The 111951-nt window shown below is 73.2% G+C and carries 97 protein-coding genes, 1 tRNA gene, 1 other RNA gene and 1 riboswitch; of the genes, 40 read left to right on the forward strand and 59 right to left on the reverse strand.

Annotated features, from left to right (window positions below):
- Positions 1 to 110: 110 nt before the first annotated feature.
- The 10 genes from OO47_RS17440 to clpS form a co-directional block, all read right to left on the reverse strand.
- Positions 111 to 1061 carry a PLP-dependent cysteine synthase family protein gene (locus OO47_RS17440; protein ID WP_030210094.1) on the reverse strand — a complete coding sequence of 317 codons (951 nt, stop codon included), beginning with the start codon at positions 1059 to 1061 and terminating at the stop codon, positions 111 to 113.
- Positions 1062 to 1064: 3 nt separating this feature from the next.
- Positions 1065 to 1343, reverse strand: a complete 279-nt coding sequence (locus OO47_RS17445) for a MoaD/ThiS family protein (RefSeq protein ID WP_030210092.1) — start codon at positions 1341 to 1343, stop codon at positions 1065 to 1067.
- Positions 1344 to 1435: 92 nt separating this feature from the next.
- A complete protein-coding gene (locus OO47_RS35125) occupies positions 1436 to 1573 on the reverse strand; it encodes a putative leader peptide (RefSeq protein ID WP_324606518.1) in 138 nt (45 codons plus the stop codon).
- A 44-nt stretch (positions 1574 to 1617) separates the two neighbouring features.
- Complete coding sequence (locus OO47_RS17450; protein WP_030210089.1) at positions 1618 to 2403, reverse strand: ABC transporter ATP-binding protein; 786 nt, start codon at positions 2401 to 2403, stop codon at positions 1618 to 1620.
- The gene (locus tag OO47_RS17455) at positions 2400 to 3494 is read right to left on the reverse strand and encodes a FecCD family ABC transporter permease (RefSeq protein ID WP_078489711.1); all 1095 of its coding nucleotides are present in this window, start codon (positions 3492 to 3494) and stop codon (positions 2400 to 2402) included. The genes OO47_RS17450 and OO47_RS17455 overlap by 4 nt, the downstream gene beginning before the upstream one ends.
- On the reverse strand, positions 3491 to 4468 hold the full coding sequence (locus tag OO47_RS17460) for an ABC transporter substrate-binding protein (RefSeq protein ID WP_030210085.1): 978 nt from the start codon (positions 4466 to 4468) through the stop codon (positions 3491 to 3493). Before OO47_RS17460 ends, OO47_RS17455 begins: the two co-directional genes overlap by 4 nt.
- 59 nt (positions 4469 to 4527) lie before the next feature.
- Positions 4528 to 4601, reverse strand: a riboswitch (cobalamin riboswitch).
- 31 nt (positions 4602 to 4632) lie between these two features.
- The gene (locus OO47_RS17465; RefSeq protein ID WP_030210082.1) at positions 4633 to 5061 is read right to left on the reverse strand and encodes a Mov34/MPN/PAD-1 family protein; all 429 of its coding nucleotides are present in this window, start codon (positions 5059 to 5061) and stop codon (positions 4633 to 4635) included.
- Between the two features lie 76 nt (positions 5062 to 5137).
- On the reverse strand, positions 5138 to 6565 hold the full coding sequence (locus OO47_RS17470; protein WP_030210079.1) for an amino acid permease: 1428 nt from the start codon (positions 6563 to 6565) through the stop codon (positions 5138 to 5140).
- 331 nt (positions 6566 to 6896) lie between these two features.
- Positions 6897 to 7484, reverse strand: a complete 588-nt coding sequence (locus OO47_RS17475; RefSeq protein ID WP_030210076.1) for a DUF2017 domain-containing protein — start codon at positions 7482 to 7484, stop codon at positions 6897 to 6899.
- Entirely contained in the window at positions 7484 to 7789 is a 306-nt protein-coding gene (gene clpS, locus OO47_RS17480) for an ATP-dependent Clp protease adapter ClpS (protein WP_030210073.1), read from the reverse strand. Before clpS ends, OO47_RS17475 begins: the two co-directional genes overlap by 1 nt.
- Before the next feature lie 125 nt (positions 7790 to 7914).
- Here clpS and OO47_RS17485 point away from each other — a divergent pair, with 125 nt between their 5' ends.
- Complete coding sequence (locus tag OO47_RS17485; RefSeq protein WP_030210071.1) at positions 7915 to 9243, forward strand: nicotinate phosphoribosyltransferase; 1329 nt, start codon at positions 7915 to 7917, stop codon at positions 9241 to 9243.
- A gap of 136 nt (positions 9244 to 9379) precedes the next feature.
- Complete coding sequence (locus tag OO47_RS17490) at positions 9380 to 9976, forward strand: isochorismatase family protein (protein WP_030210068.1); 597 nt, start codon at positions 9380 to 9382, stop codon at positions 9974 to 9976.
- A 31-nt stretch (positions 9977 to 10007) separates the two neighbouring features.
- Here the strand turns inward: OO47_RS17490 and OO47_RS17495 are convergent, their stop codons facing one another.
- Positions 10008 to 10319 (reverse strand): hypothetical protein, encoded by a 312-nt coding sequence (locus OO47_RS17495; RefSeq protein ID WP_030210065.1) that lies wholly within the window; start codon positions 10317 to 10319, stop codon positions 10008 to 10010.
- A 122-nt stretch (positions 10320 to 10441) separates the two neighbouring features.
- Positions 10442 to 12889: an immune inhibitor A domain-containing protein gene (locus OO47_RS17500; protein ID WP_030210062.1), complete on the reverse strand. Its 2448-nt coding sequence runs from the start codon at positions 12887 to 12889 to the stop codon at positions 10442 to 10444.
- Between the two features lie 325 nt (positions 12890 to 13214).
- Between OO47_RS17500 and OO47_RS17505 the strand changes: the two genes are divergently transcribed.
- Positions 13215 to 13502 (forward strand): hypothetical protein, encoded by a 288-nt coding sequence (locus OO47_RS17505; RefSeq protein ID WP_030210059.1) that lies wholly within the window; start codon positions 13215 to 13217, stop codon positions 13500 to 13502.
- A gap of 18 nt (positions 13503 to 13520) precedes the next feature.
- Here OO47_RS17505 and OO47_RS17510 read toward each other — a convergent pair whose 3' ends face one another.
- Together OO47_RS17510 and OO47_RS17515 are read right to left on the reverse strand one after the other, a co-directional pair.
- Positions 13521 to 14252, reverse strand: a complete 732-nt coding sequence (locus OO47_RS17510; protein ID WP_030210057.1) for an RDD family protein — start codon at positions 14250 to 14252, stop codon at positions 13521 to 13523.
- A gap of 85 nt (positions 14253 to 14337) precedes the next feature.
- Positions 14338 to 15927: an RDD family protein gene (locus OO47_RS17515; RefSeq protein WP_063831914.1), complete on the reverse strand. Its 1590-nt coding sequence runs from the start codon at positions 15925 to 15927 to the stop codon at positions 14338 to 14340.
- Between the two features lie 356 nt (positions 15928 to 16283).
- Here OO47_RS17515 and OO47_RS17525 point away from each other — a divergent pair, with 356 nt between their 5' ends.
- A complete protein-coding gene (locus tag OO47_RS17525; protein WP_030210048.1) occupies positions 16284 to 16775 on the forward strand; it encodes an SsgA family sporulation/cell division regulator in 492 nt (163 codons plus the stop codon).
- A 37-nt stretch (positions 16776 to 16812) separates the two neighbouring features.
- Here the strand turns inward: OO47_RS17525 and OO47_RS17530 are convergent, their stop codons facing one another.
- On the reverse strand, positions 16813 to 18216 hold the full coding sequence (locus OO47_RS17530) for an FAD-binding oxidoreductase (RefSeq protein ID WP_051715658.1): 1404 nt from the start codon (positions 18214 to 18216) through the stop codon (positions 16813 to 16815).
- 98 nt (positions 18217 to 18314) lie between these two features.
- Between OO47_RS17530 and OO47_RS34020 the strand changes: the two genes are divergently transcribed.
- Positions 18315 to 19730 carry a tetratricopeptide repeat protein gene (locus OO47_RS34020; RefSeq protein WP_234323219.1) on the forward strand — a complete coding sequence of 472 codons (1416 nt, stop codon included), beginning with the start codon at positions 18315 to 18317 and terminating at the stop codon, positions 19728 to 19730.
- 340 nt (positions 19731 to 20070) lie between these two features.
- Here the strand turns inward: OO47_RS34020 and hppD are convergent, their stop codons facing one another.
- Complete coding sequence (hppD, locus tag OO47_RS17540; protein ID WP_030210039.1) at positions 20071 to 21216, reverse strand: 4-hydroxyphenylpyruvate dioxygenase; 1146 nt, start codon at positions 21214 to 21216, stop codon at positions 20071 to 20073.
- Positions 21217 to 21337: 121 nt separating this feature from the next.
- Here hppD and OO47_RS17545 point away from each other — a divergent pair, with 121 nt between their 5' ends.
- The 4 genes from OO47_RS17545 (at position 21338) to OO47_RS17560 (ending at position 24044) form a co-directional block, all read left to right on the forward strand.
- Positions 21338 to 21817 (forward strand): Lrp/AsnC family transcriptional regulator, encoded by a 480-nt coding sequence (locus tag OO47_RS17545; protein ID WP_030210036.1) that lies wholly within the window; start codon positions 21338 to 21340, stop codon positions 21815 to 21817.
- Positions 21818 to 21891: 74 nt separating this feature from the next.
- Positions 21892 to 22497: an ArsR/SmtB family transcription factor gene (locus OO47_RS17550; RefSeq protein ID WP_030210034.1), complete on the forward strand. Its 606-nt coding sequence runs from the start codon at positions 21892 to 21894 to the stop codon at positions 22495 to 22497.
- A gap of 48 nt (positions 22498 to 22545) precedes the next feature.
- Positions 22546 to 22728 (forward strand): hypothetical protein, encoded by a 183-nt coding sequence (locus OO47_RS17555; protein WP_030210032.1) that lies wholly within the window; start codon positions 22546 to 22548, stop codon positions 22726 to 22728.
- A complete protein-coding gene (locus OO47_RS17560) occupies positions 22725 to 24044 on the forward strand; it encodes an MFS transporter (RefSeq protein WP_051715654.1) in 1320 nt (439 codons plus the stop codon). The genes OO47_RS17555 and OO47_RS17560 overlap by 4 nt, the downstream gene beginning before the upstream one ends.
- Here OO47_RS17560 and OO47_RS17565 read toward each other — a convergent pair.
- The 6 genes from OO47_RS17565 to OO47_RS17590 form a co-directional block, all read right to left on the reverse strand.
- A complete protein-coding gene (locus OO47_RS17565) occupies positions 23998 to 24792 on the reverse strand; it encodes a S16 family serine protease (RefSeq protein WP_030210030.1) in 795 nt (264 codons plus the stop codon). The genes OO47_RS17560 and OO47_RS17565 overlap by 47 nt on opposite strands.
- Before the next feature lie 213 nt (positions 24793 to 25005).
- Positions 25006 to 25647, reverse strand: coding sequence for an IclR family transcriptional regulator (locus OO47_RS17570; RefSeq protein WP_030210027.1), 642 nt, complete (start codon positions 25645 to 25647; stop codon positions 25006 to 25008).
- 493 nt (positions 25648 to 26140) lie between these two features.
- Positions 26141 to 27937, reverse strand: a complete 1797-nt coding sequence (locus OO47_RS17575; protein WP_033209426.1) for a DEAD/DEAH box helicase — start codon at positions 27935 to 27937, stop codon at positions 26141 to 26143.
- A 120-nt stretch (positions 27938 to 28057) separates the two neighbouring features.
- Positions 28058 to 28429, reverse strand: a complete 372-nt coding sequence (locus OO47_RS17580) for a type II toxin-antitoxin system death-on-curing family toxin (protein ID WP_030210020.1) — start codon at positions 28427 to 28429, stop codon at positions 28058 to 28060.
- Positions 28426 to 28623, reverse strand: a complete 198-nt coding sequence (locus OO47_RS17585) for an Arc family DNA-binding protein (RefSeq protein ID WP_030210013.1) — start codon at positions 28621 to 28623, stop codon at positions 28426 to 28428. Before OO47_RS17585 ends, OO47_RS17580 begins: the two co-directional genes overlap by 4 nt.
- Positions 28624 to 28655: 32 nt before the next feature.
- A complete protein-coding gene (locus tag OO47_RS17590) occupies positions 28656 to 30164 on the reverse strand; it encodes an MFS transporter (protein ID WP_030210010.1) in 1509 nt (502 codons plus the stop codon).
- 180 nt (positions 30165 to 30344) lie between these two features.
- On the opposite strand from OO47_RS17590, the gene OO47_RS17595 reads away from it, so the two are divergent.
- The 6 genes from OO47_RS17595 (at position 30345) to OO47_RS35130 (ending at position 32898) form a co-directional block, all read left to right on the forward strand.
- A tRNA-Cys gene (locus OO47_RS17595) sits at positions 30345 to 30419 on the forward strand.
- A 147-nt stretch (positions 30420 to 30566) separates the two neighbouring features.
- On the forward strand, positions 30567 to 30884 hold the full coding sequence (locus OO47_RS17600; RefSeq protein WP_051715653.1) for a hypothetical protein: 318 nt from the start codon (positions 30567 to 30569) through the stop codon (positions 30882 to 30884).
- Positions 30885 to 30990: 106 nt separating this feature from the next.
- On the forward strand, positions 30991 to 31236 hold the full coding sequence (locus OO47_RS17605; protein ID WP_030209998.1) for a hypothetical protein: 246 nt from the start codon (positions 30991 to 30993) through the stop codon (positions 31234 to 31236).
- On the forward strand, positions 31205 to 31729 hold the full coding sequence (locus OO47_RS17610; protein WP_030209989.1) for a DUF6879 family protein: 525 nt from the start codon (positions 31205 to 31207) through the stop codon (positions 31727 to 31729). Before OO47_RS17605 ends, OO47_RS17610 begins: the two co-directional genes overlap by 32 nt.
- Before the next feature lie 17 nt (positions 31730 to 31746).
- On the forward strand, positions 31747 to 32598 hold the full coding sequence (locus OO47_RS17615) for a helix-turn-helix domain-containing protein (protein WP_030209986.1): 852 nt from the start codon (positions 31747 to 31749) through the stop codon (positions 32596 to 32598).
- A 90-nt stretch (positions 32599 to 32688) separates the two neighbouring features.
- Positions 32689 to 32898, forward strand: coding sequence for a hypothetical protein (locus OO47_RS35130; RefSeq protein ID WP_407696315.1), 210 nt, complete (start codon positions 32689 to 32691; stop codon positions 32896 to 32898).
- A gap of 11 nt (positions 32899 to 32909) precedes the next feature.
- On the opposite strand, the gene OO47_RS17620 is transcribed toward OO47_RS35130, so the two are convergent.
- Positions 32910 to 33143, reverse strand: a complete 234-nt coding sequence (locus OO47_RS17620; RefSeq protein ID WP_030209983.1) for a GntR family transcriptional regulator — start codon at positions 33141 to 33143, stop codon at positions 32910 to 32912.
- A 353-nt stretch (positions 33144 to 33496) separates the two neighbouring features.
- On the opposite strand from OO47_RS17620, the gene OO47_RS38450 reads away from it, so the two are divergent.
- From OO47_RS38450 to OO47_RS17650, 6 genes are all read left to right on the forward strand, one after another.
- Positions 33497 to 33622: a hypothetical protein gene (locus tag OO47_RS38450; protein WP_267883697.1), complete on the forward strand. Its 126-nt coding sequence runs from the start codon at positions 33497 to 33499 to the stop codon at positions 33620 to 33622.
- Entirely contained in the window at positions 33619 to 33930 is a 312-nt protein-coding gene (locus tag OO47_RS17630; protein ID WP_078489712.1) for a hypothetical protein, read from the forward strand. Before OO47_RS38450 ends, OO47_RS17630 begins: the two co-directional genes overlap by 4 nt.
- Positions 33927 to 34157 (forward strand): hypothetical protein, encoded by a 231-nt coding sequence (locus OO47_RS35140; RefSeq protein ID WP_033209429.1) that lies wholly within the window; start codon positions 33927 to 33929, stop codon positions 34155 to 34157. Before OO47_RS17630 ends, OO47_RS35140 begins: the two co-directional genes overlap by 4 nt.
- 125 nt (positions 34158 to 34282) lie before the next feature.
- Positions 34283 to 35194 (forward strand): protein kinase family protein, encoded by a 912-nt coding sequence (locus tag OO47_RS17640; protein WP_030209977.1) that lies wholly within the window; start codon positions 34283 to 34285, stop codon positions 35192 to 35194.
- A 21-nt stretch (positions 35195 to 35215) separates the two neighbouring features.
- A complete protein-coding gene (locus OO47_RS17645) occupies positions 35216 to 37417 on the forward strand; it encodes a protein kinase domain-containing protein (protein ID WP_051715651.1) in 2202 nt (733 codons plus the stop codon).
- Between the two features lie 70 nt (positions 37418 to 37487).
- Positions 37488 to 39584: a serine/threonine-protein kinase gene (locus OO47_RS17650; protein ID WP_030209973.1), complete on the forward strand. Its 2097-nt coding sequence runs from the start codon at positions 37488 to 37490 to the stop codon at positions 39582 to 39584.
- A gap of 49 nt (positions 39585 to 39633) precedes the next feature.
- On the opposite strand, the gene OO47_RS17655 is transcribed toward OO47_RS17650, so the two are convergent.
- The 9 genes from OO47_RS17655 to OO47_RS17695 all read right to left on the reverse strand — a co-directional run bounded on the left by OO47_RS17655 (position 39634) and on the right by OO47_RS17695 (position 50585).
- Positions 39634 to 41970: a xanthine dehydrogenase family protein molybdopterin-binding subunit gene (locus OO47_RS17655; RefSeq protein ID WP_030209970.1), complete on the reverse strand. Its 2337-nt coding sequence runs from the start codon at positions 41968 to 41970 to the stop codon at positions 39634 to 39636.
- Positions 41967 to 43490 carry a 2Fe-2S iron-sulfur cluster-binding protein gene (locus tag OO47_RS17660; RefSeq protein ID WP_030209967.1) on the reverse strand — a complete coding sequence of 508 codons (1524 nt, stop codon included), beginning with the start codon at positions 43488 to 43490 and terminating at the stop codon, positions 41967 to 41969. The genes OO47_RS17655 and OO47_RS17660 overlap by 4 nt, the downstream gene beginning before the upstream one ends.
- Entirely contained in the window at positions 43487 to 44362 is an 876-nt protein-coding gene (locus tag OO47_RS17665) for an FAD binding domain-containing protein (RefSeq protein WP_030209964.1), read from the reverse strand. The genes OO47_RS17660 and OO47_RS17665 overlap by 4 nt, the downstream gene beginning before the upstream one ends.
- Positions 44363 to 44608: 246 nt before the next feature.
- Positions 44609 to 46243 carry a beta-N-acetylhexosaminidase gene (locus tag OO47_RS17670; RefSeq protein WP_030209962.1) on the reverse strand — a complete coding sequence of 545 codons (1635 nt, stop codon included), beginning with the start codon at positions 46241 to 46243 and terminating at the stop codon, positions 44609 to 44611.
- Positions 46244 to 46247: 4 nt separating this feature from the next.
- Positions 46248 to 47096 (reverse strand): carbohydrate ABC transporter permease, encoded by an 849-nt coding sequence (locus OO47_RS17675; RefSeq protein ID WP_030209961.1) that lies wholly within the window; start codon positions 47094 to 47096, stop codon positions 46248 to 46250.
- Positions 47093 to 48049 carry a carbohydrate ABC transporter permease gene (locus tag OO47_RS17680; protein WP_030209953.1) on the reverse strand — a complete coding sequence of 319 codons (957 nt, stop codon included), beginning with the start codon at positions 48047 to 48049 and terminating at the stop codon, positions 47093 to 47095. The genes OO47_RS17675 and OO47_RS17680 overlap by 4 nt, the downstream gene beginning before the upstream one ends.
- Before the next feature lie 5 nt (positions 48050 to 48054).
- A complete protein-coding gene (locus OO47_RS17685; RefSeq protein WP_030209950.1) occupies positions 48055 to 49359 on the reverse strand; it encodes an extracellular solute-binding protein in 1305 nt (434 codons plus the stop codon).
- Positions 49360 to 49617: 258 nt separating this feature from the next.
- Complete coding sequence (locus tag OO47_RS17690) at positions 49618 to 49905, reverse strand: DUF3039 domain-containing protein (protein WP_015033918.1); 288 nt, start codon at positions 49903 to 49905, stop codon at positions 49618 to 49620.
- 119 nt (positions 49906 to 50024) lie between these two features.
- Positions 50025 to 50585, reverse strand: coding sequence for a YqgE/AlgH family protein (locus tag OO47_RS17695; RefSeq protein ID WP_030209946.1), 561 nt, complete (start codon positions 50583 to 50585; stop codon positions 50025 to 50027).
- A gap of 278 nt (positions 50586 to 50863) precedes the next feature.
- On the opposite strand from OO47_RS17695, the gene murA reads away from it, so the two are divergent.
- On the forward strand, positions 50864 to 52210 hold the full coding sequence (murA, locus tag OO47_RS17700) for a UDP-N-acetylglucosamine 1-carboxyvinyltransferase (RefSeq protein WP_030209945.1): 1347 nt from the start codon (positions 50864 to 50866) through the stop codon (positions 52208 to 52210).
- 200 nt (positions 52211 to 52410) lie between these two features.
- On the opposite strand, the gene OO47_RS17705 is transcribed toward murA, so the two are convergent.
- From OO47_RS17705 to OO47_RS17735, 7 genes are all read right to left on the reverse strand, one after another.
- Positions 52411 to 52692 carry an HU family DNA-binding protein gene (locus tag OO47_RS17705; RefSeq protein ID WP_017237029.1) on the reverse strand — a complete coding sequence of 94 codons (282 nt, stop codon included), beginning with the start codon at positions 52690 to 52692 and terminating at the stop codon, positions 52411 to 52413.
- A gap of 383 nt (positions 52693 to 53075) precedes the next feature.
- Positions 53076 to 54506 carry an NAD-dependent malic enzyme gene (locus OO47_RS17710; RefSeq protein WP_030209940.1) on the reverse strand — a complete coding sequence of 477 codons (1431 nt, stop codon included), beginning with the start codon at positions 54504 to 54506 and terminating at the stop codon, positions 53076 to 53078.
- Positions 54507 to 54939: 433 nt separating this feature from the next.
- Complete coding sequence (locus OO47_RS17715) at positions 54940 to 57267, reverse strand: HelD family protein (RefSeq protein WP_030209938.1); 2328 nt, start codon at positions 57265 to 57267, stop codon at positions 54940 to 54942.
- Between the two features lie 63 nt (positions 57268 to 57330).
- Positions 57331 to 57849: a GNAT family N-acetyltransferase gene (locus OO47_RS17720; protein ID WP_030209936.1), complete on the reverse strand. Its 519-nt coding sequence runs from the start codon at positions 57847 to 57849 to the stop codon at positions 57331 to 57333.
- Between the two features lie 42 nt (positions 57850 to 57891).
- Positions 57892 to 59028: a uroporphyrinogen-III synthase gene (locus OO47_RS17725; protein WP_030209934.1), complete on the reverse strand. Its 1137-nt coding sequence runs from the start codon at positions 59026 to 59028 to the stop codon at positions 57892 to 57894.
- 84 nt (positions 59029 to 59112) lie between these two features.
- Positions 59113 to 60468 (reverse strand): nitrate/nitrite transporter, encoded by a 1356-nt coding sequence (locus tag OO47_RS17730; protein ID WP_030209931.1) that lies wholly within the window; start codon positions 60466 to 60468, stop codon positions 59113 to 59115.
- A 296-nt stretch (positions 60469 to 60764) separates the two neighbouring features.
- Positions 60765 to 61733, reverse strand: coding sequence for a LysR family transcriptional regulator (locus OO47_RS17735; RefSeq protein WP_033209432.1), 969 nt, complete (start codon positions 61731 to 61733; stop codon positions 60765 to 60767).
- Positions 61734 to 61816: 83 nt separating this feature from the next.
- Between OO47_RS17735 and OO47_RS17740 the strand changes: the two genes are divergently transcribed.
- Positions 61817 to 63097, forward strand: coding sequence for an MFS transporter (locus OO47_RS17740; RefSeq protein WP_051715650.1), 1281 nt, complete (start codon positions 61817 to 61819; stop codon positions 63095 to 63097).
- A gap of 26 nt (positions 63098 to 63123) precedes the next feature.
- Here OO47_RS17740 and ssrA read toward each other — a convergent pair.
- From ssrA to ftsE, 5 genes are all read right to left on the reverse strand, one after another.
- Positions 63124 to 63517, reverse strand: a transfer-messenger RNA (tmRNA) gene (gene ssrA / locus OO47_RS34425).
- Between the two features lie 102 nt (positions 63518 to 63619).
- Positions 63620 to 64159 carry an SsrA-binding protein SmpB gene (gene smpB, locus OO47_RS17745; protein WP_051715648.1) on the reverse strand — a complete coding sequence of 180 codons (540 nt, stop codon included), beginning with the start codon at positions 64157 to 64159 and terminating at the stop codon, positions 63620 to 63622.
- 18 nt (positions 64160 to 64177) lie between these two features.
- Positions 64178 to 65365: a S41 family peptidase gene (locus OO47_RS17750; RefSeq protein WP_030209924.1), complete on the reverse strand. Its 1188-nt coding sequence runs from the start codon at positions 65363 to 65365 to the stop codon at positions 64178 to 64180.
- A gap of 78 nt (positions 65366 to 65443) precedes the next feature.
- Positions 65444 to 66361 (reverse strand): permease-like cell division protein FtsX, encoded by a 918-nt coding sequence (gene ftsX, locus OO47_RS17755; protein WP_030209921.1) that lies wholly within the window; start codon positions 66359 to 66361, stop codon positions 65444 to 65446.
- Between the two features lie 29 nt (positions 66362 to 66390).
- The gene (gene ftsE / locus OO47_RS17760) at positions 66391 to 67080 is read right to left on the reverse strand and encodes a cell division ATP-binding protein FtsE (protein WP_030209919.1); all 690 of its coding nucleotides are present in this window, start codon (positions 67078 to 67080) and stop codon (positions 66391 to 66393) included.
- A 233-nt stretch (positions 67081 to 67313) separates the two neighbouring features.
- Between ftsE and OO47_RS17765 the strand changes: the two genes are divergently transcribed.
- Positions 67314 to 67496, forward strand: coding sequence for a hypothetical protein (locus OO47_RS17765; protein WP_030209918.1), 183 nt, complete (start codon positions 67314 to 67316; stop codon positions 67494 to 67496).
- A 97-nt stretch (positions 67497 to 67593) separates the two neighbouring features.
- Here the strand turns inward: OO47_RS17765 and OO47_RS38600 are convergent, their stop codons facing one another.
- The 4 genes from OO47_RS38600 to OO47_RS17785 form a co-directional block, all read right to left on the reverse strand.
- A complete protein-coding gene (locus OO47_RS38600) occupies positions 67594 to 67953 on the reverse strand; it encodes a hypothetical protein (RefSeq protein ID WP_324606519.1) in 360 nt (119 codons plus the stop codon).
- A 777-nt stretch (positions 67954 to 68730) separates the two neighbouring features.
- Positions 68731 to 69834, reverse strand: a complete 1104-nt coding sequence (gene prfB / locus OO47_RS17775; RefSeq protein WP_030209912.1) for a peptide chain release factor 2 — start codon at positions 69832 to 69834, stop codon at positions 68731 to 68733.
- Positions 69835 to 69909: 75 nt separating this feature from the next.
- Entirely contained in the window at positions 69910 to 71151 is a 1242-nt protein-coding gene (locus OO47_RS17780) for a serine/threonine-protein kinase (protein ID WP_030209909.1), read from the reverse strand.
- A gap of 107 nt (positions 71152 to 71258) precedes the next feature.
- On the reverse strand, positions 71259 to 73058 hold the full coding sequence (locus OO47_RS17785; RefSeq protein ID WP_030209906.1) for a serine/threonine-protein kinase: 1800 nt from the start codon (positions 73056 to 73058) through the stop codon (positions 71259 to 71261).
- 501 nt (positions 73059 to 73559) lie between these two features.
- Here OO47_RS17785 and OO47_RS17790 point away from each other — a divergent pair.
- The 4 genes from OO47_RS17790 (at position 73560) to OO47_RS17805 (ending at position 81060) form a co-directional block, all read left to right on the forward strand.
- Complete coding sequence (locus OO47_RS17790; protein ID WP_030209901.1) at positions 73560 to 77303, forward strand: FtsK/SpoIIIE domain-containing protein; 3744 nt, start codon at positions 73560 to 73562, stop codon at positions 77301 to 77303.
- Positions 77304 to 77449: 146 nt separating this feature from the next.
- Positions 77450 to 78808 carry an ABC transporter substrate-binding protein gene (locus OO47_RS17795; RefSeq protein ID WP_030209898.1) on the forward strand — a complete coding sequence of 453 codons (1359 nt, stop codon included), beginning with the start codon at positions 77450 to 77452 and terminating at the stop codon, positions 78806 to 78808.
- A 9-nt stretch (positions 78809 to 78817) separates the two neighbouring features.
- Entirely contained in the window at positions 78818 to 80188 is a 1371-nt protein-coding gene (locus tag OO47_RS17800) for a carbohydrate ABC transporter permease (RefSeq protein ID WP_033209439.1), read from the forward strand.
- Complete coding sequence (locus OO47_RS17805; RefSeq protein WP_030209893.1) at positions 80185 to 81060, forward strand: carbohydrate ABC transporter permease; 876 nt, start codon at positions 80185 to 80187, stop codon at positions 81058 to 81060. The genes OO47_RS17800 and OO47_RS17805 overlap by 4 nt, the downstream gene beginning before the upstream one ends.
- Positions 81061 to 81144: 84 nt before the next feature.
- On the opposite strand, the gene OO47_RS17810 is transcribed toward OO47_RS17805, so the two are convergent.
- Entirely contained in the window at positions 81145 to 81744 is a 600-nt protein-coding gene (locus OO47_RS17810; protein ID WP_030209891.1) for a TetR/AcrR family transcriptional regulator, read from the reverse strand.
- A 184-nt stretch (positions 81745 to 81928) separates the two neighbouring features.
- On the opposite strand from OO47_RS17810, the gene OO47_RS17815 reads away from it, so the two are divergent.
- Genes OO47_RS17815 through OO47_RS17825 form a run of 3 tightly spaced genes read left to right on the forward strand, consistent with a single transcriptional unit; the run spans position 81929 to position 85075 of the window.
- Entirely contained in the window at positions 81929 to 82885 is a 957-nt protein-coding gene (locus OO47_RS17815) for an ABC transporter permease (protein WP_033209445.1), read from the forward strand.
- Positions 82878 to 83684: an ABC transporter ATP-binding protein gene (locus tag OO47_RS17820; RefSeq protein WP_030209884.1), complete on the forward strand. Its 807-nt coding sequence runs from the start codon at positions 82878 to 82880 to the stop codon at positions 83682 to 83684. The genes OO47_RS17815 and OO47_RS17820 overlap by 8 nt, the downstream gene beginning before the upstream one ends.
- 11 nt (positions 83685 to 83695) lie before the next feature.
- Positions 83696 to 85075 (forward strand): glycosyltransferase 87 family protein, encoded by a 1380-nt coding sequence (locus OO47_RS17825; protein ID WP_407696317.1) that lies wholly within the window; start codon positions 83696 to 83698, stop codon positions 85073 to 85075.
- Between the two features lie 70 nt (positions 85076 to 85145).
- Here OO47_RS17825 and OO47_RS17830 read toward each other — a convergent pair whose 3' ends face one another.
- Positions 85146 to 90110 carry an NAD-glutamate dehydrogenase gene (locus OO47_RS17830; protein WP_030209880.1) on the reverse strand — a complete coding sequence of 1655 codons (4965 nt, stop codon included), beginning with the start codon at positions 90108 to 90110 and terminating at the stop codon, positions 85146 to 85148.
- Between the two features lie 384 nt (positions 90111 to 90494).
- On the opposite strand from OO47_RS17830, the gene OO47_RS17835 reads away from it, so the two are divergent.
- Positions 90495 to 91049, forward strand: a complete 555-nt coding sequence (locus OO47_RS17835) for a DJ-1/PfpI family protein (protein WP_030209877.1) — start codon at positions 90495 to 90497, stop codon at positions 91047 to 91049.
- Positions 91050 to 91103: 54 nt separating this feature from the next.
- Here OO47_RS17835 and OO47_RS17840 read toward each other — a convergent pair whose 3' ends face one another.
- Positions 91104 to 91763 (reverse strand): HAD family hydrolase, encoded by a 660-nt coding sequence (locus OO47_RS17840; protein ID WP_030209874.1) that lies wholly within the window; start codon positions 91761 to 91763, stop codon positions 91104 to 91106.
- A 68-nt stretch (positions 91764 to 91831) separates the two neighbouring features.
- The gene (locus OO47_RS17845) at positions 91832 to 92338 is read right to left on the reverse strand and encodes a DUF6912 family protein (RefSeq protein WP_030209873.1); all 507 of its coding nucleotides are present in this window, start codon (positions 92336 to 92338) and stop codon (positions 91832 to 91834) included.
- Positions 92339 to 92612: 274 nt separating this feature from the next.
- Between OO47_RS17845 and OO47_RS37855 the strand changes: the two genes are divergently transcribed.
- Positions 92613 to 93335, forward strand: a complete 723-nt coding sequence (locus tag OO47_RS37855; RefSeq protein ID WP_234323220.1) for an Rv3235 family protein — start codon at positions 92613 to 92615, stop codon at positions 93333 to 93335.
- 212 nt (positions 93336 to 93547) lie between these two features.
- Here OO47_RS37855 and secA read toward each other — a convergent pair whose 3' ends face one another.
- A complete protein-coding gene (gene secA, locus OO47_RS17855; RefSeq protein WP_030209866.1) occupies positions 93548 to 96358 on the reverse strand; it encodes a preprotein translocase subunit SecA in 2811 nt (936 codons plus the stop codon).
- Between the two features lie 240 nt (positions 96359 to 96598).
- On the opposite strand from secA, the gene OO47_RS17860 reads away from it, so the two are divergent.
- Together OO47_RS17860 and OO47_RS17865 are read left to right on the forward strand one after the other, a co-directional pair.
- Positions 96599 to 97183: a GNAT family N-acetyltransferase gene (locus OO47_RS17860; RefSeq protein ID WP_033209448.1), complete on the forward strand. Its 585-nt coding sequence runs from the start codon at positions 96599 to 96601 to the stop codon at positions 97181 to 97183.
- A 74-nt stretch (positions 97184 to 97257) separates the two neighbouring features.
- Positions 97258 to 98427, forward strand: a complete 1170-nt coding sequence (locus OO47_RS17865; RefSeq protein WP_030209859.1) for a winged helix-turn-helix domain-containing protein — start codon at positions 97258 to 97260, stop codon at positions 98425 to 98427.
- Positions 98428 to 98538: 111 nt separating this feature from the next.
- Here the strand turns inward: OO47_RS17865 and OO47_RS17870 are convergent, their stop codons facing one another.
- The 6 genes from OO47_RS17870 to mtrA form a co-directional block, all read right to left on the reverse strand.
- The gene (locus tag OO47_RS17870) at positions 98539 to 99291 is read right to left on the reverse strand and encodes a response regulator (RefSeq protein WP_030209851.1); all 753 of its coding nucleotides are present in this window, start codon (positions 99289 to 99291) and stop codon (positions 98539 to 98541) included.
- A gap of 196 nt (positions 99292 to 99487) precedes the next feature.
- Entirely contained in the window at positions 99488 to 100183 is a 696-nt protein-coding gene (gene hpf, locus OO47_RS17875) for a ribosome hibernation-promoting factor, HPF/YfiA family (protein ID WP_030209849.1), read from the reverse strand.
- 295 nt (positions 100184 to 100478) lie between these two features.
- Positions 100479 to 101318, reverse strand: coding sequence for a phosphoribosyltransferase (locus tag OO47_RS17880; protein ID WP_030209847.1), 840 nt, complete (start codon positions 101316 to 101318; stop codon positions 100479 to 100481).
- Between the two features lie 133 nt (positions 101319 to 101451).
- Positions 101452 to 103263 carry an LpqB family beta-propeller domain-containing protein gene (locus tag OO47_RS17885; protein ID WP_033209451.1) on the reverse strand — a complete coding sequence of 604 codons (1812 nt, stop codon included), beginning with the start codon at positions 103261 to 103263 and terminating at the stop codon, positions 101452 to 101454.
- A 46-nt stretch (positions 103264 to 103309) separates the two neighbouring features.
- Complete coding sequence (gene mtrB / locus OO47_RS17890) at positions 103310 to 105346, reverse strand: MtrAB system histidine kinase MtrB (RefSeq protein ID WP_078489715.1); 2037 nt, start codon at positions 105344 to 105346, stop codon at positions 103310 to 103312.
- 1 nt (position 105347) lies between these two features.
- A complete protein-coding gene (gene mtrA / locus OO47_RS17895) occupies positions 105348 to 106025 on the reverse strand; it encodes a two-component system response regulator MtrA (RefSeq protein WP_010356958.1) in 678 nt (225 codons plus the stop codon).
- Between the two features lie 331 nt (positions 106026 to 106356).
- Between mtrA and OO47_RS17900 the strand changes: the two genes are divergently transcribed.
- The 5 genes from OO47_RS17900 to OO47_RS17920 are packed head-to-tail and all read left to right on the forward strand — an operon-like array spanning position 106357 to position 111824.
- Positions 106357 to 107571 (forward strand): membrane protein, encoded by a 1215-nt coding sequence (locus OO47_RS17900; RefSeq protein WP_030209831.1) that lies wholly within the window; start codon positions 106357 to 106359, stop codon positions 107569 to 107571.
- A gap of 4 nt (positions 107572 to 107575) precedes the next feature.
- Positions 107576 to 108268, forward strand: a complete 693-nt coding sequence (locus OO47_RS17905) for a DUF4129 domain-containing protein (RefSeq protein ID WP_030209828.1) — start codon at positions 107576 to 107578, stop codon at positions 108266 to 108268.
- A complete protein-coding gene (locus OO47_RS17910; RefSeq protein ID WP_033209455.1) occupies positions 108265 to 109521 on the forward strand; it encodes a DUF4350 domain-containing protein in 1257 nt (418 codons plus the stop codon). Before OO47_RS17905 ends, OO47_RS17910 begins: the two co-directional genes overlap by 4 nt.
- Positions 109518 to 110501: an AAA family ATPase gene (locus OO47_RS17915; protein ID WP_030209820.1), complete on the forward strand. Its 984-nt coding sequence runs from the start codon at positions 109518 to 109520 to the stop codon at positions 110499 to 110501. Before OO47_RS17910 ends, OO47_RS17915 begins: the two co-directional genes overlap by 4 nt.
- A 12-nt stretch (positions 110502 to 110513) precedes the next feature.
- Positions 110514 to 111824 (forward strand): DUF58 domain-containing protein, encoded by a 1311-nt coding sequence (locus OO47_RS17920; RefSeq protein ID WP_030209816.1) that lies wholly within the window; start codon positions 110514 to 110516, stop codon positions 111822 to 111824.
- The last annotated feature ends 127 nt before the right edge of the window (positions 111825 to 111951 follow it).

The following is a 111951-nucleotide window of genomic DNA, read 5'->3' on the forward strand; positions in this document are numbered from 1 at the left end:
GATCCCGACAACGCGGCTGGGGGCACCCCCGTGCCCGAAGGGCTACGGGGGAGTGCGTGCCGGGCGCCGCCGGGCAGGCGGGACTTTCGACACACGCCCCAGGAGGGGGCTCAGGCCCAGAGCTGGCGCTGGACCGTCTCGATGGCCTCTTCGGTCGTCGCGGCCGTGTAGAGGCCGGTGGACAGGTACTTCCAGCCGCCGTCGGCGACGACGAAGACGATGTCGGCGCTCTCCCCCGCCTTGACGGCCTTGTTGCCGACGCCGATGGCCGCGTGCAGGGCCGCGCCGGTGGAGACGCCCGCGAAGATGCCCTCCTGCTGCAGGAGTTCGCGGGTGCGGGTGACCGCGTCGGCGGAGCCGACGGAGAAGCGGGTGGTGAGGACGGAGGCGTCGTACAGCTCGGGTACGAAGCCCTCGTCGAGGTTGCGCAGGCCGTAGACGAGGTCGTCGTAGCGCGGCTCGGCGGCCACGATCCGCACGTCGGGCTTGTGCTCGCGCAGGTAGCGGCCGACGCCCATCAGGGTGCCGGTGGTGCCGAGCCCGGCCACGAAGTGGGTGATCGAGGGCAGGTCGGCGAGGATCTCGGGGCCCGTGCCGGCGTAGTGCGCACCGGCGTTGTCGGGGTTCCCGTACTGGTACAGCATCACCCAGGACGGGTTCTCGGCGGCGAGCTCCTTGGCGACGCGCACCGCCGTGTTGGACCCGCCCGCCGCGGGGGACGAGACGATCTCGGCGCCCCACATGGCGAGCAGCTGGCGCCGCTCCTCGCTGGTGTTCTCGGGCATGACGCAGACGATGCGGTAGCCCTTGAGCCTGGCGGCCATGGCGAGGGAGATGCCGGTGTTGCCGCTGGTCGGCTCCAGGATGGTGCAGCCGGGGGTGAGCCGGCCGTCCTTCTCCGCCTGCTCGATCATGTGGAGCGCGGGGCGGTCCTTGACCGAGCCGGTGGGGTTGCGGTCCTCCAGCTTCGCCCAGATCCGGACGTCGTCCGAGGGCGAGAGCCGGGGGAGGCGGACCAGGGGCGTGTTGCCGACCGCCGCCAGCGGGGAGTCGTAGCGCATGGATCAGACCATGCCACCGGCGACGGCCGGCAGGATCGTGACGCTGTCGCCGTCGGAGAGCTTGGTGTCGATGCCGTCGAGGAAGCGCACGTCCTCGTCGTTCAGGTAGACGTTGACGAAGCGGCGGAGCTTGTCGCCGTCGACGATGCGGGCCTCGATCCCGGTGTGGCGGGTCTCCAGGTCGGCGAAGAGCTCGGCGAGGGTCCCGCCGCTGCCCTCGACGGCCTTGGCGCCGTCGGTGTAGGTGCGGAGGATGGTCGGGATGCGGACCTCGATGGCCATGGCGTGGGCTCCTGTCGGAAGTGGCGTGTTGGGCGCGCTGCTGGGGCCCCGCGCGGAGGGGGGTCGTACGGTGAGGGCGCTCGGCCGGCCGCTCAGAGCGCGGCGCGGACCGGGCGGACCGCTGTTCCGCTCGGACAGATCGCGCTGGCGAGGCGGCCCAGGTCGACGTGCAGGCGTGCTACGAGCAGGGGCGTGCCCGGAGTCTCTTCGCTCACGTCGTGGGAAACCATGGGCTCATCGTATCGATTCCCGGTCCGGGTTCCGGAATGTGATCTCACATGGTGGATGCTTCCTGACCGCCTGCCGGACCGTGCAGGTAGACGACGGTCGGACTGCCGGTCCTGGGGTGCGGAACGACCTCGGCGTCCACGCCGTAGACCGCGTCGAGGAGGGCCGGGGTGAGGACCTCGGCGGGGGTGCCGCCGGTGACGACCCGGCCGCGCTCCAGGACGTAGATCCGGTCGCAGTACGCCCCCGCCAGGTTGAGGTCGTGCAGGGCGAGCAGGTTGGTGGTGCCGAGCGCGCGGACGAGGGCGAGGACGTCCAGTTGGTGGCGGATGTCCAGGTGGTTGGTGGGCTCGTCGAGGACGAGCAGGGCCGGGTCCTGCACGAGGGCGCGGGCGACCAGGGCGCGCTGGCGCTCGCCGCCGGAGAGCGTGGGGTACGGGCGGTCGGCGAAGCCGGTGAGGCCGACGCGGGCGAGGGCGGCGTCCGCGTGCTCGCGGTCGGGGGCGGTGTCGCCCTCCCAGAAGCGCTTGTGCGGGGAGCGGCCGAGGGCGACCAGTTCGCGGACGGTGAGTTCGAAGTCGGTGCCGGTGTCCTGGGGGACGGTGGCGACGCGGCGGGCGCGGGCCTTGGGGCCGAGGGCGCGCAGGTCGTCGCCGTCGAGGAGGGCGCGTCCGCCGGTGGGGGCGAGGGTGCCGTAGACGCAGCGCAGGAGGGTGGTCTTGCCGCTGCCGTTGGGGCCGATGAGGCCGACGGTCTCGCCGGGGCGGACGGTGAGGTCGACGGAGCGGAGGCGGTCCTCGTACGCGAGTCCCTCCAGGCGCAGTTCGGTCACAGGGGAGCTCCTTCGGGGCGGCGGCGCATCAGCCAGAGGAAGAACGGGCCGCCGATGAGGGCGGTGAGGACGCCGACGGGGAGGTCCTGGGGGGCGATGAGGGTCCGGGCGCCGAGGTCGGCGAGGACCAGGGCGACCGCGCCGCCGAGCGCGGCGACGGGAAGCAGGCGGCGGTGCGGGGCGCCGACGGCGAGCCGGGCGGCGTGCGGGGCCATGAGGCCGATGAAGCCGACGGCCCCGCTCGCGGCGACCATGACGGCGGTGACGAGGGAGACGAGGACGAAGACGGCGGCGCGGAAGCGGGCGGTGTCGAGGCCGAGGGCGGTGGCGTCCTCCTCGCCGACGAGGAGCAGGTCGAGCGGGCGGGCGAGGGCGAGCAGGAGGCCGAGGCCGAGGACCAGGACGGCGGCGGGCAGGACGAGGGTGTCCCAGCGGGCGCTGCCGAGGCCGCCGAGGGACCAGTACAGCGCCTCGCGGAAGTGCTCGGGGCGGCCGGCGGCGGCCAGGATCAGGGTGGTGAGGGCGGAGAGGACGTACGAGACGGCGACGCCGGCGAGGACGAGCCGGGGGCCGGTCATGGTGCCGCCGCGGCGGGCGAGTCCGTAGACGAGGACGAGGGAGGCCAGGGCTCCGGCGAAGGCCCCGGCGGGCAGGGCGAGGGTGGTGGTGACCCCTCCCCCGATGCCGACGACGAGCACGAGGACGGCTCCGGCGGAGGCGCCGGAGGAGATCCCGAGGAGGAAGGGGTCGGCGAGCCGGTTGCGGACGAGGGCCTGGAGGACGGCGCCGACGACGGCGAGTCCGGCGCCGACGACGACGCCGAGCAGGACCCGGGGCAGCCGTACGTCGAGGACGATCGTCCGGTACGGGGAGGGGCCGGCCCGGCCGGTCAGGGCGTCGATCACCTGACCGGGCGGGATGCGGACGGAGCCGAGGGCGAGGGAGGCGAGGACGGCGGCGGCCAGGGCGACCAGGAGCCCGGCGACGACGGCGGAGTGGCGCAGGCGGCCGGCGGGGGGCCGGGGGCGCGGGACCCGCGCCGGAACCGTCTGCTTCTCCGTGGGGCCGGGGGCGCGGGTCCCGGTGCTCATCGGGCGGCGGCCGGGTGGAGCTGGGCGGCCAGCTTCTCGACGGCGGCGGGGACGCGGACGCCGAGGACCGCGTCGGAGAGGGGCATCACGGCGAACCGGCGGTTCTTGATCGCGGGGACGTCCTTGAGGGCGGGGTCGTCCAGGAGCCGCTTCTTCTTCTGCTCGACGGTGGTGGAGCCGTAGTCGTAGATGACGACGACCTCGGGCCTGCGGGCGACGACCTCCTCCCAGGCGGCGTCGCCGAAGGGCTTGTCGAGGTCGGAGAAGACGTTCCGGCCGCCGGCGCGGGTGATCAGCTCGTTGCCCATGCCCTTGCCGCCGGCGGTGAAGGCGGTCTTGTCGCCGCTGTCGTAGACGAAGACGGAGACGGGTTCGACGCCCTTGAGGCGCTTCTCGTTGGCGGCGATGGCGGCGCGGGCCCCGGCGATCCACTTCTCGGCGCGGTCGGGGACGCCGAAGGTGCGGCCGACCTCGGTCACCTCCCGGTAGAGGTCGTCGACGGAGGTCTTGCCGGAGGGGCAGTACTCGGTGTTGAGGCGGGTGGATATGCCCGCCTTCTTCAGGTCGTCGCGGCTGCGCCCGTCCTTGGCGTCGAAGGCGGAGGCGTAACCGCCGTAGACGAAGTCGGGGTTCGCGGCGAGCAGGGCCTCCTTGGAGGGGTACTCCTTCGCGAGGACGGGGACGGAGTCGTACGCCTTCCTGTAGGCGGGCAGGACGGCGTCGTCCAGGTAGGCGGTGCCGACGAGGGACTTCTCCAGGCCGAGGGCGATCATGATCTCGGTGACGTGCTGGTTCATGGTGACCACGCGCTTCGGCGGGGCCTGGAAGGTGTCCTTCACGCCGCAGTTGGTGACGGTGTACGGGAAGCCGGGGGCGGCCTTCGCCGCGGGCTTCTGCTCCGCGGGGGCCGAGCAGCCGGCGAGCAGGGGGACGAGGGCGGCTGCGGGCAGCAGGACGCGGCGGGGCCAGGACATGGCGGTGTGCCTCCTCCGGGGATTTCCACGTCCCCGTTCGGTGGTGGGAGGCGGCAGGCCAGTTCCTGGCTCCCGGCGTCCTGGGACGCCGGTCACAGTGGCGGGACCGTGCCGGATTCGCACCGGCTTCCTGGGTCCTGCCGCCCGGGTTCCGGGTCAGTGTCTCAGGCGGCGTACGCCTCGACGACCTCGACCTCCTCCTCGGTCACCACGCCCTCGACGATGGTGAAGGAGCGGAACTGGAAGGGTCCGGCGCCGTCGGTGTCGGCGGTGGAGACGAGGACGTAGTGGGCGTGCGGCTCGTTGGCGTACGTGATGTCCGTGCGGGACGGGTAGGCCTCGGTCGCGGTGTGCGAGTGGTAGACGATCACGGGCTCCTCGTCCCGGTCGTCCATCTCGCGGTAGAGCTTGAGCAGGTCCGCGGAGTCGAACTCGTAGAAGGTGGGCGAGCGGGCGGCGTTCAGCATGGGGATGAACCGCTCGGGGCGGCCGCTGCCGGCCGGGCCCGCGACCACGCCGCAGGCCTCGTCCGGGTGGTCCGCGCGCGCGTGTTCCACGATCTGGTCGTACAGGGCCCGGGTGATGGTCAGCATGGCGACAGGATAAGCAGAGGGGCCCCGCCGTACCGAGGAGTGGTACGGCGGGGCCCGCATGCTGGGACGGTGTGCGCTAGGAGCGCTTGGCGAAGGCCGCGCCCTCGGGGTTGCGGGACTTCAGGACCAGGTACGAGACGCCCAGGATCAGGCCCCAGACCGGCGCGCAGTAGAGCGAGACGCGGGCGCCCTCGTCGATGCCCATCATCACGATGACCATGCCGATGAAGAGGAGCGCGAACCAGCTGGTGAAGGGGGCTCCGGGGGCCTTGAACGTGGACTCGGGGAGTTCGCCGCGGTTCGCCTTGGCGCGGTAGCGGATCTGGCAGACCAGGATCATGATCCAGGCCCACATGCCGGAGATGGTGGCGAAGGAGACGACGTACTCGAAGGCCTTGCCGGGGGCGACGTAGTTGATCCAGACGCCGACGAGCATCAGCGAGGCCGAGAAGGTCAGGCCGAGCAGCGGGGTGCCGCTCTTGGTGAGCTTCGTGAAGACCTTCGGGCCCTGGCCGTTGAGCGCGAGGTCGCGCAGCATGCGGCCGGTGGAGTACATGCCCGAGTTGCAGGAGGACAGGGCCGCGGTCAGGACGACGAAGTTGACGATGGCGGCGCCGACGCCGAGGCCCATCTTCTCGAAGGCGGCGACGAACGGGGAGACGCCCGGCTGGAACTCGGTCCACGGCACGACCGACAGGATCATGATCAGGGCGCCGACGTAGAAGACGGCGATGCGCCACGGCACGGTGTTGATGGCCTTGGGCAGGACGGTCTTCGGGTCCTTGGACTCGCCGGCGGTGACGCCGACCAGCTCGACGGCGAGGAAGGCGAACATCACGATCTGGAGCGTCATCAGGGTGCTGCCGACGCCGTTCGGGAAGAAGCCGCCCTGGTTCCACAGGTGGGCGACGGTCGCGGTGTCGCCGGCGTCGGAGAAGCCGACGGTCAGGATGCCGGCGCAGATCAGGATCATGCCGATGATCGCGGTGACCTTGACCATGGAGAACCAGAACTCCAGCTCGCCGAAGAGCTTCACGGAGATCAGGTTGGCGCCGTAGAGGATCACGGTGAAGACGAGGGCGGAGACCCACTGCGGGATGTTCCACCAGTACGTCATGTAGGTGGCCGCGGCGGTGACCTCGGTGATGCCGGTGACGACCCAGAAGAGCCAGTACGTCCAGCCGGTCACGAAGCCCCAGAACGGGCCGATGAACTCGCGCGCGTACTCCGCGAAGGAGCCGGACACGGGGCGGTACATGAGCAGCTCGCCCAGGGCCCGCATGATGAAGAAGATGACCAGGCCCGCGATCGCGTAGGCCAGGATGAGGCTGGGTCCGGCCTTGTGGATGGCCTTGCCCGCGCCGAGGAAGAGGCCGGTGCCGATGGCACCGCCGATCGCGATCATCTGGATCTGCCGGGCGCCGAGGCCACGCTGGTAGCCCTCGCCGCCGCCCACGGCCCCGTCGGTGCCGTCGTGCTGCTTGTCGACCTGCACAGAGGTCATGGTGGTGCGCCTTTCTCCATGCTGATCCGCGCGACTGCGAGTGCGTCTGCCGCGGACCAGATCCTGATCCCCCCGGATGTGGATGGAGTGCCACCGGCGGTCAGCCGGCCCGAGCGCCCTCGGGAACAGGGGTGGCGTCCCCGAGCGGTCGTGAAGATTTATCACGGGCCGGGGGGTGATCGAGGGAGATGCGCGTGGCGCGGGTCACATAAAAATACGGACGTACCGGATTCAAGAGGGCCAAGCGGACGCTCGCATAACGCATTCGTTATCCGGATTTGAGCGTCCGCTGAGCGAACGGCCCGTGTCGTCTCGGTTCCGGCGGGTCCCCTCAGGAGGGGAGCAGGGTCTCCACGAGGGACTCCTGGAGGGCGCCCAGCCAGAGGTACGCCATCACCATCGGCTTGCGCGGGTCGGAGTCCGGCAGCCGGTAGAGCCGTTCGCTCTCCTCGTCGTCCGAGACCTCCAGGCGGGTGCCGATGGTCAGCCGGAGGTCGTTGAGCGTGCCGAGCCAGGCCCGGGACTCGTCCGGACCGAGCTTGAGGACCGCGCCGCCCTCCCCCGCCGCCTCGGCGGAGAGGGAGTCCAGGGCGCGCACCACCACGAGGGCGTCCTCGCGCTTGCGGGCCCGCAGGTCGTTCTCGGTGTAGCGGCGGAAGTCGGAGGCGGCCGCCCGCAACTCCTCGGTGTCGTCCCCGTACGCGTCGGGGAAGAGGCGCCGCAGGGCGGGGTCGGACGGGGGTTCGCTGGGCCCCTCGGCGAAGAGCGCGGCCAGCGGGTCCGCGTCGGCGGCGGGCTCGTCGCCCGGCCCGATCAGCTCCATGAGCTGCACGGCGAGGGAGCGGAGGATGGAGATCTCGACGTCGTCGAGGGCGACGGCCGCGCCACCGCCGGCCAGGGCCTCGAAGCGGCCGGCCATCAGCCGCGGTCCTGGGTGAGGGTCGCCCAGAGTCCGTAGCCGTGCATCGCCTGCACGTCCCGCTCCATCTCCTCGCGGGTGCCGCTGGAGACCACCGCGCGGCCCTTGTGGTGCACGTCGAGCATCAGCTTGTGCGCCTTGTCCTTGGAGTATCCGAAGTACGACTGGAAGACGTAGGTCACGTAGCTCATCAGGTTGACCGGATCGTTGTGCACGAGGGTCACCCAGGGCACGTCCGGTTCGACGACCGCGGAGACCCCCTCGGCCGGTTCCGTACGTTCGATCTCAATAGGCGCGACGCTCACTCACCCCATGCTGCCACCCCGGGGGGTCCCTCGCACAAACGGGGCCGCGCCTCCGGGGCGGGCGCGGAACCGGCGGCGGACCTAGAAATCGTCACTCTGACGATTTCTGCGCTAGCATCACTGCCATGAACGCTGCGGACCTTGGGCTGCCGGTGGACGTTCCGTCGACGGCGCTCTTCACGGATCAGTACGAGCTGACCATGCTCCAGGCGGCCCTCAGGGGCGGCACCGCCGACCGGCGCTCCGTCTTCGAGGTCTTCACCCGGAGGCTGCCGGAAGGGCGGCGCTACGGAGTCCTCGCGGGCGTCGGGCGGGTCCTGGACGCCGTCGAGAACTTCCGGTTCGACCCGGCCGTCCTGGAGTTCCTGCGCGAGCGCTCCATCGTCGACGAACCGACCCTGGAGTGGCTGTCCCGCTACCGCTTCACCGGCGACGTCTGGGGCTACCCCGAGGGCGAGGTGTACTTCCCCGGCTCCCCCGTCCTGCGGGTCGAGGGCTCCTTCGCGGAGTGCGTGCTCCTGGAGACCGTGATCCTCTCGATCCTCAACCACGACTCGGCCATCGCGGCCGCCGCCTCCCGCATGTCGGCCGTGGCCGGCGGGCGGGGCCTGATCGAGATGGGCGCCCGGCGCACCCACGAGCTGGCGGCCGTCGCCGCCTCCCGCGCCGCCTACGTCGGCGGCTTCGACTCGACCTCGGACCTGGCGGCCGGCTTCCGCTACGGCATCCCGACCGTCGGCACCTCCGCCCACGCCTTCACCCTGCTCCACGACAGCGAGAAGGACGCCTTCCGGGCGCAGGTCGAGACCCTGGGGCGCGGTACGACCCTGCTCGTCGACACCTACGACGTGGCCGAGGCCGTCCGGACCGCCGTCGAGGTGGCCGGGCCCGAGCTCGGAGCCGTCCGGATCGACTCCGGCGACCTGCTGCTGGTCGCCCACCGGGTGCGGGCGCAGCTGGACGAGCTGGGCGCCCGGAACACGAGGATCGTCGTCACCTCGGACCTGGACGAGTACGCCATCGCCTCGCTCGCGGCGGCCCCGGTCGACGCGTACGGGGTGGGCACGCAGCTGGTCACCGGCAGCGGCCACCCGACCTGCTCCATGGTCTACAAGCTGGTCGCGCGGGCCGCCTCGGCGGACCCGAAGGCGCCGCTGGTGCCGGTGGCCAAGAAGTCCCTGGGCGGCAAGGCCTCGGTCGGCGGGCGCAAGTGGGCGGCCCGCAGGACCGACGCGGCCGGCGTCGCCGAGGCGGAGGTCGTGGGCACCGGGGCCGTCCCGGCGGACCTCGCCGACCGGCAGCTCCTGGTTCGACTGGTCGAGAGCGGGCAGGTGGTGGGGCGCGAGCCGCTGGAGGCCGCGAGGTCCCGGCACATCGCGGCCCGCGCCGGGCTGCCGATGTCGGCGGTCCAGCTCTCGCGCGGCGAGCCGGTGCTGCCGACCGAGTACGCCTGACGCCCGCGCGTCCGGTCCGTACGCCTCCGCAGGACGGCGTAGCCGCCGTAGTCGGCCCGGGGCGCCCCCTCCCGAAGGGGAGGGGAAGTCTCTAGGCTCGATCCCACCCCCTCCGACCCGCCGAAGGACACCCGCCATGCACCGCGCATTGATCGTTGTGGACGTTCAGAACGACTTCTGCGAGGGCGGCAGCCTCGCGGTGAGGGGCGGGGCGGACGTCGCCGCCGCCATCACCGACCTGGTCGGCCAGACGGCGGGCACCTCCTACCGGCACGTCGTCGCCACCCGCGACCACCACGTGGACCCGGGGGCGCACTTCGCCGCGCCCGGCGAGGAGCCGGACTACGTCACCTCCTGGCCCGTGCACTGCGTGGCGGGCACGGAGGGCGTGGGCTTCCACCCCAACTTCGCGCCCGCCGTCGCCAGCGGGGCGATCGACGCCGTCTTCGACAAGGGCGCGTACGACGCCGCGTACAGCGGCTTCGAGGGGCGGGACGAGAACGGCCTGACGCTCGCGGAGTGGCTGCGCGAGCGGGACGTCGCCGAGGTCGACGTGGTGGGCATCGCCACCGACCACTGCGTCCGGGCGACGGCCCTGGACGCGGCCCGGGAGGGCTTCCGGACCCATGTGCTGCTCGACCTGACGGCCGGCGTGGCCGGGGCGACGACGGAGCGGGCCCTGGAGGAGCTGCGGGCGGCGGGCGTGCGGCTGACCGGCAAGCCGGTCGTCTGAGACCGTCCACCGGGGCTCCGCCGGACAGGTCCTAGGCGGCGCGGCCCCGGGGCAGGGAGCGGGCCGGGTGCCAGAGCTCCTGGGCGGCGCCCGGGGTGGACTTCCACAGCAGGCCGTCGGGGTGGTGCAGGACGGCGGTCACCTCGTCCGGCGTGGGCGGCTCGGTGTTCCCCCGGAGGTAGACCGCGCGCAGCCCCAGGTTCCGCAGCCGGGTCAGGGCGCGGGCCCGGTTCGCCGCGTGGACCAGGAACCGGACCGTGGCGCCGTCGCCGGCCGGGCTGGGCAGCCCTATGGCCACGACCACGCTGCCTCCCGGCAGCTTGCAGAACCCTCCGTTGGGCATGCGGAACCACTCCCCCGTGGTCGGTGTGTCAATAGGAAAAGCGTCAGACGCACCTAAACACGATCGGCCGCCGCCCGCTAGAGGGCGACGGCCGATCATGCTTTGACCTGCTGTTTTACCTTTTACTTCGTGGACGGACCCACGCGGACCGTGATCGTCTCGCCGTTCTTCGGCTCCTTGACGACCTCGATCTTGGTGTTGGTGTCAGTTACCTTCACACCGGCGCGCTCGGTCTCCTTGTACCAGTAGGTGCCCTTCCGGTCGTCGAAGACCGGGTTGCCCTTGAGCGACGGCACGAAGGTCGCGACGTCCGCCTTGTGGAGCTGGAGGGCGTCGGTCCGGAAGGTGCCGAAGGTGGAGTCGTACGCCTGGACGCGGTTGCGCATCAGGGTGCCGTCCTTCCACTTCAGCGGGGCCGGGTGGGCGTCGACCGGAAGGATCAGGCCCTGGCCCGGGTGGACCGCGGTGTTGTTGTCCTTCTGGGAGAGGTCCCACTTCCAGATGAGCAGGCCGTTCTGGTACGGGTAGTGCTCGACCCAGGTGGACTTCTCGCCGGTGAACCCGAAGTTGTACGGGCCGACCTTCAGGGTCTCGTCGTACGAGACGTACTGGCGGTTCTCGGCGATGTAGTACTGCTCGTACGCCTTGGTGAAGCCCTTGCCGACGCGGGAGAAGCCCTTGGCGGCCCAGCCGTTGTCGCCGTTCTCGACGTTGTCGGAGAACACGGCGGCGCCGTCGGCCTTCACGGTGACGGCGTCGGCGGTGAAGCCCTTGCCGCCCGCGCCGCCGTCCGTCTGGTAGCGGAAGCGGAGGTCGAACTTCTTGCCCGCGTACGCGTTCAGGTCGTAGACGAGCTTCTTGTGGGCGCCGGAGACGTCGGTCAGCGCCGGGGCGCCGCTGGCGTCGCGCGGGATCTGCTTGCCGTCGGCGGTGCCGTCCAGGGCGGTCCAGTTGGAGCCGCCGTCGGTCGAGACCTCGGCGTACAGGTAGTCGTAGTCGAGCTCGATGTCGTACCAGCCCTGGAGCTCCAGGGAGGCGGACGTCTTGCCGGTGAGGTCGACCGAGCGGGTCAGGGTGTTCTTGAGGTCGTCACCCATGCCGCTCCACCACTGCGTGTTGCCCTCGGCGGGCGCGACGATCTCGGTGGTGACCTGCTTCTTCGGCAGCTCGACGACGAGCGCCTGCGGGTTCTTGGTGTTGTACGCGGCGACGCCCAGCTTGTGGGTGGAGTTCCACTTGCGGGCCTCGTCGGCGACCTTGGTGTAGTTCAGCCAGCCGAGCTGGAGCTTGTCCCAGGCGGTCATGTCGCCGGGCAGGTCGCCGATGGCGTCCTTGCCGCGGCCGAGCCAGGAGCCGGAGGACATGAGCGACCAGAAGCCGGTCGAGTTCTCGGCGCCGGGGAGGCCGGAGGTGTCGTACAGGTCCGGCAGGCCGAGGTCGTGGCCGTACTCGTGCGCGAAGACGCCGAGGCCGCCGTTCTCCGGCTGCATCGTGTAGTCGCCGACCCAGATGCCGGAGTTGCCGATCTGCGTGCCGCCGGCCTTGTTGTTCGCCGGGCCGGTCTTGCCCGCGTCGGTGCCGTACGCGTACCAGCGGTGGGCCCACAGGGCGTCGCCGCCCTGGGCGCCGCCGCCCGCCGACTCGTCCTCGCCCGCGTGGACGATCTGGAAGTGGTCGATGTAGCCGTCGGCCTCGTTGAAGTTGCCGTCGCCGTCGAAGTCGTACCGGTCCCACTGGTCGTACTGCGCCAGGTCGGCCTTGATCTGGGCGTCGGTGCGGCCCTTGGCCTTCTGGTCGGCGGTCCACGCGGTGACACCGTCGCGGACGGCGTCCCAGACGTTGGCGCAGTTGCTGTTGCCGCAGTAGTTCGAGCCGTAACGGGCCTCGTTGTACTCGACCTTGACCCAGTCGGAGACCGTGCCCTCGACCGAGTAACGGCCGGAGGAGGTCTTCTCGTAGTAGGTCTTCAGCGACTGCTTGGGCTGCCCCTTGGCGTCCTTGCCGGTCCCGAAGTACAGGTCCTGGAAGTGCGCCTGGTTGTAGTCCTTCTGCCAGGCCGTGGAGTTGTCGTTCTTGCGGTTCGGCTTGGCTATCTTGTTGTGCAGCGGGCCGGGCGTGCCGCCGAACTTCGGCTTCGGCTCGGTCGTGTCGTCGTCGGCGCGGTCGACCAGGGTGGTGTTGTCCACCTTGTCGCCGAACTCGACGAGGATCGTGAAGATCTTGTCGGTCTTCTCGCGGCCCAGCTCGACGTACTTCTTGCTGTCGAGCTTGACGACCTGGGAACCACCGCGGCGCTCGACCTTCTTCTTGCCGCTGAGCACCTGCTCCAGGGCGGCCTTGCGCTGCTTCTGCTGCTGCTCGCTGAAGGGGCCCTCGAGGTCGTGGTCGACCGCCGTCTTGTCGATGCCCGCGCCGGGCGCGTTGGGCGCCGGGTCGTGGCGGACGTCGGCCGGCGTGACGTTGCCGTCGTTGTGGGCCCACGCGGTGGTGAACGTCGAGGCGGTGGCGGCGGTGGCCGCGAGCGCCACGACGACTGCGGACGTTCTGATCGCCCGTCGTCTGTTGGTCACTTGATGTAGTCCTCCCCGGCGCCCGCACTCACGGACCGAAGGTGGGGTGTCCGCCCGGCGGGTCGCGCGTCACAAGTGACGACATTCGACCGGAGTGAGCCGAGAAAAGACAGATCTTGACTTGCGCACACCAACTGCACTATGCGGGAGCGGTTTTCCGGTAATCGGACGTCCGGCGGGCGCACCGCGAAGGATTTTTGACGATCACATGACCCTGTGCGCCCCCCGTGCACCGGCGCCGGGTGAGGTCGCGCTTACCCCTCGTTCCCCCCGGGCATCCACCGTCGTAGAGTCGCAGCGATGTCTTGAGGGGCGGGTACTCGTCATGCAGCGTCCGAACGCCGCACAGCTCACCTACGGTTCGGCCACCGTCGTCCTCGCGACCGTCGCCCTGCTGCTGCTCTCCGGTGCGACGGCGCTCCCCGGCATCGCCGCGTCCTGCGCCGCCGGACTGCTGCTCGGCGTCCTCGTGGCGGTGACGATGCCGGGGCGGACGGGGTCCGTCAAGACCTCGGCACCGGTTCGGTCCGCCGGCGAGGTCCCCGGGAAAGAGGAGATCCGGGTGCCGGCCGCGCGCGTGGGCGGGAGGACCGGGACCCGGATCGGTTCGTGACGTCGGCGGCGCGGGGCCCTACCGCGGGGCGGAGACCACCACCGTCTTCGCCGCCTTGTCGTGCAGACCCTGTTTGTACGGCTTGTCCACCAGGATCAGGATCAGCAGGAGCAGCGGCCACAGGCAGGCGCAGCAGATCAGCGCGGGCAGCCACAGCACGACGGCGCGCAGCAGCGACTGGCTCATCGGGGGCGTCGACCCGTCGTTGAGCATCGCGACCCGCAGCTTCATCAGCTTCTTGCCGAGGGTCTGGCCGTTCCTGGCCGTCAGGATCGTGTCGTAGGCGACGTACGCGACGATCGTGATGAGCTGGAAGACCAGCTGCCCCCCGCCGTTGAAGCTGTTGACCGCGTCGCCGAAGTCCTCGTCGGACGACACCCGGTCGTAGACCTTGAACGGGATGCCGATGATCGCGAGCGGCACCGCGACGATGATCCAGTCGATGAGCCGGGCGAGGATGCGCCGGCCGGAGTCCGCGAGCGGCGGCATCCCGGCGAGCGGATCGGTCCCGCCGTACCCGCCGCCGTACGGGGGCGGGGGCGGGGGCATGTTGTCGTACGGGGAGCCTCCGCCGCCGTACGGGGAGCCGTACGGGTTCCCGGGCGGGGGCGGGCCGCCCGGCGGCGGGCCCCCGGGGGGCGGACCGGCGGGCGGCGGCTGGCCGCCGGCGGACGGCGGGGGCTCCTGCGGCCTCTTGCGGAACGGGTCGTCGTCGGGCGGCGGACCGGGCGGCGGCTGGTCGGTGCTCATGGGGGCAGTGCATCCCGGGCGGGACGCCCCCGCAAGGAATCACCGCCCGTTCGGGGGACCCGGCACCGGCCCGGCCCCCGCCGGCTCAGCGCGCCACGAAGGTGCGGGCCGCCTTGTCGTGCCAGCACTGGCGCCAGGGACGGTCGAAGACGCACCACAGGACGTTGAGGACGCCGACGGCCAGGAGGCCCAGGACGCCGTAGACCAGCCAGCGCTTCAGGGCCCCGCCGAACGTCGGCGGCTCGTGCGCCTCGATGTCCCGCACCTGGATGCCGCAGAGCTTCTTGCCGAGGGTGCGGCCCCACTTGGCGGTCGGCAGCACCTCGTACAGGAGCCCGATGACGAGCAGCACGGCGAGGACGGTGCCGAACTGGACGGAGGTGGTCGAGTCCACCAGCCAGACCTGGACGGTGGTCCCGGACTGCCGGGCCGCCTCGATCTTGCCCTCGATGTGGTCGAGCGCGGCGGTCACGAAGGGGTAGGCGGCCGCGCCGGCGAGCGCGCCCGTGACGACGGAGTCGATCACGCGGGCGACCAGGCGCCTGCCGAGTCCGGCGGGGCGCGCGGAGGCCTGCGCGCGGGCCGCCTGGAGGAAGGGGTCCTCGACCGGCGGCTTCCAGGGGACGACCGGCTGCTGCTCCTGGGGCTGTTGGGGCTGGGGCTGGGGCTGTGCCTGGGGCTGCTGGGGCTGTGCCTGGGGCTGCTGGGCTTGGGCTTGTGCCTGCGGCTGGGGCTGCGCCTGAGCCTGGGGCTGCTGGGCCTGAGCTTGTGCCTGTGACTGAGGCTGCGCCTGGGCCTGGGACTGCTGGGCCTGGGCTTGTGCCTGCGCCTGGGCCTGGGACTGCTGGGCCTGGGCTTGTGCCTGCGCCTGGGCCCAGGAGGGGGCGGGAGCGGGAGCCGGGGCGGGCTCCGGGGTCGGCCGGGGCTGGGGCGCCGGGGTGGGGATCGGGGTGACCGGCATGCCGCCGAGGCGCGCGGCTCCCCCGGTCGGGCGGGGGTCCGCCGGGGGCTGCTCCTGGACCGGTGCCGGCGCCTCGGCCTGCTCGCCCGCCACCGGCCACTCCGCCGGGGTGCGCGGGTCGGGGGTGCGGGGCGCGCCCCAGGAGACCTTCCGGTCGCGGTCGCCGCCGAACCCGGTCTGCCGGGAGGTGTCCGCCTGCCAGGCCGAGGCGGGCTCCGCCGGGGCCGGCTCCTCGTCGAGGAAGACGGGGCCGGTCTCCTCCACGGTGGGTACGGGGGCGGGCGCGGGCGTCCGGGCGGGTGCCGGGGACTCGGACCGGGGCTGCGCGGCCACGGGCGCGGGGGCCGGAGCGGGCGCCTGGGCCTGGGCGGGCACGTGCGCCCGGGGCTGCTCCTGGGCCGGGGCCTGCGGCTGTGGCTGCGGTCGGCTCGAAGTCGGGGCCGGGGCCTGTCCCTGGGCCGGTACGGAGGCGGCGGGCCGTTCGGGAGCGGCGGCCGGGGTCGGGGCGGGCGCGGGGCCGGGGGCCAGGACCGGGCCGGCCGGGACCGCGGCGGCGGGCGGGTGGGCCGGGACGTCGCCGTCCGAGGGGGCGGGCCGGCTCGTGCCGGGGACCCACGCGCCCCCGTTCCAGTACCGGATGTATCCGGGAATGGACGGGTCCGGGTAGTACCCCGCCTGCGGTACCTCTCCGCCGCCTCCAGGAGGAGTAGCCACTGCCCCGACTCCGTTCAGTCACAACGCCTTTGATCCGCACGGCAGCGCGCCGGGCGTGCCGCGCCCAGGGATGACAGTAACGAAGAACGTCGCCGAGGGAAGAAAGAGCCCGCGAGAAAGGCCGCCTTCGAGCGACACGCCCCGGAATCGATCACTCTCCGTGATGCTCGGGCCGACGCCTGCGGCTCTCTCGTCCCGAGAAGCATGCCCGGGAGTTCCACGGGCACACGGGCCGGAAAAAACTTCCCGAAAAAACTTCCCGAAAAAACTTCCCGAAGTCGCGTAATGAGTCGCGGGCACCCCGCTCTCTCCTGGTGAAGGCCCACCCGGGGCCTTCCGCGAGAAGGAGTACGACCATGCAGAACACGGACAACACCACCGTCGAGCGCGAGCTGGAGCTGAAGCTGGTGCTCTCTCCCGAGCGCGCCGTGCCGGTGCCCGCGCGGCTCGCCTACCGGACCGACGACCCGTACGCCGTCCACGTCACCTTCCACATCGGCACGGACCACCCGGTCCACTGGACCTTCGCGCGCGAACTGCTCGTGGAGGGCGTCTTCCGGGCCTGCGGCCACGGGGACGTCCGCATCTGGCCCACCAAGGTCGACCACCGCAGCGTCGTCCTGATGGCGCTCTCCTCCCCGGACGGCGACGCCCTCCTGGAGGCCCCGTCCGCGCAGGTGTCCGCCTGGCTGGAGCGGACCCTGCGCGCGGTGCCGCCGGGCACCGAGTCGGAGCGGCTCGGCATCGACGACGGGCTCGCCGAACTCCTGGCGGCCACCGTGGCCGCCGACGACCTGTGGCTGCGCGACCCGTGGCCGTCGGACGAGTCGCAGGACGGCGAGCGCTGATCCGGTGCGCGCGCCCTTCCGGGAGGATTCGGAGGGTTCAGAAGAGCTTGCCGGGGTTGAGGAGGCCGAGGGGGTCGAAGGTCGCCTTGATCCCGCGCTGGAGCTCCAGGCCGACCGGCCCCAACTCGCGCGCCAGCCACTCCTTCTTGAGGACGCCGACGCCGTGTTCGCCGGTGATCGTGCCGCCGAGGGCGAGCCCGAGCGCCATGATCTCGTCGAAGGACTCGCGGGCCCGGCGCGACTCGTCCTCGTCGGTGTGGTCGAAGCAGACGACGGGATGGGTGTTGCCGTCGCCCGCGTGCGCGCAGACGCCGATGGTCAGGCCGTACTTCTCCGCGACGGCCGCCGTGCCGTCGAGCATCTCGGCGAGCCGGGTGCGGGGCACGCACACGTCGTCGATCATCGTGGCGGACTTGATGGTCTCCAGGGCGGTGAGGGAGAGCCGGCGGGCCTGGAGGAGGAGTTCGGACTCGGCGGCGTCGGCGGCCGGGACGACCTCGGTGGCGCCCGCCGCCGTGCACAGCTCCCCGACGGCGGCCAGGTCGGCGGCCGGGTCGGGGGTGTCGAAGGCGCACAGGAGGAGCGCCTCGGTGGTGTCGGGCAGACCCATGCGCGCCATCCTGTTGACGGCCTGGACGGTCGTACGGTCCATCAGTTCGAGGAGCGAGGGGGTGTGGCCGCGCTCCATGATGGCGCAGACGGCGGCGCAGGCGGCCGCGGCGGAGGGGAACTCGGCGGCGAGCGCGAGCTGCGCCGGGGGCTGCGGCTTGAGGGCGAGGACGGCCTTCACGACGACGCCGAGGCTGCCCTCGGAGCCGACGAAGAGCCGGGTCAGGTCGTATCCGGCGACGCCCTTGGCGGTGCGGCGGCCGGTGGTCAGGAGCCGCCCGTCGGCGAGGACGACGTCGAGGCCGAGGACGTACTCGGCGGTGACCCCGTACTTGACGCAGCACAGGCCGCCGGAGGCGGTGCCGATGTTGCCGCCGATGGTGCACGTCTCCCAGCTGGAGGGGTCCGGCGGGTAGTACAGGCCCCGTTCGGCGACGGCCCGGGACAGGACGGCGTTGACCACGCCCGGTTCGACGACGGCGATCCGGTCGACGGGATCGATCTCCAGGATGCGGTCCATCCTGACCAGGGAGAGCACGATGCAGTCGTCGGAGGCGTTGGCGCCGCCGGACAGGCCGGTGCGGGCGCCCTGCGGGACGACGGGGACGCGGAGTTCGGTCGCGGTCCGCAGGACGTGCTGGACCTGTTCCACGGTGCGCGGGAGCACGACGGCCGCGGGGGCGCCGGCCGTGCAGAAGCTCGCCATGTCGTGGGCGTAGGAGGCCGTCACGTCCGGGTCGGTGAGCAGGGCCTCGGCGGGCAGTCCGGCGAGCAGGCGCGCGTGGAGCCGTGACCGGAGGTCGTCCTTCTGCGGTGTCTGGAGATCGTCCATGCGTTCAGCGTGGCACCCGGGGCCATCGGTGTGAACCTGCCGGAGCGAGCGCTCCGTGTGCTCTTCGTCCGGGCGGGGCCGGGAGCACAGTGAGTGCCGTGGAGAGCCAGAACGTGTCGAGGACGGTCCTCGCCGCCGGCGCGGGCGCGGTGCTCGCGGCGACGGCGCTGCTGTACGCACCGGAAATCCTCGGCCGGGGGACGCCGCCCCCGCCGGGACCGGCGGAGCGGGCGGTGATCGCGGCCCGTGCGGGCGCGCAGGCGGCGCTCCCGGACCTGGCCGCGCTGATCGCGGACCGGGAGAAGTGGCTGTGGGCCCACCCGGACGACGGGGCGTCCTGGGCGGAGCTGGGCGCGGCGTACACGGAGCGCGGGACGCGGCTCGGGGACGTACGGGACTACGGGCGGGCCGAGGAGGCGCTGCGCCGCTCCCTGACCGAGCGGCCCGCCGCGCGCGGCAACACGGCCGCGCAGCTGGGCCTGGGGGCCCTCGCGGGGGCGCGGGGCGACTGGCGGACCGCCCGGGAGTGGGGCGAGCGGGTGCGGAAGGCGGAGCCGGGGCGCTGGCCGGTGTACCCGGTCCTGATCGACGCGTACAACGGCCTCGGGGAGTACGGGTCGGCGCGCAAGGCGATGGAGCGGCTGGAGGAGCTGCACGCGGGCGCGGTGGTGCGGGCGCGGGCCGCCCAGACGTACCGCGACCGGGGCTGGCGCGAGGACGCGGACGCGGCGGCCCTGGACGCGGTGGCGCTCGCGGAGGCGGACGCGGAGAAGGCGGCGGCCCTGGGGAGGCTCGGGGACCTGGCGTGGGAGCGGGGCGAGCCGGAGGAGGCCCTGGAGCGGCACGGGGCGGCGCTGCGGCTCGTCCGGGGCCACGGGCCCTCGCTCGCGGGCCGGGCGCGGGCGCTCGCGGCCCTGGGGCGCGCGGAGGAGGCGGTGCGGGAGTGGCGGGCGGCGCTGGCCCGGCTGCCGCTGCCGGAGTACGTCCTGGAGGCGGGCGAGCTGCACGAGTCGCTGGGCCTGGACGCGGAGGCGCGGGCCCTGTACGAGCGGCTGCGGACGGGCACGTGGGCGCGGGCGGCGGTGCCCCTGGGGCTGCTCGGCGCGGACCACGGCGACCCGGCGGCTGCGGTGGTCCGGCTGCGGGCGGAGTGGGCGCGCGGGCACCGCTCGGTGGGCGTGGCGGACGCGCTGGGCTGGGCGCTGTTCCGGTCGGGGCGGGCGGAGGAGGCCCTGGAGTACGCGAAGCGGGCCACGGACGAGGGGCTGCGGAGCGCCCTCTTCTCGTACCACCGGGGCGAGATCGAGCGGGCGCTGGACCTGCGGGGCCCGGCCCGCCGCCATCTGGCGGAGGCCCTGCGGATCCACCCGTCCTTCTCGCCCCTGCACGCCCCGAGGGCGGCGGCGGCCCTCGCGGCGGTGGGTGAGCCGCCGGACGAACTGCCGGAGGGGGTGGGGCGGGAGGGGGCCGCGCGTACGGAGAGGATGGCCGCGGGCCCGGGTACGCGCGCGTAGGCGCGGTGCGGGGGAACGGGCGGGCCGTGCCGTGCGGTTCGGGACGGCGTACGGGGAGGCGGGGAGCCGGGTGTGCGCGCGTGCGGTCAGGTGGTCCATGGCATCGGTGACGCGGAGGGCCTGTGCGCCGGGTACGCGCGCGTGCGGTCAGGTGCGCGCGCGTACCCGGCCGTCCTGAAGGGTGGCGTCCCGGGCGGGCCCCGTGTCCCGCCGGAACGCCGGGGCCGGACCCGGGCCGGTGGGTGGCCGGGCCCGGGCCGGCCCGGTCGGTGGCGCGGCGAGGGGGTCCGGGGTGCTGCCCCGGACCCCCTTGCGCGCGCGGGCGGCTCCCAGAGGTTCCCTAGAGGTTGCCGCGCTTCTCCTGCTCGCGCTCGATCGCCTCGAACAGGGCCTTGAAGTTGCCCTTGCCGAAGCCCATGGAGCCGTGGCGCTCGATCATCTCGAAGAAGACGGTCGGGCGGTCCTGGACCGGCTTGGTGAAGATCTGGAGCAGGTAGCCGTCCTCGTCGCGGTCGACCAGGATCTTCAGCTCGCGCAGGGTCTCGACGGGCACCCGGGTCTCGCCGGCCCACTCGCCGAGGGTGTCGTAGTACGAGTCGGGGGTGTCGAGGAACTGGACGCCGGCGGCCCGCATCGAGCGCACGGTGGCGACGATGTCGTTGGTGGCGAGCGCGATGTGCTGGACGCCGGCGCCGCCGTAGAACTCCAGGTACTCGTCGATCTGGGACTTCTTCTTGGCGATCGCGGGCTCGTTGATCGGGAACTTCACCTTGAGGGTGCCGTCCGCGACGACCTTCGACATGAGCGCCGAGTACTCGGTCGCGATGTCGTCGCCCACGAACTCCTTCATGTTCGTGAAGCCCATGACCTTGTTGTAGAAGCCGACCCAGTCGTTCATCTTCCCGAGCTCGACGTTGCCGACGCAGTGGTCGATGGCCTGGAAGGTGCGCTTGGCCGGGGGCTCGACGATCGGGTTCGCGGGGACGAAGCCCGGGAGGTACGGGCCGCTGTAGCCGGAGCGCTCGACCAGGGTGTGGCGGGTCTTGCCGTAGGTGGCGATGGCGGCCAGGACGACGGTTCCGTGCTCGTCCTCGACCTCGTGCGGCTCGGTGATGCCGGTGGCGCCGTGCTCGACGGCGTACGCGTAGGCGGCGCGGGCGTCCGGAACCTCGATCGCCAGGTCCACCACGCCGTCGCCGTGCTCGGCAACGTGCTCGGCGAGGAAGCGGCCCCAGTCGGTGGAGGCCTTGATGACGGAGGTGAACACGAAGCGCGCGGCGCCGTTGGTGAGGACGTAGCTCGCCGTCTCGCGGCTGCCGTTCTCCGGTCCGGAGTAGGCGACCAGCTTCATGCCGAAGGCGGTGGAGTAGTAGTGGGCGGCCTGCTTGGCGTTGCCGACGGCGAAGACGACCGCGTCCATTCCCTTCACGGGGAAGGGGTCGGCCTGCCGCGCCGTGGAGGGGGTGTGGTGGATGGTCTCAGTCATGGCAGCAATGTCCCGTCGTTCGGCAAGGTGCGCAAGAGTTTGGTTTTTCCCTGGTCAATGTGCACAGCGACACGCCAGGATGATCGGGCGACTTGTACATCCTGACCACGGAGGAGCCGCTGTGGCGATCGATCATTTGGACGGGCGGCTGATCGCGCTGCTCGCGCGCGAGCCGCGCATAGGGGTCCTGGAGGCGTCCCGGCGCCTCGGGGTGGCCCGGGGGACGGTGCAGGCGCGGCTCGACCGGCTCCAGGCGTCGGGGGTGATCCGGGGGTTCGGGCCGGAGGTGGACCCGGCGGCGCTCGGCTACCCGGTGACGGCCTTCGCGACGCTCGAGATCAAACAGGGGCAGGGCGCGGACGTGCGGGGGCACCTGGCGACGGTGCCGGAGGTCCTGGAGCTGCACACGACCACGGGCCACGGGGACATGCTCTGCCGGCTGGTGGCCCGCTCGAACGCGGACCTCCAGCGGGTGATCGACAAGGTGGTGGGGTTCGAGGGGATCGTCCGGGCGTCGACGGCGATCGTGATGGAGAACCCGGTGCCGCTGCGGATCATCCCGCTGGTGGAGCAGGCGGCGAGCGGGGAGCCGCCGGCGTAACGGGCCCCAACATCCAAAGGAATGCTTGCAAAGAAACGCTTGCAAGCATTCCTTTGCATGTCTACTCTCAGAACATGCCCGAGCCCGAGAAGCGCCCCGGGGAGAACCCCGCCGAACACGTCGTCCACCCCCTCGACCCCCGCTCCCTGCGCGGCCTCGCGCACCCCCTCCGCATCCAGCTCCTCCGCTCCCTGCGCCGCCACGGCTCCGCCACCGCCTCCCAACTGGCCGAGCGGCTGGGCGAGTCCAGCGGGGCGACCAGCTACCACCTGCGCCAGCTGGCCGCCCACGGCTTCGTGGAGGACGACCCGGAGCGCGGCAAGGGCCGGGAGCGGTGGTGGAAGGCGGTCGCGGGCGGCACGCTCTTCGACGAGTCGCTGTACCGGAACGAGGACCCGGAGGTCCGGGGCGCCGTCGACGTCTACATGCACGAGATCGCGAACATCCACACCCAGGAGCTGAACACCTACCTCGGCACCCGGGAGGACTGGGACCAGAAGTGGCTCGGCTCCGCCGACATGAGCGACTTCACGCTGCGACTGCCGCCCGCGAAGCTGCGCGAGCTCAGCGAGAAGGTGCACGCCCTGATGGAGGAGTACCGGACCGCCCCCGAGCAGGACGCGCCGGACGCCGAGCGCGTACGGGTCCACCTGCACGCGTTCCCGCAGCGCGAGGACTGAGAGCACCGCCCGCCGAATCCCCCGTACGCACACGGAAGGACCACGCACATGCACGCCGACATCCACCTCCAGCTGCACGCCCTGACCGCCGCCGAGGCCCACCGCGCCGCCGAACGCCCGCACCCCGTGAGGAAGTCCCCCGCCCTCCGCGTCCAACTCGGCTGGCACCTGGTCGAGCTGGGGCTGCGGCTCGCGACGCCCGCCGACCGCCCGGTCAGCCTGGCCGCATGACCGCTCCGAGGGGAGGCAGGGAGAAAGGGGACGTACGGCCACTGGCCACCGTCCTGGCCGCCAACGCCGTCTCGATCACCGGCAGTTCGCTCACCCTCATCGGGGTCCCGTGGTTCGCCCTGGAGACCACGGGAAGCCCCGGCAAGGCCGGGTTCGTCGCCTTCTGCGCCGCCCTGCCCGTCCTCGTCTCCGCCCTCGCCGGCGGCCCGGTCGTCGACCGGCTCGGCCGCCGCCGGGTCAGCGTCGTCTCCGACCTGGTCTGCGGCCTGGCGCTCGCCGCGATCCCTCTCCTGCACCACACCGGGGTCCTGCGGTTCTGGATGCTGTGCGCCCTGATGGCGGTCAACGGCCTGTGCCACGCGCCCGGCGAGATGGCCCGGCGCGTCCTGGTCCCCGACCTGGCCGGGCGCGCCGGGACCCCGCTCACCCGGGCCGCCGGCCTGTACGACGCCGTGTCGCGCGGGGCCTGGATGACGGGTGCCGCCGTCGCCGGGCTGCTCGTCGCGTTCCTGGGCGCCGACACGGTCCTGCTCCTCGACACCGCGACCTTCGTCCTCTCCGCGCTGCTCGTCCTGACCGGGCTGCGCGGGGTGCCCGCGGCGGAGCCGGTGCGCGACGGCCCGCCCCTCTCCCCCGCCCGCTACCGGGCCGACCTGCGCGAGGGGTACTCCTTCCTGTTCCGCTCCCGGCTGCTGCTCGGCATCACCGTGATGGTGATGGTGACCAACGGCCTGAGCCAGAGCTGGAGTTCGGTCCTGCTCCCGGTGCACGCCCGGGAGGAGCTGGGCGGTCCCGCCGCGCAGGGCCTGCTGGTCTCGGTCTTCGGCGGCTGCGCCCTCGTCGGGGCGCTGCTGTACGGGGCGTTCGGGGAGCGCTTCCCGCGCCGGGCCGTGTTCGCGGCCGGGTTCCTGGTCGGCGGCGCCCCGCCGTACGTGGTGGCCGCGCTCACCGACACCACCGCCCCGCTCCTGGTGACCCTCGCGGCGTCCGGGTTCGGCGTCGGGGTGCTCAACCCGATCCTGTCCACGGTGATGTACGAACGGGTCCCCGAGGGGCTGCGCAGCCGGGTCATGGGCGCGAGCACGGCGGGGGTGCTGCTCACGACCCCGCTGGGCGGCCTCGCGGCGGGCCTCCTGGTCGAGCGGGCCGGCCTGGCGGCGACGCTGCTCGGGATCGGGGCGCTCTACTTCCTGGCGACGCTCTCGCCGCTGGTGTTCCCGGCGTGGCGGGAGATGGACGCCATGCCCGCGCCCACCCCGCCCGAGGGGGTCAGCAGGACGGGACCTTCGACTCCTGCCCCTGCTCCAGGGCCCTGAGGGAGGCCACCGCGTCGCCGAGGGCGGTGACGGGGATCAGCCGCATCCCCTTCGGCAGCTCGGCCTCCGCGTCCGAGCACTCCGCCTTCGGCACCAGGAAGACGGTGGCGCCGTCCCGGGCTGCGGCCTGCGTCTTGAGGGAGACCCCGCCGACGGCGCCGACCTTCCCGTCGGGCGCGATCGTGCCCGTGCCGGCGACGGTCCGGCCGCCGGTGAGGTCGCCGCCGTCCCCGTCGCCGTCGAGCTTGTCGACGATGCCGAGGGAGAAGAGCAGGCCCGCGCTGGGCCCGCCGATGTCGGCGAGGTGCAGGGTCACCTTCACCTGCTCGGGGTCCTTCTTCAGATAGCCGAGGGCGGCGAGGGCGGCCGCGTCCTGCGACTGCTTCATCTGCCCGAGGTTGTGCTTCTCGACCTCCGCGTCCGACTTCCCCGAGGGGTAGACGGAGCCCTTCGGCAGGACGGCCCGGTCGGTGCGGAACCAGGCGTCGGCCACGTCCCCGAAGCGGATGTCCGCGGACGGGCCGGTCGCCAGGATCGTCGTCATCCGCAACTGCCCCTCGGTCTCCCGGACCGGGGCGCCGGTGACCGTGATGACCTGCTTCCCCTTGTCCTCGCCCAGTACGTCGGCGGTCGTACCGGGCTGCGCGATCGCGAACGGCAGCGGCGCGAACCCGACGACGGCGAAGAGCGCGGCGACGGGCAGCGCACAGAGCGCGAGGGCACGGGGACGGGAGAGACGGGAGAGCACGCCCCCAATCTACTGGGACGCGCGGGGGTACGGGGCCGGGGGCGCCGGGGCGGGGGTACGGGGCCGGGGGGCAGCCCGTACCGGCGCCGGTACCGGAGGGGCGGACAGGGCCGCACGGGCCGGGACGCGACCGGGGCGGCCGCGGCGACGGAGCCCGCCCCGTACGCCCGTGCCCGTACCGTCGCCGTACGCCCGTACCGGCCGCCGCGCGCCCTAGCGCAGCGCGTCCGCGACCTCGCGGGCCGCGTCCACCACCCTCGGGCCGACGCGTTCGGGGACGGCGTCGGCGAGCATGACGACGCCGACGCTGCCCTCGACGCCCGTCACGCCGACCAGGGGGGCGGCGGCGCCGCTCGCGCCGGCCTCCAGTTCGCCGTGGGTGAGGGTGTAGCCCGGCTCGGTCAGGCCGCCCTGGCGGGCGGCGAGTATCGCGCGGCCGGCCGCGCCCCGGTCCAGCGGGTGGCGGAAACCGGCCCGGTAGGCGACGTGGTAGTCGGTCCAGGTCGGTTCGACGACCGCGACCGCGAGCGCGTCCGCCCCGTCGACCAGGGTGAGGTGGGCCGTCGCCCCGATGTCCTCGGCGAGCGAGCGCAGCGCGGGCAGCGCCGCCTCGCGCACCAGGGGGTGCACCTGGCGCCCGAGCCGCAGCACGCCGAGGCCGACGCGGGCACGGCCGCCGAGGTCGCGGCGGACCAGGGCGTGCTGTTCGAGCGTGGCCAGGAGGCGGTAGACCACGGTCCGGTTGACGCCGAGTTTGTTGGACAACTCGGTGACGGTCAGGCCGTGGTCGGTGTCGGCGAGCAGTTTGAGGACTCTGAGTCCCCGGTCGAGCGTCTGGGAGGTCTCCGCGGTCACGACGCCCTCTCCTTCGGAGTGAGATGGAGGCGGGACTCTCACGGGGTTGCCTCGCCGGTCCCGCGGCGACGCACGTCAGAGGCCGCCGGCAGGAAGGGGTACACCGGCTGCGCTCCGCGGCGGCGCTGCCACGGGGCGAATGCTTTTGAGCCGGGACAGTAGCGACCCGCTCCGCTCAGCGGAAGACCTCGTCCAGAATCCGGGCGCCGGCGACCGGATGAAGACGGTTCGGGGCCTTGGTCGGCCGGAGGAAGGACTTCGGCGGACAAGAGCGGCTATGTCGTGCGGGGCGCGCGGAGGGGGTCGGCCGTTGCCCGGTTCCGCGGCGCGGCGGGGGTCGGCCGTTGCCCGGTTCCGCGGCGCGGCGGGGCGGGCCGGGACTGCGGGACGGCGGGACGGCGGGACGGGACGGCGGGACGGGACGGCGGGACGGGACGGCGGAGGCCCGTACACAGCGGTGTACGGGCCTCCGGTACCCGGGGCGGCGCGGGTCTCAGCGCATCCGCGTGGCCCACTCCTGGACCTTCTTGATCCGCTCGCGGATCTGCCCGGCGGTGGCCTCCGCGCTCGGCGGGCCGCCGCAGACCCGGCGCAGCTCGGTGTGGATGACGCCGTGCGGCTTGCCGCTCTGGTGCACGTACGCGCCGACCATCGTGTTGAGCCGCTTGCGCAGTTCGAGCAGTTCCTTGTGGGAGACGACGGGCCGCCGCTCGGCGGGCAGCTCCAGGAGGTCCGCCTCGCTGTCCGGCCTCTTGCGGCTGTGTGCGATCTGCCGGGCCTGGCGCTTCTGGAGGAGGAGCTGGACCTGGTCGGGTTCGAGGAGGCCGGGGATGCCGAGGTAGTCCTGCTCCTCCTCGCTGCCGGGGTGGGCCTGCATGCCGAACTCGGCGCTGTTGTAGAGGACGCGGTCGAAGACGGCGTCGGACTCCAGGGCCTCGAAGGGCAGCATGTCCTGCTCCCCGGTGTCCTCGTCCTGCTGCTTCTCGGCCTCCGCCATCTCCTTCTCGGACTCGGCGTACGGGTCCTCGTCCTCGCCCGCCTTCTTCGGCCGGTCGAGGGTGTGGTCGCGCTCGACCTCCATCTCGTTGGCGAAGCCGAGGAGGCTGGGGATCGTGGGAAGGAACACGGACGCGGTCTCGCCGCGCCTGCGCGAACGCACGAAGCGGCCGACGGCCTGGGCGAAGAAGAGCGGGGTCGAGATCGTCGTGGCGTACACGCCGACCGCGAGGCGGGGGACGTCGACGCCCTCGGACACCATGCGGACGGCGACCATCCAGCGGTCGTCGCTCTCGCTGAACTCGTCGATGCGGTTCGAGGCGCCCGCGTCGTCGGAGAGGACGAGGGTGGCGCGGTGGCCGGTGATCTCGCGGATCAGCTTGGCGTACGCGCGGGCCGACTCCTGGTCGGAGGCGATGACCAGGCCGCCCGCGTCGGGGATGGACTTGCGGACCTCGGTGAGCCGCTGGTCGGCGGCGCGCAGCACGTTCGGCATCCAGTCGCCGCGCGGGTCGAGGGCGGTGCGCCAGGCCTGCGAGATCGCGTCCTTGGTCATCGGCTCGCCGAGGCGGGCGGCGATCTCGTCGCCGGCCTTGGTGCGCCAGCGCATGTTGCCGCTGTAGGAGAGGAAGATGACCGGCCGGACGACCCCGTCGCCGAGGGCGTTGCCGTAGCCGTACGTGTAGTCCGCGGAGGAGCGGCGGATGCCGTCGTTCCCCTCCTCGTACGTGACGAAGGGGATCGGGTTGGTGTCGGAGCGGAACGGGGTGCCGGTGAGCGCGAGGCGGCGCGTGGCGGGCTCGAAGGCCTCCAGGCAGGCCTCGCCCCAGGACTTGGAGTCTCCGGCGTGGTGGATCTCGTCCAGGATGACGAGGGTCTTGCGCTGCTCGCAGCGGTTGCGGTGGAGCATGGGCCGCACGCCGACGCCCGCGTAGGTGAGGGCGACGCCGTCGTACTCCTTGCTGAGCGGCCCGGCGCTGTACTCCGGGTCCAGCTTGATCCCTATGCGCGCGGCGGCCGCGGCCCACTGCTTCTTCAGGTGCTCGGTGGGCGCGATCACGGTCACCTGCTGCACGACGTGATGGTGCAGGAGCCACGAGGCGAGGGTCAGCGCGAAGGTGGTCTTGCCGGCTCCGGGGGTGGCGACCGCGAGGAAGTCGCGGGGCTGCTCCTGGATGTACTTCTCCATCGCGCCCTGCTGCCAGGCGCGCAGCTTGCCGGCGGTGCCCCAGGGGGCGCGGCCGGGGAAGGCGGGAGAGAGGTGGTGTGAGGAGGGGGCGGTGGTAGTCACGATCTCCGGTTCGACGCTCGTCCAGATATGACAACCGGGCCACCCTACCGGCGGCCCGGCCCGGACCTCGTACCCGACCGGGGGGTCTCCCCTCCGGGTGCGATTCAGCTCACGTCGGAGCGGTCAGCGCGCGAACCGGGGCAGCTGCGCGGCGATCTTGGGGACGTCGAGGGCGCCCTGGCAGACGTCCAGGACGAACGCCTCCGCTTCGTCGACGTCGAAGGCCGAGTCCAGCGGATGCCCGTTCATGTGGAGGAAGACCCAGGTCGCGTACCAGGCGATGCGCTTGTTCCCGTCCACGAGTCCGTGGTTGCGGGCGAGCGATTCCATGAGCGCCGCGGCCTTCTGCCAGACGTCCGGGTAGGCGTCCTGGCCGAATACGCTCGACTGCGGACGCGCCAGGGCGGAGTCGAGGAGGCCGTAGTCCCGCACTTCGTCCGCGCCGAGCCGCTGCGCGAGGTTCAGGACCTCGGGAAGCGTGAGGTAGTACGTCACGCGAGCCTCCGGTTCAGCTCCTCACTGACCTTCAGCACGTGCTCGGCCGCCTCGTTGAAGAGGCGGGAGTGCTCGTTTATGGCCCGGATCACGGCGTCGTGCGCGAAGGACTGCATGCTGCGCCCTTCCGCCTCGGCCCGCTCGCGCAGGGCGTCCAGCTCTTCCTCGGTGAACCTGACGTTGAGACCAGCCATGACGCCATGGTACCGCGCGGTACCACGTGGTGTCAGGGGGCTTTCGGGTCTCCGGACCGTACCGGCTCCCCGTGCAACCGCGTGGCGACCCACGCCCCCGCCGCCGCCACCCCCGCCATCGGCAGGAAGACCGCCGCGAAGGCGGCCGGGTGGGAGCCGGTGGCGGCCGTGTGGGAGGTGACCGCGTGGCCCACCGCGCCGCCGCCGAGGGCCGCGAAGGCGGCGCCGCCGGAGGCGAGGAGCAGGACGTTGGAGAGGCCGTCGGAGATCTGGAGGGCGGCGGAGTTCGCGCCCGCCTCCTCGGGGGCGGAGAGCTTCAGGAGGAGCACGCTCGTGGAGGAGATCACCGCGCCCATGCCGAGGCAGCCGAAGGCCCAGGCCACCGCGACGGTCCACACGGGCACGGCGGTGATCAGGACGCTCGGGGCCGTCGCGATCGCGAGCGCGACCAGGACCATCCCGAGGACGACGAGGCGTTCCCGGTACGGCTCCGTCCACGGCCGGGACTGGATCCAGGAGCCGAGCGCCCAGGTGAGGCCGCCGACGGCCAGGGAGAGCCCGGCGAGGGTGGGGCTCAGGCCCCGCTGGGTGACCAGCATCAGGGGCACGAAGGACTCGGCGGCGATGAAGGACCCGGCGGCGATCCCGCGCAGCAGGACGACGGAGGGCAGGCCGCGGGCGGCCCGGTAGGTGCCGCGCGGCAGCAGCCCCCGCACGGCGGGCACGAGCAGCGCGGCGCCCGCGGCGGCGGGCAGCAGGGACGGCCAGCGCAGTTCCTGCCCGGCGTACTGGAGGAGCCCGGCACCGGCGGAGATGCCGAGCGCCAGCCGGATCCGGCGCCGGTCCCAGGGGGCGGCGGGCGCCTCCGGGTCGGCGGGGCCGGAGGCGGTGCGGCGGATCGCGGGGAGGGCGAGGGCGAGCGGCAGGACGACGAGGGCCGGTATGCCGACGAAGACCCAGCGCCAGCCCAGGTGCTCGGTGATCGTGCCGGAGGCGAGCGGGCCGACGACGGAGGGGACGACCCAGCTCGCGGCGAAGGCGGCCATGATCGCGGGCCTGAGGTGCTCGTCGTAGGCGCGGCTGACGACCACGTACAGGGCGACGATGACGAGGCCGCCGCCGAGGCCCTGCACGGCCCGGCCGAGGACGAACGTCCACATGGCGCCGGCGGTCCCGGAGAGGAGCAGCCCGGCGGCGAAGGCGGACATGCCGGCGGTGAGGGGCGCGAGCGGGCCGTTCCGGTCGGACCACTGGCCGGCCAGGACCATGCCGAAGAGGCTGGTGGTGAAGTACGCGGAGAAGGCGAAGGCGTAGACGGACACGCCGTTCAGCTCGCGGGCGGCGACGGGCATGGCGGTGCCGACGGCGGTCGCCTCGAAGGCGATGAGCAGGACGACGGAGACGATGCCGATGCTGAGCGCCCGGTGGGCCGGGTCGAGGACGGACCCCCTGTCGGCGGGCTGGTCGGCACGGGGTCCGGTTCCGGGGCTCGGGACGACGGCGGCGTCGGTGCCGGCGTCTCGGGGTTCGAGGGCGCTCATCCCCCCAGAGTAAGAGGTGTAGACCTGAATGACCCCTGTCGGAAGTCCGGCGATCACTCGGTCCTCGGTCCTACGACCGCGAACGGAGTGTTGCGGGAGTGTGGCAGTCGCGTGGCACGGCCCCGCGAACCCTTGAGCCCTCCTCGGACCGCCCCCTACGGTCGTACCAGTTCGTCACAGGACCGTGTGCCCGAGTGGTTCAGGGACTCGCCTGCAAAGCGAGTTACGCGGGTTCGATTCCCGCCACGGTCTCCACGTCCCTTCGACGGCCCCGGTCCTTTCGGTCCGGGGCCGTCGTCGTGCGCGGGCCGGGGCGAAACTCGTTGCGCGGGCGGACCCCCTGGACGATGATCAAGGTTTCGTGCGAGGGGATGCGGCGGACCGGCGATGAGGAGAGAACCGATGGCGTGGTACGGCGCCAGGACCTTCTACCGGTGGCCGAGCCCGGAGAGCCGCCCCTACGAGGAGCGCGTCGTGCTGTTCCGGGCGCGGTCCCTCGACGAGGCCGTCGAGCTGGCCGAGCGGGAGGCGGAGGGGTACGCCGGGGAGGGCGGCTACGAGATCCTGGACATGGTGCAGGTCTACCGGATCTCCGACGGCGACGAGGAGGTGGGCGCGGGCACAGAGGTGTTCTCCCGCCTGCACGCGCTCGACGTCCCGCCGGACGAGTTCCTCGACCGCTACGACTCGGGGCCGGCGCACACCGGTGCCGACGGGTGACGCCGTGCGCGGTGCTTGGACTGGCCGAGAGCGCTCTTGACCGTGCTTGGTGGAGCGGACGACGCTCGTGCAACCAGACGCAACCGAGTAGTCAGGGAGCAAGACCATGGCTCTAACCTTCTTCGGCAAGGACCCCAACAGTAAGTTGGAGGACTGCCCGTCCGTGTTCGTGGACGACGCAACGGCAGACCTGGTCTTCCAGGGCTGGAAGGCCGATGAGGCGACCGAAGCGGAATGCCGACAGGTGGGGAGCATCCCCGACACGGAGGCCGTCGTCAGGATTCCGGCCCGCATGGCGCCGCTGATCAGGAAGGCCCTCGATGACGCAGAGGAACGTGCCCGCGTTCTCTGACCTCCTCGCGGATGCCCGGCACTCCGTGGTTCGCGTGGAGATGCGGGATCACTACGGGGTGGAGTCGGAGGCAGCGGAGTTCGCCGCATGGCGGGAGCACCGCACCATCGCGCCCGACGCTGTGGAGAACGCGCGGCCCTGGACGGAGATGATCCAGTCGGCGGTTCGGCGGGGCGTACGGGTACAGCGGGCCCGGATCGTGTCCCTCCCGCCCTCCGAGTACATCCGGTTCGAGCACGCCAGCACCTTCGTGAACCTGGCGGCCGGTGAGGAAGTTCGCTGGCTCCCTCGTCGGCTGGCTACCGGCCTGGCCCTGCCCGGAACGGACTTCTGGCTCTTCGATGACCGCCTGATCCGCTTCGGCCACCTGTCCGGGGACGGAGCCGTGATCGGACACGAGCTGAACGACGACCCGGCAACCGTGCGGCTCTGCTCTGATGCCTTCAAGGCGGTTTGGAAACTCGCCATCCCGCACGAGGAGTTCGCGATCTGAGCACGGTGACGTAGTCCATGCCCATCCCCCAGTCCTCCAGCGCCGCTCAGGCTCGTACCGCCGTGGCTGAGCGGCTCAAGGAGCTTCGGAAGGACGCCGGCCTCCACGGCCACGAACTGGCCGCCCGGTGCGGGTGGCACAAGTCCAAGGTGTCGCGGGTGGAGAACGGCGTCACGGCCCCTTCGGACCAGGACATTCGCGCTTGGTGTACGGCATGCGGCACCGACGACCAGGCCGCCGACCTCATCGCACGCTCCCGGACCGCCGAGGCCGCGTACGTGGAGTGGAAGCGAATCCAACGTGGTGGTCTCCTGCCCATGCAGGAAGCCTCCCGCAAGCTCAACGACCGGACCAGGCGCCGACGTGCGTATGCGTCCTTCTTGGTCCCGGGCCTGTTCCAGACGCCGGCGTATGCCACGGCGCTGTTGCGTACTGTCGGAAAGTTCCACGACATCCCCGATGACCTCGAAGCTGCCGTGGAAAGCCGCATGAAGCGTGCCCGCGTCCTCTACGAAGGAGACCACCGCTTCACCATGCTGCTGGAGGAGTCCGTCCTCCGGTACCAGATCGGGGACGCCGAGTGCATGGCCGGCCAGCTCGGACACCTGCTGTCGGTCATGTCGCTGCCCGCCGTCTCCCTCGGGATCATCCCTTCCGGGCGCCCCAGGACCGGTATGTGGACGCTGGAGTCTTTCAACCTCTACGACGACCGGCAGGTTTTGGTGGAACTCCTGTCGGCAAAGATCACCGTCACCGCGCCCAGTGAGATCGCCCTCTACCTCAAGGCGTTCACGGAGCTGCACAAGATGGCGGTGTACGGGGCAGAGGCCCGTGCTCTGATCACGAACGCCCTGAAAGCGCTGAGCTGAGAACTCGCGTGCAACCACGTAGAACTCGCTTGGATCCGGCCTCTCCGGCTTCCTAGCGTGGTCGTCACCCAGACGACGCTAGGAGCGGGCATGGCCAAGTCGATCACCACACCCAAGACTTACCCGAGTGCTCCGGTGGTACTGCCGGACCGCACGAACGAGCCGGAGCCCGCCCCCGTCGACGGATGCGCCGGATGCGCCGAGCTGGCCGATGTGCGCGCTCGTGCTCGGCGAGGCGGCGACATGACCACGGTGTCCGACTGCAACGTCCTGATGCGCAGGCACCCCGAGGGGCACTGAGCGCGCCGCCGTTACTCCTTGCCGCCCGTCACGAACGAGCCCCGGCCCAGCTCGGTACGCAGGCGTCCCTCTTCGCGCAGGGCGACCACGGCCTTCTGAACGGTCGACGGCACCACGTCCAGCTCGGCAGCCAACTGGTTCACGGGAGGGAAGCGCGATCCGGGCTCCCACTCCCCGGCGTCCAGTCGGCGGCGCAGTTCGTCTGCCACCTGGGGCCATACGGGCTTGCTGCGGTCGAGATCCATAACGGCAGCGTCCGCGTATCTGCGTTTCCACGCGACCGCGTATACGCAAATACGCATACACGCGTATGCTCTGGGGAGTGACAACAGAAGACCCCCGCGACCGTGCGACCGGTCCGGGGGCGTGGCCGATCACCCAAGGAGTGACCGACGTGCGTAGCGTACTTGCCCTCTTCCTGGCCTGGCTCATGCCCTCCACGGGCACGCGCCGGGCCTGCGCCGACAGGCCGGCGAATGGCCCTATCCCTCCCGCGGCTTCCCCGACGCGGCGGCTTCTCATCACGCGCAAGCCCGTCCCTGTGGGGCTCCCCGCCCTCCGCTCCCCCCGTGAGCCCCGGTACCTGCGTGGTGAAGACGTGGCGCTGGTTCGTCCGTACTACGTCCGGTTCGAGGAGGACCAGGAGCGCCGGCGTCAGCGTGACCGGCGCACCGCCCTGTTCCTCGCCACGGTCGGCATCGACTTCCAGGGAGCCTGGGCATGAGCAGAAGCCCTCGGCGTCGTCAGAAGCCGGTTCGGATGTGCTCGGACTGCGGGCAGATCACCGACCAGCCGATCGTCATCCGGCGCATCGAGCCCCGGGACGGGATCGGCTGGAGCCTGTACGCGTGCCTCACGTGCGCGCCCCGGTACATGAGCGCGCTCGGCGCCCGCATCCTCTGGCTCTTCCACGCGGCCGACTGCTGGGAGTGCAACCACGAGGCCGAGTGCGCGATCAGCCTGGTTCTGCGCCGGGTCTTCGAGCCCGAGATCACGGCCAAGGCCGGCGGCGCCGAGGACGAAGCCGTATGACGGCCCCGCCTGAACGGAAGCACCGGGTCCCCCGGGCCGGTCGTACGGGTGGTGAGAAGCCCTGGTCCATCTGGTCGTTCGGGGACCTGTGCGGCTACTGCTGCGGCAAGCGCTCCGTCTGGTGCCCGGACTGCGGCGGCTTCGCCGGGTGTGGAACATGCGGGCGCGCGCTCAAGATCCCCTGCCCGGCCTGCTCGGGCGGCCTGCTGGAGAAGTGGACACCGTGACCGCGTCTCTTCGGCTCTGACCGCCGCTCCATGACAACCCTCCCGTGGCCGGAGTCGGCCTTCTCGGTAGGCTCGTTCCCGCCCCGGTGGCCCCGGGGCGTCGGAGCGACGGGGGAGACGAGCCGGTGGAGCAGGCGCGCACGCAGCGGGAGTCCGCGCGGGAGATCGGGCCGTACCGGCTGATCACCCGCCTCGATCCGCCCGGCTCCACCGCCCCCTGCCGCCGCTTCGTGGCCCGCGGCCGGGACGGGCGCACGGTCCTGCTGAGCACCCCGCTGCCGGGCGCCGACCCGGCCCGCTTCGCGGCGGAGGCGGAGGCGGGGCGCCATGTGGCGGGGCCGTGGATCGCTCCGGTGGCGGAGGTGTCGGGGCCCTTGCCCAGAGCCGGAGCCGGGCCCACCCTCGCCTGGTACGCCACCCCCTACCTCCCCGTCCTCCCCCTCCCCGTCGCCCTCTCCGTCCACGGCGGGCCGCTGCCCGAGGGCGTCGTGCGGGGGCTCGGGTGCGTGCTCGCCGAGACGCTCGCCGGCGTGCACGCGGGGGGCCTCGCGCACGCCGGGGTCTCCCCCGCCGCCGTGCTGATCGCCGCCGGCGGGCCGCTCCTCGGCTGTTTCGGGGCGGTACGGGCCGCCGGGCCCGACGGCGAGCCGCGCGCCGGACGCCCCGGAATCGACCCCGGCGCCCTCGCCCCCGAGCAGGCGGCCGGAGGGCGGCCGCGCCCGCCGGGGGACGTGTTCGCGCTCGGTGCCGTCCTCGCGTACGCCGCCACCGGGCACACCGTGCCCGAACGTGACGAACTCCCGCCCGGGCTGCGGCCGGTGGTCGCCGCCTGTCTGGCCCGCGACCCCGCGGAGCGGCCCACCGCCGCCGCCCTGGCGGCCGCGTTCGCCCCGCCCGTGCCCGGCACCTCCCCGCTCGCGCCCGGATGGCTGCCCGGCCGGGTGGTCGCCGCGCTCGCCCGCCAGTCCGCCGAACTCCTCGCCGCCGAACTGCCGCCGCTCCCCGGGCAGGCCGCCACCGTCCCCGTACACGCCTGAAGATCGCACGGACCCGACCTCATGCTGTCGCCCCTGACCCACGACGACCCGGCCGCCGTCGCCGCGTACCGTCTCCTCGCCCGCCTCGGCTCCGGCGGCATGGGAACGGTCTACCTGGCGCGCACCCCGGGCGGCCGGACCGTGGCCCTCAAGACCGTGCACGCCCGGCTCGCGGCCGATCCCGTCTTCCGCAGCCGGTTCCGGCTGGAGACGGACGCCGCGCGGATCATCGGCGCGCGCCACGGCGCGGCCGTCGTGGACGCCGACCCGCTGGCCGAAACCCCCTGGCTGGCCACCGAGTACGTCCTCGGGCCGCCCCTGGACGACGCCGTCGCGCTCGGCGGCCCGCTGCCCGAGCCGACCGTCCGCGCCCTGGGCGCCGCGCTCGCCGGGTCCCTCGCCCAGCTGCACTCCTCGGACGTGGTCCACCGCGACCTGAAGCCCTCGAACGTCCTCGTCACCGCCCACGGCCCGAAGGTCATCGACTTCGGCATCGCCCGCGCGGCCGGCGACGACCGCCTCACGCGCACGGGGGCGGCGGCCGGCACCCCGGCGTTCATGTCCCCGGAGCAGGCGAGCGGGCAGGAGCACACCCCGGCGGGCGACGTGTTCGCGCTCGCCGGCGTCCTCGTCTTCGCGGCCACCGGCCGCGGCCCCTTCGGCACGGGCTCCCCCGCCGACCTGCTGTACCGCGTGCGGTACGCCGAGCCCGACCTCACCGGCGTGCCGGAGGCGCTGCTGCCGCTCCTGGCGGCGTGCCTCGCCAAGGACCCGGCGGCCCGGCCCGCCCCCGCCGTCCTCGTGGAGCGCCTGCACGACGGGCACGGGCAGTTCGCGGACCACCTGCCCCCGCTGGTGCTCGCCGACATCGGGCGCCGGGCGACCGACGTGTGGCTGCACGCCCCGCACCGGCTCCCGGCCCCGGAGGGGGCCGCCGCGGCGCAGACCGTGCCCGCCGCCGCGACCCCGCTCTCCCGCCGCCGGCTCCTCTCGGCGGGCGGCGCCGTCCTGCTCGGGGCGGCGGGCGCGGGCGGCGGCCTCTGGGCGTGGCGGAGCACGCGGGACGGCGGCGCCGGGACCGGCACCGGGGGCGGCTCCGGCGGGCCCACCGCCGTCCCCGCCCCGACGGCCGCGGACGGGGCGCCCGCGCCGCTGTGGCAGGGGAGGGCGTTCGACCGCGAGCAGCGGATCACCCCGCTGGTCGCGGACGGCGTCGTCGGCTTCGCCGAGACCACGGAGTTCCGGGCGCTCGACATGCGCGACGGCACCGTGCTCTGGTCCGAGAGCGCGGTGATGGAGCCCTCCCAGATCACCACCGACGGCACGGTCTTCTACCTGTCGAGCGGCGAGTTCGAGGGTCCCGGCGTCCTCCACCTCCGTACGCGCGCGGCCCGCACCGGCGCGGAGACGGCCCGGACGGTCGACCTGAAGGGCTTCGAGGGCTCCTACAAGGGGACGGAACTCCTCGCCGCCTCCGACGGCGTGCTCTTCGCGTCCTCCCGGCGGGGCGACTGGGACGTCTCCGGGGACCGGGACGACACCGGCTGGCACCTGATCGCCGTCGACGTGCGCGCGGGCCGGGAGCTGTGGCGGCAGCCGTACGCCTGGGGCAACGTCCGGCCCTGGCTCTCCCGGATCGTCGGCGACCGGCTGGTCCTCGGCAAGAACAGCGACGACGGGGACTCCTTCCTGGTCCAGGCGCGCGACCTGCGCACCGGCCGGCAGCTGTGGCGGCGGCGGCTGCCCCTGAAGGACTCCGCCTCGTACATCCCCGGCCAGTTGGTGACCGACGAGCGGCACGTCTACCTGGGCGGCGACCGGCTGCGGGCCCTGCGCCTCACGGACGGCTCCGTCGCCTGGGATTACGGCTCCGGCTCCGCCACCACCTCGTACGGGGTGCCGGCCGTCGCGAACGGCCTCGTCCACGCGCAGGAGAAGAGGGAGACCCCCGGCCTGGTGTCCGTCGGGGCCGACAACGGCCGCAGGCACCGGGCGGAGGCGCCGTCCGGGCGCCCCCTGGCCCCGTACTTCTTCGCCACGCCCGTGGTCGGCGAGAAGTACGTGTACACGCCCGTGCGGGGCGGTCTGAACGCGGTCGCCCTGGACGGCTACCGCTCGGACTGGGTGTTCCGGACGGAGGCGAGCCGCTTCGTGACCGACAAGGGGAGGACCCGGCTCTTCGGGGCGGGAGGGACGACCGTGGTCTCCCTCCCGTTCGCCTGACGCACCCGGACCCGGACCCGGACCCGTCCGCCCCCTCCCCGAAAAAGATCCCCTACCCGGAAGCATCCCCATGACCCCTCGGCCCCTCGCCCCCGGCGACCCGCTCCGGCTCGGCCCGTACCGGCTCCTCGGCGTCCTCGGCGAGGGCGGCATGGGCAAGGTGTACGTCGGCCGGGACGGCGCCGGGACGCCCGCCGCCGTCAAGGTCCTCCACCCCGAGCTCGCCCACGACCCGCACCTCGCCCGGCGGTTCGTCCGCGAGGCGGACATGGCGCGGGCGGTCACGAGCACGGGCGTGGCGCGGATCCTGGGGGCGCACACGGAGGGCGGGCGGCCGTGGATCGCGGCCGAGTTCCTCGCCGGGCCGACCCTGGACGACGCCGTCCGCGCGTACGGACCGATGGAGCCGCCGGCGGTCCGCGCGCTCGCCGACCGGCTCGCCCGGGCGCTGTACGACATCCACGCCGCAGGGCTGGTCCACCGCGACCTGAAGCCCGCGAACATCGTGCTCACCGCGACCGGCCCCCGGATCATCGACTTCGGCATCGCCCGCCCCGAGCACGGCCTCACCCTCACCACCACCGGCCAGATCCCGGTCACGCCGGGGTACGGGGCCCCGGAGCAGGTCCTCGGGCAGCGCGTCGGTCCGCCCGCCGACGTCTTCTCGCTCGGCGCGGTCCTGGTGTACGCGGCGAGCGGGCGGCGCGCCTTCGACGGCGCGCACGTGGCGGCGCTCCAGTACGAGGTGGTGCACGGCGCCCCGGACCTGGGCGGGGTGCCGCCGGAGCTGCGGGAGCTGATCGCCCCGTGCCTGGCGAAGGACCCGGCGCTGCGTCCGGCGTCCGCGCGGATCGCCGCGGCCTTCGCGCCGCCGAAGGGCGCGGACCGGGTGTGGCGCAAGGGGCCGCTCGCGGAGGACGTCAAGCGGCGCGAGGCCGAGGTGAAGCGCCTGGCGGCGCCCGCCGACGCCACCGCACCGGGGTCCGGCGGGCCGTCCCGGCGGCGCTTCCTCGCCGGCGCGGCCGTGGGCGTGGCGGTCCTGGGCGCGGGCGGCGGGGCGGGCGCCTGGTGGCTGAACCGGGGCGGGGAGGTGTCGACCGCGGACGTGCCCCCGGCCGCGGCGACCCCCGAGGCCGCCTTCGTCTCGGCCGTCGACCTCGGGCCGGGCGAGGCCCCCGACCCCCTGTGGGGCCCGGTCGACGGGCCGGCGCCCGGGGACGAACCGCCCCTGCCGGTACGGGACGTGGTGGTCGTACGGGCGAAGGGCGGCGGCCTGCTCGCCCTGTCCGTCACGGACGGGACGGAGCGGTGGCGGGCGGAGGAGGTCGACGCGGGCGCCGGTTTCGTCTCCGTCGCGGACCGGATGGTCGTCGGCGTGGACGGGAGCGGCGCCCTGTGCGCGTTCGTCGCCTCCACCGGCCGGTCCGTCTGGCGGAGCGGGTCCGACGCGGCCGCCGTTCTCGCGTCGGACGGCACCCGCGTCTACCTGGTGACGAAGGAGAACGAGGTGCGGGCCGTCGACGCCTGGACCCCCGCCACCGCCTGGACCCGCCCCATGGCCTCGCCCCGCTCCCCGAACGGCCCCGCGCGGGCCCTCGTGGGCGAGGGGCGGCTCGTGGTCCACGGCAGGGACGGCAGGGTCACGGCCCTCGACACCGAGACGGGCGAGAAGGCCTGGGAGTTCACGGGTCACGGCACCGGCGGGCAGTTCCCGTCCCTCAGCGGCAACATCGTCTACCTCGGCGGCCCCACGCTGATCGCCCGCCGCGTCGACCGAGGCGACCTCCTCTGGAAGGAGGAGGCCGCGGACAAGGGGGTCGGCTGGGGCTCCCCCGTCGCGGACGGCTTCACCGTCTTCGCGGTCAACGCCGCCCGCGCCCACCGCTACAACAGCTCGTCGGCCTACCTCGGCGACGACAAGACGTGGCAGGTGGACCTGGAGGGCAAGGGCCCCGGCACGCTCGCTCCCCCGGCCGTGGAGGGCGCGACGGTCTGGCTCCACGCCCCCGACAGCAGCTACCTCAGGGCCGTCTACAAGGAGACCGGCACCCCCCTCTTCTCCGTCACCATGCCGGGCGGGGGCACCTACCGGATGGCGAGCGGAGGCAACCGCGTCTTCCTCGTCCGGGGCGGCCGGATCGCGGCGATGCCGGTGTACGGGGAGTGAGCGGGCCTCCTCCGTGCCGGTGCCGGTACGGAGGAGGTCCGGGCGGGTCCTACGCGTTGGGCGCCGCCACCGCCGCCTGGGGGCGGATCGGGAGGCGGTTGACCGGGCGGCCGGTGGCCGCGCGGACCGCCGCCGCGACCGCGGCGGGCGAGGTGACGACGGGGACGGCGCTCGCGGGCTTGGCGCCGAAGGGGGCCACCACGTCGCGCTCCTCGACCAGCTTCACGATCCGGACGTCCGGGGCGTCCAGGGAGGTCGGGAGGGCGTAGCCGGTGAAGTCCGGGTGGCGGACCAGGCCGCGGGCGGTGCGCAGGTTCTCGGTGAGGGCCGCGCCGACGCCCTGCGTGACGCCCGCCTCGATGCGGGTGGCGAGCTGGGCCGGGTTGAGGATCCGGCCGACGTCCTGGGCGACGGCCATCTCCACGACCCGTACGGCGCCGAGTTCGACGTCCACGTCCACGACCGCGCGGATCGCGCAGAACGCGAGGCCCACGAAGGCGTCGCCCTGGCCCGCGTCGTCCAGGGGTTCGGTGGGGTGGGGGCGGCACTGGGCGGTGGCCCACAGCTCCTTGCCGTCCATCGCCTCGGTGACCGTCGTGGACAGGACGCCGTCGTACGAGGTGATCTTGCCGTCGGTGATCTGGAGCAGTTCGGTGGACATGCCGAACTTGTGGGCGAGGGGCTGGAGGAGCTGGGTGCGGACCATCTTCGCGGCCCGCTCGACGGCCCCGCCCGAGACCCAGGTGTGCCGGCCGTGGGCGGCCGGTCCGGCGGGCGGCTGGTCGGTGTCGACGGGCGCGACGTGGACCTCGTCGATGCCCAGGGTCTCCTGCACGATCTGGCGGGCGAGCGTGGCGAAGCCCGAACCGGTGTCCACGGCCGAGCAGATGACCGTGGCCGCCCCGTCCGCGACCCGTACGGTCGCCGTCGAGACCTCGTCGGTGCCCTCCGCGCCGAGCATGTGGACCATGCCGAGCGCGTAGCCCACGCCCCGCCGCACCGCGCCGGGTTCGCCCGCGCCCTCGGGGCCGCCGGGCAGCAGCCACTCGCCCTCGGGGGTGTCCTTGGGCAGCGGCGGCAGCGGGAAGTCCCGTACGGCGGAGAGGAGTTCCGCGACCGGGGCCGGGCAGGTGACCGTCTGGCCGGTGGGCAGGAGGTCGCCGGTCGCCATGACGTTCCGCATGCGCAGCTCGGCCGGGTCCACGCCCAGTCTGGCCGCGAGCTTGTCCATCTGCGCCTCGTACGCGGCGCACACCTGCATGGCGCCCTCGCCCCGCACGTGGCCGGACGGCGGGTTGTTCGTGCGGACGGCCCAGCCCTCGACGAAGGCGTGCGGGACGACGTACGGGCCGCAGGCGAAGGCCACGGCCGCCGCCAGGGACTCGGACGAGGAGTCGGCGTACGCGCCGCCGTCGAGCAGGATCTGCGCCTCCACCTTCACCAGCCGCCCCTCCGCGTCCGCGTGGTGGCGGTAGCGCAGCAGGGTGGGGTGGCGGTGGGCGTGGCCGAGGAAGGACTCCTCGCGCGTGGCGGTGAGTTTGACCGGGCAGCCGGTGCGCAGCGCGAGCAGGCCCAGCGGGATCTGGAAGCCCGGGTCCTCGCGGTCGCCGGTGGCGCCCGGGACGCCGGTGACGACCAGTTTGACCTGCTCGGGCAGGAGGCCGAAGCAGGCGGCGGCCAGGTCGCGGTCGGTGTGCGGGTCGGTGGAGGCCGTGTAGAGCTCGACGCCGCCGTCGGGGCGCGGGACGGCGAGACCGGCCTCGGCGCCGATCGGCGCCGGGTCCTGGCGCCCGATCCGGTACAGGCCCTCGACGACGACCTCGCCGGTCGCCTCCGGGTCGCCGAAGCGGAGCGGGATGTGCCGGATCAGGTTCCCGTCGGGGTGCAGCGGCTCGGCCGCGAACGCCTTCTCCGGGTCGGTGACCGGTTCGAGGACCTCGTACTCGACGGCGATGGCGGCGGCGGCGAGCCGGGCCGTGTCGGGGTGGTCGGCGGCGACGGCCGCCAGGGCCTCGCCGTGGTGCCGGACCAGGTCGGAGGCGAAGACGGGCCGGTCCGCGACCCGGCGCCCGTAGGTGGCCGCGCCCGGCACGTCGGCGGCCGTCACCACGGCCCGTACGCCCGGCATGGCGACGGCGGCGGAGGTGTCGACCGAGACGATCCGGGCGTGCGGGTGCGGGGAGCGCAGGATCGCGGCCCACAGCAGGCCCTCGGCCCACAGGTCGGAGGCGTACGGGAAGGTGCCCTCCGCCTTCGCCCGGGAGTCGGCCTGCGGGAGGGAGGTGCCGAGGCCGTGGGGGGCCGGCTCCTGCCCGAAGGGACCGAGGGGTCCGGGGACGTCCGTGACCGTGGCCGTGGGAACGGCGGTGGTCGCGTCGCTGCTCACGCCTTGCCTCCGTCGTGCGGGTGCGGGATCTGGTGCGGGATGCGGGCGTCGTCGGCGCTCTCGGGCGCATGGGCCGCGGCACCGGCCTCGCGCTCGGCGACGACGTCCTTCACGGCTTCGAGGACGCCCCGGTAGCCGGAGCAGCGGCACAGGTTGCCGGCGAGCGCCTGGCGGGTCTCCAGTTCGGTGGGGGCGTGGTTGCCCTCCAGGAGGTCGTGCACGGTCATGCACATGCCGGGGATGCAGAAGCCGCACTGGACGGTGCCGCACCGGGCCATGGCCCGCTGCACGTCGGAGGGTTCGCCGTCGACCGCCAGGCCCTCGACCGTCCGCACCTCGCTCCCGGCGGCGGTCGCCGCGGGGACCAGGCAGGAGGCCACGAGCCGCCCGTCGACCTGCACGTTGCACGCGCCGCACTCGCCCTGCGAGCAGCCGTCCTTGGCCCCGGCGAGCCCGAGGCGCTCGCGCAGGACGTAGAGCAGCGACTCCCCGATCCAGGAACCGGTGACGGGCCGGTCCACGCCGTTGACCCGGAGGGCGTACGAGGTGTGGGGGTGCTCGTCGCTGTCGGTGGAGGCGTGCACCTCCGCCGCGACGGCGGGCACGGGTTCGGGAACGTCCGTGTCCAGGACGGTCTCCGCGCGGAGACCGGCGTCCGCACGGGGGGCGGCGTCCGCTTCGGGAGCGTCCGGTACGGGGGCGTCCTCCACGGCTCCGGGGGCGTCCTGCACGGCCTCCGTGGCCGCTTCGGGAGCCGGGTCCGCCCCGGGGGCGTCCGGGGCCCCGGGAGCGTCCTGTACGGCCTCCGGGGCCGCGTCCTCGGCGGCCTCGGCGGCCTCCGGCTCGGGCCCGGCCCCGGGCTCCGGCTCCTCCGGGAGCGCCCAGGGCGCGGGCGCGCCGCCCGGGAGGGTCGCCGGGGCCTCGGCGGGGATCTGCCACTGGCCCGTATCACCGGGGGCGGGCTCCGGGACGGGGGCGGGCTCCGCCGGCTCCGTGAAGCGCCACTCGGCCGTCGCGTGCGGGTCCTGCCCGCCGTACTCGGGCCGGTCGAAGGGCTCGGGCCGGACGAAGGGCTCGCCCTGCTGCTCGAAGTACTCGAAGCCGTTCCGGTCGCCCTCGAAGCCCTGGGGCCGCTCGTAGTCCTGGGGCTGCTCGAAGCCCTGCGGCTGCCCGGCCTCGTACCCCTGGTCCCGGCCCTGCCCGTAACCCCGTTCCGGCTCGTGGCTCCGGTCCTGGCCCTGCGCGTGCTCGAAGTACGGCCGTACCGGCTCCGCCTCCACCGGCGGGTGGGCCGGCCAGCTGCCGGTGGCCGCCGGGTCGGTCGCCGGGGGCGGGACGAGCGGCTGGAGCGGGGTGATCATCGGCGGCACGTAGTCGTGGCCGGGCGCCTCCAGGGGGACGCCGTCCAGCATGAAGTCCGGCGGGAGCTGCACGAAGGCGGTCGCGTCGCCGTCGTAGCCCTCGCTCTTCGGGATCGGCTCCCAGCCGCCCTGGTTGCCCTGCTGTTCGTCGCTGCTCACGCGAGTGCCCTCCCCAGTGCCCGTCGGGCGAGTGCGGCGACGGTGCGCCGCAGGTGCAGTACGGCCGGGGGCAGCTGCTCGCCCCCTTGCGGGTCCGGGATGCAGGCGGCGGCGACGTACTCGCCGAACGCCGTCAGCGCCTCCGGCGCGAGCCCCCGGTCGTTGTCCCAGTCCACCAGCGAGGCGATCCAGCGCTCGGCCTCCAGGGGGCGCAGCGGCATTGGCGCGACGGCGCCGACCGCGCAGCGCACCCCGCGCCGGGCCGGGTCGAGGACGACGGCGACGGAGGCGGTGGCGCGGGCCGGGCCGGTGCGGCCGGTGGCCTTGAGGAAGACCTGCGGGGCGTGGAGCAGCGGCACCCGGACGAAGCCCACGAGTTCGCCGGGGGCGAGCAGGTCGCGGCCCGCGAGCAGGTGGGAGACGGGGATCTCGCGGCTGCCGAGCGGCCCGAGGACGACGAGGTCGGCCTCCAGGGCGGCGAGGACGGGCAGCGAGTCGCCGGTGGGCGCGGCGGTGACGACGTTGCCGCCGAGGGTGCCGGCGTTGCGGATCTGCGGCGGCCCGGCCGCGCGGGCGGCGGCGGCGAGGGCCGGGATGAGGGCGGCGAAGTCGGGGCGGCCCATGCGCGCGTGGGTGAGGCCGGCGCCGAGGAGGGCGTGGCCGTCCTGGTACTGCCAGCCGCGGATCTCGTTGATGCGGCTCAGGCCGACGAGCCCGGCGGGCCTGAGCTGGCCCTTGTTGACGGCGGCCATGAGGTCGGTGCCGCCGGCGACGGGGACGGCCGCCGGCATGGCCGTGAGCGCCGCGACGGCCTCGTCGAGCGAGGCGGGCAGCGTCACGGCCTGCGCCGTCTGTGGTGCGTGCGTGGTCAACCCGCTGCCCCTTCCCGGTGTCCCGGCGGTCCCCGACTGTGCCCGGCCGTCGCGCCTGCGTGTGGGCGTACCGTACGTGCTCACAGGCCGGACGTGGCAACTCTGGCACATCTTCCGAGCCGTCCGGCGCGAGGGTCCGCGAAGGACTGTTCCGTCCGGGACGTCCCGGGAGCGGCGGGGAGTTCCGTTTCGCCGCTCTTGGGCGGCGGGGTTCGCCGCTCCCGGGTGACGGGGCCGCGAAGGGCCTCACACGTTCGGGGGCGTTCCCTCCAGGGGCCTGCCGAGGACCCCGGGGCGCCGCTGCCGGGGCAGGGGTCCGGCGGGGGGCCGGTAGTCGACGCCGAGGGCGTCCAGGCGCCGGTAGTGGGTGTCCATGCGGCGCTCGAAACCGGTGTAGTCGCGCTCCTCGGGGGCGGGGAGCGCGGACCAGGCGACCTCGGCGAAGGCGGCGAGGCGGGGGAAGACCTGGTAGTCGACGCGGGAGCGGTTCTCCATCACCTCGGTCCAGACGTTGGCCTGCGTTCCCAGGACGTGGGCGGCGGCCTCCGCGGAGAGGCCGGGCGGGACGGGCTCGAAGCGGTAGACGTCCTCCAGGGTCCGGACGTATCCGATGGGCATCGGCTCGTCCTCGCCGGGCGCCTGGCGGTGGTCCAGGTAGACGTGCTGCTCGGGGCACATGACGACGTCGTGCCCGGCCTCCGCGGCGGCGATCCCGCCCGCGTAGCCGCGCCAGGAGGAGACGGCCGCGCCCTCGGCGAGTCCGCCCTCCAGGATCTCGTCCCACCCGATCAGACGGCGTCCGCGGGCGGTGAGCCAGCGGTCGAAGTGGCGGACGAACCAGGACTGCAGCCCGTCCTCGTCGGCGAGGCCGAGTTCCCTCATGCGGGCCTGGGCGGCCGGGGAGGCCTTCCACTGGTCCTTGGGGCACTCGTCGCCGCCGACGTGCACGAAGGGGGACGGGAAGAGCTCCAGGACCTCCTCGAAGACGCCCTCGTAGAAGCGGAGGACCTGTTCGGTGGGGGCGAGGACGTTCGGGTTGACGCCCCAGGTGTCCCAGACGGTGAGCGCGGCGGTGTCGACGACGTCGGTGTTGCCGAGTTCGGGGTACGCGGCGATGGCGGCCTGCGAGTGGCCGGGGAGGTCGATCTCGGGGACGACCGTGATGTGCCGCTCGGCGGCGTACGCGACGATCTCGCGGATGTCGTCCCGGGTGTAGAAGCCGCCGTGCGGGGTGTCGGTCCAGAGCGGCGAGGCCCGGTGGCCCCACTTGCTGCGGGCCCGCCAGGAGCCGACCTCGGTGAGCCGGGGGTGGCGCTCGATCTCGATGCGCCAGCCCTGGTCGTCGGTGAGGTGGAAGTGGAAGACGTTCAGCTTGTGGGCGGCGAGGAGGTCGAGCAGGCGCAGGACGTCGTCCTTGGCCGTGAAGTGCCGGGAGACGTCGAGCATGAGGCCGCGCCAGCCGAACCGCGGGGCGTCCTCGATCGTCTGCGCCACCAGGGCCGCGACCGGCTTCTCCTTCACGGGCGCCTTGCGGAAGGCCTCGGGGCCGAGGAGCTGGCGGAGGGTCTGGGCGCCCCAGAAGACGCCGGCCGGACCGCCTCCGGTGATCACGGCGACCCGGTTCGTCAGGACGTCGAGCCGGTACGCCTCGGGGGCGAGGGTGTCGTCGATCCGCAGCCGGACGCTGTTGGTGGCGTTCCCGTCGTCGGTGCTCCGCAGCGGGAGCGCGAGGGCGGCGCCGAGCGCGGTCCGCAGCCAGCGCTCGGTGTCCTCGGTGCCGGGGGCGGCGCACAGGGTCGTCCGGCGGTCGAGGAGGAAGCCGCAGCGGTACGGCCCCTCGACCGACAGGGGCGCCGGGATCAGGTCCATGGGGTGGGTCATCGCGTCAGTCCTTCACCGCCCCGCCGAGGCCCGAGACCAGGCGGCGCTGTACGAGTACGAAGAAGACGAGCACCGGGACGGTCATCACGGTCGAACCGGCCATGATGCCTCCCCAGTCGTTCTCGTCGGGCTTGAAGAAGACGAGCAGGGCCATGGGCAGCGTCGACTGCGAGGTGTCGCTGATGAGGAACGACTTCGCGAAGAGGAAGTCGTTCCAGGTGGAGATGAACGAGAAGACGCTGGTGGCGACCAGGCCCGGGAAGACCAGCGGGAAGAGGATCTGCCACAGGAACCGGGTGCGGCTCGCGCCGTCGATCTGCGCCTGCTCCTCCAGGGCCTCCGGAACCGCCCGCACGAAGCCGCGCAGCATCCAGATCGCGAACGGCAGGGAGAACGCGATGTGCGGCAGGATCAGTGAGCCGAGGGTGTTGAGCTGCCCGAAGTCCCGCATGAGGAAGAACATCGGGATGGTCAGCGCCTCGACGGGCACCATCTGGGCGACCAGGAACATGATCAGGAGCGTCGTCCGGAACCTGAACCGGAACCGGGTGACGGCGGTCGCCGCGAGGAAGGCGATGAGCGCGGAGGCGAGGACGACCGTGACCGCCACGATCAGCGAGTTGAGGAAGTAGCGGCCGAAGTCCTGCTGTTCGAAGACGCGCCGGAAGGAGTCCAGGGACGGCGAGAGCGTCCACGGGCGCGGGTTCGTGGACTGGATCTCGCCGGCCGGCTTGAGGGCCGAGAGGACCATCCAGTACAGCGGGAAGGCGGTGGCGGCGGCGGCGAGGAGCGCGGCGGCCTCGGCGGCGAGGCGCCCGGGGCGCCTGACGCCCGGTGTCCGGAGGGCACTCACAGTTCTTCTCCCTGGCGTCGCAGCAGGCGCAGGTAGACGAGCGTCACGGCCAGCAGGATCAGCAGCATGACGACGCCGATCGCCGAGCCCAGGCTGTACTGGGACGAGGCGAAGGCCTTCTGGTAGGCGTACACGTTGAGGACGAGGTTCTGGCCGGCGATGCCGCCGCCGTTCGTCATCACGTAGATCTGGGTGAAGAGCTTGAAGTCCCAGATGATCGACTGGATCGTGACGACGACCAGGATGGGCCGGAGCATCGGCGCCAGGACCGAGCGCCAGATCCGCCACTGCGAGGCGCCGTCGAGGGCGGCGGCCTCCAGGACCTCGGTCGGGACGGCCCGGATGCCCGCGTAGACGGTGACCATCACGAACGGGAAGGAGCACCAGACGACTTCGAGCAGGACGAGGGCGAAGGCGCTGTACCGCCCGTACGTCCAGGAGAAGTCGCCGAGTCCGAGGAGCCGGTTGACGGGGCCGAAGTCGGGGTCGAAGAGGAAGACCCAGACGGTGGAGCCGGTGACGGCGGGGGTGGCCCAGGCGCCGAGCGCGGCCAGCATCAGGACGAGCCGGGGCAGGGCACGCACGCGCGTGAGGAGGACCGCGAGGGCGCAGCCGACGGCGAGGGTGGTGACGACGCAGGCGGCGGCGAAGACGACGGTGGCGAGGAGGACCTGCCGGAACTGGGGGTCGGAGAAGAGCGTCGCGTAGTTCCCGAACCCCTGGAACGAGGTGGGTTCGCCGCCGCTGACCTGGGCCTGGGTGTACTCCAGGAAGGAGATCAGGCCCAGTTGGTAGACGGGGTAGACGAGGAGCGCGCCGAGGACGACGAGGGCGGGCAGCAGGTAGAGCCAGGGGGTCCAGGCGCCGGGGCGCCGGGGGCCGCGGGTCCCGGGTGCGGGGCCCGCGGCCGCTGCGGGCCGCTTCTCGACGGGCGGGGTGAGCTGGGTGGTCATGGGGGTCAGCCGGCCGGCGCGAAGGCCGCGTCCATCTTCTTCGCGGCGTCGTCCGCCGCCGCCTTGGCGTCCTTACGGCCGCTGACGATCTCCTGGAACATCGTGGGCAGGACGAGGGAGGCGTCGATCTGCCCCCAGCCGGGGGACGCGGGGACGAACTTGGTGCCGGCGGCGAGGGTGTCGGTGAAGGGCTTCACGAAGGGCTGCCGCTGGGCGGCGGCGGCGCGCGTGTCGGTGTACGTGGGCAGGAAGCCCATCGCGTCGAAGAGCCGGCCCTGGGTCTCCTTGCCGGTGAGGGACTTGAGGAGGTCGACGGCGAGGGTGCGGCGCGAGGTGCTCTTGAGGACGCCGATGTTGTTGCCGCCGGCGAAGGCGGGGGCGATCGAGCCGGGGGTGGTGCCGGGCAGCGGGACGACGGCGTACTTGCCCTTCACGGTGCCGGCCTCGACGGCCGCGTGGCTGAAGTCGCCGCCGATGGCCATGCCGGCCTTGCCGGAGGCGAAGGCGGTGACGGTGGCGTTGCCGCCCATCTGGGCGCACTTGGCGGCCGGGCAGTTGTCGTCGCCGAAGAGCGAGGTGTACGTGGTGATGCCCTTGAGGGCTTCGGGGCTGTTGACGGCGGCCTTGTACGAGTCGCCCCGCGCGGTGGCGAGTTCGCCGCCGGCGGCCCAGACGAAGGGCATGGCGCCGTAGGTGTAGGCGCCGCCGACGGCGATGCCGTACAGCTCGGGCCTGGCCTTGCGGATCTTCTTGGCGGTCTCGACGAGTTCGGCCTGGGTCTTGGGGGCCGTCAGGCCCAGCTCCCGGAAGACGTCGGTGCGGTAGTAGAGGGCGCGGATGCCGACGAAGAAGGGGGCGCCGTAGACCTTGCCGCCGACGGTGACGGACTGGCGGGCGGTGGGGTCGGTGTCCTCGGTCTGGTCCCAGGCGGCGAACTCGGCGCTGATGTCGGCGAGGCCGCCGTCCTTGACGTACCCGGCGGTGTCGGTGTTGCCGTACTCGATGAGGTCGGGGGCCGACTCGGGGTCGTTGAAGGCGGCCTTGACGCGCTGGGCGCGGGTCTCGACGGGGATGTACTCGACCTCGACCTTCGCGCCCTTGTTGCGCTGCTCGAAGGCGGCGACGGCCTCCTCGACGACCTTCTCCTTGGGCTTGTTGCTCACCTCCTGGAAGAGCCAGACGCGCAGGGTGCCGCTCTTCTCGTCCGTCGCGGCCTTCCCGTCCGAGGTCTGGGGCGCGCAGGCGGTGGCGGTCAGACCGGCCAGCAGGAGCGCGGCGGCCGGGGCGGTGACGCGAACAGGAAGCTTCATGGCGGTTCCCCTCCAGGTGCGTGCGTTGCAGTATGCGCAATGAGCGTTTCGTGCTGCACAACACGCGTGAGGCTAGGCGGACTCCGGGCGGGCCGACAAGAGGTCTCGACCACCTCAACCACTCCGTGACCGGGGAAAGCACCCTGCGCAACGGGGGGACCCCCGGACGACCCGGAAAAACGGGACGGCCCCCGCCGCGCGCGCCGAAGCACGCACGACGGGGGCCGTCACCGGATCTCCCCGGCGTCGGGACCTGACTTACTTGTCCTTGCCGCCCTTGTCCTTGTCGCCGCCGCCGGCGCCCATGGAGTCGTAGATCTCCTTGCACATCGGACAGACCGGGTACTTCTTGGGGTCGCGCCCCGGTACCCAGACCTTTCCGCACAGCGCCACGACGGGCGTGCCGTCCAGGGCGCTCGCCATGATCTTGTCCTTCTGGACGTAATGGGCGTAGCGCTCGTGGTCGCCGTCACCGTGGGACACCTGCGGCGTCGGCTCGACGAGGGTCCCCGTACCTGCCCCGCGCTCGGGCTCAAGAGTGCTCATAACCGCCAAGGGTACTGAAAGCCGGGCCTTCGTTTGCGGGACGGGTCGCACCCGGTCGCGGGACGGGTCGCACCCGACTGCGGGGACGGGTCGCACCCGGTCGCGGGGACGGGTCGCCCTCAGTTCAGGGACGGGTCGTCCGGATACGTCGCGACCATGGCGAGCTCCCCGCGCTGCCGCCGCAGCACCTGCCGCCAGAGCGTCTCGGGCGTCGGCGAGGAGGCGTCGCCGGGCTCCGAATCGACCACGTACCAGGCCCCGTCGCCCAGCTCCGCCTCCAGCTGGCCGGGCCCCCAGCCCGCGTACCCGGCGAAGATCCGCAGCGAGCCGAGGGCCGGCCCCAGCAGCTCGGGCGGGGTCTCCAGGTCGACCACGCCGATCGCCCCGTGCACCCGCCGCCAGCCGAGCGGCCCCTCGTCGCCGGGGATCACGGCGATGCCGAGGGCCGCGTCGAGGGAGACGGGACCGCCCTGGAAGACCACGCCGGGCTCGCCGGCGAGGTCCGCCCAGGAGGCGAGGACGTCACCGACGGTGACCGGCGTCGGCCGGTTGAGGACCACGCCGAGCGAGCCCTCGTCGTCGTGGTCGAGCAGCAGCACCACCGCGCGGTCGAAATTCGGGTCCGCGAGGGCGGGGGTGGCCACGAGCAGCCGTCCTGTGAGCGAGGACACCTCGGTCATGCGAGACATGATCCCGCATCTTCGGCGTTCGCGTGGCCCGTCGGGCGCGAACGCCGCAAGGCCGCGAGCCGCCGCAGTTCAGAGGGGACGGGGCGGGGCGGCGCGGGTGGGCCGCCGGGGCAACCGGACGGTGACGCTCCGCAAGAGCGCGCGAACGGAGGGTGTTGTGCCGGATTCATTACGTCTGAGGGGTCCCCCCGAGCATCCGAACGAGGTTCCATGGCCCCTTACCCTTTTCACTGGCCACCCGTCGGACCCACTTTCGGAACGCGAGATTCATGACCGGCACAGACAGCCATGACGTACTGCTTGTCCACGGCGGCACCCCGCTGGAGGGCGAGATCCGCGTCCGCGGCGCGAAGAACCTCGTGCCCAAGGCGATGGTCGCCGCCCTGCTCGGCAGCGGACCCAGTCGCCTGCGCAACGTGCCAGACATCCGTGACGTCCGCGTGGTCCGCGGACTGCTCCAGTTGCACGGAGTGACGGTCCGTCCGGGCGACGAGCCCGGCGAGCTCGTCCTCGACCCGACGCACGTCGAGTCCGCGAACGTCGCCGACATCGACGCCCACGCCGGCTCGTCCCGCATCCCGATCCTCTTCTGCGGCCCGCTGCTCCACCGCCTCGGCCACGCCTTCATCCCGGGCCTGGGCGGCTGCGACATCGGCGGCCGGCCCATCGACTTCCACTTCGACGTGCTGCGCCAGTTCGGCGCGACCATCGAGAAGCGGGCGGACGGGCAGTACCTGGAGGCCCCGCAGCGCCTTCGCGGCTGCAAGATCCGGCTGCCGTACCCCTCGGTCGGCTCGACCGAGCAGGTGCTGCTCACGGCGGTGCTCGCGGAGGGCGTCACCGAGCTGTCCAACGCGGCCGTGGAGCCCGAGATCGAGGACCTGATCTGCGTCCTGCAGAAGATGGGCGCGATCATCTCCATGGACACCGACCGGACCATCCGGATCACCGGTGTCGACAGGCTCGACGGCTACACCCACCGGGCGCTCCCGGACCGCCTGGAGGCGGCCTCCTGGGCGTCGGCGGCGCTGGCCACCGGCGGCAACATCTACGTGCGCGGCGCCCAGCAGCGCTCGATGATGACCTTCCTCAACACGTACCGGAAGGTCGGCGGCGCCTTCGAGATCGACGACGACGGCATCCGCTTCTGGCACCCGGGCGGCTCGCTCAACGCGATCGCCCTGGAGACGGACGTGCACCCCGGCTTCCAGACCGACTGGCAGCAGCCGCTGGTCGTGGCCCTGACGCAGGCCTCCGGGCTCTCCATCGTCCACGAGACGGTGTACGAGTCCCGGCTCGGCTTCACCTCGGCGCTGAACCAGATGGGCGCGCACATCCAGCTGTACCGCGAGTGCCTGGGCGGCTCGGACTGCCGCTTCGGCCAGCGGAACTTCCTGCACTCGGCGGTCGTGTCGGGCCCGACCCGGCTGCAGGGCGCCGACCTGGTCATCCCCGACCTGCGCGGCGGCTTCTCGTACCTGATCGCGGCGCTGGCGGCCCAGGGCACCTCGCGGGTCCACGGCATCGAGCTGATCAACCGCGGCTACGAGAACTTCATGGAGAAGCTGGTCGAGCTCGGCGCCAAGGTCGAGCTGCCGGGCAGCGCGCTGGTCTAGCGACGGCCCCACGGACCTCTGTACGGCCCCACGCACACGCGTGGGGCCGTACAGCGCGTTCCGGAGGGCATCCGAGGGCATCCGAGGGCGTCCGAGGGCGTCGGCGGGCGTCCGAGGGCGTCGGAGGGCATCTGACGGGCGAACGAAAGGGCGGCCACCCCTGGACCGGGGTGGCCGCCCTTTGCTCGCCTACAGGCCGCTTACTTGCCCTTGGCGGCTTCCTTGAGCTTCGAGCCCGCGGAGACCTTCACGCTGTAGCCGGCCGGGATGTTGATCGGGTCGCCGGTCTGCGGGTTACGAGCGGTGCGAGCGGCACGGTGGGTGCGCTCGAAGGTCAGGAAGCCGGGGATGGTGACCTTCTCATCGCCCTTGGCGACGACCTCGCCGACGGTCTCGGCGAGAGCGGCCAGCACGGCGTCGGCGTCCTTGCGGGTCACCTCGGCACGGTCGGCCAGGGCGGCCACCAGCTCACTGCGGTTCATGTTGTTACTCCCGTGTTCTTCTTGCCTGTGAGGCGTGCCACGCGGCGGAAGCCGCGCGATTGGGTACAGCGAAGCCGATGCTGCCAGGGCCTTCGGACAGTCCCCGGACCCGGGTCACATGGACAGACCCTCGCGCCCAAACACGCATCCTGCCCCCACCAGCGGCGGGAACGCCAATCCGGCACCCCCGCGGGTCGGGGGAAAAGCCCCGGAACCCCGCGGCGGTGACGCTCTGTCGACTCCCCGCGAACCACGCGGAGTCGAAAAGCAACCCTAAAGGCGGGTTTACGCCACCGCGAATCGCGACGCGCCGTCAGAGCGGGGCCGGGGTACGTGTCGAAGCGGGGTCGGGGGCAGCGTCGGAACGGGGCCGGGGGGCAGCGTCAGAGCGCGGCCGGGGACGCGCCGCCGCCCGCCGCCTTCGCCGCGGTGCGGACCGCCCCGGCGACCGCGCCCGCGACCTTGTCGTTGAAGACCGACGGGATGATGTAGTTCGGGTTCAGCTCGTCCTCGGTGACCACGTCGGCGAGGGCCGCGGCGGCCGCCAGCATCATGTCCGTGTTGACCGTGCGGGACTGGGCGTCGAGCAGGCCGCGGAAGACGCCCGGGAAGACCAGGACGTTGTTGATCTGGTTGGGGAAGTCCGAGCGGCCGGTGGCGACGACGGCGGCCGTCTGGCGGGCGACGGCCGGGTCCACCTCCGGGTCGGGGTTCGCGAGCGCGAACACGATGGCGCCCTCCGCCATGGCGGCGACGTCCTCGCCGTCGAGCAGGTTCGGGGCCGAGACGCCGATGAAGACGTCCGCGCCCGCGACGGCCTCCCTGAGGGTGCCGGTGACGCCCTCCGGGTTGGTGTTGTCCGCGATCCAGCGCAGCGGCGAGTCGGCCGGGGCCTCGACCAGGTCCTCGCGGTCGGCGTGGACGACGCCCTTGATGTCGGCGACGACGGCGTGCTTGACGCCCGCCGCGATCAGGAGCTTCAGGATGGCCGTACCGGCCGCGCCGGCGCCGGACATGACGACCCGTACGTCACCGATGCCCTTGCCGACCACGCGCAGGGCGTTGGTGAGGGCGGCGAGGACGACGATGGCGGTGCCGTGCTGGTCGTCGTGGAAGACCGGGATGTCCAGGGCCTCGCGCAGCCGGGCCTCGATCTCGAAGCAGCGGGGCGCGGAGATGTCCTCCAGGTTGATGCCCGCGAAGCCGGGGGCGATGGCCTTGACGATCGCGACGATCTCGTCGCTGTCCTGGGTGTCCAGGCAGATCGGCCAGGCGTCGATGCCGGCGAAGCGCTTGAAGAGGGCGGCCTTGCCCTCCATGACGGGCAGGGCGGCCTTGGGGCCGATGTTGCCGAGGCCGAGGACGGCGGAGCCGTCGGTGACGACCGCGACGGAGTTGCGCTTGATGGTGAGGCGGCGGGCGTCCTCGGGGTTCTCGGCGATCGCCATGCAGACCCGGGCGACGCCGGGGGTGTAGATCATGGAGAGGTCGTCGCGGTTGCGGATGGGGTGCTTGGACGCCATCTCGATCTTGCCGCCGAGGTGCATCAGGAAGGTGCGGTCGGAGACCTTGCCGAGGACGACGCCCTCGATGCCGCGCAGCTGCTCCACGATCAGGTCGGCGTGGGCCGTGGAGGTCGCGGCGATGGTGACGTCGATGCGGAGCTTCTCGTGGCCGGAGGCGGTCACGTCGAGGCCGGTGACGGAACCGCCGGACGACTCCACCGCCGTGGTGAGCTGGGAGACCGCGGTCCCGCTCGCGGGAACCTCCAGCCGGACCGTCATCGAGTACGAGACGCTGGGCGCCGTTGCCATGGCCGAGTTCCTCTGCTTTCCCTGAGCTTCGTTGCTACGCCGCCCCGGCTGGTTGCCCGGCGGCGCCCTCCGATGGTCGCACCTACCGGCGAGTAGCAGGTAATGCGGTCATTTTGTTTTCGGAAAGTAGTTTCCACCATACGAGAGGGATCCGGGAAACAGAAGAGGTCCCCGCCACCAGGGGTGACGGGGACCTCAACTTCGTAGCTACGTACTAGGTGGCACCGACCCGCCATGCTCGCCTCGCGGCAAGTGGTCCCTCTGAGGGACGAAGGTTGGGCCCGGGGGCTTGGATCGGGCCGGTGCCACACCCAGGCTAACAAACCACTCCCGATAGTGATTCCAGCGCCACAGGTTGACCTGAAACCGGCCATGGGGCGGCCGGCCTGCCACGGGGGGAGCCGGCCGCCCCGGGGACGGCCGGCCGGGGGTCTCAGTCCCGCAGCAGGTCCGGCACGCCCTCCGCGTCCGGCAGGTCGCCGGCCCCCGCGACCACCGTGAGCTGCTGCGTCGCCCGGGTCAGGGCCACGTAGAGCACCCGCAGGCCGGCCGGGGACTCGTCCGCGATCTCGGCGGGCGAGACGACCACCGTGGCGTCGTACTCCAGGCCCTTCGCCTCCAGGGAGCCGAGCGCCACCACCCGGTCGCCCAGCTCCGCGAGCCAGCGGGCGGCCTCCTCGCGCCGCCGCATGGCGACGACGACGCCGACCGTGCCCTCCACCTGTTCGAGCAGCCGTCGCGCCTCGAAACGTACGGTTTCGGCCAGATCCGCGTCCCCGGCGCCCTCCGGGACCGCGACGAACCGGGGCTCGACGCCGGTCGAGCGGACCGCGCGCGGTGACTCCTTGCCCGGCATGGCGAGGGCGAGGACCTTGGCGGCCAGCTCGGCGATCTCGGCCGGGTTGCGGTAGTTCACGGTCAGCTCGAAGCGGCGGCGCGGCCGGGAGCCGAGCGCCTCGTCCCGGGCCTCGGCGGCCTCGTCCGGGTCGGACCAGGAGGACTGGGCCGGGTCCCCGACCACCGTCCAGGTGGCGTGCCGGCCGCGCCGCCCGACCATCCGCCACTGCATGGGCGTGAGGTCCTGGGCCTCGTCCACGATCACGTGCGCGTACTCGGTGCGCTCCGCCGCCAGCCGCTCGGCCCGCTCCCGCTGGCTCTCCTCCCGCACCGGCATCAGCTCCTCCAGACCCGTGAGCTGGTCCAGCGGGTCGTACTCCCGCTTCCTCCGGGGCCGGGCCGGGGCGCCGAGCAGGGTGTTCAGCTCGTCCAGGAGCGCCACGTCGTGGACGGAGAGCTCGGGGCGGCGCAGCGAGCGGGCGAGCCTGCGGACCTCGCCCGGGTTGAGGATCCGGCGGGCCCAGCGGCCGAGCCGCCGCTCGTCGGCCATCGCACCGAGGACCTGCCGGGGGGTCAGCTCGGGCCACCAGGCGTCCAGGAAGGAGAGGAAGGAGTCCTCGGTGGAGACGTCCTCGTCGAAGGAGGAGCGCAGCTCGGCGGCCAGCTCGGGGTCGCTGTGCCGGCCGGCCGCGCCGGACCTGGCGTACAGCGCGTCGAGCAGCAGCCGGCGGGCGCGGGGGCGGAGCAGGTTGACGGGGGCGGTACCGCCGAGGACGTTGTGGCGGATGCGCCGCAGCTCGTCGGCCTCCAGCTCCAGGCGGCGCCCGAAGGCGACGACCCGCAGCCGGGTCGGGGTGCCGGCGTCCTCCCCCGCACCGGGCTGCCGGTCCTTCGGCGCGGGGGTCTCCAGGGCGCCCCGGGCGGCCTTGCGGAGCACAGCGAGCATCCGGGAGGAGCCCTTGATCCGGGCCACGGCCGGATCGTCGTACGCGGTGGCCTCGGCGCCGTCGACCAGCGAGCCGACCGCGCGGATGGCGACCTGGCCCTCCTCGCCGAGGGAGGGCAGGACGCCCTCGGTGTACGAGACGAGGAGCGGGGTCGGGGAGACGATCAGGATGCCGCCCGCGTACCGCCGCCGGTCCTGGTAGAGCAGGTACGCGGCCCGGTGCAGGGCCACGGCGGTCTTGCCGGTGCCGGGGCCGCCCTCCACGTACGTCACGGAGGCGGCGGGCGCCCGGATGACGAGGTCCTGCTCGGCCTGGATGGAGGAGACGATGTCCCGCATGGTGTGGCCGCGGGCCTGGCCGAGGGCGGCCATCAGGGCGCCGTCGCCGATGACGGGCAGCTCGCGCCCGCCGAGCGTGGCCCGCAGCTCGGGGCGCATCAGGTCGTCCTCGACGCCGAGGACCCGCCGGCCCTTGGACCGGATGACCCGGCGGCGCACGACCCGGCCGGGGTCCACGGGGGTGGACCGGTAGAAGGGCGCGGCGGCGGGCGCGCGCCAGTCGATGACGAGCGGCGCGTAGTCGGAGTCGAGGACCCCGATGCGGCCGATGTGGAGGGTCTCGCCGATGTCGGCGGTGTTGTCGGGGCGTACGGCGTCCTCGGCGGGCTCGACGGAGGTGTAGGCGCCGTCGGGCCCCTTCTTCCCGTCCTTCCCGTACAGCAGGTCGATCCGTCCGAAGAGGAAGTCCTCGAACTCGTTGTTGAGCCGGTTGAGGTGGATGCCGGCCCGGAAGACCTGGGCGTCGCGCTCGGCGAGCGCGCCGGGCGTGCCGACCTGTCCGCGCTTGGCGGCGTCGTCCATCAGGAACTCCGCCTCGTGGATCTTCTCCTCCAGCCGGCGGTAGACCTGGTCAAGATGCTCCTGCTCGACACCGATCTCACGGTCCCTGACCGTGTCCACGGCTTCCTGCGCGGCCACCTAAGGCCCCCTTCTCACGTGCACTGGGCAGCCGTCGAGCGTACGCCACCGGAAGCCGCCGTGTCAGGCGGGCGGGGGGTCGTCGTGCAGGAGCCGCTGGAAGAGGTGGTGGTCGCGCCACGCGCCGTCGATGTGGAGCAGCCGGGGAGCGGTCCCGATCCGGGTGAAGCCGCTCTTGGCGAGGACCCGCTGGGAGGCGTGGTTGTCGAGGAGGGTCCCGGCCTCGACGCGGTGCAGCCCGAGGTCGTCTCGGGCGGCCCGGCAGGCCTCCGCGACGAGCGCGGTGGCCAGGCCGTGCCCGGCGTGGTGCGGGTCGATCCAATACCCGAGGGAGGCGCTGCGGAGGGGCCCGAGGACGATCCCGGAGAGCGTGGCGACGCCCGTGATCTCGTCCCCGTCGACGGCGAACCACCGCACCCCGCCGTCCGCGAGCCGTTCGGCCTGTCCCTCGACGGTGTAGTACCGCTCGGCCCGGTACGGCTCCCACGGCTTCATGTACTCCCGGTTCCGCACCACCGCCCTGGCGAGGGCGGGGGCGTCGGCGGGGACTGCGGGGCGGATGCGGGGGCCTTCGGCGGTCATGCGCGTACGGTAGCGGGCCACCCGGCTCCGGAGCCCCGTCCCCTACCCGTCGTACTTGTCGTCCGCCGCCGGGTCCAGGGCGAGCCGGTAGCCCCGCTTCACCACCGTCTGGATCAGCTTCGGGGTGCCGAGGGCGGTGCGGAGGCGGGCCATGGCCGTCTCCACCGCGTGTTCGTCGCGGCCCGCGCCCGGCAGGGCGCGCAGCAGGTCGGCGCGGGAGACGACCCAGCCGGGGCGGCGGGCCAGAAGGCCGAGGAGGGCCATGCCGGCGGGCGGGACGGGGCGCAGGGCGCCGTCGACGAGGACGGCGTGGCCGCGCACCTCCACGCGGTGCCCGGCCACCGGCAGGACCCGGGCGCGGGCGGGCAGCTCGGTGCAGAGGACCTGGACGAGCGGCCCGAGCCGGAAGCGCTCCGGCTGGTACGTGTCGATCCCCTCCGCCTGGAGCGGCAGCGCGGTCACGGGCCCCACGCACACCGCGAGCACGTCGTGCCGCAGCGCCGCGACGAGCTCCGCCCGTACGCCCTTCTCCCCGGCCCGGGAGAGCAGCGAGGCGGCGGCCGGGGCGCTGGTGAAGGTCACCGCGTCCACGCCCCCGGCGAGGACCGCGTCGAGGAGCCGGTCGAGCGGGCCGGTGTCCTCCGGCGGCATCCAGCGGTAGACGGGGACGCCGACGACCTCGGCGCCGCCCTCCGTCAGCGCCTCCACGAAGCCGGGCAGCGGCTCCCCGTGCAGCTGGAGCGCGATCCGGCGGCCGGCCACCCCCTCCGCGAGGAGCCGGTCGAGGACCTCGGCCATGGACTCCGAGGACGGCGACCAGGACTCGGTGAGTCCGGCGGCCCGTACGGCCCCCTTGACCTTCGGCCCCCGGGCGAGGAGTTCGACGTCCCGCAGGACGGCGAGGAGCTCCTCGCCGTACCCCCAGCCGTCGGCGGCCTCGACCCAGCCCCGGAAGCCGATCGCCGTGGTGGCGACGACGACGTCCGGGGCGTGGCCGATGAGGTCCTTGGTGGCGGCGAGGAGTTCGGTGTCGTCGGCGAGCGGCACGATCCGCAGGGCGGGCCCGTGGACGACGGCGGCGCCGCGCCGGCGCAGCAGGGCGATGAGTTCGTCCGCGCGCCGTGCCGCGGTGACGCCGACGGTGAAGCCGGCGAGGGGGCCGTGTTCTTGCTCGTCCATGGACGCAGAGCCTGACGGGGACGCGTGACGGACGCGGTTCGCCCGTATTTCCTGGTCGTTACGGTCCGTGCCGGGCACCGTGGATCACACCTTCGCGTAACCGGGCCGGGGCTCCGGCTCCGTGACGGCCTCGGCGGTCTCGGGCACGGCCGCCGGACGCCGAAGGTATACCGCCCGGGTGACCGCCATGCAGGCCGCGTAGAAGACGAGGAAGGCGACGAAGGCGGCGGTGCCGGTGCCGGAGGTCTGGAAGGACTGGCGGAAGGCCAGGTTGATGCCGAGCCCGCCGAGCCCGCCGACCGCCCCGATGATGCCCATGGACGCGCCGGAGAGGCGTCGGCCGTACGCCTCGGCGGCCTCGCCCGCGAGCCCCTTCCGGTGCCCCTGGGCGAGGAAGATCGCCGGGATCATCTTGAACGTGGAGCCGTTGCCGAGGCCGCTGAGGACGAAGAGGCAGACGAAGCCGGCGAGGAAGACGGCGAGCGACTCGATCACGGAGGCGTAGATCACCACGGAGGTCGCCGCGGCCATCGCGGCGAAGGTCCACAGGGTGATGCGGGCGCCGCCGTGCCGGTCGGCGAGGGAGCCGCCGACGGGCCGGACGAGCGAGCCGAGCAGGGGGCCGATGAAGGTGAGCGAGGCGGCCTGGAGCGGGGTGCGGCCGAACTGGGTCTGGAGCACCAGGCCGAAGGCGAAGCTGTAGCCGATGAAGGACCCGAAGGTGCCGACGTAGAGGAAGGCCATGATCCAGGTGTGCCGGGACCGCACGGCCTCCTTCGCGGCCCCGGTGTCGTTCCTGACGGGGGCGAGGTTGTCCATGAAGAGCGCGGAGCACGTGGCGGCGACCACGATCAGGGGCAGGTAGACGCCGAGCACGATCCGGGGGTGCATCGCGCCCGCGGTCCCGATGACGAGGAGGCCGACGAGCTGCACGACGGGGACGCCGATGTTGCCGCCGCCCGCGTTGAGCCCGAGCGCCCAGCCCTTCTTCCGCAGCGGGAAGAAGGCGTTGATGTTGGTCATGGAGGAGGCGAAGTTGCCGCCGCCGACGCCGGTGAGGGCCGCCACCAGGACGAAGGTGGTGTACGACGTCCCGGGCTCCATGACCGCGAAGGCGAGGCCGGTCGGCAGCAGGAGCAGCAGGGCGCTGAAGACCGTCCAGTTCCGGCCGCCGAAGCGGGCGACGACGAAGGTGTACGGGATCCGGATCAGCGCGCCGACGAAGGTGGCGGTGCCGATCAGGAAGAACTTGCCGGCGGGGTCCACGCCGTACTCCGGTCCCATGAAGAGGACCATGACCGACCACAGGCTCCAGACCGAGAAGCCGATGTGCTCGGAGAGGACGGAGAAGACCAGGTTCCGCCGGGCGATCCGCTCCCCCTCCTCACGCCAGAAGACCTCGTCCTCCGGTTCCCACCGTTCGATCCACCGGCCGCCCATGTCGCACCTCCGCGGGGTCGGGTCCTGGGGCGTCCACAGCCCCGGTCCTCCTGCGAACGACGCTAGGGAGGCCGCGTTTCAGTCCGGTGCCGCGAGGTGACGGCGACGGAACCTTGCTCTCACCCTGGGGGCGGGGTTGCTGTGAGCGGGGGCGGCCGCCGTGGGGCGGGGGCGCGGTTGCCGTGAGCGGGCCCGGGCGGCCCCTGACCCTCCCTGCGGCCGTACGGGCCCCGTCCCTCCCTGCGGCCGTACGGGCCCCCGCCCCTCCCTACGGCCGTATGGACCCCCGACCCTCCCTACGGCCGTACGGGCAGCCCCGGCTCGTCCTCCGGCAGCCAGGAGTCCGGCGGGCGGACGAGCCAGCCCTCCCGGGCGCCGATCTCGGCGGCGGCGGCCCGCAGGGCGTCCAGGCCGGGATGGCGGAGCCCCTTGCGCCACACCAGGCTCACGGGCGACAGGGGCACGGGATCGACCAGCGGCCGCAGGACGCAGCCGGGCATGGGCGGGAACTCGACGACGGCCAGGACCGGGTGCCGGTGCTTGGCCATGATCCGGCGGAACTCCTCCTTGCCGACCGCGAGCGGGGCCGGCGGGGAGAGCTCGATGCCGCGGCCGGCGAAGAGCCGGGCGGCGAGGTCGGTCCACTCGGGGGTGCGCTCGTTCCCGGCCCCGGCGTAGATCCGCTCCCCGGCGAGTGCGGCGAGCGGCACTTCGGGGAGGTCGGCGAGCGGGTGGTCCTCGGGCAGGATCACGGCCATCGGCTCGTACCGCACGAACTGGGAGCCGAGCCCCGCCCTCAGGTCGGCCGCGAGGCCGCCGTAGCGGCCGAAGGAGGTGTCGAGGTGCCCGGCGAGGACGGCGCGCGCGGCGCCGGTGAGGCCGCTCTCGTAGCGGGCCATCAGTTCGAGGTCGGGGGCGAGTTCGCGGGCCCGGCGCAGGACGCGCTCGTGGGCGAGGCCGGGGCTGTTGAGGTCGACCAGGAGGGGCCGGGCCGCGGCCCGGAAGGCCTCGCGCAGCTCGTCGTGGGCGGCGAGCACGCGGCGCGCGTACGGCAGCAGGCGCTCGCCGTCGGGGGTGAGGGAGACCTGCCGGGTGGTCCGGACGAACAGCTCGGCGCCCAGCTCGCGCTCCAGGCGCCGGACGTCCCGGCTGAGGGCCTGCTGAGCGACGTAGAGCCGGGCGGCGGCGCGGGTGAAGTGCAGCTCCTCGGCGACGGCGGTGAAGGCGCGCAGGAGGCGGGGGTCGGTGTCGTACGAGGGGGGCACCGCCGCATTCAACAACACGGGTGCGTGAATGGCCACCGATCAGGTGTTGGACCGGGCGGGGCCGCGCGCCCGAACCTTGATCCATGCCGCAACCGGACCTCGCCCTGACCCCCGCGGGCCCCGCGCTCGCACCACGCTACGACGCCCCCTCCCCTTCCCCCTCCCTTGGGAGGAGCGACCGGCGCCCCGAACCGTCCCGCTCCCCCTACCGCCGCCTCCTCACCCGCCCCGGCGCCCGCGCCTTCGCCGCCTGGGGGCTGATCGCCCGGCTGCCCGCGGGCATGTTCGGCGTCAGCGCCGTGATCATGATCGCGTCGGTGTACGGCTCCTACGCCCTGGCCGGCGCGGTCACCGCCACCGGACTCGCCGTCGGCTCCGTCACCGCGCCCCTGATCGCCCGGCTGGTCGACCGCCACGGCCAGGCCCGGATCGCGGTCCCGGCCGCCGCGTACGCCACCCTGGGCCATCTGGTCCTGGCCCTGTGCGTCCACGAACGGGCCCCGGTCTGGGCGCTCTTCGCGACGGTCGCCCTCACCGCCACCTCCCCGAACACGGGCGGCATGTCCCGGGCCCGCTGGGCGCACCTCCTGCGGGACGACCCGGGCGCGCTGCACACCGCGAACTCCTTCGAGCAGGCCGCCGACGAGCTCTGCTTCATGCTGGGCCCGGTGCTCGCCGCCGTCCTCTGCTCGGCGCTCTTCCCGCAGGCGGGCACGCTCGCCGCGGCGGCCCTCTTCCTCGGCGGGACGCTCCTCTTCGCCGCCCAGCGGTCCACCGAGCCGCCGGTCGCCCCGCGCACCCCGGCGGGCTCGCCGCTGCGCGCGCCCGGCATGGTCCCGCTGCTCACGGTCTTCCTGGCCACGGGGGCGGTCTTCGGTTCCATGGAGGTGGTGACCCTGGCGTACGTGGACGGGCCCGTCGCCGGACCGGTCCTCGCCCTCCAGGCGGCGGGCTCCTGCGCCGCGGGCCTGCTCTACGGCCGGGTCCGCCGCACGGCGCGCCTGCGCACCTGCCTGGCGGCGATGACGGTCCTGATGGCGCTGCCGCTGCTCGCCGCCTCGGCCGGTTCGCTGCTCGCCCTGGCCGCCGGCCTGCTCGTGGCGGGCATGGCGACGGCCCCGACGATGGTGACGGGCATGGGCCTGGTCCAGCGTCTCACGCCCCCGGCCCAGCTCAACGAGGGCATGACCCTGGCCGTGACCGCCCTCCTCGCGGGGATCGCGACCGGCTCGGCGTCCGGCGGCTGGGCCGCCGACCACGCCCCGTTCCCGGCGTTCGGCTTCCTGCTCCCGCTCACGGCGGCGGCCACGGCGCTGGCCCTGTGCGCGGCCGCGGGCATGACGAAGGCCCGGCGGTCATGGTGACCACCGGGCCTGCGCCCACATGGGATGAGTGGAGATGGCGGGAATCGAACCCGCGTCCAACGGTACGGAAGCAGAGCTTCTCCGTGTGCAGTCCGCTACGAGTTTCTCGGCCCCGGAGATCACGCGGACAAGTCTCCGACGGGCTCAGTCACTGTTTGGTTTCCCTCCAACCCCCGTGACCGGGGCTGGAGGTTTAGATCCCTAGATGACGCCAGGATCCGGGTCGGGACCATCCCCGGGCTGACGCTCCTCACAGAGGCTTCTGTTCGTTACCTAAGAATTAGGCAGCGAGGGCGAAGCGGGAGTTATCGCTCTTGGAGTTGGCGATTATTGGTTGCGACATATGGTTTACGAGATCATTGCCGCTTCCTCGACACGCTTCCTCTGCATCGGTATCCGCTGTCGAAACCGATCATCCCCATGTTGATTTTTCAAAGGTCGCACCCGCCGTGGGGTGCGTGCCCCATCGTACGTGACCAACGGCGGCCGTCGCCAGCGTATTCCCGGGGGCCGGGTCGCCGGCTAGAGGGACTGGCCCGCGCGCTGGCGCCGCTTGGCCGCCGCGATGGCGCGGTTCGTCTCGCGCGTGTCCTGCTTCTCGCGCAGGGTCTGGCGCTTGTCGTACTCCTTCTTGCCCTTGGCGAGGGCGATCTCGACCTTGACCCGGCCGTTCAGGAAGTACAGCGCGAGGGGCACGATCGTGTGACCCGTCTCCTGCGACTTCGCCTCCAGCTTGTCGATCTGCTCCCGGTGCAGCAGCAGCTTCCGCTTCCGCTTGGCCGAGTGGTTGGTCCAGCTGCCCTGCATGTACTCCGGGACGTGGACGTTGTGCAGCCACGCCTCGCCCCCGTCGATCTGGACGAAGCCGTCGACCAGCGAGGCCCGCCCCATGCGCAGCGACTTCACCTCGGTGCCCATGAGCACCACACCGCACTCGTAGGTGTCGATGACGAGGTAGTCGTGCCGCGCCTTCTTGTTCTGCGCGACGAGCTTGCGCTCCGGCGCCTTGTCCTGGTTCTTCTTGGCAGGCTTGCCCTGCACGTTCACGAGTCCCTTTGCCATAGTGCGGTCATTTTCGCACTACGAGCCCCCTCCGAGGCCACTCAATACCGTTCTCGCCCGCTCCTCGGCCCGCTCCCCCGCCGGCAGGTCCGGGGTGATGCCGCGCCCGTCGACGGCGTGCCCGGCGGGGGTGCGGTAGTGGCCGACGGTCAGCTCGGCGACCGAGCCGTCGGGCAGGGTGCTCGGCATCTGGACCGCGCCCTTGCCGAAGGTCCGGGAGCCGACCGTGACGGCCCGGCCCCGGTCCTGGAGGGCGCCGGTGAGCAGCTCGGCCGCGCTCATCGTGCCCCCGTCGACCAGTGCCACCAGGGGCCGCTCGGTGTCGCCGCCGCCCTCCGCGTACACGGCCCGCTCCTCGCCCTCCACGTCGTACGTGGCGACGAGCCCGCCGTCCAGGAAGGCGGAGGCGGCGGTGGCGGCCTCCGCGACCAGGCCGCCCGAGTTGCCCCGCAGGTCGAGGAGGACGCCGGCGCCGGCCGGGGCCTTCCGCACCGCGTCCCGCACGCGCGTGCCGACGCCCTTGGTGAAGGCCTCGACCCGGATCAGCACGGCCCCGTCGTCGAGGCGGCGGACGGTCACCGGGTCCGTCGCGAGCCGGGCCCGGCGCAGGGTCTGCGTCCAGGCGGCGCGACCGCGCTCGACCCGCAGGGCGACGGACGAGCCCGGCATCCCGTCGCCGCGCAGCAGGGCGACGACCTCGGAGACGGAGAGCCCGTCGACCGGGCGCCCGTCGACGGAGACGAGCCGGTCGCCGGCGCGGAGCCCGGCCCGGGCGGCGGGGCCGCCGGCCTGGACCCGGGTCACCCGGACCCGGTCGCCGCCGGACCGGCCCGCGGAGAGCCCGACGCCCGTGTAGGCGCCGTCGAGGGCCTGCTCGAACTCCTCGTACTCCCGCTTGTCGTACACCGCGCCCCAGCGGTCGCCGCTGCGGCTGACGAACTCCTCGGCGGCCTTCTTGCCCGACTTGCCGTCGGCCATGGCCGCGGCGGCGGCGCGGTTGAGGGCGGCGCTGTCGACGGGCGCGCGGTCCCGGGGCTCCCGCTCCGCGCCCGGGGGCGCCCCGGCCCGCTCGGCCGCCGGCTCCTGCCGGGGCAGCGAGCCCGTGGCGGCGGCGGTGGCGAGGACGCCGGTGAAGACCAACGTCAGAACGGCCCCGCGGAGCACTCCGCGGGGCCGGGTACAGAGAAGGTCGGTGCCGTCCGGCATGTCGCCCACTCTAGGACAAGGCGATGGCGCCGCACGGGCTTTGGCCGTACGACGCCATCCACCGGCGGGGGTCTCTTCTCACACCTTCAGGTACTTGCGCAGCGCGACGAGAGCCGCCAGGGCGGGCATCAGGAGTCCGATGGCGATCACCAGCGGCAGCTTGGCGAAGACGGCGTCCCAGCCGATGAACTGGATCAGCTGGACCTTGTCGGCGAGCGCGATGCCGTGGTCGATCAGGAAGTACCGGCCGACGAGCAGCAGGACGCAGGCGACGCCGCCGCCGAGGAGTCCGGCGAAGGCGGCCTCCATGATGAACGGCATCTGGATGTAGAAGCTGGACGCGCCGACGAGCCGCATGATCCCCGTCTCGCGGCGGCGGCTGAAGGCCGAGACGCGCACGGTGTTGACGATCAGCATCAGCGCGATGACCAGCATCAGGCCCATGACGCCGAGCGCGGCGATGTTCATGCCGTTCATCAGGTCGAAGAGGTTCTGCAGGATGTTCCGCTGGTCCTGGACCGACTCGACGCCGTCCCGGCCGGCGAAGGCCGTGGCGACCACCTGGTACTTCTCCGGGTCCTTGAGCTTGACCCGGAACGACGAGGGCATCTGGTCCGGCGTCACCACGGAGGCCAGGGCGGTGTCCCCGTACTGCTCCTTGTAGTGCTTGTAGGCCTCGTCGGACGTCTCGTAGTGGACGGTCTCGACGATGTCCATCTTCTCCAGGTCGGCCTGGATCTGCTCCTTCTGCTGACCGGTGACCGCCCCCTTGGGGCACTTGCCGGCCGTGGCCGCGTCGGCCTTGTTGCAGAGGTAGATGGAGACGTTGACCTTGTCGTACCAGTAGTCCTTCATCGTGCTGACCTGCTCGCGCATGAGCAGCGCGCCGCCGAACAGGGCGAGCGAGAGGGCCACGGAGACGATGACGGCGAAGGTCATCGTGAGATTGCGCCGGAGGCCGACGCCGATCTCGGAGAGCACGAACTGAGCGCGCATGGGTCTGCTTTCTCCTACTCGCTACAGGCTCAGTGCTGGTATCCGTAGACGCCGCGCGCCTGGTCGCGGACGAGGCGGCCCTTTTCCAGCTCGATGACGCGCTTGCGCATCTGGTCGACGATGTTCTGGTCGTGGGTCGCCATGACGACGGTGGTTCCCGTCCTGTTGATGCGGTCGAGCAGCTTCATGATGCCGACGGAGGTCTGCGGGTCGAGGTTGCCGGTGGGCTCGTCGGCGATCAGCAGCATCGGGCGGTTGACGAAGGCGCGGGCGATGGCGACGCGCTGCTGCTCACCGCCGGAGAGCTCGCCCGGCATCCGGTCCTCCTTGCCGCCGAGGCCGACCAGGTCGAGCACCTGCGGCACGGCCTTGCGGATCTCGCCGCGCGGCTTGCCGATGACCTCCTGGGCGAAGGCCACGTTCTGGGCCACGGTCTTGTTGGGCAGCAGGCGGAAGTCCTGGAAGACCGTGCCCAGCTGGCGCCGCATGTGCGGCACCTTCCAGTTGGACAGCCGGGCCAGGTCCTTGCCGAGGACGTGCACCTGGCCTTGGCTGGCGCGCTCCTCGCGGAGGAGCAGGCGCAGGAAAGTCGACTTTCCGGAGCCGGAGGAACCGACGAGGAAGACGAACTCCCCCTTCTCGACCTCCAGGGAGACGTCCCGGAGCGCGGGGCGGTTCTGCTTCGGATAGGACTTGGAGACGTTGTCGAATCGGATCACGGATGCACCACGGTCGGCCGGGAGTAGGTGTGCGTGACCTTACGCGACCGGGGACGGCCCTCGCAGTCGCGGTCCTGGCTTGCGCGGTATATCCTTTTCGCCCTTCCGGGCGGACCACGATGGGCCGGCGGGGCGCGCCGAAACGGCGCGGAGCTGGCACAGTGGTAGGGGAACGTCCGGATGCCTCCGGTCGTTGCCCTGGTGGGTACCCCAGTGCGGGAGGAGGAGAGCGCATGACCTACGACCGACTGGTGTGCGCCAACTGCGCGGCCCCGGTCGCCGAGGGCCGCTGCCCCGTCTGCCGCGCGAACCGGGAGCGACTGACCCCCCAGGGTCTTTCCCCCGCCATGCTGCTGACGCTGGCGATCGCCCTGCTCGCGGCGATCGCCCTGCTCGCGGCGGTCCGTACGGCCTAGGAGCCGCCGGGACGGCCCACACGAGCCGGAGTACGCCGAAGGGCCGGGGAGGAAGCCTCCCCGGCCCTTCGTCATGCCCTGCTCACGCGCGGAACCGTCAGGCGGCGGTACGGCCGCCGGCGACGAGGCGCGGCAGCATGCGGAAGCCGATGCCGCCGGCGATCATGGTCGCGGCGCCGATGATCAGGAACGAGGTCTCGGCCGCACCGGTCTCGGCGAGCTCCTCCTTGGCCTGCCCCTGCTGCACGGGCTGCGAGCCGGCGTTGTTGGTGTCGGGCTTGTTGCCGTCGACGCACTCGACGCCGTCGACGGCGACGGTGCAGTCAGCGGTACCACCGTTGGTGGAGTCGCCGCCCGGCGTTGTGGGCACACCCGTCGATCCGGGCTCGGTGGTCGTACCCGGGGCCGGCTCGGTCGGCTGCCCGGTGGGCGGCTTGGTCGCGGGCGGCTGGGTCACCGGAGGCTCGATGACCGGAGGCTCCGTAACCGGAGGCTGGGTCACGGGCGGTTCCGTCACGGGCGGCTCGGTGACCGGAGGCTCGGTCACGGGCGGTTCCGTCACGGGCGGCTGGGTCACGGGCGGCTCGGTGACCGGAGGCTCCGTGACCGGAGGCTGGGTCACGGGCGGTTCCGTCACGGGCGGCTCGGTGACCGGAGGCTCCGTCACGGGCGGCTCGGTCTCGCAACCGGCACCGCCGGGGAAGCACGTCTCACTCGGGGTCGGCTCGGGGCCGAAGGCTCCCACGGCCTGGGCCGCACCCGCCGCGGTGAGAGACGCGCCGGCAGCGATCACCGCACCGGCGGCGAGGCGCGCGACACGGATCCGCATCTGCTTGGTCATCTGGCTGCTACCCCCAGTAGCTCATCTCGTCATGGGGCAGCGCTCGGGGCCTGCGCGGCAGGGGCGGCGTCACGACTGGACCGGCCCCCGTTCACACGCGCCCCAGAAATGCGCATGCCAGTGCGCCACCCTTCCGAGTTTCCGAAGAAGCGTCAAGGTCGTTGCGCGTGCGATGCCCGAAAGATCACCAGGTGACCGACATGCGCTGATGCAACTGTGACGTAAACCCCGAACCACGGGCCTCGCCGCGTCAGTTCCCTTGTCGACAAAGCGTCCTGACGGCCCGTCTTGCGCTTGCGCCAGCGAATACGCGGCGCGCGCGGCGGGCCGGGGCGGAACGGGACCGGGCCCCGCACCGGCACGGTGCGGGGCCCGGGAGGAGGGGGCGCGGAACTATCGGTCCTGCTGCTTGCGCCAGCGGATGCCCGCCTCCAGGAAGCCGTCGATCTCGCCGTCCAGGACGGACTGCGGGTTGCCGACCTCGAACTCCGTCCGCAGGTCCTTGACCATCTGGTACGGGTGGAGGACGTACGAGCGCATCTGGTTGCCCCAGGAGCTGCCGCTGTCCTTGAGCGCGTCCATCTTGGCGCGCTCCTCCTGGCGCTGGCGCTCCAGGAGCTTGGCCTGGAGGACGTTCATGGCGCTCGCCTTGTTCTGGATCTGGGAGCGCTCGTTCTGGCAGGAGACCACGATGCCGGTCGGGAGGTGCGTGATGCGCACGGCCGAGTCGGTCGTGTTGACGCCCTGGCCTCCGGGGCCCGACGCGCGGTAGACGTCGACGCGCAGGTCGGACTCCTCGATCTCGACGTGGTCGGAGGACTCGACCACCGGCAGGACCTCGACGCCCGCGAAGGAGGTCTGGCGGCGCCCCTGGTTGTCGAAGGGCGAGATGCGCACGAGGCGGTGGGTGCCCTGCTCGACGGAGAGGGTGCCGTAGGCGTACGGGGCCTTCACCACGAAGGTGGTCGACTTGATACCGGCCTCCTCCGCGTACGAGGTCTCGTAGATCTCGGTCGAGTAGCCGTGGCGCTCCGCCCAGCGCAGGTACATGCGCTGGAGCCGCTCGGCGAAGTCGGAGGCGTCGACGCCGCCGGCCTCGGCCCGGATGTTGACCAGGGCCTCGCGCTCGTCGTACTCGCCGGAGAGGAGGGTGCGGACCTCCATCTCGTCCAGGGCCTTGCGGACGGAGACGAGCTCCGCCTCGGCCTCGGCGAGGGTGTCCGGGTCGTCCATCTCCTCGGCGAGCTCGAAGAGCACCCCGAGGTCGTCGATCCGCCCGCGCAGGGTCTCGGCCTTGCGGACCTCGGCCTGGAGGTGCGAAAGCTTGCTCGTGATCTTCTGCGCCGCCTCCGGGTCGTCCCACAGGGACGGGGCCGCGGCCTGCTCTTCGAGCACGGCGATGTCGGCCCTCAGCTTCTCGAGGTCCAGGACGGCCTCGATCGACCCCATGGTCGAGGAGAGGGACTTCAGCTCTTCGGATACATCGACGACTGCCACGCGTCCAGCGTAACGGCTCCGGGCGGGGAGCCGAACCCGCGACCGCCGGGGGGTGTCCCGGCGGGTCCGCGGGCCCTACGGGAGGGGCGAGGACTGCTTGGAGTCCTGCGGCGGGGCCTCCCCGTCGCCGGAGGCCGCGAGGTAGCCGCCGGCGCCCAGGGCTCCCGCGAGGACGACCGCCGCGACGGCGAGGGTGATCCGGCGCTTGCGGACCGCGTCCGCCTTGTGGCGGGCCGAGCCGGGGCGGGGGGCGCCCGCCGGGCGGGGGGCGCGGGCCGTGCCGAGGGGGCCGCCGGAGAGCTCGTCGGGGGCCGGGACCCGCATGGAGGTGTGGGTGTCGCGGTGGGAGTCCGGGGCGGCGCCGGGGACGAGCGGGACGGCGGCCCGGCGGGGGCCGGGCTCGGCGGCGCCCGCCGCGGTGGCGTACGCGTCGTCCTCGTACGGCTCGGGGGCCGGCTCCGTGTCGGGCTCGTCCACGTCGAGCGGCGGGATGCCCTTGAGCAGCGGCAGGACGTCCCTGAGGCGGGCGGCGAGCTCGGAGGCGCGCAGCCGGGAGGCCGGGGCCTTGGCGAGGCACTGCACGAGGAGCTGCCACAGCTCCTCGGGGATGCCGGGGAGCGGGACGACGGTCTCGGTGACGTGGCGGCGCAGGACCGCGCCGGGGTGGCCGCCGCCGAACGGGGTGAAGCCGGCGAGCAGCTCGTACAGGACGGTCGCGAGGGCGTAGATGTCGACGGCGGCGCGGGGCGGGAGGCCCTCGACGATCTCGGGGGCGAGGTAGTCGGGGGTGCCGATGATCCGGGTGGCCTTGGTGCGGCCGGGGGTGTCGATGAGCTTGGCGACGCCGAAGTCGGTGAGGAGGGCGGGGTGGGCGCCGCCGGGGCCGAGCGGGCCCTCCATGTCGAGCAGGATGTTCTCGGGCTTGACGTCCCGGTGGACGACCCCGGCGGCGTGCGCGGCGGCCAGGGCGTCGGCGACGTCGGCGACGATCGCGACGGCGGCCTCGGGGGCGAGGCGGCGCTCGCGGTCGAGGCGGGTGCGCAGGTCGGTGCCGCGCACCAGGTCCATGACGAGGGCGAGGTCGTTGCCGTCGACGACGAGGTCGCGGACCTTGACCACGCGCGGGTGGTCGAGGCCGAGCAGGGCGGTCCGCTCCCGGACGAAGCGGCCGACGAGCTCCTGGTCGGAGGCCAGGTCCTCGCGCAGCAGTTTGACGGCGACGGGCCCCTCGGGGCCCTCGCCGAGCCACACCGTTCCGGCGCTGCCCCGCCCGAGGATCTGGTGGGCGGTGTAGCGGCTGCCGATGTTCCGTGCCAAGACTGCTCCCTCAGCGGCTGCGGTTCACGCCAAACGTACGCGTCCGCGGGCGCCGGTCGTCACTTCCGAGGGGAAAACACCCCCCGGAAGTCGACAAATCAACAGTATTACTGTCCCGTACCGCCGGTAGCACCCGTGTTTCCGGAGCCGGTGCCGGTGTTCGCGCTGTCGAACAGATCGGAGACCCAGGTGGTGAAGGACGAGACGCCGTCGCCGATCGCCTCCCAGTAGCCCTTGCCCTCGGCGATCCAGCTCTGGAGCGGGGTCAGCTCCCAGACGAGCCAGCCGGCGACCACGAACAGGACGATCATCACCAGGCAGCCCTTGAGGCAGCCGAGGCCCGGGATGCGCACCGGGTTGGCGCTGCGCCGGCGCGGCTCGCGCGGCGGGCGCGGCTCGCGGGGCGCGGGGGCCTGGGGCGGCGGCTGCGGGGGCGCGTACTGCTGCCGGGGCGGGGCGTACTGCTGCTGCGGGGCGGGCGGCGGCGGGGGCGCGTACTGCTGGGGCTGGTGCTGCGGCTGGTACTGCTGGGGCGCGGGCCGCTGCGGCGCCGGGCGCTGCTGCTGCTGGTATGGCGGGGGCTGCTGCGGCCGGTTCTGCGGGGGGTGCTGGTTCTGCGGGGGGTGCGGGGGCTGCTGCGGCCGGCGCTGCGGGCGGCGGCGCAGGGGGTCCTCGGTCGGGTCCAGGTACTGCACCTGCGTCTGCTCGTTGCGGTCGCGGGCGGCGCGCAGCTGGCTCTGCCAGGGGTGCGGCTCCTCGGACTGCGCGCCTCCGGCCTGCGGCGGGTTCGGCGGTACGGGGGGCAGGACGGCCGTCGGGTCGGCGCCGCCGCCCGGGCCGCCGGCCGGCAGGACGCTGGTCGCGCCGGCGGGGTCGTACTGCGGCGCCCCGGCCCCGGCGGGCAGCACCTGGGTGGGGTCGGCGGCCCCGGGCGCGCCGTGGGACATCACCCGGGTCGGGTCGGCGGCCCCGGGGGTCTCCGGGACCGGGGCGGGCGCCGGGTCGGGGGCGAGGAGCGCCCCGACGCCGTCCGCCGCCTCGATCTGGGCGGGCGTGGCGTGCACGCCGATGCCGGCGGCGACCGCGCGCAGGCCGCGGGCGAGGTTCACGGCGCTCGGGCGCCGCTCGGGGTCCTTGCTGAGGCAGCGCTCTATCACCGTCCACAGCGGCCCCGGCACGGTCGAGGGGCGGCGCGGCTCCTCGCTGAGGTGGCGGTGGAGGACCTCCAGGGCGGTGCCGCCCGCGAACGGCGGCCGGCCGGTGACCAGCTCGTAGAGGAGGATGCCGGCGCCGTAGATGTCGACGGCGGAGGTCTGCGGGCGCCCCTCGGCGGACTCGGGCGCCACGTACGCGGGCGTGCCGACGAATTCGTGGGTGCGGGTCAGGCCCGGGGAGTCGGCGAGGCGCGCGATGCCGAAGTCGGTGAGCATCGGGTGCATCTCGCCGTTCTGCTCGGCGAGCAGGACGTTGGCCGGCTTCAGGTCGCGGTGGACGACGCCGTCGGCGTGGCTGGCGGCGAGCGCGTCGGCGATCTGGGCGGTGAGGAGCGCGGCGGCGACCGGGGTGAGCGGTCCGCTCTCCCGGATGTACCGGTGCAGGTCGGGGCCCTCGACGAGGTCCATGACGAGGGCGAGGACGTCGCCCTCGACGACCAGGTCGCGGGTGCGCACGATGTTCGGGTGGGTGAGCCGGAGGAGCACGGACCGCTCGCGCAGGAAGCGCATCACGATGTCCGCGTCGTTGGCCAGCTCCTCCTTGAGGACCTTGATCGCGACGGTCTCGCCGGGCTGGCCGGCCACGGCCGCCTCGGCGCCCGCCGTCTCCCGCTGGCGGGCTCGCCAGACGGTGCCCGTGGCGCCGCGGCCGAGCGGCTCCTCGAGCAGGTACTTGCTGCCGATAGGCCGCACGTCACGCGCTCCCTGCTGATCGTGGTCCTGGGGTGGTTCCGGTGCTGTCCCCGCGGTCCCTGTGCTCTGTTGTGACCCGTCCGGGTGTCCGACCCACTTTAGGGCCTGCCCGGCCGATCATGGCCGGTCCGGACGGGTCGCGGGCCGGGCGTCCGCGGGGTGCTCCCGGGGGTGCGCCCTGACCGAAGATGTCCGGAACGTACCCCGATCCTGTCCGGAAGAAGACGCTTCTCCGTGCGGGACGGTTGCCGGGCACGTTCCGAAGGCATGCCCAACCAGGCACTTTTGCGCCCACGGCCGACCGTTCAAGATCACTTTCGGCCGACCGGCGGGCGCGCTGTCGGCGGCAGGTGCGAGGATGCCTCCAGCACGTCGCACCGATGGGGTCGGGAGCCCCGCGCCGTGCCGACCTGTACCGGACGACGCGTCCGTGCCGGGTGGGGGGAGGCACCGGGCGGTTCCCCTGCCGGGCACGTCGCGCAGAAGGGACCGCTGACGGCGATGCAGATCCGGCTGACCGTCCTCGCGCCGCACGCCGGCCACGGCGCCGCGCGCGCCTGCGACGTGCTCGTCACCGCCCCGGCCGGGACGGCGCTCTCCGCCGTGGCCTCCCAGCTGGCCGCCGCCGTCACGGGCCCCGAGGCCTCCTCCTCGGGCACGACCGTGCTCCACGCGGGCGCGGAGCGGCTGGACGCCCGGCGCTGCGTGCTCGGCGAGCCCCCGCTGGTCGACGGCGCCGTGCTCTCCCTCCAGGTCCCCGGTCCCGACGACCGGGCCGGGGAGGCCGCGGCCGCCCGGCTGCACGTGGTGGCGGGCCCGGACGCGGGCGGGGTGCACCTGCTGCACGGCGGGACGGTCAGGATCGGCCGCTCCGTCGACGCCGACGTCCCGCTCGACGACCCGGACGTCTCCCGCGCGCACTGCACGGTGACGGTCGGCGCGGACGGCCGGGTCACGGTCGCCGACCACGGCTCCACGAACGGCACGACCCTCGACGGCTCCCCCGTCGGCGAGCGCCCGGTCCGGCTCCGCCCCGGCGCGCTGCTGCGCCTCGGCGAGTCCGCCCTGCGCCTGACGGGCCCCGGCGACGGCCTCCTCGGCGGTACGGAAGCGGTGGCGACGGCCCCGGACGGCGAGGGCCACCTGCGGCTCGCGCGCGGAGCCGACGGGCCGGGCCGGGCCGGCCGGACGGGCCCGTCGGGCGGCCCCGGGGCGGCCCCGGGCGGCCCGGCGGCCGACGACACGCCCCACGGGGGCGGGCACGCGCACGCGGGGGGCGGCGGTACGGCCGACGGCGACCCGCACGGCGGTCACGGGGACCCGTACGGCGATGCGCGCGGCTCCGCCCGCGACCCGCGCTCGTACGCTCCCGGCGGCCACGCGCGCGACGGGCACGAGAACGACGGCCACGGCCACGATCACGGTCACGACGGACGCGATCACGGGCGCGAGGGCCCGGCCGACTCCCGCGACCCGTACGACCACGGCGGCACCGGGAGTGGCGGCGGGGTCTCGACGGCTCAGACCGCGCCGCGGGCGGGCGGCAGGCGCGGGCTCGGCGCGTGGGCCCGGCGCCTCGCCGGGGGCCGCGAGGAGCCTCCGGCCCCCGCCGCGGGCCCCCGCCCGGCCCCCGACACGCACGCGGGCACCCGCCCGGGCACGGACGCGGGCGCCCGGGGTCCCGGGCCGGGCGCCGACACCTGGCCCGACCCGGCCGCCGTCCTGCTCACCGCCCTGGGCCCCGGCCCCCGGCTCTGGGAGCGGGACCCGGACCATCCCGAGTCCCTGGTGGTCCGGCTCGGCACCACGGACCGCGCCGAGCTCTCCGGGGTGCCGGTCACCGTCGGGCTGCGCGAGGCCGGCTCGCTCGGGCTCGCGGGCCCCGGCGACCGGCTCGCCGGGTTCGCCCGCTCGGTGGTGGCCCAGCTCGCCGCCCTGCACTCCCCCTCCGACCTGGAGATCGTCCTCGTCAGCGCCGACCGGAACCGCTCCCTGGAGGAGCGCCGCCGCGCCTGGGGCTGGCTCGGCTGGCTCCCGCACGTCCGGCCGGCCCACGGCCAGGACTGCCGACTGCTCCTGGCGTACGACCGCGAGCAGGCCCACGCGCGTACGTCCGAACTGACCCGGCGGCTCGACGACGGCCCGCTCGGTCCGGGCTGGCCCAGCGCCGACCGCGCGTCCGTCGCGGAGGCCGCCGCCCGCTACGAGGGGCCCCGGACGGTGGTCGTCGTGGACGGCGACCCGGGCACGGCGGCGCTGCGCGAGACCGTGGCGCGGCTCGCGGGGGCCGGGGCGGCGGCCGGCATCCACCTGCTCTGCCTCGCCGAGGCGCCCGCCGCCTCCCCGGTCTCGCCGGTGGCCGCGACCTACGAGGCCGCGTGCGCGGCGTCCCTGGCGTTCCGCGAGTGCGGGGCCGCCGCGCTCCTGAGCGGGGACGTGGCGACGGCGCTGCGGCTGCTGCGGACCGCGGGCGGGCGCGTGGCGGGCCACGGGACCGTCGGCGTGGTCGACGCGGTCTCCGTCGCCTGGGCCGAGCGGTTCGGCCGGGCCCTCGCGCCGCTGCGGCCGGAGACCTCGGCGGCGCCGCACGGGCGGGCCGCCGCGCTGCCCCCGTCCTCCCGGCTGCTCGACGAGCTGGGCCTCGCCCGGGCGACCCCCGCCTCCCTGATGGCCCGCTGGGCCTCCGCGGGGGAGGGGACGGCCGTCCTGGGCGCGGGCCCGCGCGGTCCGCTGGCCGTGGACCTCACCCAGGAGGGGCCGCACCTGCTGATCGAGGGCCCGGCGGGCAGCGGGCGCACGGAACTGCTCCGCTCGATCGCCGCCTCGCTCGCGGCGGGCGGCCGCCCCGACCGGCTCGGCCTGCTCCTGGTGGACGGGGCGGGCGGCGAGCGCGGCGAGGGCCTCGCGGCCTGTACGGAGCTGCCGCACGTCATCGAGCACCTGGTCGCCTCGGACCCGGTCCGGATGCGGGAGTTCGCGCAGGCGCTGGGCGCCGAGCTGAAGCGGCGGGCCGAGCTCCTGGGCGACACGCCCTTCGCCGACCGCCGGGGCGCCCGTGCCCCGCAGGTGGCCGAGCGGCTGATCGGGCAGCGCGCGCCGAGCGCGGCGGAGTCCGTACCCCGGGGCGCCCGCGCGACCGTCCGGCTCCCGGACACCGGCGGCCACCCGAGCGGCCGCACCCTCCGCACGGGCGACGGCACGATCGGCGCCCTCCCGAACCCGTCGGCCCGCACGCCGTACCCGAGCACGGAGGACACATCGGGCCGGGGCTCGTACCCCGGCACGGACGACCTCGACGCGCGCGCGAGCGGCCGCGTGGCCCGCACCGGGGCCGACGACCTGAACGGCCGCCCGAGCGGCCGCACCCTCCGCACCGGGGCCGACGACCTCGGCGGACGCGCCAGCGGGCGGAGCCCGTACCCCGGCACGGACGACCTCGACGCGCGCGCGAGCGGCCGCGTGCCCCGCACCGGAGCCGACGACCTGAACGGCCGCCCGAGCGGCCGGGCCCTCCGCACCGGCGACGGAGATCTCACCGGCTCCCCGAGCAGCCGCGTGGCCCGCACCGGGGCCGACGATCTCGCCGACCGGCCCAGCGGGCGCGTCCTCCGGGCCGAGGACTCCGGTGTCCGGATTCCCCGGCCCGCCTCCGGGACGGCCCCGGGGTCGGGCGCCGGCGCCGGTGAGGCGGCGGGAGGGCGGGGCGCCGGGGCGCTGCCCCGGCTGGTCGTCCTCGTCGACGACTTCGACGCCCTGGTCGCGCCCGCGCTCGGCGCCCCCGGACGGCCTGCCGCCGGGTCCGTCGTGCGGGCCCTGGAGGCCGTCGCCCGGCACGGCGAGCGGCTCGGCGTGCACCTGATCGTGGCCTCCGCCCGCCCGGACCGCACGGCCGACACCGAGCCGGCCCACAGCGCCCGGCTGCGGGTCGTGCTCGACGCGCCCCCGGTGGCGGCGGGACCGGACGTCCCGGCGCCCGGTCGGGGCCGTCTCGGGCACCCGGACGGCCGGGTGACCCCCTTCCAGGCGGGCCGCGTCACCGGCCGGATCCCCCGGACGGCGACGCTCCGGCCGACGGTCGTCCCGCTGGAGTGGGAGCGGATGGGCGACCCGCCCACCCGCCGCCCGGTCCGCGAGCTGGGCAACGGGCCGACGGACCTGGCCCTCCTCGCGAGCGCGCTCGACCGGGCGGCCCGCTCGGTGGAGGCGACTCCCGTGGCGCCCCTCTCCCCCGTGGCCCACACCTGAAACACGGCGGAAGAGACTCCTGACGTCACGTCACGAGGCAATCACGATCGTCCACTTGACACGGAAGGCGGTATTGCGGCCCCGCATCACCGGGCGTAGACCTGTCGGCACGGGACAGCTAAGCGCACGAAAGAGACGGGGCAGCGATGCGTACAACTCTTCGTCCACGCAAGGCCGCGGTGACCTTCACGGCACTCACGACGCTCGCCGCGCTCGCCCTCGCGGGCTGCGGCGACGGGACCGCGAAGGACCCGGAGGCGAAACCCACCGGCGACCCCTCCCTGAAGGGGGAGAAGATCGAGGTCGCCGCCGTCTGGACGGGTCCGGAGCAGGAGAACTTCACCAAGGTCCTGAAGGAGTTCGAGCGGCGGACCGGCGCGACCGTGACGTTCGTGCCCGCCCAGGACCCGATCGTGAACTTCCTCGGGACGAAGATCGAGGGCAACTCCCCGCCCGACGTCGCGATGCTGCCGCAGGTGGGCGCGATCCAGCAGGCCGCCGCCCAGAAGTGGCTGAAACCGGTCGGCCCGGAGGTGAAGGCCCAGCTGGCCGCGAACTACTCGCGCGGCTGGCAGGAGCTCGGGGCGGTGGACGGCACCCAGTACGGCGTCTACTTCAAGGCCGCCAACAAGTCCCTGGTCTGGTACAACACCGCCGTCTTCGAGAACGCGGGCGCCACCGAGCCGAAGACCTGGAAGGAGTTCCTGGCCACCGCCGAGACCATCTCGGCCTCCGGCGTCACCCCGGTCTCGGTCGGCGGCGCGGACGGCTGGACCCTCACCGACTGGTTCGAGAACGTCTACCTCTCCCAGGCGGGCCCGGAGAAGTACGACCGGCTGGCGAAGCACGAGATCAAGTGGACGGACCCGTCCGTCGCCGCCGCCCTGACCACGCTCGCCGAGCTGTTCGGCAAGCCGTCGCTGCTCTCGGGCGGCACGAGCGGCGCGTTGCAGACGGAGTACCCGGCCTCGGTGACGCAGACCTTCACGGGCGGCGCCGAGCCGAAGGGCGCGATGGTCTTCGAGGGCGACTTCGCCGCCGTCAACATCGCCCAGACCGAGGCGAAGATCGGCACGGACGCGAAGGCCTTCCCCTTCCCGAAGGTCGGGGACGCCGGCACCGTGCCCGTGGTGACGGCGGGCGACGCGGCCGTGGCCCTCAAGGACACCAGGGGCGCGCAGGCGCTCCTCGCCTTCCTCGCCTCCCCGGACGCGGCGAAGATCTGGGCGGAGGCGGGCGGCTTTCTCTCGCCGAACAAGAACCTGGACCCGGCGGCGTACCCGAACGACGTCCAGCGCGAGATCGCCGAGGCGCTGATCGGGGCCGGTGACGACTTCCGCTTCGACATGTCGGACCAGATGCCGCAGTCGTTCGGCGGGACGCCGGGCAAGGGCGAGTGGAAGGCGCTCCAGGACTTCCTGAAGAACCCGAAGGACGTCGCCGGGACCCAGGCGCGCCTGGAGGCGGACGCGGCGAAGGCGTACCGGGCCGCCGCGAAGGGCTGAGGTCCCGCCATGTCCTCCACCACCGCACAGCGCGCGAGGAGCACGGCCGGAACGGACGGGACCGGGAAGAACGGGGCCGGGAAGCGCCGGGAAGGGAGACGGAGCAGGATCGTGGCGGCGGGCTTCCTGCTGCCCGCCCTCCTCCTGCTCGGCGCGCTCGTCGTCTATCCGATCGGGTACTCCGTCCAGCGCTCGCTCTTCGACCGCTCCGGCTCCTCCTTCGTCGGCCTCGACAACTACCTGGCCCTGTTCACCGACGACTCCCTCCGCACGGCCGTGAGGAACAACCTGGTCTGGCTGGTGGCGGCCCCCGCGGTCGCCACCGCCCTCGGCCTGGTCTTCGCGGTCCTGACCGAACGCGTCCGCTGGGGAACGGCGTTCAAGCTGGTCGTCTTCATGCCCATGGCGATCTCGATGCTGGCCGCCGGGATCATCTTCCGGCTGGTGTACGAGCAGGACCCGGACCGGGGCGTCGCGAACGCCGTCTGGGTCGGCGTCCACGACACCTTCGCCGAGTCCTCCGTCTTCCCGAAGGCCAGACCGCTGCCCGTGCACCCGCTGGAGGCGGCCGGGGACGGCGCGTTCGTGACGAAGGAGCCGGTGCGGGCCGGGCAGCCCGTACGCCTTCCGCTGGTCGGGGTGGCGCCGGCGCAGATGCCGGAGGGTGCGCGCCCGGCCGCGCCGCCGGCCGGCACGGACCCGGGCACGGTCGCCGGCACGGCCTGGCTGGACTTCACCCGGGGCGGCGGCGGGCGGCCGAACGAGGTCGACCCGGCCGAACGGGGCCTCGCGGGGCTGCGGATCGAGGCCGTACGGGACGGGAAGGTGGTCGCCACGGCGACGGCGGCGGCCGACGGCACGTTCGCGCTGCCCGCCGACCGCGCGGACGGGGCCCTGCTCCGGCTGCCCGCGAGCAACTTCCGGGAGCAGTACGACGGCGTCGAGTGGCTGGGCCCGTCGCTCGTCACGCCCGCGATCATCGGGGCGTACGTGTGGATGTGGGCCGGGTTCGCGATGGTCCTGATCGGGGCCGGACTGGCGGCCGTGCCGCGCGAACTGCTCGAAGCGGCACGGGTGGACGGGGCGAACGAGTGGCAGGTGTTCCGCCGGATCACGGTGCCGCTCCTGGCCCCGGTCCTCGCGGTCGTCCTCGTCACCCTGATGATCAACGTGCTGAAGATCTTCGACCTGGTCTTCGTGATCGCGCCGGGCTCGGCGCAGGACGACGCGAACGTGCTCGCGCTCCAGTTGTACCGCTCGTCCTTCGGCACGGACGCGGACCTGGGGGTCGGCTCGGCCATCGCCGTGCTGCTGCTCCTGCTGGTGCTCCCGGTGATGGTGCTCAACATCCGCCGCATGCGCAGGGAGGCCCGCCGATGAACGGAACCCAGGTGCGGCCCTCCCGCTCCCCGGCGGCGCGGCTCGCGTCCGCGGCCGCGTCCGGCGCGGTCCGCGTCCTCCTCGTCCTGGCGGGCCTGTTCTGGTTGATGCCGACGGTCGGGCTGCTGCTCTCCTCGCTCCGCCCGTCGTCCGACATCGCGGCGAGCGGCTGGTGGGAGGTGTTCACCGCCCCGGCCCGGCTGACCACGGAGAACTACGCCCATCTGCTCGCGAACGACACGATCACCGGCTCGCTGCTCAACACCGTCCTGATCACCGTCCCGGCCACGCTGCTCGTCCTGGTGATCGGCTCGCTCGCCGGGTACGCGTTCGCGTGGCTGGAGTTCCCGGGCCGGGACTGGTGGTTCCTGGGCGTGGTCGCCCTGCTGGTGGTGCCGGTGCAGGTCGCCCTGGTCCCGGTGGCGAAGCTGTTCGGGGTGGTCGGGCTCTTCGAGACGACCGCCGGGGTGGTCCTGTTCCACACGGCCTTCGGCCTGCCGTTCGCGATCTTCCTGCTGCGGAACTTCTTCGCGGAGATCCCGCGCGAGCTCCTGGAGGCGGCGCGGCTCGACGGGGCGGGCGAGATCCGGCTGTTCACCCGGGTGGTGCTGCCGCTGGGCGGCCCTGCGATCGCCTCGCTCGGCATCTTCCAGTTCCTGTGGGTCTGGAACGACATGCTGATCGCCCTGGTCTTCGCGGACTCGCAGTCGCCGCCGATCACGGTGGCGCTCCAGCAGCAGGTGCGGCAGTTCGGCAACAACGTGGACGTGCTGGCGCCGGGCGCGTTCCTGTCGATGGTGGTGCCGCTGGTGGTGTTCTTCGCGTTCCAGCGCCAGTTCGCGTCGGGGGTGATGGCGGGCGCGGTGAAGTGACCTCTCCTGCGCGGGATCGGCCCGGGAGCTCTTGCGGGGTCAGCCTTGAGCGCTTGCGGGATCGGCCCGGGAGCGCTTGTGGGGTCAGCCCTTGAGCGCCGCCACCGCCGAGTGCGCGAGGTCGTCCACGTACCCCGGGGGGAGCGGGGTGCGGACGACGACGAGGCGCCAGTACAGCGGTCCTGCGACCAGGTCGAGGGCCCGGTCCGGGTCGGCGCCCCCGGGGAGTTCGCCGCGCGCGACGGCCTCGCGGACGATCCGGGCGACGACGCCCTGCTGCCCGTCGAGCAGCGCGGCCTTGACGGCGTCGGCGATCTCGGGGTGCCGGGCGGCCTCGACCAGGAGGTCGGGGACGACCCGGGAGGCGACCGGGTGGCTCAGGGCGTGCGCGGCCACTTCCAGGAGGGCGCGCACGTCCCCGTACAGGGAGCCGGTGGCGGGCGCCGGCAGGCCCTGGGCGGCGAAGGCGCCGACGAGGTCGAGGACGAGGGAGAGCTTGGACTTCCAGCGCCGGTAGACGGCGGTCTTGCCGACGCCCGCGCGGCGCGCGATCCCCTCGATGGACATCCGGGCGAAGCCGACGGCCGCGAGCTCCTCGAAGACGGCGGTACGGATGGCCTCGGTCACGTCCTCGCGGAGCACGGCGGCTCCGGCGGGGGCGCGGCGGGGGGTCGGTTCGGTCATGGACGGCATCCTAACCAACGCGTACGTGACGACGATACGGTTGCGTTCCGTCGTGGAGCGTCCTAGTGTCCCCGTAGCGACGATACGGACCCGTCCCGTCGCATCCGTCGCCCGCGCCCCGCACCGACCGGTCGGCCGCAACCACACCCGCACCCACGTCCCCACCCGCACCGAGAGCCCGCCCATGACCACGGCCACACCCGCGACCACGCCCCTCGCACCGCCCCCGCCCCCGCCCCCCCCCCCCCCTCCGCCCCGGACAGCGCCTCCCCCCGAGGACCTCCGCGCCCTCGCCCTCCGCCACGGGCTGACCGTCAGCGGAGCCCGTCCCCCGCTCCCCGCGTACGTCCGGCAGCTCTGGTCCCGCCGCGACTTCATCGCCGCCTTCGCGACCGCCCGCCTGACCGCCCAGTACAGCCAGGCGCGCCTCGGCCAGCTCTGGCAGCTGGCGACCCCGCTGCTCAACGCGGCCGTCTACTACCTGATCTTCGGCGTCCTCATGAACGCCCGGCACGGCGTCCCCGACTACGTGCCCTTCCTGATCACCGGCGTCTTCGTGTGGTCCTTCACCTCCGGCACGCTCCTGGCCGGCACCCGGGCGATCAGCGGCAACCTGGGCCTGGTCCGCGCCCTGCACTTCCCGCGCGCGAGCCTGCCGCTCTCGCTCGCCCTCCAGCAGCTCCAGCAGTTCCTGCTCTCGCTCGTCGCGCTCGTCGCGATCCTGCTCTGCTGCGGCGAGTTCCCCACGTGGAGGTGGCTGCTCGCCGTCCCGGCGCTCGCCCTCCAGACCCTGTTCAACACGGGCGTGGCGCTCGCCCTGGCCCGGATCGCCGCCCGCACCCCGGACGTCAACCAGCTGATGCCGTTCGCGCTCCGCACCTGGATGTACGCCTCGGGCGTCATGTGGTCGATCCGGCACCCGACGGGCACCGGGCGCCTCCCCGAGGGCGCGACGCTCGCCCTCCAGTGCAATCCGGCGGCGGTCTACATCGACCTGATGCGCTCCGCGCTGATCGGGAGCCACACCCCGGACCGCCTGCCGCCGTACGTCTGGGCGCTCGCCGGCGGCTGGGCCCTGCTGTCCTTCGCGGGCGGCTTCGTCTGGTTCTGGAAGGCGGAGGAGAGGTACGGCCGTGGCTGAGGCGCACGAGCAGGAGAGGGTCCCGACCGTCGTGGCCGACGGCGTCCACGTCACGTACACCGTGCACGGACACGACTACGGCCGCGGGCACGGGCAGGCACGGAGCAGGCGATGGGGACGGCCCCCGGCCGCCCGCCGGGTCCACGCCGTCAAGGGGATCGACTTCGTCGCGTACCGGGGCGAGGCGATCGGCCTGATCGGTTCGAACGGATCGGGGAAGTCGACCCTCCTCAAGGCCGTCGCGGGACTCCTGCCCGTCGACCGCGGCCGGATCTACACCCACGGCCGCCCCGCCCTCCTCGGCGTCGACGCGGTCCTGATGAACGACCTGACGGGCGAGCGGAACGTGGTCCTCGGCGGTCTCGCGATGGGCATGAGCCGCGCGGAGGTCCGCGAGCGCTACGACGGGATCGTGGAGTTCTCGGGCGTCAACGAGAAGGACGACGCGATCTCCCGTCCGATGCGGACGTACTCCTCCGGGATGGGCGCCCGGCTGCGCTTCTCCCTCGCCGCCGCGAAGAGCCACGACGTGCTGCTCGTCGACGAGGCCCTGGCCACCGGCGACGCGCGCTTCCGTCGCCGCAGCCGGCAGCGGATCGACGAGCTGCGGGCGGAGGCGGGGACGGTCTTCCTGGTCAGCCACTCGAACTCCACCGTCGCGGAGACCTGCGGGCGCGCCCTGTGGCTGGAGGCGGGGACGCTCCGGATGGACGGCCCGGCGCGGGAGGTGGTGGCGGCGTACGAGGAGTTCACCGCGTCCGGGGCGAGGACCACCGACAAAAAGGGCATTACGGTCTAAAGTGCGGTGGGGTGACGAACGATCAGCCGCAGACCCCCCACCCGGCGCAGACCCCCCACCCGGCCGGCACCGAACCCCCCGGCTCCCCCACCACCAGCCCCACCAGCTCCACCACCCCCACCAGTACGAGCACCGAACCCCCCGCCCTGACCCGCTCCCCCTTCACCTCGGACACCTTCACCTCCGCCACCTTCGTCACGGTCGGCAGCGGCCCCCGGATCGCGCTCGCCGCCGTCTGGCTCCTCACCCGGGCCGGCATGCTCCTGCTGCTGCTCCGCGACGACCTCGGCATCGGCGGCGTGGCCCGCGAGGTGGCGCTCTACGAGCACTGGTACGGGAAGTTCGCCGCGGGCACCTTCCCGCCCGGCGACGCCACCTGGCAGTACCCGCCGGGCGCCGGGCTCGTGATCATGTCCCCGGGCGTCCTCCCCTGGCTCACCTACTTCCAGGCCTTCGTCACCCTCACCCTCCTCGCCGACGCGGTCGTCACCCTCGCGCTCGCCCGCGCCGACGCCGCGCGCCTCACCCACGGCGCCTGGGTCTGGGTCTGCGGCCTCCCGCTCCTCCTCCACCTGCCCCTCGCCCGGTACGACGTCCAGACCACCGCCCTCGCCGTCCTCGCCCTGCTGGCCCTCGCCGCCCGCCGGACCGCCGCCCACCAGCTCGGCGGGGCGCTCGCCGGGATCGGGGCCATGGTCAAGGTGTGGCCGGCCCTCGCCCTCCTGGGCACGCCCCGGGGCCGTACCACCCGGGAGGCGTGGACCGCCGCCGCCGTCACCGCCGTCGTGCTCCTGGCCACCCTCGCGCTGTTCTTCTCCGAGTCGCTCGGCTTCCTGCGCCAGCAGGGCGGCCGGGGCATCCAGATCGAGTCCCTGGGCGGCACGGCCCTCGCGCTCGCCCGGTCCGCCGGCGCCTGGCCGGGGAGCGTCGAGTTCCGCTACGGCGCCCTGGAGTACGTCGGCCCGTACGTCTCCACCCTCGGCCACCTCTCCCTGCTGCTCACCGTCGCCGCCCTGGGCTGGCTGGTCGTCTGGCGCGTCCGGGCGCACCGCTGGACCCCCGCCACCCCGTACGACACGGCCCTCGCCGCCGTCCTGCTCTTCACCGTTGCCAGCCGGGTGATCAGCCCCCAGTACATGGTCTGGCTGCTCGGGCTCGCCGCCGTCTGCCTGACCTCGCGGGACACCGTGATGCGCCCGGTGGCGCTGCTGCTGCTCCCGGCGGCGGCGCTGAGCGCGCTCGCCTACCCCGTCCTCTACTTCGACGTCATCGACGGCACCCCCACGGGCCTCGCCGTCATGGTGCTCCGCAACGGGCTGCTGCTCGCGGCGGCCCTGCTCGCCGCCCGCCGCCTGTGGACCTCGACGGTCGCCGCCGCGCGGGAGGAGTGAGGCCTCCGGGAAAGGGCGAGGGGCCCCGCCGGTCTCATTCCTCCGGCGGGGCCCCTCGCACGCGCGCGTACTAGCTGTGCGAACGCAGCAGCGTGCGCATCGTCCGCATCGCCACCGACAGGTTCGCCAGGTCGAAGGTGTCCGAGCCCTGGATCTCCTCCAGGGTCGTCCGCGCGCGGCCCAGGATCGCCGCGTTCCGCTCCTCCCAGGCCTTGAACCGCTCCTCCGGGCCGGCGTCGTCGCCGCCCGCCGTCAGGACGTCCTGCGTGAGCGCCGCGTGCGCCGCGAACAGGTCCTCGCGGATCGAGGCGCGGGCCATCGACTGCCAGCGGTCGTCGCGCGGCAGTTCGATGATCCGGTCCATCAGGTCGGTGATCCGCAGCCGGTCGGCCAGGTCGTAGTAGACCTCGGCGACCTCCAGCGGGTCCTTGCCCGTCCGGTCCGCGATCGCGACGATGTCGAGCGCCGGGAAGGCGGAGGAGAAGCCGGCGACCCGCCGCGCGAGCTCCTCCGGCACCCCGAACCCGGTCAGCTCGTCCAGGATCGACCGGTACCAGTCGAGGTCCGCGCCGCGCAGCAGCTCGGGCAGCCGCGACCAGACCGTCTCGACGCGCTCGGCGAAGAACTCGATGGTCTCGGTGAGCTGGAGCGGCTGCGGCCGGTTGTTGAGCAGCCAGCGCGTGCCGCGCTCGACGAGCCGGCGCGAGTGCAGCCGCATCCGGGTCTGGATCTCGGCCGGGACCTCGTTGTCGAGGGCCTCGACGGCGTCCCAGACCTGGCCGAGGCGGAAGACGGCGCGGGCGGCGGTCTGTGCCCGGACGATCTCCTCGACCGACGCGCCGGTCTCCTCCCGGAGGCGGTGCAGGAAGGTCGAACCGCCGGCGTTGACGGTGTCGTTGACCAGGACGGTGGTGATGATCTCGCGGCGCAGCGGGTGGTGGTCGACGGCCTCGGTGAACCGCTCGCGCAGCAGCGTCGGGAAGTACGCGTGGAGCAGCCCGGTCAGGTATGGGTCGTCCGGCAGCGCGGTGCCGATCAGCTCGTCGGCCAGCGTGATCTTGGTGTACGCGAGGAGGACGGCGAGCTCCGGCTGGCTCAGGCCCTTGCCGTTGTTGAGGAGTTCGCGGATCTGCCGGTCGTTGGGCAGGAACTCCAGGGAGCGGTCGAGGGCCCCGTCGCGGCCCAGGCGGCGCATGAACCGCTGGTGGGCGTGGAGCAGGGACGGCGACTGGGCGACGGCGTTGGCCAGGGCCGTGTTCTGCGCGTAGTTGTTGCGCAGGACGAGCGTGCCGACCTCGTCGGTCATCTCCGCGAGGATCTTGTTGCGCTGCTTGACGGTCATGTCGCCCTCGGCGACGAGCCCGTTGAGCAGGATCTTGATGTTGACCTCGTGGTCGGAGGTGTCGACGCCGGCGCTGTTGTCGATGGCGTCGGTGTTGACCTTGCCGCCCCGGCCCTCGGGGCCGCCGGAGCGGGCGAACTCGATGCGGCCGAGCTGGGTCGCGCCGAGGTTGCCGCCCTCGCCGACCACCTTGGCGCGCACGTCCTGGCCGTCGACGCGGATGGCGTCGTTGGCCTTGTCGCCGACGTCGGCGTTCGACTCGGCCGAGGACTTGACGTACGTGCCGATGCCGCCGTTCCACAGCAGGTCGACGGGCGACTGGAGGATCGCCTTCATCAGCTCGGCCGGGGTCAGCTTGGTGACCCCGTCCTCGATGCCGAGGACGGCCCTGACCTGGGCGTTGACCGGGATCGACTTGGCGTTGCGGGGGTGGACGCCGCCGCCCGCGGAGAGCAGCGAGGTGTCGTAGTCGGCCCAGGAGGAGCGGGGCAGCTCGAAGAGGCGGCGGCGCTCGGCGTACGAGACGGCCGCGTCGGGGTTCGGGTCGAGGAAGATGTGCCGGTGGTCGAAGGCGGCCACCAGCCGGATGTGCTCGGAGAGCAGCATCCCGTTGCCGAAGACGTCGCCGGACATGTCACCGACGCCGACGACCGTGAAGTCCTCGGTCTGGGTGTCGTGGCCCAGCTCGCGGAAGTGGCGCTTGACGGACTCCCAGGCGCCGCGGGCTGTGATGCCCATGCCCTTGTGGTCGTAGCCGGCCGAGCCGCCGGAGGCGAACGCGTCACCGAGCCAGAAGCCGTACGCCTCCGCGACCCCGTTGGCGATGTCGGAGAAGGTCGCGGTGCCCTTGTCGGCGGCGACGACCAGGTAGGTGTCGTCCTCGTCGTGGCGGACCACGTCGACCGGCGGCACGACCTCGCCCGCGACCAGGTTGTCGGTGATGTCGAGCAGGGCCGAGATGAACGTCTTGTACGAGGCGACGCCCTCGGCCATCCAGGCGTCCCGGTCCACGGACGGGTCCGGGAGCTGCTTGGCGACGAAGCCGCCCTTGGCGCCGACCGGCACGATGACGGTGTTCTTCACCATCTGCGCCTTGACCAGGCCGAGGATCTCGGTGCGGAAGTCCTCGCGCCGGTCGGACCAGCGCAGACCGCCGCGGGCGACCTTGCCGAAGCGCAGGTGGACGCCCTCGACGCGCGGCGAGTAGACCCAGATCTCGAAGGCGGGGCGCGGGGCCGGCAGGTCGGGGATGGCCTGCGGGTCGAACTTCATCGACACGTAGGAGTGCGGCCGGCCCTCGCTGTCCTTCTGGAAGAAGTTGGTCCGCAGGGTAGCCTTGATGACGGTCAGGAAGGAGCGCAGGATGCGGTCCTCGTCCAGGCTGGCGACCTGGTCCAGGGCGGCGTCCAGCTCCTCGAGGAGCGCGTCGATCAACTCGGTGCCGGCGCGCTGGCGCTCCGGCGCCATCCGGGCCTCGAAGAGGTTGACCAGGAGCCGGGTGGTGTGGACGTTGTTGCGGAGGGTGTCCTCCATGTAGTCCTGGCTGAAGGTGGAGCCGGCCTGCCGCAGGTACTTGGCGTAGGCGCGCAGCACCATCGCCTCGCGCCAGTTCAGACCGGCGGAGAGGACGAGGGAGTTGAAGCCGTCGTTCTCGGCCTCGCCGGTCCAGGTGGCGGCGAAGGCCTCCTGGAAGCGCTCGCGGGCGTCGTCGCCCAGGGTGACGCCGTTGCCGTTGGTGGCCGGGAGCCGCAGCCCGAAGTCGTAGATCCAGGCGTGGGTGCGGTCGGCGCAGCGCAGCTCGTAGGGGCGCTCGTCGGTGACCTCGACGCCGAGCCGGTTGAGGACCGGCAGGACGGCGGAGAGGGAGATCTGGTCGCCCGTCTTGTAGATCTTGAAGCGGCGCTCGCCGGGGCCCGCGAGGACGGGCTCGTAGAGGGAGAGGGAGAAGTCCTTGTCGCTGCCGGCGAGGGCCTCCAGGTGGACCAGGTCGGAGACGGCGGCGCGCGGCGAGTGGTCGGCCTTGTAGCCCTCGGGGAAGGCGTTGCCGTAGCGGCGCAGCAGCTCGGCGGCGCGCTCCTCGCCCAGCTCGGCGTTGAGCGCCTCGCCGAAGCCGTCGGCCCAGGAGCGGGCGGCCTCGACGAGCCGGCCCTCGATGCGCTCGACGTCGGCGTCGGTGAGCTTGGCCAGCTCGGTGCCGGGCTCGACGCGGACGACGAAGTGCAGCCGAGAGAGGATCGACTCGGTGTTCCAGGCGGTGAAGTCGACGCTGGTGCCGCCGAGCTCCTCCTTCAGGATGTCGATGATCCGCAGCCGGACGCGGGTGGTGTAGCGGTCGCGCGGCAGGTAGACGAGGGCCGAGTAGTAGCGGCCGTACTCGTCCTGGCGCAGGTAGAGCCGCAGCCGGCGCCGCTCCTGGAGGTAGAGGACGCTGGTGACGACGGACTGGAGCTGGTCGACCGGGGTCTGGAACAGCTCGTCGCGCGGGTAGGTCTCCAGGATCTGGAGCAGGTCGCGGCCGTCGTGGCTGTTCGGGGAGAAGCCGGCGCCCGCCAGGACCTCCTGGACCTTGCGCTTGACGACCGGGACGCGGCGGACGGACTCGGTGTAGGCGGCCGAGGAGAAGAGGCCGAGGAAGCGGCGCTCGCCGACGACGTTGCCGGCGGCGTCGAACTTCTTCACGCCGATGTAGTCGAGGTACGAGGGGCGGTGCACGGTCGCCCGGCTGTTGGCCTTCGTCAGGATCAGCAGCTTGTGCTCGCGGGCCTTGGCCCGGGCGTCGGCGGGCAGCCGGCTGAAGGAGGGCGACACGGGGTGGGCGTGGTGGCCCTCGTCGTCGCCGGAGTGGTGCGGGTCGGAGCGCAGGATGCCGAGGCCCGTGCCGGGCACGGCGGCCAGGGCGTCGCCGTCGACCAGCTCGTACTCGCGGTAGCCGAGGAAGGTGAAGTGGTCGTCGGCGAGCCAGCGCAGCAGCTCGCGGGCCTCCTCCACCTCGGTCGGGCGCAGGTCGGAGGCGGTGGGCTCGTCGGCGAGGCCGTCCGCGATGCGCAGCGCGGCGTCGCGCATCTTCTCCCAGTCCTCGACGGTCTCGCGGACGTCGGACAGGACGCGCAGCAGGTCGGCGGTGATCTGCTTGAGGTCGGCGCGGTCGGTCTCGCGGTCGATCTCGACGTGGATCCAGGACTCGGTGAGCGCGTCGTGCGGCAGCTCGCCGTGGATCTGCGCCGACAGGACCTCGATGAGCCTACCGGTGACGTCGCGGCGGACGAGGACCTGCGGGTGGATCACGACGTGGATGCCGCGGCCCTGGCGGGACAGCTCGTTGGTGACCGAGTCGACGAGGAAGGGCATGTCGTCGGTGACGACCTCGACGACGGAGTGGCTGCTGGTCCAGCCGTTCTCCTCGACCGTCGGGGTGTGGACGCGCACGTTCGCCGTGCCCTGCGGACGGTTCTCCGCCAGGCGGTAGTGGGAGAGGGCGGCGCCGAAGACGTCGACCGGGTCCCGGTCGGACAGGTCCTCGGGCGCGGTGTGCAGGTAGTAGCGCTGGAGGTACTCGAGCACGGTGTCGCCGTCCGGGCGCTCGCCCGAACCGTCCGGCCCCGTCGGAAGTCGCCCCCCGACCGGGCTGTGCTCAGCTACCCGGGCGGCCCTTTCGAGCAGCTCGGCCTTGGCTTCGTCCAGCTTGGTCTGCATGTCCTCTGACTCCTGGCCGCGCGCCGTTGCGCGACATCGGTGGAAGGAAGGGCACAACGCCTCCACGTCGTGTTTCCGCCGAAGACGACGTCATGCCCGAATGAGAGAAGCCCGGGTCGTTCTCCGCCACCGACCGTGGCGCGCCCGGGCGAAGGGGATCGGCGCACGCACGGTCGGCCCGGCCGCCGGAGCGGGTCGGGCGGCAGCCGGGGGCTTCACTGCCCCCTCGGCGTATCGCGCTGATCACGACGAAAGCCTATCGCTCCCGACCCCCGACCCGTCATGAGCCGTATGTGTACAAAAGAGGGGGTGGAAGTTTGACGTTATGGACAGCGACACATGTCCTCAAGGCACGGCATCCGACCTTCTGGAGCTGGGAGAGCCATGGCGAGGATCCTGATCGTGACCGGGGACGCGGCGGAGTCGCTGGAGGTGCTGTACCCCTACCAGCGCCTTCTGGAGGAGGGGTACGAGGTGGACATCGCGGCCCCGGCCCGCAAGACGCTGCGGTTCGTGGTCCACGACTTCGAGCCCGGTTTCGACACGTACACCGAGAAGCCCGGCTACACCTGGCCCGCCGACCTGGCCTTCTCCGAGGTCGACCCGGGGGCGTACGCGGCGGTGGTGGTCCCGGGCGGCCGGGCGCCGGAGTACCTCCGCAACGACCCGGAGCTGCGCAAGATCCTCAAGGCCTTCTTCGACGCGGACAAGCCGGTCGCGCAGATCTGCCACGGCCCGCTCCTGACGGCGGCGACCGGCGCCCTGGAGGGCCGCCGGGTCACGGCCTATCCGGCCCTGGAGCTCGACATGCAGGCGGCGGGGGCGTCCTTCCGGGACGCGGAGGCCGTGGTCGACGGCCTGCTCGTCTCCTCCCGGGCGTGGCCGGACCACCCGGTCTGGATGCGGGAGTTCCTGAAGGTCCTCGGGTCGAGGGGCTGAGGGCTCCGGTCGTACGGATGGCCGTACGGGTGGTCGTACGAGGCTGAGGGGCGGTCAGACCAGCTCCTCCGCCACGGCGACCGCCTCCGCGAGCGAGTCGACCACCGGCACCCCCACCCGCTCCAGGGAGGCGCGGCTGTGCGAGCCGCCGGTGTAGAGCACGGCCTTCGCGCCGACGTGCGCCGCCGCGAGGGCGTCGTCCGCCGCGTCGCCGATGACGACCACCCGCTCGACCCCGATCCCCTCCAGGGCGGCGAGGTGGCGCACCATGTGCCCGGACTTGCCGTCCGTGGAGGTGTCGGGCCGCCCGTCCATGCGCAGGAACCGCTCCGCGATCCCGTGCCGCCGCACGAGGGGGACGAGGTCGACGTGCGGGGCGAGCGAGAGCAGCGACTGCGTGAAGCCGGAGGTCTGCCGGGCCGCGAGCAGTTCGGCGGCGCCGGCGGTGAGGCCGCAGTTCTCGGCCCGCTCCCAGTAGTGCCGGTGGAAGACGCCGTCCATGCGGGTCCACTCGGCGTCGGTGGGCAGCCGCCCCATGAGCCGCTCGTAGAACTTGGGCACCGGCACCGTATAGAGCTCGCGGTACCGCTCCAGCGTGAGCGGTTCGAGCCCCAGTTCGGCGAAGGCGGCGTTCGTCGCCCCGATGACCGCGTCGATGTCGTCGAGCAGTGTGCCGTTCCAGTCCCAGACCAGGTGCTTTCCGTGCTTCCCCATGGAAGGACGGTACCCGCAGCCTCGGACGGCGAAGAGCCCGGAGGCCTTCTCCACGGCCCCCCGGGGCCTCAGCCCAGCAGCGCGGGGATCTCCTGCACCCCGAACCACAGCAGTTCGTGGTCCTCGGCGCCGTCCACGGTGAACCGCGCGTCGTCGTCGCCCCGGTCCGCCGCCTCCAGCGCCTCCGCCGCCGCCCTGACGTCCGCCTCGGCGTCGTCCGCGTCCGCGTGCACGGCCGCGGCCTTGGACAGCGGTACGGCCCCGGCGATCCGGACCTCGCCGACCGCGTCGGCGTCGAGCCCCCGGTCGGGGTCGGCGACCGCGTCCTCGTCGGCCACGTCGACGGCGACGACGATCCGGCGGCGGGGCGCCCCGGAGTCGGCGGCGAGCAGGCGCAGGGAGGCGGCGGCGGCCCGGCCGAGCGCCGCGTACTCCAGCTCCTCGATGTCGTCGGAGACGTACCACTCGCGCAGCGCGGGGGTGACGGCGTAGGCGGTCAGCGGGCCGGGGCCCAGCTCGCCCGCCTTGTGCGCCTGTGCGAGACCGGGGAGGGTCAGGGGGACGTAGACGCGCATCGACTGGCCGCTTTCGTAGAGGGAGAGATCCCCAGGATACGTGCGGAGTCCCCCTTCGGGGCGGCGGCCCGAAGTCGCCGCCCGTCCACCCCGGAGCCCGTGCGCCGGACCCCCGGAGACCCGATTTCCGGCCGCGTCACCCGGATAGGTGATCCCGTTCCGGACCGCTCCGGGGCGGTCGGCCCCTTGCGGCGCCCGGAGCCCCCGCCGTACAAGATCCCCAACGGAAGTTACCGACCGGTACCGACCGGTTACGGAACGACAGGGGATCACCATGGCCACCACGCTCACCACGACCACCACGACGCCGCTGACCACGACCCGGACCGCACCTCCGACCGACGCGCCCGCCTTCCCGGGCACGGTCCGGACCACCGCCTCCCCCGCGCTCCCGGCGGCCGTCCCCGGCCCCGCGCCCCGGGCCGCCGCGGCTACCGCGCCCCCGGCCGCCCCTCCCGCCACCGGCCGCGCCGCAGCCACGGCCCCGGCCCCGGCCGCCTCCACGGCGGCTCCCCCGGCAAACGCCCTCCCCGTTCCGCCCCTCGGTGGGGTCACCCGCCGCCCCCGCACCCCACGTCCCCGTACCGCCCCCGGCGGTCCCGCCGGGACCCGGCCGCGCGGCTCCGCCGGCACGCGCCCGCGTACGCCCGGGCGCGGCGCGCCCCGCGCCCTCCCGCCGCACACGGTCTTCGCGGAGCGCCTGCTCGCCGTCCTGAGCGGAGAGCGGCCGGTGCACTGGATGCTCGGCCACACCCTCGGGGAGGCGTACGAGCAGCTCGTCCGGCTCGCCCCGGAGACGCCCCTGCGCTCGCTCGGCCCCCGCCCGGTCCTGCGCCGCTGCTCGGTCCAGACGCACCCCGCCCAGGACGCCGTCGAGGCCTTCGCGACCATCGCCACCGGCGCCCGCGTCCGGGCGATGGCGTTCCGCCTGGAGCGCGGCGCCGACCGACGCTGGCGCTGCGCGGCCGTGGAACTCGACGGCCTGGGCACGACGTGACGGCGGGACGGGTACGGCGAAGAGCCCCGCCCGCCACACGTGACGGCGGGGTGGGTACGGCGAAGAAGCCGCCCACTCCACACGACAACGGAGCGGGTACGGCGAAGGGGCCGCCCACCCCACACGACAACGGAGCGGGTACGGCGAAGGGGCCGCCCACCCCACCGGGTGGACGGCCCCTCGTACGCCGAAGCTCGCCGAAGCTCAGGGCGTCACTTCTTGCGGCGGCGCCCGCCGCCCGCGTTCTTCTGCGCCTTGCGCCGCTCCGCACGGGTCAGCCCGTCGCCGGAGTCCGGCTCGCCGGAGGAGAAGTCGCCCTCGACGACACCGCCGTCGCCGTCCACGGTCGGCGCGGAGAAGTGCAGCCGGTCCGGCCGCTGCGGGGCGTCGAGCCCCTTGGCGCGGATCTCCGGACGCCCGGCGCCCGCCGGCACCGCGTCGCCCTTGTCGAGCGAGGGGGCGGCCGCCTGCACCGGGACCTCCTCGACCTGCTGCTCGACCTGGACCTCCAGGTTGAACAGGTAGCCGACGGACTCCTCCTTGATGCCCTCCATCATGGCGGTGAACATGTCGAAGCCCTCGCGCTGGTACTCGACCAGCGGGTCCTTCTGCGCCATGGCGCGCAGGCCGATGCCCTCCTGGAGGTAGTCCATCTCGTAGAGGTGCTCGCGCCACTTGCGGTCCAGGACGGACAGGACCACGCGCCGCTCCAGCTCGCGCATGATCTCGGAGCCGAGCTGCTTCTCGCGCGCCTCGTACTGCTCGTGGATGTCGTCCTTGATGGACTCGGCGATGAACTCGGCGGTGATCCCCGCCCGGTCCCCGGCCGCGTCCTCCAGGTCCTCCACGGTGACCTTCACCGGGTAGAGCTGCTTGAACGCGTTCCACAGGCGGTCGAGGTCCCACTCCTCCGCGAAGCCCTCGGCGGTCTCCTGGCGGATGTAGTCGTCGATCGTGTCGTCCATGAAGTGCTGGATCTGCTCGCGCAGGTCCTCGCCCTCCAGGACGCGGCGGCGCTCGCCGTAGATGACCTCGCGCTGCCGGTTGAGGACCTCGTCGTACTTCAGGACGTTCTTGCGGGTCTCGAAGTTCTGGGTCTCGACCTGCGACTGCGCGGAGGCGATGGCGCGGGTGACCATCTTGTTCTCGATCGGCACGTCGTCCGGCACGTTGGCCATGGCCATCACGCGCTCGACCATCTGCGCCTTGAACAGGCGCATCAGGTCGTCGCCGAGGGAGAGGTAGAAGCGGGACTCGCCGGGGTCGCCCTGACGGCCGGACCGGCCGCGGAGCTGGTTGTCGATGCGGCGGGACTCGTGGCGCTCGGTGCCCAGGACGTACAGGCCGCCGAGCTCCTTGACCTCCTCGAACTCCGCCTTCACGGCCTTCTCGGCGCGCTCCAGGGCGCCGGGCAGGGCCGCGGCCCACTCCTCGACGTGCTCGACCGGGTCCAGGCCCGCCTGGCGCAGCTCGGCCTCGGCGAGGTCGTCCGGGTTGCCGCCGAGCTTGATGTCCGTACCGCGGCCGGCCATGTTCGTGGCGACGGTGACGGCGCCGCGGCGGCCGGCCTGGGCGACGATGCTGGCCTCGCGCTCGTGGTGCTTGGCGTTGAGGACCTCGTGCTGGATGCCGCGCTTGGAGAGCTGCTGCGAGAGGTACTCGGACTTCTCGACGGAGGTCGTGCCGACCAGGATCGGCTGGCCCTTCTCGTGCTTCTCCGCGATGTCGTCGACGACGGCGGCGAACTTCGCGACCTCGGTCCGGTAGATCAGGTCCGACTGGTCCTTGCGGATCATCGGCTTGTTCGTCGGGATCGGGACGACGCCGAGCTTGTAGATCTGGTGGAACTCGGCGGCCTCGGTCATGGCCGTACCGGTCATGCCGGACAGCTTGTCGTACAGGCGGAAGAAGTTCTGGAGGGTGATCGTGGCGAGGGTCTGGTTCTCGTCCTTGATCGGCACCCCCTCCTTCGCCTCGATCGCCTGGTGCATGCCCTCGTTGTAGCGGCGGCCGGCGAGGATGCGGCCGGTGTGCTCGTCGACGATCATGACTTCGCCGTCCATGACGACGTAGTCCTTGTCCTTCTTGAACAGCTCCTTCGCCTTGATGGCGTTGTTCAGGTAGCCGACGAGCGGGGTGTTCACCGACTCGTAGAGGTTGTCGATGCCCAGCCAGTCCTCGACCTTGGCGACGCCCGCCTCGTGGATGGCGACGGTGCGCTTCTTCTCGTCGACCTCGTAGTCGCCGGTCTCCTCGATGCCCTTGAGCGGGTTGCCCGGCTCGCCCTTGGTCAGGCGGGTGACCAGCTTGGCGAAGTCGCCGTACCACTTGGTGGCCTGGTCGGCGGGGCCGGAGATGATCAGCGGCGTACGGGCCTCGTCGACGAGGATGGAGTCGACCTCGTCGACACAGGCGAAGTTGTGGCCGCGCTGGACGAGCTCGTCCTTGGACCACGCCATGTTGTCGCGGAGGTAGTCGAAGCCGAACTCGTTGTTCGTGCCGTACGTGATGTCGCAGTTGTACTGCTCGCGGCGCTGGGCCGGCGTCATGTTGGCGAGGATGCAGCCGACGGTCAGGCCCAGGAAGCGGTGGACCCGGCCCATCAGCTCGGAGTCGCGCTCGGCCAGGTAGTCGTTGACCGTGATCAGGTGCACGCCCTTGCCGGAGAGCGCGTTGAGGTACGCCGGGAGGGTGCCGACGAGGGTCTTGCCCTCACCGGTCTTCATCTCGGCGACGTAGCCGAGGTGGAGGGCGGCGCCGCCCATCAGCTGGACGTCGTAGTGGCGCTGACCGAGGACGCGCTTGGCGGCCTCGCGCACCGTCGCGAAGGCCTCGGGGAGCAGGTCGTCGAGGCTCTCACCGTCGGCGTACCGCTGCTTGTACTCGTCGGTGAGCGCCCGCAACTCGGCGTCGGAGAGGTTGACGAAGTCCTCTTCGATGGAGTTGACCTGGTCCGCGATGCGGTGCAGTTTGCGCAGGATCTTGCCTTCGCCTGCACGCATGAGCTTGTTGAAGACGGACACTGAGGCTGGTCTCCTTGCCGGTCGGGCCTGGCACTAGGTCTTGTCATGGACACGAGCGCGGGGCACGGCAGGTGGTCCCCACCGCAACGGCCATCGTAAGCGAGACCGCCCTCGCACAGGGAGGCCCGCAGTGCCGGAGCCGTACGCCCGCCCGGAAGGAGAACGCACGAGGTGGGCGGAAGGTGCCGCCCCATCCGAAAAGTGTTCGCTTCGGCCCGGCCCGGTCACCACAATCCCCGCATGGAGCCGATCACCCTCACCACCGACCGACTGCGGCTGCGCAACCCCGTCCCCGGCGACGCCGACGTCGTGCACGCGATCTGCCAGGATCCCGCCATCCGGCGCTGGACCACCGTCCCCGACCCCTACACCCGGCAGGACGCCGACTTCTTCCTGAACCGTCTGGTGCCCGACGGCTGGCGCGAGGACACCGAGTACACCTTCGCCGCCGAGCCGCTGGCCGGGGGCCCGCTGCTCGCCTCGGCCGGCCTGAGGAACCGCGGCCCGGGCGTCTGGGAGGTCGGCTACTGGCTGGCTCCGGACCACCGCGGCCACGGCCACATGACCGAGATCGTCCGCGCCCTGGCCCACTGGGCCTTCACCGGCCTCGGCTGCACCCGCCTGGTGTGGCGCGCCGAGGTGGGCAACACCGGCTCGCGCGCGGTGGCCGAGCGCGTCGGCTTCGTCGTGGAGGGCGTCGAGCGCGCCGGCCTGGCCAACAACGGCACGCTCCGGGACTGCTGGGTCGGCGCCCTGCTCCCTTCCGACTTCGGGCTGCCGAGCCCCCTGCCGTACCTGCCCGCGCGCGAGCACCCGGTGACCTGAGGGGATCGCGCTCCGGGCGCCGGCGCCGGGCCGTCGGTACCGGGCTGTCAGTGCCGGGGCCTAGGGTGCGGTCCATGACGACTGTGCCGCGCCCCGCCGCCGAACTGTCCGCCGACGAAGCCCGCAGGATCGCGCTGCGCGCCCAGGGGTTCCTGGGCGCGCCCGACCGCCGCGCCGGCGTGCGCGGGGTGCTGCGGAGCCTCGGCCAGGTCCAGCTCGACACCATCTCGGTCCTGGCCCGCTCGCACGAGCTGATCCCGTACGCGCGCCTGGGCGCCGTGGGCCGCACGACGGTGGAGGACGCGTACTGGACGGGGACGCACGCCTTCGAGTACTGGTCGCACGCCGCCTGCGTGCTGCCCGTCGAGGAGTGGCCGCTCTTCGCCTTCCGCCGGCGCGCCTACCGCGGCCGCCCGCACTGGGGCCACGAGCTGTCGCCCGGCGCGTACGACAAGGTGATCGCCCAGCTGCGGGACGAGGGCCCGCGCACGGCGACCGAGCTGGGCGGCGCGAAGAACAAGGGCGAGTGGTGGGACTGGTCCGACTCCAAGATCGCCGTGGAGCGGGCGCTGATGTACGGCGAGGTGGTGGTCGTCGAGCGGCGCGGCTGGAAGCGGGTGTACGACCTGGCCGAGCGGGCGATCCCCGAGGCGCTGCTCCACGACGACCTGGACGACGCCGAGTGCGTGCGGCGCCTGGTCCGGCAGGCGGGCGAGGCGCTCGGCGTGGGCACGCGCGCGGACATCGCGGACTACCACCGGCTCAAGGGCGAGCAGTTCGACGCGGCGGTCGAGGCCTCGGGGCTCGTGCCGGTGACGGTGGCGGGCTGGGGGAAGCCCGCCTGGGCGGACCCGGCGGCCCTGGCGACCGAGCCGCGCGGCCGGCACCGCACGACGCTGCTCTCACCGTTCGACTCGCTGATCTGGGAGCGGGCCCGCACGGAGCGGATCTTCGGCTTCACGCACCGCCTGGAGGCGTACGTGCCGAAGCAGAAGCGGGTCCACGGCTACTTCGCGATGCCGGTCCTCGCGGGGGGCCGGCTGGTCGGCCGGGTGGACCCGGCGCGCGAGGGCCGCACGCTGGTGGCCCGCCAGATCACCTTGGACGGCCCCAAGGCGGTCCCGGCGGTGGCCCGTGCCCTGCGCGAGGCGGCCGAGTGGGTCGGCTGCGACACGGTGACGGTCCTCCCGGACCGCGTGAACCTCCCGGCCCTGGCCCCGGAGCTGGTGCGGGAACTGGGCTGAACGCCCCCGTACCGGAGCCTCAGCGGGTCTCCAGGACCTTCTCCCTCATCGCACTGCATCCCCCGGGGGCGGCCCCCGGACCCCCGGCAGGGATGTCCTCGTACCGGACCCTCAGCGGATCTCCAGGATCTTCTCCCTCATCGCGTACACCACCGCCTCCATCCGGGAGTGCAGCTGGAGCTTCTCCAGGATGTTCCGGACGTGGTTCTTCACCGTGTTCTCGGAGATGAACAGCTCCTTGGCGATGTCCCGGTTGTTCATCCCGGTCGCGACGAGCTTGAGGACCTCCAGCTCGCGGTCGGTCAGCCGGGGCGCGGGCACGAGCCTGCGCTCGTCGGTCCGCTGGATCATCGACTTGAACTCGGTGAGGAGCTTGGACGCCATGGAGGGGCTGATCTGCGACTGCCCGTCCGCGACCGCGCGGATCGCCGTCGCGACCTCGTCGGTGGAGATCTCCTTGAGGAGGTAGCCGGTGGCCCCCGCCTTGATCGCCTCGTAGAGATCGGCCTCCTCGTCGCTGATCGTCAGCATGATGATCTTCGCACTGGGGGCCACCTCCTTGATGCTGGTGCACGCCTCGATGCCGCCGCGCCGGGGCATCCGCACGTCCATCAGGACGATGTCCGGCAGCAGATCGGCCGCCTTCTCGACGGCCTCGGCCCCGTCACTGGCCTCACCGACCACCTGAATGCCCTCCTCGTGGAGGAGAACGATCTCCAGTCCGCGCCGGAAGAGGGCGTGGTCGTCCACGACGAGGACCCGGATCGGTTCCTTGCGGAACGCACCGCTGTCCGAATCCGATCCCTCCGGGACCGCCTCACCGTGCTCCTGCCCGCTGAGCACCGGCCCGAAGCTGTCCGCCATCGTTCCTCCCCCTGAAGGCCGTGGCCTGAATTCGTTTCCGGTCCCCAACCCGTGCTCGGAAAGCACCGGTTGGCGTGCACGCCATGATTTCATGCCCCGGCGGATGCGGGTCGATCCCTGGGCGCACGGGGGTGCCCCTGGGGACGCGCCATGCGCTCCAGGGGCACCGTGAGGTGTGAATGGTGCGGGACGGCGGTCAGCCGCCGAGCGCACCGCCGGCGCCGCCGTCGGCGAGCGGGTCGCTCTCGGCGAGCGGGTCGCTCTCCAGGTGGATGACGCCGTAGTCGTACGCGTGTCGTCGGTAGACGACGCTCGGCTGCTTCGTGTCGGAGTCGACGAAGAGATAGAAGTCGTGCCCGACCAGCTCCATCTCGTAGAGCGCCTGGTCGAGCGTCATCGGTGCGGCCTTGTGGGTCTTCTCGCGGACCACCAGCGGGCCGTCGCCCTGGACTTCGATCGAGCCCACCATCTTGGTGGGCACCTCGTCGGTCTCGTCGGCGACGAGCCGGCCGTCCCCGTCGAACTGGGCGACGCCGGGCACGACGTCCCCGACCTCGGCGGCCGACAGACGGCCGTTGCCACGGCGGGTGTACCGCTTGTCGTGCTGCTTGCGCAGTCGCGCCTCGAGCTTGTCGCTGGCGAGGTCGAGCGCTGCGTACGGGTCGCCTGCCGCAGCCTCCGCCCGGATCACCGGGCCGCGGGAGTGAAGGGTGATCTCCACGCGGTCGGACCGGTCGGCCTGCCGCGGGTTGTGTTCCTTGGACACCTCGACGTCGAGGCTGATCACCTTGCCGTCGAGCTTCTGGATCTTCTCCAGCTTCAGCTTCTCGGCCACGTGCTTGCGGAACCGCTCGGGCACCTCGGTCTTGCGGCCCTTGACGACGATGTCCACGCAGAACTCCGTTCCCGGATCGCCCGGATCGGCTCCTCGGCCGCCGGGCATCTCCCTTTGCACCAGACTCCGGATGGATTACCGGAGCTCGGACTCGGCGACTTTCACCTCCTCCTCCCCGGTCGGGAAGATCCCCACCCCTTCGCCAGGAGGTTAATTCGCCCTGAACTCCTGTCCAGAGGCGCAACCATGTATTCGTCGAGGAAACGGCTTTCGCCATTCCTCACAACCGAACATAGCCCCTTCGGACGGGTGTCGGCACCCGCTGCCGCGACATACCTCCGTTCGGGCGTTTTCACCTCTCACCACCTGCAACGATCCAAGATCTTGGAGAGTTCCGGTTTATTTCGAACGAAGCGGGAGAGGATGCGACCACAGCCGCAACCCGCTGTTCGAATCCGTGCTGCGCGGAAGCGGCCGCTAAACCGTGCGGTATTTCAGGAATGAACGAAAGGTGTACGGCTCCGAGGGCGCGGCCCGCCTCCGCCAGCGAGGCGCCGGTGGTCATCAGGTCGTCCACGAGCACCACCGTCCCCGCCGGGCCTCCCGTCTCCGCAGCCCCTCCCGCACACGCCGCCAGGAGCCGCGCGCCGCCCGGCACGACCTCCAGGGCCCCGGAGAGGTTCGCGAGCCGCCCGCGCGCGCCGAGCCCGGCCTGGTCCGCCACGTACCGCCGCTGCCGCAGCACGGGCACCACCCGCGTGTCCCGCCCCGCCCCCCGCAGCCGGGCGGCCGCGGCCAGGGCGATCCGGCGCGTCGGATCGTGCCCGCGCGCCCGCACGGAGCGCCGCGAGGACGGCACCGGTACGAGGAGCAGCGGCCCTTCCCCGGCGCCCGCCACGGCCCCGGCGGCGGTCTCCACGGCCCCGGCCAGGGCTTCGCCCAGGGGCCCGGCGAGCGCGAGGACCCCGCGCTCCTTGTGGGCGAGGAGCACCTCCCGTACGACACCGGCGTAGGGCGCGGCCGCGTGGACCGCGGGCAGCCCGGCGGGCTCGGGCGCCGGACGCACCCGGCGCGGCCCCGTCCCGGTCAGCGCCGCCGCGCACTCCGGGCACAGCTCGGTCCGCGGTCTGCCGCAGCCTCCGCAGGCGACCGGCAGCACCAGCCCGGCGATCTCGCGCCACCACCCCCGCATGGCTCCACTGTGCGCCTTCCCGCGCTCCCCGGCCACCCCTGTGGAAAACCCCGCGCCGCCCACCGCCCCCGCCCCGGAGTACGTCAGGTGCGCCCCGCGCGGGCGGGCGCGGACGGCTTCGAGGAGGGGTGCTCTACCCAGGGTAGACCGGCGAGTCCCCGTCCTTCACCACCGGCTGCCAGTTCGTCCCCGGCGGCAGCCGGACGATGCCTTCCTCGGAGTCGGCCACCATGGGCGTGTCCAGCGACTCCGTGTGCGGCGCGGACACCGAGGTCACCCCGTTCAGACCCGGCAGCACCGAGGTCGCGGAGGTCGAGCCGTCCGTCTGGAGGTAGCGGACCTGCTGCACGCCCCCCGCCTCCTTGCCGACCACGACGAGCCGGCTGGGCCCGGCCCAGGAGACGGCCGTGACCGACTCCATCCGGGGGGCGGCGGGCTGGAGGTCCACCACCGAGACGGTGGTCTCCCCGCCCTCCGTCCGCCGCTCGATCCGGCCGATCTGGAGGGTGGTGCGCTCGCCCCGCTCGACCACCAGGGCGATCCGGACGCCGTCGGCGGAGACCCGCAGCGACTCGATCCGGTCGTCCTCCAGCCACGGCGTGCGGACCTCGACGGGCTCCCCGGTGCCGTCCGGCACCATCCACAGCCGGCGCTCGGCGGGGTTCCGGTCGGCGACCCACAGGTCGCCCCGGCCGCCCCAGCTGGGCGCGGAGAGACGGTCCTCGGGCCGGGGGCCCCGGCTGGACAGGACGGGCTGCCGCGAGCCCTCCTCCTCCGTGGTGATCGAGGAGACGAACAGCCGCTGGCCGGACTTGTCGACCCCGGCCGCCCGGGTCTCCCCCCGGTCGACGGCGATCGAGCCGAGCTCCGCCGGCGAGCCCTTGCCGAACGGGCCGGGCACCTCGACCGGCGCGGCCGTCTCCTTGCCCGCGAGCACCAGCTTCTTCAACTTGCCCTGCTTGTCGACGAAGTACGGCTTCTCGTCGAGGTCGGCCTCCTGGACCGCTGCGAACTCGGCCGTCTGCCCCCTGCCGAGCCGGCACTGCGGCTGCGACCCGTTCAGGAGCTCCACCTGCTCGACGCGCACGGACGGCAGGTCGCGCAGCGTGAACAGCAGCTGCGCCGCCATCCGCCGGCACGCCGTCCCGTCGACCCGGTCCCCCGGGAACTCGAGCGGCACCTTCAGCGTGGACTGGTCGTCCGTCGCCAGGGTGGTGACGCCCTCCTTCAGGCGCGTGCGGGAGGGGAAGCTGGAGTCGACGGCCTGCTTGAGCCAGTTCGTCGGACCGTCGAGCAGCGCCTTGACGGTCTGGGTCACCGGGTCCATCCGGGTGACCGGGTCCTGCCGCTGCCGGATGTAGACGGGGTCGGCGACGACCCAGTTCTCCCCGGAGGCGAAGTAGTACTTGTTGACCGACCGGTAGTTGCGGAGGAAGTCGGCCTCGCCGAGGACCAGGCCGGGCGGGAGGCTGTCGATGCGCCACTCCTTGCCCTTGCCGCCCGCCGTGGGCTGCTGCACGACCTGGATCGACCACAGGTAGTCGGCGGGGCTGATCGGCTGGTACGCGTGGCGGGCGTCCACGGTCGCGATCTTGCGGCCGGCGAGCGGGTAGATCCGGCCTTCCTTGTCGGGGTCGGCGTTGCGGTCGGCCTGCTTGCGGTTGGGCGCGGTGGCGAGCACGGTGATGCTCTGCTCCGGCCTCCAGGTGGCCGCGGCCCTCTTCGTCAGGTACTTGCGGGCGGTGGCGAACTCGGGGTCGTCACTGGTCATGGCCTCCAGGAAGCCGTCGACGATCTCGTCAGGGTCCGCGTTGTCGCGGGGGGCCACGGCGTAGACCCTCACCTGCGAGTCGCCCGTGTTGGAGCCCTTCACCGTCTGGACTTCCCCGCTGTCGGGCATCGAGGCGCAGCCGCCCGCCAGGAGCGCGCCGCACGCGGCCAGCATCGCCGAGCGTGCGATCCGTCCCCGCCCCGCGTGCTCCGCTCGGGAGTCAGCGCCCACGTGTCCCGCCCTCCTGCTCCACGTTCACGTTCACGTTCCCGCCCCCGTCGCGGCCGGCCGCCGCCGTATCCGGCGCGCGGCCGTCGGTGTCCGCGGCCGTCCGCGCCACCACCCGGGCGCCGCTGCCGGGCAGCGCCGTCGGGTCGACGGTCGCCCGGGGCGCCCCGGGCAGCCCGGGCGGCACGGGGAGCGGCTGCCGGTCCCCGGCGGACTGCGCCGGCACCGCCGTCCGGCGGGCGCCCTCCCGGGCCTGCCCGGCGGCCGCCTGCTCGCGGTTGCGGCGCGAGTCCTCGGGCTCCAGAGGTATCGGGGAGCCCCGCAGCGGCTCGTCCGCCGTACGCGGCAGGGTGAGCCGGAACTGCGAACCGCCACCGGGCTCGCCCCAGGCCTGGAGCCAGCCGCCGTGCAGCCGGGCGTCCTCGACGGCGATCGACAGGCCGAGACCGGTGCCGCCGGTCGTACGGGCGCGGGCCGGGTCGGCGCGCCAGAAGCGGTTGAAGACCCGGGTCGCCTCGCCGGGCTTCAGGCCGACACCGTAGTCGCGGACGGCGACGGCGACGGCCCCGCCGGCGGCGGCCAGCTTCACCACCACGTCCCGGCCCTCGCCGTGCTCGACGGCGTTGACGACGAGGTTGCGCAGCACCCGCTCGACGCGGCGGGCGTCCGCCTCGGCCACCACGGGCTGCTGGTCCCCGACGACCACGATCCGGGTGTTCTTGCGCTCGGCGAGGGGCTCGGCGCCGCCTATGACCCGGCGCACGACCTGCCGCAGGTCTATCGGCTCGGCCTCCAGGGCGGCCGCGCCCGCGTCGAAGCGGCTGATCTCCAGGAGGTCGGAGAGCAGCGACTCGAAGCGGTCGAGCTGGTCGCCGAGGAGCTCGGCGGAGCGGGCGGTGACGGGGTCGAAGTCGACGCGGGCCTCGTGGATGACGTCGGCCGCCATCCGGACGGTGGTCAGCGGGGTGCGCAGCTCGTGCGAGACGTCCGAGACGAACCGCCGCTGCATCCGCGACAGCTCCTCCAGCTGCTGGATCTTGAGCTGCAGGTTCTGGGCCATCTTGTTGAAGGCCTCGCCGAGCCGTGCGATGTCGTCCTCGCCGGTGACCTTCATCCGTTCCTGGAGGCGCCCGGCCGAGAGCCGCTCGGCGATCCCGGCGGCCATCCGCACGGGCGTGACGACCTGGCGCACCATGAGCCAGGCGATCGCCCCGAGCAGCACCACGACGAAGAGCCCGGCGGTCGCCAGGGTGCCCTTGACCAGGGCGAGGGAGTCCTCCTCCTGCGACAGCGGGAAGAGGTAGTACAGCTCGTACTGGGTGCCCTCGGCGTCGTTCAGGCGCTTGCCGATCACCAGGCCGGGCTCGGACGCCTTGCTGCTGGTGTAGTGGATCCGCGTGAACTTCTGGAGGGTCTCGGTGCTCTGCGCCACCGAGTGCCGCAGTTCGCGGGGGATGCTCGTCGCCGGGTCGACCTCGCCGGAGGCGCGGACGCCACGGCTCGCGGTGTCACCGGTGTCGAGGGAGAGCGCGACCACGTTGAAGGCGCTCTGCCCGCCGCTGGCGAGCTGCTCGACCAGCGTGGAGCGCCAGTTCACGGAGGCGCCGTCCCGCCCGCCGTCCGGCTGCCCGGGCGTCGCGGGGGTGGTCGCCGCCCGGTCCTGGGCGGCGGAGAACCCGCCGGCGGCCTGGCTCTGGGCGGCCTTCTCCTTGGCGTCGAGCAGACCGTTGCGGACCTGCCCGATGACGACGATGCCGAGCAGCAGCACGACCCCGAGGGACATCAGCAGGGTGCCCGCGACGATCCTCAGCTGGATGTTGCGCCGCCACAGGCGCACGGCGGGCAGCAGGGGCCGACGCACCCAGCGCGCGAAGAGCCGGAAGACCCGCCCTCCCCGCGAACCGTCCTGGAGGAGCCGCCCGCCACGCGGCGGACGGCCGGAACGCGAGCCCCCCCGCCCCGGTCCGGCAGCCCGCCCCGTACGGCTTCCCGGGTCCCCGGGCTTCGGAGCAGCACTGCCCGTACTCATGTCAGCTCGGTCCCGCCTTGTAACCGACGCCACGGACGGTCACCACGATCTCCGGGCGCTCGGGGTCCTTCTCGACCTTCGAGCGCAGCCGCTGGACGTGCACGTTCACCAACCGGGTGTCGGCCGCGTGCCGGTAGCCCCACACCTGCTCCAGGAGGACCTCACGGGTGAAGACCTGCCACGGCTTGCGCGCGAGCGCGACGAGGAGGTCGAACTCGAGCGGGGTCAGGGCGATGGACTGGCCGTCCCGCTTCACCGAGTGCCCGGCCACGTCGATGACCAGGTCACCGATGGTGAGCTGCTCCGGAGCCGGCTCCTCGGACCTCCGCAGCCGCGCCCGGATGCGGGCGACGAGCTCCTTCGGCTTGAACGGCTTCACGATGTAGTCGTCGGCACCGGACTCCAGGCCCACGACCACGTCGACCGTGTCGCTCTTGGCCGTGAGCATGACGATCGGCACCCCCGACTCGGCCCGGATGAGCCGGCACACCTCGATGCCGTCCCTGCCGGGCAGCATCAGGTCGAGCAGCACCAGGTCGGGCTTCGCCTCCCTGAAAGCGGCAAGCGCCTTGTCACCGTCCGCGACGAACGACGGCTCGAACCCTTCACCCCGCAGCACGATGCCGAGCATCTCGGCCAGTGCGGTGTCGTCGTCGACGACAAGAACGCGTCCCTTCATATCGACATCATCCCATTAGCCAATCGTTACCTGCCGTGACCTGTCCCACAGCGCCTCCCCCTGCCAGGGTCGTGATCTTGTGGAGAACGACCCGCTCGGCCCGCCGCCGCACGGTTCGCGCGGCCGGATCGGGCATCCGCACAGTGTGCCGTCTGCCGCCCGCACAATGAAGGTCCGGACGAAGCTACGAACGACGAGACCGCTCCCGCCCACGGGCGGGCCCCACGTGGCACGATGGCACCCGGCCCGCCGCCGTGTTCAGGTGTCGGCCGCCGTGACCGAGCCGGTTCGCCGATCCGGCACCGCGACCATTCCCACGAGGTGGACGACCGTGAACGACACTCCGGGCCGGACCTCGCCCGGATCCGCCCCTTCCGGCGACCAGAACGGCTCCGGCGTTCCCCGGCCCGCCGGTCCGGCCGACGTGAACGGTTCCACCTCCCAGTGGTCCAAGGACCAGCCGCCCGCCGGCCGGTGGTCCCCGCCCACCGGCCAGACCCCGCCCCCCGGTCCCGGCCGCAACTGGGGCGCCCCGTCCTCCCCCGCGCAGTGGGGCAGGCCGCCGGCCGCGAAACCGGGCGTGATCCCGCTGCGCCCGCTGAGCATGGGCGAGATCCTCGACAGCTCGGTGAAGACCCTTCGTACCTACTGGCGCACGGTACTGCCCGTCATGGCCGTGCTCGCGGTGCTCACCCAGGTCACCCAGACCCTGGTCCAGCGCTATCTCGTCCCGCCGGCCCCGCAGGTCGACCCGGACGCCACCCCCTCCGAAGCGCTGAAGCAGCTCGTCGATTCGATCCAGGCCTCCCTGGCCGGCTTCGGCCCGAGCATGCTCGTCTCCCTGGCGGCGCTCCTGATCAGCAGCGCCCTGCTGGCCGTCGTGGTCGGCAAGGCGGCCCTCGGCCGCCCGATCACACTGGGAGCCGCCTGGCGGGAGGCCCGCCCGCACCTGCTCCGACTGCTCGGCCTGACCCTGCTGCTCGCGGTGCTGGGCGCCGCCATCATGACGGTCGGCCTGCTCCCCGGGCTCCTGATCGGCGGCGTCGCGGGTGCGGCCCTGGTCTTCCTCGGCGGTCTCGGCGCCCTCGTCCTGGACATCTGGCTGATGGTCCGCTTCAGCCTCTCCTCCCCCGCCCTGATACTGGAGCGCGGGAACGTGGTCCAGTCCCTGAAGCGCTCGGCGAAGCTGGTGCAGGGCTCGTGGTGGCGGATCTTCGGCATCACCCTGCTCACGCAGCTGCTGGTCTTCGTGTTCGCGATGATCATTGCGATCCCGTTCGCCGTCATCGGCCTGATGGTCGACGGCGAGGCCCTCTCCGGACTGCTCTCCGGCTCTCCCGACGCCGCCGGCTGGCCCTTCCTCATCGTCACGGGCATCGGCGGTGTGATCACCAGCGCGATCACCTACCCGATCTCCGCCGGAGTGACGGTCCTCCTCTACGTGGACCAGCGCATCCGCCGGGAGGCCCTGGACCTCGAACTGATCCGGGCCGCGGGCCGGCCCGACCCCGGTCCCGCGCCCGGCACCCGGGCCGTCGGGGGCTGATGGCGTGACGGTCACGGGGGGAACGGTCACGGCAACGGCGCGCCTGCGCGCCGACGGCGACGTACCGGTGGACATCTCCCGCGTCCCCGCCCGCGAGGCGGCAGAGCGGGAGCTGTCCGATCCGATGTACCACGAGAACGACCCGAGCCTCCTCCAGCGCGGCCTGAGCCGCCTCTGGGAGTGGCTCGACGACCTCTTCGGCTCCGCGTCCGGCGCCACCCCGGGCGGGCCGCTCGGCCTCGTGGTCATCGTCCTGGTGGTGGCCGCGCTCGTCGCCGCCCTCTGGTGGCACCTCGGCACCCCCCGCAGGACACCCGCCACCGCGGGCGACTCCCTTTTCGCGGACGGCCCCCGCTCCGCCCGCGACCACCGGGCGGCCGCCGCCCGCCACGCCTCCGCCGGACGCTGGAACGAAGCCGTCCAGGAACGGATGCGGGCCGTCGTCCGCTCCCTCGAAGAGCGCGCCCTGCTCGACCCCCGCCCCGGCCGCACCGCCGACGAGGCGGCCGCCGAGGCGGGCCGCTCCCTCCCCTCCCACGCGGACGACCTGCGCCTCGCGGCCCGCGCCTTCGACGACGTCACATACGGCGGCCGCACCGCCGACGAGCCGGCGTACCGCCGGATCGAGGAGCTGGACACCGCCCTGGAGCGGACCCGCCCCACCCTCGACACCGTTTCCCCGGGGACGCCCACATGAGCGGCGCGATCCCCGGCCCCCCGACCCCCGACAGCGCGCCGACCGCCGCACCCCCCTCCGGCGCCACCCCGCCCGGCACCACCTCCACCGCCCTCTCCGCCCGCCAGATCTGGACCCGGGCCCGCGGAGCGGCCCTCGTCGTCGCCCTGATCCTGATCGGCGGCCTCGTCCTCGCGACGGTCCAGTCCGCGGATCCCCGCGGCGCCCTCGACCCCCGCTCCGCCGACCCCCACGGCAGCCGGGCCGTCGCCGAACTCCTCAAGGAGCGGGGCGTCACGCTCACCCTCGCCACCACCCTCGACGAGGCCGCGGCGGCCTCGAACCCCGGGACCACCCTCCTGGTCGCCGCCCCGGACCTGCTGACCGACGCTCAGCAGTCCACGCTCCGCTCCACCATGGAGAACTCCGCCGGCCGCACGGTCCTCCTCGGCGCGGGCTCCCCCTCCCTCGGCATCCTGGCCCCGGGGATCACCAGCGCCCCCGACGCCGCCGTCACGAACCTCGAACCCGCCTGCACCCTGCCCGCCGCCACCCGCGCCGGCAGCGCCGACCTGGGCGGCGAACGCTACGAGGTCGCCCCCGGCACCACCGCCGACTCCTGCTACCCCTCCGGCGGACTGCCGACCCTGGTCCGCCTCCCCGGCACCGGCACCACCGACACGGTCCTCCTCGGCTCGCCCGACATCCTCCACAACGCCCGTCTCGACCAGCAGGGCAACGCCTCCCTCGCCCTGCAACTCCTCGGCTCCCGGCCCCATCTCGTCTGGTACCTCCCCTCCCTGTACGACGCCTCCGCCGACGCGCCCGAAGACGACACCACCGGAAACTTCCTCGCGCTCATCCCCTCCGGCTGGCTGTGGGGCGCGCTCCAACTCGCGCTCGCGGCCCTGCTCGCCGCCGTCTGGCGCGCCCGGCGCCTCGGCCCCCTGGTGACCGAGCGGCTTCCCGTCGCCCTCCGCGCCTCCGAGACCACCGAGGGCCGCGCCCGCCTCTACCGCAAGGCGAACGCCCGCGACCGCGCCGCCTCCGTCCTGCGCACCGCGACCCGCACCCGGCTCGCCCCGCTCCTGGGCGTCCCCGCCCGGAACGCCCACTCCCCCGAACTCCTCCTTCCCGCGCTCTCCGCCCGTCTCGCCGGGACCACCGCGGACCCCAAGGACCTTCTCTTCGGCCCGGCCCCCGCCGACGACTCCACCCTCATCCGCCTGGCGGACCAACTCGACGCCCTCGAAAGAGAGGTACGCACCTCATGAGCGCCCCGACCCCCGAGACCGCTACGAACTCGGCCGGCGCCCGCGCCTCCCTGGAGGCCCTGCGCACCGAGATCGCGAAGGCCGTGGTCGGCCAGGACCCCGCCGTCACCGGTCTCGTCGTCGCCCTGCTCTGCCGGGGGCACGTCCTCCTGGAGGGCGTCCCGGGAGTCGCCAAGACCCTGCTGGTCCGCGCGCTCGCCGCCGCACTCGAACTCGACACCAAGCGCGTCCAGTTCACCCCCGACCTGATGCCGAGCGACGTCACCGGCTCCCTGGTCTACGACGCCCGCACCGCCGAGTTCTCCTTCCAGCCGGGCCCGGTCTTCACCAACCTGCTGCTCGCCGACGAGATCAACCGGACGCCCCCGAAGACCCAGTCGTCCCTCCTGGAGGCCATGGAGGAACGCCAGGTCACGGTCGACGGCACCCCGCGCCCGCTGCCCGAGCCGTTCCTGGTCGCGGCGACCCAGAACCCCGTCGAGTACGAGGGCACATACCCCCTTCCCGAGGCCCAACTGGACCGGTTCCTGGTGAAGCTGACGGTCCCTCTGCCCTCACGTGCGGACGAGGTCCAGGTCCTCACCCGCCACGCCGAGGGCTTCGACCCCCGCGACCTGAAGGCCGCCGGCGTCCGCCCCGTCGCGGGCCCCACCGAGCTCGAAGCCGCCCGGGCCGCCGTCGCCGAGGTCTCGGTCTCCGCCGAGATCGCCGGCTATGTCGTCGATATCTGCCGTGCCACGCGTGAATCCCCCTCACTCACGCTCGGGGTCTCTCCCCGAGGCGCCACCGCCCTGCTCTCCACCGCCCGCGCCTGGGCCTGGCTCACCGGCCGGGACTACGTCACCCCGGACGATGTGAAGGCCCTCGCTCTTCCCACCCTGCGTCATCGCATCCACCTGCGGCCCGAGGCCGAGATGGAGGGAGTCACCCCCGACTCCGTCATCCACTCGATCCTCGCCCACGTCCCCGTCCCCCGCTGAGAACGGCGCCCCATGGCCCTCACCGGACGAACCGCGCTGCTCGCGGCCCTCGGATCGCTCCCCGTCGGCATCCTCGCCCCCAGCTGGACGGGGATGCTCGCGGTGAACGCGCCCCTCTCACTCGCAATACTGTGCGACTACGCCCTGGCCGCGCCAGTGCGAACGCTCCAATTCACCCGAAGCGGTGACACATCCGTTCGACTCGGTGACGCGGCGGACGTCCGCCTCACGGTCACCAACCCGTCCCGCCGCCGTCTCCGCGCCCAGCTCAGGGATGCCTGGCCGCCCAGCAGCTGGCTGCCGGGCACCGAGCAGTCCGCCTCGCGCCAACGGCTCACCATCCCCGCCGGCGAGCGCCGCCACCTCACCACGACCCTGCGCCCGACCCGCCGGGGCGACCGCCGCGCCGAACGGATCACGGTCCGCTCGTACGGCCCCCTCGGCCTCGCGGCCCGCCAGGGCAATCACGAGGTCCCCTGGACCGTCCGTGTGCTGCCCCCGTTCACCAGCCGCAAGCACCTGCCGTCCCGTCTGGCCCGGCTCCGCGAGCTCGACGGCCGCACCAGCGTGCTGACCCGCGGCGAGGGCACCGAGTTCGACAGCCTCCGCGAGTACGTGCCCGGTGACGACACCCGCTCGATCGACTGGCGCGCCACGGCCCGGCAGACCGCGGTCGCCGTCCGCACCTGGCGTCCCGAGCGCGACCGTCACGTCCTGATCGTCCTGGACACCGGCCGCACCTCGGCCGGCCGCGTCGGCGACGTCCCGCGCCTGGACGCCTCCATGGACGCGGCCCTCCTCCTGACCGCGCTCGCTTCCCGCGCCGGCGACCGGGTGGACCTCCTGGCCTACGACCGCCGCCTCCGCGCCCAGGTCCAGGGCCGTTCCGCGGGCGACGTGCTGCCCGCCGTCGTCGACGCCCTCGCCCCGCTCGAACCTGAGCTCGTGGAGACCGACACCCGCGGTCTGACCGCGACCGCGCTCTCCCGTGCTCCCCGCCGCTCCCTGATCGTCCTCCTGACGAGCCTGGACGCCGCCCCGATCGAGGAAGGCCTCCTGCCTGTCCTGCCGCAGCTCACCCAGCGCCACACGCTCCTGGTGGCTTCGGTGGCCGATCCGCACATCGCCCGCATGGCTGCGAACCGCGGCACGCTGGAGGGCATGTACGAGGCCGCCGCGGCCACCCAGACGCAGTCTCAGCGCGCCCGGACCTCGGACCAGCTCCGACGCCACGGCGTCACGGTCGTCGACGCGACTCCTGACAATCTGGCTCCGGCACTGGCGGACGCGTACCTCGCCTTGAAGGCGGCTGGCCGCCTCTGACCGGTCGCACCGGTCTGAAAAGGCGGGTGAACGCAGAAAAGCCCCGCACCAGGAGGTGCGGGGCTTTCCCACAATGATTGTTCGGCGGTGTCCTACTCTCCCACAGGGTCCCCCCTGCAGTACCATC

Source organism: Streptomyces bikiniensis, from assembly GCF_000716625.1.
GTDB lineage: Bacteria > Actinomycetota > Actinomycetes > Streptomycetales > Streptomycetaceae > Streptomyces > Streptomyces bikiniensis.

Excerpts from the sequence above, each read along its gene's own strand:
- OO47_RS17440 (WP_030210094.1), bottom strand. The coding sequence starts at position 1,061 with ATGCGCTACGACTCCCCGCTGGCGGCGGTCGGCAACACGCCCCTGGTC.
- OO47_RS17445 (WP_030210092.1), bottom strand. The coding sequence starts at position 1,343 with ATGGCCATCGAGGTCCGCATCCCGACCATCCTCCGCACCTACACCGAC.
- OO47_RS35125 (WP_324606518.1), bottom strand. The coding sequence starts at position 1,573 with ATGGTTTCCCACGACGTGAGCGAAGAGACTCCGGGCACGCCCCTGCTC.
- OO47_RS17455 (WP_078489711.1), bottom strand. The coding sequence starts at position 3,494 with ATGAGCACCGGGACCCGCGCCCCCGGCCCCACGGAGAAGCAGACGGTT.
- OO47_RS17460 (WP_030210085.1), bottom strand. The coding sequence starts at position 4,468 with ATGTCCTGGCCCCGCCGCGTCCTGCTGCCCGCAGCCGCCCTCGTCCCC.
- OO47_RS17465 (WP_030210082.1), bottom strand. The coding sequence starts at position 5,061 with ATGCTGACCATCACCCGGGCCCTGTACGACCAGATCGTGGAACACGCG.
- OO47_RS17470 (WP_030210079.1), bottom strand. The coding sequence starts at position 6,565 with ATGACCTCTGTGCAGGTCGACAAGCAGCACGACGGCACCGACGGGGCC.
- OO47_RS17475 (WP_030210076.1), bottom strand. The coding sequence starts at position 7,484 with ATGGCCGGCCGCTTCGAGGCCCTGGCCGGCGGTGGCGCGGCCGTCGCC.
- OO47_RS17485 (WP_030210071.1), top strand. The coding sequence starts at position 7,915 with ATGAACGCTGCGGACCTTGGGCTGCCGGTGGACGTTCCGTCGACGGCG.
- OO47_RS17490 (WP_030210068.1), top strand. The coding sequence starts at position 9,380 with ATGCACCGCGCATTGATCGTTGTGGACGTTCAGAACGACTTCTGCGAG.
- OO47_RS17495 (WP_030210065.1), bottom strand. The coding sequence starts at position 10,319 with ATGCCCAACGGAGGGTTCTGCAAGCTGCCGGGAGGCAGCGTGGTCGTG.
- OO47_RS17505 (WP_030210059.1), top strand. The coding sequence starts at position 13,215 with ATGCAGCGTCCGAACGCCGCACAGCTCACCTACGGTTCGGCCACCGTC.
- OO47_RS17510 (WP_030210057.1), bottom strand. The coding sequence starts at position 14,252 with ATGAGCACCGACCAGCCGCCGCCCGGTCCGCCGCCCGACGACGACCCG.
- OO47_RS17525 (WP_030210048.1), top strand. The coding sequence starts at position 16,284 with ATGCAGAACACGGACAACACCACCGTCGAGCGCGAGCTGGAGCTGAAG.
- OO47_RS17530 (WP_051715658.1), bottom strand. The coding sequence starts at position 18,216 with ATGGACGATCTCCAGACACCGCAGAAGGACGACCTCCGGTCACGGCTC.
- hppD (WP_030210039.1), bottom strand. The coding sequence starts at position 21,216 with ATGACTGAGACCATCCACCACACCCCCTCCACGGCGCGGCAGGCCGAC.
- OO47_RS17550 (WP_030210034.1), top strand. The coding sequence starts at position 21,892 with ATGCCCGAGCCCGAGAAGCGCCCCGGGGAGAACCCCGCCGAACACGTC.
- OO47_RS17555 (WP_030210032.1), top strand. The coding sequence starts at position 22,546 with ATGCACGCCGACATCCACCTCCAGCTGCACGCCCTGACCGCCGCCGAG.
- OO47_RS17560 (WP_051715654.1), top strand. The coding sequence starts at position 22,725 with ATGACCGCTCCGAGGGGAGGCAGGGAGAAAGGGGACGTACGGCCACTG.
- OO47_RS17585 (WP_030210013.1), bottom strand. The coding sequence starts at position 28,623 with ATGGCTGGTCTCAACGTCAGGTTCACCGAGGAAGAGCTGGACGCCCTG.
- OO47_RS17590 (WP_030210010.1), bottom strand. The coding sequence starts at position 30,164 with ATGAGCGCCCTCGAACCCCGAGACGCCGGCACCGACGCCGCCGTCGTC.
- OO47_RS17600 (WP_051715653.1), top strand. The coding sequence starts at position 30,567 with ATGGCGTGGTACGGCGCCAGGACCTTCTACCGGTGGCCGAGCCCGGAG.
- OO47_RS17605 (WP_030209998.1), top strand. The coding sequence starts at position 30,991 with ATGGCTCTAACCTTCTTCGGCAAGGACCCCAACAGTAAGTTGGAGGAC.
- OO47_RS17610 (WP_030209989.1), top strand. The coding sequence starts at position 31,205 with ATGACGCAGAGGAACGTGCCCGCGTTCTCTGACCTCCTCGCGGATGCC.
- OO47_RS17615 (WP_030209986.1), top strand. The coding sequence starts at position 31,747 with ATGCCCATCCCCCAGTCCTCCAGCGCCGCTCAGGCTCGTACCGCCGTG.
- OO47_RS35130 (WP_407696315.1), top strand. The coding sequence starts at position 32,689 with ATGGCCAAGTCGATCACCACACCCAAGACTTACCCGAGTGCTCCGGTG.
- OO47_RS17620 (WP_030209983.1), bottom strand. The coding sequence starts at position 33,143 with ATGGATCTCGACCGCAGCAAGCCCGTATGGCCCCAGGTGGCAGACGAA.
- OO47_RS17630 (WP_078489712.1), top strand. The coding sequence starts at position 33,619 with ATGAGCAGAAGCCCTCGGCGTCGTCAGAAGCCGGTTCGGATGTGCTCG.
- OO47_RS35140 (WP_033209429.1), top strand. The coding sequence starts at position 33,927 with ATGACGGCCCCGCCTGAACGGAAGCACCGGGTCCCCCGGGCCGGTCGT.
- OO47_RS17645 (WP_051715651.1), top strand. The coding sequence starts at position 35,216 with ATGCTGTCGCCCCTGACCCACGACGACCCGGCCGCCGTCGCCGCGTAC.
- OO47_RS17650 (WP_030209973.1), top strand. The coding sequence starts at position 37,488 with ATGACCCCTCGGCCCCTCGCCCCCGGCGACCCGCTCCGGCTCGGCCCG.
- OO47_RS17670 (WP_030209962.1), bottom strand. The coding sequence starts at position 46,243 with ATGACCCACCCCATGGACCTGATCCCGGCGCCCCTGTCGGTCGAGGGG.
- OO47_RS17680 (WP_030209953.1), bottom strand. The coding sequence starts at position 48,049 with ATGACCACCCAGCTCACCCCGCCCGTCGAGAAGCGGCCCGCAGCGGCC.
- OO47_RS17685 (WP_030209950.1), bottom strand. The coding sequence starts at position 49,359 with ATGAAGCTTCCTGTTCGCGTCACCGCCCCGGCCGCCGCGCTCCTGCTG.
- OO47_RS17690 (WP_015033918.1), bottom strand. The coding sequence starts at position 49,905 with ATGAGCACTCTTGAGCCCGAGCGCGGGGCAGGTACGGGGACCCTCGTC.
- OO47_RS17695 (WP_030209946.1), bottom strand. The coding sequence starts at position 50,585 with ATGACCGAGGTGTCCTCGCTCACAGGACGGCTGCTCGTGGCCACCCCC.
- murA (WP_030209945.1), top strand. The coding sequence starts at position 50,864 with ATGACCGGCACAGACAGCCATGACGTACTGCTTGTCCACGGCGGCACC.
- OO47_RS17705 (WP_017237029.1), bottom strand. The coding sequence starts at position 52,692 with ATGAACCGCAGTGAGCTGGTGGCCGCCCTGGCCGACCGTGCCGAGGTG.
- OO47_RS17710 (WP_030209940.1), bottom strand. The coding sequence starts at position 54,506 with ATGGCAACGGCGCCCAGCGTCTCGTACTCGATGACGGTCCGGCTGGAG.
- OO47_RS17720 (WP_030209936.1), bottom strand. The coding sequence starts at position 57,849 with ATGACCGCCGAAGGCCCCCGCATCCGCCCCGCAGTCCCCGCCGACGCC.
- OO47_RS17725 (WP_030209934.1), bottom strand. The coding sequence starts at position 59,028 with ATGGACGAGCAAGAACACGGCCCCCTCGCCGGCTTCACCGTCGGCGTC.
- OO47_RS17730 (WP_030209931.1), bottom strand. The coding sequence starts at position 60,468 with ATGGGCGGCCGGTGGATCGAACGGTGGGAACCGGAGGACGAGGTCTTC.
- OO47_RS17740 (WP_051715650.1), top strand. The coding sequence starts at position 61,817 with ATGCCGCAACCGGACCTCGCCCTGACCCCCGCGGGCCCCGCGCTCGCA.
- smpB (WP_051715648.1), bottom strand. The coding sequence starts at position 64,159 with ATGGCAAAGGGACTCGTGAACGTGCAGGGCAAGCCTGCCAAGAAGAAC.
- OO47_RS17750 (WP_030209924.1), bottom strand. The coding sequence starts at position 65,365 with ATGCCGGACGGCACCGACCTTCTCTGTACCCGGCCCCGCGGAGTGCTC.
- ftsX (WP_030209921.1), bottom strand. The coding sequence starts at position 66,361 with ATGCGCGCTCAGTTCGTGCTCTCCGAGATCGGCGTCGGCCTCCGGCGC.
- OO47_RS17765 (WP_030209918.1), top strand. The coding sequence starts at position 67,314 with ATGACCTACGACCGACTGGTGTGCGCCAACTGCGCGGCCCCGGTCGCC.
- OO47_RS17790 (WP_030209901.1), top strand. The coding sequence starts at position 73,560 with ATGCAGATCCGGCTGACCGTCCTCGCGCCGCACGCCGGCCACGGCGCC.
- OO47_RS17795 (WP_030209898.1), top strand. The coding sequence starts at position 77,450 with ATGCGTACAACTCTTCGTCCACGCAAGGCCGCGGTGACCTTCACGGCA.
- OO47_RS17800 (WP_033209439.1), top strand. The coding sequence starts at position 78,818 with ATGTCCTCCACCACCGCACAGCGCGCGAGGAGCACGGCCGGAACGGAC.
- OO47_RS17805 (WP_030209893.1), top strand. The coding sequence starts at position 80,185 with ATGAACGGAACCCAGGTGCGGCCCTCCCGCTCCCCGGCGGCGCGGCTC.
- OO47_RS17810 (WP_030209891.1), bottom strand. The coding sequence starts at position 81,744 with ATGACCGAACCGACCCCCCGCCGCGCCCCCGCCGGAGCCGCCGTGCTC.
- OO47_RS17815 (WP_033209445.1), top strand. The coding sequence starts at position 81,929 with ATGACCACGGCCACACCCGCGACCACGCCCCTCGCACCGCCCCCGCCC.
- OO47_RS17830 (WP_030209880.1), bottom strand. The coding sequence starts at position 90,110 with ATGCAGACCAAGCTGGACGAAGCCAAGGCCGAGCTGCTCGAAAGGGCC.
- OO47_RS17835 (WP_030209877.1), top strand. The coding sequence starts at position 90,495 with ATGGCGAGGATCCTGATCGTGACCGGGGACGCGGCGGAGTCGCTGGAG.
- OO47_RS17840 (WP_030209874.1), bottom strand. The coding sequence starts at position 91,763 with ATGGGGAAGCACGGAAAGCACCTGGTCTGGGACTGGAACGGCACACTG.
- OO47_RS17845 (WP_030209873.1), bottom strand. The coding sequence starts at position 92,338 with ATGCGCGTCTACGTCCCCCTGACCCTCCCCGGTCTCGCACAGGCGCAC.
- OO47_RS37855 (WP_234323220.1), top strand. The coding sequence starts at position 92,613 with ATGGCCACCACGCTCACCACGACCACCACGACGCCGCTGACCACGACC.
- OO47_RS17860 (WP_033209448.1), top strand. The coding sequence starts at position 96,599 with ATGGAGCCGATCACCCTCACCACCGACCGACTGCGGCTGCGCAACCCC.
- OO47_RS17865 (WP_030209859.1), top strand. The coding sequence starts at position 97,258 with ATGACGACTGTGCCGCGCCCCGCCGCCGAACTGTCCGCCGACGAAGCC.
- OO47_RS17870 (WP_030209851.1), bottom strand. The coding sequence starts at position 99,291 with ATGGCGGACAGCTTCGGGCCGGTGCTCAGCGGGCAGGAGCACGGTGAG.
- OO47_RS17880 (WP_030209847.1), bottom strand. The coding sequence starts at position 101,318 with ATGCGGGGGTGGTGGCGCGAGATCGCCGGGCTGGTGCTGCCGGTCGCC.
- OO47_RS17885 (WP_033209451.1), bottom strand. The coding sequence starts at position 103,263 with ATGCTGGCCGCGTGCGGCGCGCTCCTGGCGGGCGGCTGCGCCTCGATG.
- mtrB (WP_078489715.1), bottom strand. The coding sequence starts at position 105,346 with ATGAGTACGGGCAGTGCTGCTCCGAAGCCCGGGGACCCGGGAAGCCGT.
- mtrA (WP_010356958.1), bottom strand. The coding sequence starts at position 106,025 with ATGAAGGGACGCGTTCTTGTCGTCGACGACGACACCGCACTGGCCGAG.
- OO47_RS17910 (WP_033209455.1), top strand. The coding sequence starts at position 108,265 with ATGAGCGGCGCGATCCCCGGCCCCCCGACCCCCGACAGCGCGCCGACC.
- OO47_RS17915 (WP_030209820.1), top strand. The coding sequence starts at position 109,518 with ATGAGCGCCCCGACCCCCGAGACCGCTACGAACTCGGCCGGCGCCCGC.
- OO47_RS17920 (WP_030209816.1), top strand. The coding sequence starts at position 110,514 with ATGGCCCTCACCGGACGAACCGCGCTGCTCGCGGCCCTCGGATCGCTC.